The sequence below is a fragment of the Microbulbifer maximicatervae (SeqCode) genome, from assembly GCF_052467325.1.
In genome coordinates this window covers 1905240-2020582 of the sequence record NZ_CP174310.1, presented here as the reverse complement: position 1 = coordinate 2020582, position 115343 = coordinate 1905240, and the positions used below count along the sequence as shown (strand labels likewise).

Genomic DNA, 115343 nt, shown 5'->3' with positions numbered 1-115343 from the left:
GAGCTAAGTGAATTCAATAATGCAGCTAGCGGATCGGGAGCTGTATATATTTTTGACTATGGTGAGGATGGGTGGGTTTACCGAGATGTTTTAAAAGCTTCAGTAGTGGAAAGTGGAGCTGCATTTGGATCTGCAGTTAGTATCAGTGGTGACGGGAATACTTTGGCTGTAGGTGCTTATAAAGAAAATGGTGAGGATGACAATTTTTCAGCTGGAGCAGTTCATATATTTACTCGTGAGAATTTGGAGTGGACTCACAGCGCTAAACTAAGAGCAGATAATCATGGCTACTATGATTTTTTTGGGCGGGCGTTGAGTCTAAGTGGTAATGGAACAACCTTGGCAGTAGCAGCCCCATCTGAAGATAGCAGTGTTACTGGTATCAGTGCCGGCTTTGATAATGATTATGCTCTCGATTCCGGTGCGGTGTATATATTCCAGTACTCCGGGGTTGAGTGGAATCAGGAAGCCTTCTTGAAGGCAAGTGATAGCAATGCAGGTATGGACTTTGGCTCATCCGTGAGCTTGAGTGATGATGGTTCCATTTTGGCAGTTGGCGCTATTGGTGGAAACGGAGCCAAAGGAGCTGCTTATATATTTTCCAATAGTGACGGTTGGGTTCAGGAGCAGTTACTTACTGCAGGTAATGCAAATATAGGGGATCGCTTTGGTTGGGATGTAAGCTTTAGTGGCGATGGTACCCTACTTGCGGTGAGCGCAACGCTCCAGGCAGGAGCCTCACAAGATCCCGATGACCTTAGCGGCTATAACAATGGTGCTGTCTATTTGTTTTCCCACGATGGAGATGCTTGGTTTCAGGATGAATATCTGAAAGCGAGTAACACTGATGAAGGTGATGTCTTTGGTTCGGCTATTAGTCTTAATACTGATGGCTCACTACTTGCGGTAGGGTCTCAGGAGAGCAGCGCTGGCAAAGGCTTCGATGCTGATGCCAGTGATAATTCGGCAGCGAATGCAGGTGCTGCTTATCTCTACAAGAAAATGGATGGACAATGGGTTGAGAGCGCTTACCTGAAAGCGAAAAATACTGATGCGGGAGATTACTTTGGGACTTCAATTGCTATAAGTGGTGATGGAAACACATTGGTAGTTGGTGCTTCTGAGGAGCAGGGTTCAGGAGCTGATCAGGACATAAATGATGCAGATGCTGCGGGTGCTGTCTATATTTATTAATTAAATCTCTCTTTTATTTTTTTTTACCTGAAGGGGCTTCAATCCGAAAAGGCTATAATTTGGGTTGGAGTTCCTGTAAGCGGTTTGCGGAAGTGATTTTCTAGCTTTTTTACTCCCAGTGCTGCAAAGAAAGGCAGCAGTGTTCGACTTTCTATCTCTCTTTCGGAGTTTACGCAGGGTTATTTGAGCTTGTTAATCTTTACTGAGAGCCCAGCGTACGGTGGTTTTGGTAATATGGTGCCAACAGAGTACACTAAATACTAAACATCCAGAAATTACCTCGAACCCTTAACATCGCGGACATCCATAAAGGCCCCCATAATGTCTGCTTTTTCTTTAATTGATACAAGGGCGTAATGAGAAAATTAACAATTATCCTTTGCATTTATTAAGGTAAAAACCAAGAGGAGTTAAGGTAGCTAAGGAGGGAATAATCAGTAGGGTGCTATAGAAAGGTAGCGCCGGCAATCGCGGGTGCCGTACCCCCGGTGTTACTGAGCTGTTTGCAGGCTTTTAGTACGGTCTCTGCTGATCCAACTAAGCCTTTTAAAGTGGTTTTCAAAGTTGTGACTGAGATAAAGCCAATGTTTTGGTGGTATGTATACTCAGTCGTTTGCGTATGGGGGTGTTCCCAGAAATGGAGCTGGGCTTTCTGGGATCTAAATGTCGACCACTCTAGTTTACTGGCTCTAAATAGTGAGCCAGCCTAAAGGGTAGCCTTTTCGGCATATTTAGTCGCTCATTGCCTACAAGAAGCAGTAGGTCTTTGGGTTGCTCACCTAAGATTACTGTATGAATACGCCGCTGAATCGAGGTGTGATCAGAACTTTCTGATATTTTTGCTATCTTGGCTCGGGTGGGATTAAGGTCGACATAGGCCATGCAGGCAGCGAGAGCTCTCTCATCCAGCAAGGCCTGGGATTTAAGCGTCCTATCCAAAAGCGGCCTGTGCAGTTATCTTCCGCATTGGCCTGGCGGACGACAGATTCATTTAAGCAGCGCATAAACCAGCTGATATCGATCAATCGCTCTCTCCAGGGAGCGATAAGTTCCTTGAGCTTTTTCATCTCATCATGATTAAGGGTGTACTCCTGAGTATAGCATTGCGCCAGGTTGGGAGTATTAAAAAGCTCTCACAAGATGAATGACTTCAGTGTCGAACCAAGTTTTGCCTGTATTTGAGTCAATATAGAGCACAATGTGGTAGTTATTACTCATTACTGCAAAGGCTGTGATATCAAGGGAAAATATGCCAGCCCGTTTTACATTCTGCCTCAATCCAGTGGTGCTGCTGCTCATAGTCTCCCCTGATTGAGTATCTTTCCTACAAAGAAATACTCTGCGTACACAGCGAGAGACACAGTGATAGTAAGGCGTTGTATTAAGAGAGGCTTGTGAGCACCCGGGTATGGTTATTGAATCAAAATGAAACTGTTTTTATATACAGTATATTGTCGTGATTCCTTTGTTGTGTCAACGTATGTTACGTTTAATTCTTTTTCTTTGCTGGGTGTCTGGCAAGAAACCCAGAAAGAAGCAGCAAATTTGTTCTGTTAGAAGGTTGCTCTTTTACTTGGATTCGATGTTAACTCTCCTGCACTCAATGTGGCTAACAGATCTTTCATTTGAATATTGCTAACTGTGATCAAGTTACCAAATTTATAGATGTTGGTTGAAGTGATTAAGTTTGCGGGGGTGGCCTTGTTAGTATGATAGAGCTATAGTGCGGCGATTTGGTCTGAATGCTTGCCCATTTGAGACTTTGGCCTTGTATCGCCCTTTTAGGATTTCAGGTTGTTATTTGATGAGGGATTAAGTGGGGATTGGATCTTAAGGAATAGTTTCGTAGTTATCGTATTTTTCTATTTTAATTAACCAATAGGTAAACCACCGCCTCAGGCGGTGAGACTAGACAAGGCTCTGCCGTTCCGGCGTGCAGAGTAAAAATATGGCCTCCATGAACCGGCAAGTTCTTTAAGGAGGCCATATGCGAGACTAGCAGTGCCAGGCTCATGTGAAACATTATTGCAGCTACCATGTGGTATTTGTGCCCAAGTATCGAAAGAAAGCGTTATTTGGGGCATTGAGACGTGAGATTGGAGCAATATTCCGAGACTTATGTCGTCAGAAAGGCATTGAGTTGGTCGAGGGGTACGCAATGAGGGATCACATTCATATGTTGTTAATGAATCCTCCAAGGTTAAGTGTTTCCAATACGGTTGGGTTTCTGAAAGGGAAATCTGCGATCCAGATATTTCGGAAGTACAAGCATGTTCAGAGAAATTTCATAGGAAGACATTTTTGGGCTCGGGGTTACTGCGTGAGTACAGTAGGTCTTGATGAGCAGATAGTTCGAGAGTACATCAAGAATCAAGAGGTTGAAGAACGCCGGCAAGAGCAGATGCAACTGGCGGGGTTGTAAATAGCCCCCTCTGGGGGCTTTCACCATACCACCCGCTATGCGGGTGGTTGCTGATTGTGCCGCTGGCCCCTGCACAGTCGAAATTACGGTATGTGATTGTTTTGATTCTGATGGAGGCAGTGAAAATTACTGCAAGATGCAGTCACCTAGTTTACAGCCTATGGCAAGCCAAGATCCAAACTGTATTTGCCGGAAAGAAAAAAGGCTGATTCGTGGACTTTAAAAATGAAATTTTCCCTGTGAAATATTGGTAATGCTCAAATATATGAGGGAGGTCTCGTGGTAACAGTATTTGAATCTAGAGATTTTTTAGAGGCAAAAGTACTCTCTAACTATTTAGAAAACAAAGGCTTTGGAGCTCGAGTTGAAGGCGAATTTTTGCAAGGTGGAGTTGGCGAGTTTCCTGTGTCTGGTTTGGTGCGTGTTGTTGTTCCAGAATCAGAATGTGCTGAAGCGGTAAAGATTGTAAAAGAGTGGGAAGCTAAAGATATTGGTGAGCCAACAAGTGTAAAGGCTAAAAAAGGCGGCATGGGGCTTAAAGGCTCGTTGCTCTTCATGACTGGACTCTTAGTCGGTTTCGCTATACATGAAGTCGTTTACTTGGCTCAGCCAGAAGAAAAAGGTGGTGTCGATTACAATAAGGATGGCGTTTACGACGAAGCTTATTTTTTTAAGGGTGAGAATATTGTCCGTGCTGAACTTGACCGAAATTTTGATGGAGAGGTAGATGTCCTCCAATATTTTGATCGGCGAGGAAGGTTTGATCGATCGTGGGACGATCTTGATTTTGATGGACGGTTCGAAACTGAAGGCAGATATAAAAACAATCAATACTTGTCGCATAAAGTGGACGCTGATGGTGATGGGGTTTTTGAGGAGCGCGGCTATTACCAGTATGGTGTTCGTGAAAAGGTACGCTTTCTCAAAGATGGAAAAATTTATAAGGAAATAAGTTACGTCATAGACAAGGCAGCATCGTTTAAGCTGGATGAAAATTTGGATGGGAAGTTCGATAAAGAGTGCTACCTAGATATCTTCGAAGATGTTGAGAAGTGTGAAGCCCTTTAATGTTTACTGAAACCCCAGCTGCGGGCTGGGGTTTTGAATTGTCATTCCTGGAATACTTATACCTAGGTTGCTTGTGAGTTTGTAGGTATATGGGATAGGGTGAGGGATACTTTTCGGAATGTAATTGATAATTTCAATGGCCTATAGAGAGCTAATGCAGCTCTCTAAAGATGCAAAATACCAAACTGCCGTAAAAGCTCCAGGTAAACCAGGAATTCAACAAAGTTTTGATTGATTAATTCTGGATACTCATAGATTGAAGGGAGGTGTTAGTTATGTGACGAGCATTGATTCTGGGGGGCTTCATCTCTGATTTAGAGATAAGGGGCGTGAAATACTGGAGATTTTTGTTCAGGCTTTGGATATCTTTGTTTCTGGGCAAAAAAATCGGAAATAGTAGTATTATGTGTTTGAAGTAGGGCTAGATTAGCAGGGGGTAGCTGAGAGGAAGCGCCGGCAGTAGCCTATGCCTTGTACCCAGCGTTTTAGAGTTTTCCACAAGCTCGTCGTGTTGCTTCTACTGATCCCACCATTCTTTTAAACCGACTTTCAAAATTGCGGTTGAGATATAGCCAGTGCCGGAGTGAGATGCTTATCCGCTCTAGGTTAAGGGGCGTATTTTTGGCAGTACAACCTCGTTTCCTCCTTTCCAAGTGTCGATTACTCCAGTCCACTAGCTTCAAATAGTTATCCAGCAGAAGTGATAGCCCTTTCGGCATTTTCAAACGCTCGCCGCCGATGACAAATGGGAGTGGATCTTTAGCCTGCTCACCTGAGACTACCGCGTGAATGTGCTGTTTAATCGAATTGTAATCAGTCATCACAGGTATTGCCTTTGCGATTGGTGTCAACTTAAAAATAACTAGGTAGGAACACTAATATGGTGTGATGACTTGCTGCACGGTAACTTTACACCTCACTTCCTATTTGTCCTTACAATTGATTCGCGTTCTTCCTGTCTTTAAAAAAGGGACGCGGCTACCTGCATAAAATATGATGAGCTATTTAAACCATCGGTAATTTTCTTCTTTCCTCTGTTTCTCCTCCAGTCAGCAACATGATAAAGGACTTTATTCTTCAATCTTTTCGGAAAAACACAGAGGGAATTACAATCTAAACAGCAGCAGTTGGTTGTTGTCTGAGATTCTCTAAGCCAGAAATATAAAAAATATAGGCACGAAAATGATCTTATTGGAATTTATTAAGTTTGTTTTAATGTCAAAGCTGCGTAAAATCGATAGATATTTCTAGTATTTTGACCGTAATTGAGTGAACTGATTAAAGCGGCTTTACAGGCTTGAAAGCCTAGAGAGAGTTGAGAATTTTCTAAAAGCCCCATTCCCTTAAAGGAGAACGGTAGCGTGACATAAGAGTAAGTAAAAGGCGCTGACCCAAGGTGCTACCAACACCCGGGGCCAGCTAACCAAGTTGATAATCTGACTATCAAAAGTCGAGTAGACCAAAGGAACTTCCCCTTCGACCTCTCACAGAACCGTACGTGAACCTCTCAATTCATACGGCTCTTCGTATTCAGCACATTTTCAATCTTCCCATTCTCCAGTGTGCAAACAAGCCGCGCATTTGTTGACGAACTTTTCCAATAAAGGCCCAACTTTTGAAACAGCTTCGCTTCAGATGCTTAAACTTCTTCCTGGCCCAACGCATCAGCGTTTGGTCAAGATACTTCTGAAGTCGATAAACACCATATCTCCGCCCAAAGTGACCATAGTAGTTCAGCCAACCCTGTATTGCGGGATTAAGTACTTTTGCCATTTCAGATAGTGATCGATCCACCCAGTTTATTACTCGCCATTGCCTGACCTTATCCTTAATCCTCTTGAAGGCCTTAGGGCTCATTGAAGGACTAAATGCGGTGAAGATCTGTCCTTGGCGATTCCTTGCTTTTCTGGGACCAAATCGAAAGCCCAGAAAGTCAAAGTGGATCACTGGGTGGGAGTCTTTACGATTACTGTTCTTGCAATAGACCTTGCGCGTTTTCTCTGGATGAGCCTCAAGCCCGCAGGTAGTCAAGCGTGCTTTTAGAGCCGCCAGTAAGCGATCCGCCTCTCGAGGATTACGACAATGGTAAACAGCATCATCCGCGTAACGCTCAAAAGGAATATCTCTGTGCGTTCTCACCATCCAGGCGTCCAGCGCGTAGTGCAAAAACAAGTTTGCCAGTAGAGGGCTGATTACACCCCCTTGTGGAGTACCTTGTGTTCGCTCTTCAAGCTGTCCGTCCCGATGTTGTACTGGAGCCGTTAACCAGCGCTGTACATAGAGTCTGACCCACTGATGATTATTATGTTTATCTAATGCCTTCAGCAGGAGTTCGTGATTAATATTGTCAAAGAAACCCTTGATATCTAAATCAACTACCCAGATTCTATCCCAGCATCGTTGTCGAGCTCGGCGCACTGCGTCTATAGCAGATTTGCCTGGCCGATAGCCGTAGGAGTCAGGGTGAAATACCTTCTCCAATTCTGGCTCCAGCAGTTGCTTAGCCACCATTTGCGCAATGCGATCTTCGATTGTGGGGATACCCAGTGGTCGCAGGCTGCCATCGAGTTTCGGAATATCCACTCGTTTGACGGCTGATGGAAAATAGCTGCCAGATGACATCCGATTCCATAGCTTGTACAGGTTTTTGGCGAGATTCGATTCATATTGCTCTATCGTTATCTCATCAATCCCCGCTCCGCCGCCATTGGCCTTGATCTGCTTCCACGCTTCCCAAACCGCTCGCTTGGGAATATTGAATGGCTTTGCGCTAATCGTTAATTCCTCCCCATCTGGGTTGATTACACGGTTAGTCGCCGAATACGACAACCCCTTCGCTCCACGTCCATTACAGCCGCTTCTCCACTACTACGGGTTGTTCCGCCCCTGTGACCAGTCTTGGTACTCAACGTCTTGCAGGGCCTCTACTTGACGCTCTTCCTTAACACCTGGACGACAGGTTCTCCTGTTCCACCCAAAAGCCTGTTGTGTGTTCACGCCACCTCTATGCCGGATGCCACTCGGTCGGTAAACAGGTAACCTCCAAGCTTATCCCCGCACTTAGCCAGTGCACGGGTTTTGACATCATCTTGGTAATACGCTTTCGACACCTCATCAGTGGTTCATTTGCATTCGTCTCTACACAACATACCTGACGTATCTCGTACGCCTTTTCCTCAAGCGCTTCTAACCAAAGCTCTTTACTCCGATCACCTTGAGGGGGTTTGTTATCACTTCCTGCAAAGCGATAACGGAGGGCCGACCTCCATCTCCTGGATAGCACGTATTTTTTTTTTTATTTATAAAAAAAAAAATACTCAGGACGCACTGGCTATATGGATAATACGCTAGAAACCCACTCGTCTTCAATAAAGTGGAGTACATTCAGTAGTTTGGGACCGATTCCCAGGCTCTGGAAGTCTAGCGCCCGCCTTTTCCTCTTCTGTGCCTACCGCCCTCGCGCACCACCCCACATTTCCTCCAAACGTTGAATCACAAGTTCCCCCATCCCGGAAGTGCCCAAACTTTGATTATTGAAGGAAATGAGAATGTTGATTTTAAAGCGACGGACAGGTGAGTATCTAAGAATTGGATCAAATGTCTCAGTCACAGTGCTGGAGGTAAAAGGTAATCAAGTTAAGATAGGTATAAGCGCACCCAAGTCACTGCCTATCCACCGTGAAGAAGTCTATGTGAGGATCAAAAAGAAACAGAAATTGGAGGCTTGAATATGTCGTAAGGAGACAATTCCGGGGGGCAGGCGATTAAGAAGCTAGACTCCAAACATAAAGTTTTAGCCTTTGGCAGGCAGGCGATATACGCACTCTGGTTCGAGTGTCTCTTTGCTGCCAAAAGGCTCTTTTGAATATCAAAGCTAGTTAGGTGGCGAAAGGGCTAATTGTTTTCTGTCAGGTGAGCTTTAGAATTCTCCATCTCTTTTGTATTATAAGTTGAGCTTGCAATCCTTGCTAAAAAGCCGGTTTTTATTCATGCCCCTTTGAAGATATCTTCCACCTTATATCCGTACAGTGATATTTCCGAGCTTCTTTTGCAATTGCACTTAATAGGGCTTGGGTAATCTCTTCTTTTCGGTTTGTATCGCAATCCCCGATATATAGCTCACTGATAATAGCCCAGGCCGCCGAGCTTTCATTTTCTGGAATAATATTAAAGCTGATATACCCCTCAAGAATGTGGTCTTGTTCCACAACCAGCACTTGATGCTCTTTCCTCTGAAACAACTTATTTTGCAATTCAATTTGGGTAATATGGAAAGAGTCAGTTGAATTATTATGCCTGGCTAAGCAGCGCATCATATTGTAAAGATAGAAACAGTCAGTGGGGTGGGCATGGCGAACAAACATATTGGTACCATTTAATCAATATTTCTTTGAGTCGGTGTTTGATAGCTTGACACACCCTTATGCCAAGCTATGCCATCCTGGAAGAGGCTAACAATAGGAATTAAATTGATTTGGCTGTTTCTTGGATGAGGGTAAACCCTTCATCTAACCATCCGGTGATGCCGCCGATCATTTTCTTGACCGGCCTGTTAAGTGTGGCCAGCCTGATAGCTGCTTTTTCTGTCGCATTACAGTGAGGGCCTGCACAATAGACAACAAATAATGTATCTGAAGGGTATTCGCTCAGCCTGTCTTTATTGATACGGCTGTATGGTAAGGATTCGGCTGTTTGTATATGTCCATTTTTATAAGCCTCTTCACCTCGCACATCTAAAAATACGAAATCCTTACGATTTTGGCTGATTGCGTGGTGTACATCCCAGCAGTCTGTTTCAAAAGATAGGAGGTTTTGGAAGTGGTTTAGCGCATCTTGGCTGCTGGCAGCGGGCACTCTACTTACGGCTGAACTCATAAATTACTCCCGGTGATTTCTCGGTGGTTCGTCAGGTTTCCAAGTGGCGATAGTGTCCCTTTTTGGTTGCTCCCGGGCGATCTACCTCTGAGCCAGATAGCATTAATTTTGCGCCAATTCAGCGTGCAAACTTGTGGGTCGGTTTTGGCTAGTGGGATTCGGCTTTACTTATTTGAGGATGATGGTGATTTACCGATTAAATAATGCTTCAAAGGTTGAAGGTTTTTTTCCCAGCATTGCTTTCAATAACTGCTCAACTGGGTATGCTGGGTTGGATTTATTCGTTAACCTAATTTATGGGGGTTAGGAGTACCTATGTCGACGTTGGCACAAAAGCCTAATAAGAGCCAGAAAGTGGCTGTTCTCGCTCACCGGCAGGTCTCACTCTTCGAGCTCGGTTGCGCTACCGAACTCTTTTGCCTACCCCGCCCTGAACTTAGCGAGCTCTATACGGGTGAAATTGTGACTTTCGCTGAGGAAAATCCTCTTGCGACCGGCGGTCTGGCTCTGGCTTGTCGGCGGGTAGAGAGTTTGATGGATTATGATCTGCTGGTGATTCCCTGTTGGTCGACTAATGCACAACCACAAGATGTTTATTTGGAGCGTGTACATAGGGCGGTGGCTGAGTTTGCCGCTGCCGGCCGCCAGATTCTTACTTTTTGCTCCGGTGCTTTTCTGCCTGCGGAGTTGGGACTATTTGATGGTCGGCAGGCGACCACTCATTGGTTGTTTGCAGAGCGTTTTCGTGAGCGCTTCTCTGCGGTGGAGTATGTGGGAGATGTTCTCTACGTGTGGGAGGACGCACTGGCGTGTGCTGCGGGCAGTAGTGCGGCCATCGATCTGGGCATTGAGTTTTTACGGCGCAATCACGGTTATGAATTAGCCAATTCGGTGGCTCGTCGGTTGGTGATGGCACCCCATAGGCAGGGCGGCCAGGCCCAATATGTGGAGATGCCCGTTGCCAAACGGCCGGATCACTTCTCCGCTGCGCTGGATTGGGCGATTGGCAATTTGGATGGCGCTATCAAAATTGATGATATGGCGCAGCGCGCTCATTTATCCCGCCGCAGTTTTGACCGAAAGTTTCGCCAGTCGATGGGAATTGCTCCCAAGGAGTGGCTGATTCAGCAGCGCTTGCGGGCGGCGCAGAAGGCGCTGGAGTCCGGTAAGGAGTCTGTAGACAGAGCAGCCCAACTGGCTGGCTTTGAGAGTAGTGCGACCTTGCGCCACCATTTCCGTCGGGCGTTTGGGATTTCACCCAGTGAATATCAGCGCCAATTCCAGGTTTCCGCCAAAGTGGCGCTTGAGGCTTAACGTTGGCCGCGTGTTGGTACGGCTATGGGGAGTCGGTACCTTTGGTTGATACACCCCCGGGCACTAAAGGGGTATGATTCGGTCTCTATTGCCTGATGACAGTACAGACTACGAAGGAATTATGACGAAACAGCGCGTATTAACCGGTATTACAACAACCGGTACTCCACACCTGGGGAACTATGTGGGTGCAATCCGTCCGGCGATCGCCGCGAGTCAGGATGAAAACAACCAATCGTTCTACTTTCTGGCCGATTACCACGCACTGATTAAGTGCCAGGACCCGGCACAGGTCCATCAGTCCACCCTGGAGATCGCTGCAACCTGGCTGGCCTTGGGCCTGAATACCGACAATGTGGTGTTCTACCGTCAATCCGACGTCCATGAGATTCCTGAATTAACCTGGCTGCTCACCTGCATGACAGGCAAGGGCCTGATGAACCGTGCCCACGCTTATAAAGCAGCGGTAGATGCCAACCGCGCCGATGGCGAAGATTCCGATTTTGGCGTCACCATGGGGCTGTATAGCTACCCGATCCTGATGGCTGCCGACATCCTGATGTTCAACGCCAATAAGGTGCCGGTGGGTAAAGACCAGGTACAGCATATCGAAATGGCCCGGGATATTGCCCAGCGCTTCAACCACCACTACGGTGAGCACTTCGCTCTACCAGAAGCGGTAGTTGACGACCACGTAGCTGTGTTGCAAGGCCTGGATGGCCGCAAAATGAGTAAGAGTTACGGCAACACTATTCCGCTGTTCCTTCCTGAGAAGAAGCTGAAAAAGCACATTAATAAGATCAAAACTAACCTGCTGGAGCCGGGTGAGCCAAAAGATCCGGATACTTCCACTGTATTCCAGGTTTGGCAGGCATTTGCCAGCGAAGAACAGACAGCAGAAATGCGCAAAGCTTTTGAAGAGGGCATTGCCTGGGGTGAGGCCAAGAAGCAGTTGTTTGAGCTGGTGAACGGCCAGATCGGTGAAGCTCGCGAGCGCTACAATGAGCTGCTGGCTAACCCGGACCAAATTGAAACGGAGCTGGAGAAGGGGGCTATTAAAGCTCGCGCTTACTCTGCGCCCTTTATCGAGAAGTTGCGTCACGCGGTTGGTATTCGCAAGATAGGTTAGAGCTTTTCCTGAAAAAGCAGGAGGCCATGGAGTATCGGCCTCCTTTTTAATAAAAAATAATAAATGTACAGGGTGCAAACATGGAAAACGTTCAGGCAAATCCTGATGCCGGCAATAGTGCCGATAATAAAAATGGCTGGATTAATCGAGCGCTCAATTTTATTGAGGTTGTCGGTAATAAATTACCCGATCCCGCTGTTCTGTTTTTGATCTTGATGGTGGGAATCTGGGTGCTCTCCTGGCTTCTCTCCGGTGTTAACTTCGAAGCCTTACACCCCGCTACCGGCGAGGCGATACAGGTAACCAACCTGCTTTCCAGTAGTGAAATGGCTCGCTTCCTATCTGGTATGGTAACTACCTTTACCAGTTTTGCGCCCCTGGGGGTGGTGTTGGTAGCCATGCTGGGGGTCGGTGTGGCTGAGCAGAGTGGCTTTATCAATGCGGTATTGAAAAAGCTGCTGGCGGTAACGCCGCAGATGCTGCTGACACCTATGTTGATTTTGGTGGCCATCGTCAGCCATACAGCCGTAGATGCAGGTTATGTATTGGTAATTCCTCTCGGAGGGGTGATCTTCTATGCGGCAGGGCGCCATCCTTTAGCGGGTATCGCTGCGGCATTTGCCGGAGTTTCAGGCGGCTTCTCTGCCAACTTTGTTCCCTCAGCGATTGATCCCTTACTGCAAGGCTTTACCCAGACAGCGGCACAAATCGCCAACCCGGAAATGCAGGTAAACCCCCTTAACAACTGGTTCTTCACTTCGGCATCCTGCCTGCTGGTGACTCTGTTGGGATGGTGGTTGACGGATAAGGTCATCGAGCCCCGCCTCAAGAATGTAGAGGTGGATGGCGATGAAGCGGATATGCCAGTAATGCAGGAGCTGGGCGCCCGCGAGAAAAAAGCCATGTACCTGGCGGTAACTGTGATGGTGGCGGGTATCGTGGGGCTTGTGGCCTGGATGCTGCCGGAAACCTCAGTCTTGCGCGATGCAGAAGGGCAATTAGCCTCCTTCACAGCGCCGATTATGAAGTCGATTGTGCCGCTGATCTTCCTGCTGTTTGTGATTCCCGGTGTGGTGTTTGGCTATGCGGCCGGTACCTTCCGCCAGAGTAAGGATGTTATTGATGCGATGTCCAAAACCATGGGCTCCATGGCTTATTACATCGTGATGGCTTTTTTCTGTGCGTTGTTTATCTCTGAGTTTGCCCGCTCCGGTTTGGGTACGCTGCTTTCGGTAGAGGGAGGGAGCTTGCTCGCGGCGATGGAGCTGCCGGGCCCGATTACCCTGATGGGCATTATTGTACTGGTAGCCTTTATCAACTTATTTGTGGGATCTGCCTCTGCCAAGTGGGCGCTGCTGTCCCCCATCTTTGTGCCTATGTTGATGCAGATCGGTTTCTCCCCTGATCTCACCCAGGCCGCTTACCGGGTAGGTGATTCCTCCACTAATATTATTACCCCGCTGATGCCTTACTTCCCCTTGGTGGTTGTGTACTGCCAGCGCTACGTGAAGGGAACGGGTATTGGAACACTTGTATCCATTATGTTGCCGTATTCCATTGTGTTCCTGATTTGCTGGTCGCTGTTCCTGGTGGCTTACTGGACACTGGGGATGCCTTTGGGAGTGCAGGCTAGTTATACCTACCCTTGAGTGGCTGGAGCACCCCTAGGCGAATTGGTCGAATAAAATAAAATACTAAACTGGATGGCGGCTGCTGAGCGGTCATCCAGCTATCTTCTTGTGTTCAAGCCGAATCTAAACCTCCTGAGCCCCATTCTAGGCCTGAATTAACTGGTAAAAACGTGCAATTTAGCTGCTGTGAGATTGTCTTTCTCTGCTGGTATTTTTGTCATTAACTGCCGCGAGGACATTTTTAGTAAAAAAATGTTCCAATAATGTTGTAGATGATAACGATTCCTATTAGGATTCGCGACCAGTTATTAAGGTCACACCTAAAACGTGATCTATCTAAATTCAGTTGGCATTGAGAGATCTCTATGAGTACCGCTCGAACGAAAAGTATGCAAAAAGCTTCTCCTGTAATTTCTGGAATCAGCCGTTCCTTGTTGGCACTGGCTATTGCTGCGGGCGGTTCTTCTGTAGCGTTTGCTGCGGATAACACAGATGATCGTATTGAAGAGGTAAATGTAACCGGTGAGTTGAACCTGTCTCGCCAAACCTCTATCGGTAAGCTGGATATTCCGGTTGATGAGACTCCGTATTCGATCACTTTGCGTGATAAGGACTTCTTTGATACGACTGGTTCCAAGTCCATACAAGATGTTTTGCAATACTCTGCTGGCGTTAACGGTGGCTTGTTTGGCGTAGACGCTCGCGGAGATTGGTCCACTATTCGCGCTGTTGAACCAGTGCTGTTTGTTGATGGCCTCCAGTCTATTTTTGGCAGCTATACGAGCTCCAGGGCGAACCTGTACTCATTTGAACGTGTCGAAATCCTGAAGGGCCCTTCATCTGTACTTTACGGGCAGAGTTCTACAGGCGGTATTGTCAACTTAGTTTCCAAGCGCCCCAAAGAGGAATTTGGGGGTGAAGTAATGGTTCAGGCTGGTGATTACGACCGCATGGTAGTCGCGGGAGATGTTACTGGCTCTATCGACGGGTCTGGAGAGTGGCTCTACCGCGTGGTTGGTTACAATCGAGAGGCTGACGCTCAGGTTGACCACGTTGAAGATAACAGCACTTTATTGATGCCTTCCATTTCTTGGCGCCCTAGTGCTGATACTGAAATCACCTTTATGGCGAGCTATCAGGACGATGAATCTGGCACTACCGCAGCATTTTTGCCTTGGGGTGGCACCATTGTTGAAAACGTTAATGGTCAAATTCCTACTGACACTTTCCTGAGCGAGCCAGGTTGGGATAAGTACGATACAGAGCAGACTGGTTACAGTTTATGGTTAGATCACAGATTTAGCGATAACTGGGGAGTTAACGCAGGTCTTCGATACTCAGAAGGCACAGTGGACTACAACACCATGTACGCTGATTTCACAGCTGCGCTTCGTTTGCAAAGAGATATAAGCGAAGTATCGCGTACCGTTTATATGAAGGACGCCACCAGTGATTTCCTTATTTTTGACTTGAGACTTTCCGGGGAGATTTCTACTGGCCCGCTGGAACATCAGATTTCTTTCGGTTTGGACAGTCAGGATGCTCAAATTGATGAGAGTACTCTGAGAGAGAGAAGTTACGGCGGCACTATCAATATTTTTGATCCTGTCTATGGGTATGTACCTACGGGCCTAGAGGATCTGGCCAGAACTGAAACTATTACCGATTCTGAGCAGGTTGGATTTTATTTCCAAGATCAAATTTCATTCGGTAACTTTATTGTCAATACAGGAATTCGCAAAGATAACACCCGTAGTCAAGCGGACAGCAATGACCCTGATGCGGATGAAAGACCTCACAACGAGGATGCATTTACCAAGCGCTTTGGTCTGATGTACGCATTTGATAATGGCCTTTCACCTTATGTTAGTTACTCTGAGTCATTTGAGCCGGTAGTGTCTGACCCAGATGGCTTGGGACGTGAGTTTAAAGCTGTAGAGGGTGATCAGGTTGAAGCTGGTATTAAATTCCAGCCTGAAGGAACCAATATCCTGGTGACGGCGTCTCTTTATGAGATCAAGCAAAAGAATCGTCTGACTTATGGCGATTATGGGCTGTTCGAGCAAGTTGGTGAGGTTGAAATTGATGGTTTCGAGCTCGAGGCCAGTGGTAAGTTGGGCGATCTCACCCTCATTGCAAACTATAGCCAAATAGATACTGAGATTACTGAGAGCAGCAGTTCATTTGAGCTCGGTACTGAACTCGAAGGCGTGCCTGGAGAGCAGTTTTCTATTTGGGGAGACTATGACCTGGGCAACTGGATTCCGGGGCTTACTTTCGGTGTTGGGGCGCGTTACGTCGGAGATAGCTACACAGGTATAGATAAAGTACAGGCTCAATATACTGCGCTATATCCGGAATATGCTGCTTATTACGCGTCTGAGTTTGCATATTTCCCGACAGAGAACCCTTCGTATACTTTGTATGATGCAAGTATCGGGTACACCCTTGAAAGCTGGAAATTCCAACTCAATGCGAAAAACCTGACTGATGAAGAGCATACAACTGTGTGTCTGAGCCGAGGTGACTGCTTCTACGGTGAGCGTCGCTACGTAACTGCGGAAGCACGCTACACCTTCTAAGTTAGTGTAGGCAGGGAGTTTGTCCGCAGGGGGAGTCTGTGGGCAGGCTCCCTTTTTTACGTTTTAGCAATCAGACGGGAATTGAATCCCGCTGTGATGGTAATACCAATGTCTTTTTATATGATTGCCGGTGCCTCCAGTGCTTTTGCTTTAGCTGGTATTTTGCTCCTTTATTCCGCCTGGAGCCGTAGTGGGGCAGAGCCAGTACGCAGGTGGGGTGGTTGGGCTGCCATGGTGTTATCGGCCATTGGCTGGAGCTCAATTGTTGGAGTGGAATTCGGAATTAGTATTGCCACTCTGATTGTGATGCTGGGGGCCTTTGCTCTGCTGGCTCTAAAGGCAGACTGGCCCAAGGGTTCCAGGCCGATTGAAAAACAGCGCTCGGGGACACCCGAATCTCAAGCCCTGCTTCTATTGTGGTTGCGGGGCTTCATGCGTTTTATGGCAGCCTTTCTGTTGCCCACTGCTAGTGGCCTAATCGCCGGTCTGCTTTTCTTCGGTTTTACCGGGTTTTCTGAAGCTGCCCGATTAGTTGGTGGTGCCTTCATGTCAGTGACCATTTGGACCCTGGCGATGATTTGGTGCTGCGCTGATAAAAAACTATTACGCCCTTCGGCTGCCCTGTTGGCGTTCTCAGCGGTTAGCGGTTTGTTATTGGCATTTTCGCTTCCGGCTTCGGCAGCATAAATCAACGGACTTGAGCAGGAATTTAACGTGAAACTTTCCTTTAAACCGACCCCTGGCTTTGTCCGTAATATGACTGATGGGCATTCAGTTCTCGGTCTGGCGATATCCACCCTTTTATATATTGTTTGTGTCAGCGGAACACTGGCGGTTTTCTACAATGAGTTCGAACGCTGGGAGCAGGCCTCAGAGTTGGAAAACCTTAATGTTGAAGCCTCTGTGTACCGGACTGCGACAGAGAATGCTATCGCGCTGGCCAAGCAAGAAAAGGAAGATCTCGAGTCAATCAAATTCACCATCCCCAATCAGGATATGCCTAGATTGGTGGTTGAAGTTGGTGATATGGAGCGGTATGTCGCTGAAGATGGCTCCCTGCTTGGTAAAGTTGAACACGAATGGACCCACTTCCTAGCCTATTTGCATTTTGCGCTCAACCTCCCGGTTGGCTATGGAGTTATACTGGTTGGCCTAATCGGTGTGGTGATGTCAGCATTGATTGTCTCCGGTTTGTTGGCCCATCCAAAAATCATTAAAGATGCTTTTTCTTTTCGCCTTGCGGGCTCTAAGCGCTTGCAGCAAGTGGATTTACATAATCGGTTGGGTGTTTGGGCTTCACCTTTCCATCTTGCTATCGCTATTACGGGTGCTTTTATTGGGTTGTCCCAGGTAGCTGCTTTTGCAATTGCCGGCGTATTCTTTGATGGAGATACGGAAAAGGTCGAGCATATGCTCTATGCGGACCATCCAGTGATGGAGGAAAATGCTCCTGAAGTCGATTATCCAGACTACGCTGCGATCTTGGCAACGATGGATCGCATCGCACCGGAGGAGGAGCGCACCCGTATTGAGGTAGCATTCCCAGGGCGTGAGGGTCAGGTTGTTGAGGTGTGGACTCGGGTTCCTGAGCGGTTAGTCTGGGGTGAGCGATATCACTTTAATCCCGACGGCAGCCTGATTCAAAAAGAGGGCTGGTCTGAGGGCGATGGGGCCAAGCAGGTTTATCTTTCTACTTACCGCTTACACTTTGGCCACTTTTCAGGCTTTCCGGTGAAAATCGCCTACTTTCTGTTAGGGGTGGGAATGTGCCTGCTGGTGGTATCCGGTATTAATATCTGGTTCGTACGCAAGCGCCAACGTGGTAATCCTGCTGTGCGCCTTGAGCGAGTCTGGACTGCCCAGGTATGGGGTATACCATTTGCTATAGCGCTGAGTGCGGTTACCTACCTTGCCTTTAAGCTCAATGCGGCACAGGTATTCTGGTTGGTGACTTTGCTGCTAAGTGTTGTGGCGGCGTTTGTAGGGACTGTGGCTAAGTGGTCCATGTTTCTGCGGATTGCAACCATTCTCGCTTGTGTTGGAGCTGTAGCGGTGCATGTTGCGCAATTTGGTGGGGACTCCTTTGTGCGGGCGTCCCTGGTAGCTAATGCTGTTTGGCTGCTAATTGCTGCAGGCATTGCAGCTTCATGCTTTTACAGCAAGGCTCGCCAGAGAGGGAGTGAGCCTGTGCCTGCCAGTGCCAGTCCTCTGGGTAGCAATTAATTTCCTGGGCTGCAGTAACCCTGCAGCCCCCTGGCGCCCCCTCAGTTATGTGCGGGGCGAAGCATCTCGATATGCGGGATACCATCCTCCTGATATGGCTCAGACACCTGCTCAAAGCCAAACTCTCCATAAAATCTATCCAAATGTTGTTGAGCTGAAATGCGAATACCAGTGTTGGGGTATTCTTCGCATGTGTGCATTACGGCTCGGCGAATCAGCTCCTTGCCCAGGCCTGTTCCGCGACTGGCTTCTGCGGTTAACACTCTTCCTATCGAAGGTTCCCGGTATTTAAGGCCTGGGAAAACAACTCTCAGGTAGGCCATAACCTGCGGGTTATTTTCGTCTCCCTCCCAGCAGATCAGGTGCCAGGAGTGTTGGTCTTTGCCATCGGCATCCTGATAGGGGCAATCTTGTTCTACCGTAAAAACTTCCTGCCTTACTCGCAAAACTTCGTAAAGTTGACTGAGCGTAAGCTCTTTAAAGCTGCACCATTGCCACTGCATAAAGGTGAATTCCAAATTATTGTCACTAATTTTGTATTGTGATTGGAGTTAAAAGGTATAGATTATTTATAAGATCGATTAATTTTAATTGGATGCCTGATTGCCGGCTCTATGAAAGAATCCATGCTTAAGGTAATGGATAACTTGCGAGATGACTTTTTTATCTTTCATCATAAACACATGGGTCACTGGCATTTGCAGATGATCATTCATGCCATCCAGTTTTGTGCTGGATACGGAGACTTTACCATCATCGGTTTCTGGGATAAGGCGGGATAGAATCAGGTTGATGCTGCGAGTACCGGCAATAATACCTACATCAAAATCTGCACTACCGAGCTTGTTGGGGACGCTCATCTCGCCGGTACCCAACTGCAGCCCAGCATCGCCAAACATAAACTTGAAACCGGGGAATGTTCCCAGTTTATCAACTACTTCGCTGCCTTTATTGGGTGGGCCCAACATGACAACGCGATTCAGGTTTTTGATTTCAGCTGAATGTAGATATTGCCTTACCAGAATGCCGCCCATGGAGTGAGTGACAAAATTGATTTCTTCCGCGTTACCGCACTCCTCGACAGCAGGCGCTATGGTCATGCTGGCCAAGGTTTCAATGGAGTGCTTGGTCGAAGGGTAATCAATATTGACCGTTTGGAAACCTTCGGCATCTATGGCCTTTGCCAGTTTCTCCATTGAGCTATCTGATTTGGCTAGTCCATGCAATAAAATCACACAAGCGGAGTGAGCACTTGCTGATAGCAGCGTAAATGCGGCGGCAATTATAAAAGTGAACTTTTTCATCGGTTTGAACTTCCTGTCGACTTCTCGTGCCTATTCGTGTGGCGTTGTTGTCGGAGCAATTAATTTGGATTGGGTTGAAGTTGGCAGTGTTGGCGGAGAATGTCCGCTGCCCGCTCCGGTTTATCGGGGGTGATCACGATAGTTTGTGTAGCCAGACGCAGTACGACAGATTTTTGCTGATCGGTAGCAAATGCACGATAGCGCCCCAATTTTTGGTTTTGAAACAGGCCTATATAGCCAAATAAGCCGGAGTTGCCAAAGATGCGGACTGATCCTTGCATGGCGGTTGAGTCGGGGAATGCTTCAGATAGCCCCTCCAAGGAGATGGTGGTTTTCCAGCCCGGGCGCAATATCAAGAGGTTGCCATTTTTGATGGCGTAACCACGGATGGCAAAGAAGGCGCTGAGAGCCAGTATTGCAGGCGGAAGTGCTATGGCAATGCTATAGAGGGTAGATGGAGCAGCTGGTGCTCTCGATGCCAGAAAGAGCGGCAGTCCCAGTAGGAGTAATGTGCATATGGCACTGATAATTTGGAGCTGGCGGCTCCACGGCGCTTTAAACGCAATTGTTGGCATACTTGGTTTAACTCAACGGATTACCTGAATGCCTCAATCATAGTGCTATTGGAATCTGCTTGGCAAAGGTAGAGATGGTTTGGTTTTAACGGTTGCTCGCTATGGAAGACTGTATTTTGATTAACGAGAATTCCCAGTCAGCCCTTGTGGTCGAAGGGGGTGCTATGCGGGGGATTTTCGCTGCAGGCGTATTGGATGCATTTTTGGAGGCGGGCTATCGGCCATTTGATTTTGCGATCGGTGTATCCGCAGGCTCCACCAACTTGATTGGTTATCTGGCGGGAAACCATGGGCGAAGTCGGCAAATACTAATGGACCATGCCCGGCGGGCGGACTTCATTGACTGGCGCCGCTATCTCCGAGGCGGTCATTTTTGTGATATTGGCTGGTTGTGGCATGCGTCATATCAGGATATTCCGCTCAGTGTCGATAGTTATGTTGAGAATGGAATACCGCTTTATGCCGTGACTACCAGTATCAACACGGGGGAGGCTAGATACCTGAAAGTAACTCCGGAAAACATGCACCAGGTTTTCCCGGCTTCTTGTGCCATTCCGGTTGCTTACCGGGGGTTTCCTGAAGTGGATGGGGAGCCTATGACCGATGGTGGCCTGGCTGATTCGATACCGATTATTCAGGCCTATCAGCAGGGGGCCAGAAATATAACCGTTATTCTTTCGCGCCCTCTGGGGTATCGGAAAATTAAGGGGCCTGCTCCAAAGTTTATCAAACAGTTTTTCCGTGATCATGCCCGGCTATTTGAGGCCGTGCTGGAGAGGGGGGAGAAATATAATCGGGCTCTGGAGTTTATCGAGGTGCCTCCAGAGGGGTGCCAGGTTTCGGTTATTGCGCCTCCAGACAATTTCCCGGTTAAGCGTTTTACCCAGGAAGCAGAGTTGCTCGAGGAAGGTTATGAGAGCGGCAGGACCCGGGGTTGGGAATTTCTTCGTGAGCTTCCCGGTCAGCGGGACTCTTTACCGTCAATTGAATAGTAGTGCCGGTATGAATGGGTTGATTGAGCTTAATCAGAATGTGAATGGTGAGGTAATCGACTGGTGGAAATACGTTTGCTCGGAGTGACAGATGCGCCCGCCATATCTGCATTTTATCTATCTAATGAAGAGCACCTGAAGCGCTGGGAGCCCATACGTGAGCCTGGTTTTCACAGTTCCGGGTCCTGGATTCGACGCATCAGCTCTGGAGGAATTTTAAAGTTTGCTGCATTAGAGTCCGGGTGTGATCAGTTACTGGGCGTTTGCTCCTTGACGAATATCATCCGAGGCCCATTTCAGGCCTGTAATATGGGATATGCAGTTGACCAGTCCCACGAGGGGCGGGGCTTAATGGGGAGCTTGTGTCGTCATGTCGTTGATTATGCTTTTGACACCTTAAATTTGAATAGAGTGATGGCCAACTACATGCCTGGTAACGATAGGTCGGCAGCCCTACTGGAGGCGTTGGGCTTCGTTGTCGAGGGTAGGGCGGCAAAATACCTGAAGATCAATGGATGTTGGGAGGATCATATCCTCACGGCGAAGCTAAACCCCAGATCCTTGGATATTTAATGATATTCGTTGAATGAGGCGCCAAATGGCATTTACTTCACTGTGTGTCTATAGGAGTCTTGGGTAGGACTGAGATATTGTTGCTAACCTATTGCGATTTCATGGACGACTTCGAATAACAGTTTTGCGGAAGGAGAAAGGGATGAATGGTAAGTGCCTATGCGGTGGGGTTGAGTTCCAGCTGGAAGAGCCAATTCCAAACCTTTACCAATGCCATTGCTCGCTCTGCCGCAAATTGAGTGGTTCCGCCTCGGATACTGCCATGTTTATTAGCCGGGATCAGTTTCGCTGGGTGCGGGGCTTAGACAGAATCTCTTCATTCCGGACTCCTACGGGCTATCGATCTGACTTTTGCGGTGGATGCGGAAGTACAGTTCCTCACTTAATGAGTAATACAACGCACTTCTGGGTGCCTGCTGGATTGCTGGAGGGGGATATCGATGGGAAGGTCGTGGCCCATCTTTGCACTGAATCCAAAGCATCCTGGGATGAAATTTCTGGTGAAGCGGAGTGCTTTAACGAAATGCCGGAGCTGGAGCGATTGATGCATCTATTGCATGGCGGCGAAGAAGCAGTGGATGGGGAATGGGAGGAGAGCCAGGCGGCTTCAGCTGAAGTTTAAAAAACCAAACTCTTTTCTAATTAGCGCATACAAAAAAGCCCCGCTCTTGCGAGCAGGGCTTTTTTGTATATGGCGGACCGGACGGGACTCGAACCCGCGACCTCCGGCGTGACAGGCCGGCATTCTAACCAACTGAACTACCGGTCCGCATTCCTGCTTCTCTTTGGTTGCTCTTGCCGGGCAAGAGTAAGAGAAGTGGTGGGTGGTACAGGGGTCGAACCTGTGACCTACGGCTTGTAAGGCCGTCGCTCTCCCAACTGAGCTAACCACCCCGTGTCAGGAGCTGCGTATCATAATGATTTTTTTACTTAGGTCAACAACTTAGGGAAGTTTTTCTAAAAAAGTTTGCGTCTGGCTTTAAGTGTGAGAAGTGGGTGTGTATTTGAAGAAATTGCTGCTCGTCTATTGGCAATATTTGGTAATAAAACAGGGTGCTACTTTCATTGCCCCGGTTTTCTATTAGTTTTGTTAGTCGGTCTGCACAGTTTGTGGTGGGGAGTGGGGAGGTGGTTGTGTATTGAAAAGTGGTTTTGAATTTTTCATATACAAAAAAGCCCCGCTCTTGCGAGCAGGGCTTTTTTGTATATGGCGGACCGGACGGGACTCGAACCCGCGACCTCCGGCGTGACAGGCCGGCATTCTAACCAACTGAACTACCGGTCCGCATTCCTGCTTCTCTTTGGTTGCTCTTGCCGGGCAAGAGTAAGAGAAGTGGTGGGTGGTACAGGGGTCGAACCTGTGACCTACGGCTTGTAAGGCCGTCGCTCTCCCAACTGAGCTAACCACCCCGTGTCAGGAGCTGCGTATCTTAATGATATTTTTTTTGCGGTCAACAATTTTGTTGGGAGATTTTTAAAAATTTTTTTAAGAATAAAAAACATCCAAAAATTGTTTAAAAATTAATTAATTAGAGGATTTTTTGAGGGTTCTTTAAGCTGTTTTTATCGATCAAAATCAGCTGCGTAGAAATTCAGAAAATAAAAATTCAGGCTAGAGAAAATTGTTGCAGAAAAATTTTGCCAGCACGGGGCTCGCACTATTTTTTTACGCTGAGATTTGGTTATTTTTTTGTGGCTCTTTCAAATTTCCAGCGTAAGCAACTGAAAATAAAATATGAGAAAAATGAAAAGATATGAGGCACAAACAAAAAAGCCCCGCTCTTGCGAGCAGGGCTTTTTTGTATATGGCGGACCGGACGGGACTCGAACCCGCGACCTCCGGCGTGACAGGCCGGCATTCTAACCAACTGAACTACCGGTCCGCATTCCTGCTTCTCTTGGTTGCTCTTGCCGGGCAAGAGTAAGAGAGGTGGTGGGTGGTACAGGGGTCGAACCTGTGACCTACGGCTTGTAAGGCCGTCGCTCTCCCAACTGAGCTAACCACCCCGTGTCAGGAGCTGCGTATCTTAATGATATTCTTCGTGGCGTCAACGCCTTTTTTGAATTTTTTTTTGTCTTTCAATGAGTTAACGCGCTTTTGTGTGAATTCGTGGGCGTGTCCGCCGGGGGGTGACACTGTTATAATCGCCCCAATTCCCGTTAGTTAGAGCGTGAGAAAAGCTGTGACACAGAAGACCTGGCTGGCCCAACTTGTACTGGTATTCGGTATTTTTTGCCTGTCCATCGCTGCACATGCGGTAGTTGAGACACAAAAATTGTCCTCTCCCGAGCTGGATGCAAGGTATCGCGTGCTTATTGAAGAGATGCGCTGCCCCAAATGTCAAAACCAGAACCTGGCAGACTCCGATGCGTCTATTTCCTCGGACTTGCGCCGTGAAATTCGCCGTTTGCTGGAGGAGGGATTTACGGACCAGGAAATCGTTGACTACATGGTGGCCCGCTATGGGGATTTTGTGCTCTACCGCCCACCTGTTCAGAAAAATACTTTGATCCTGTGGTTGGCTCCGGGAGTCTTTGCCGTTTTCGGGCTTCTGGCCTTGATTGTGATCGTGATGCGCTCAAAAAGTGGTACCGGGGCTCGCCAAGATGACGGCAGTGGGGAACTCACTGATGATGAGCGGCGTCGATTAAAGCAGTTGTTGGGAGAAGGAGCTGTAGATGAAGGTGATAGCGGGAAGGAAGGTAAATGATTGATATCTGGTTTGGTGTAGCCCTACTGCTACTGTTGGTAGCTTTTGTATTTCTGATTCCTGCTTTGAGAGCTGCAGGCAGACGTCGCAGCGGTAGTAGCAAGCGAGAGGCTATGGCAGCGCTCTACCGGGAGCGCAGTAAAGAACTTCGCGCTGCGGTGCAGAGCGGTGCGATGGATGAAAAGCAGTTTGCCCAGCTGGAGGCAGATCTCGCGCGGGAACTGCTGGCGGCTCAGCAGGAAAGTCAATCTGGTGAAGCCAGGCAGGGTGGCGGCCGATTGCTAATCGGGCTGGCGGTTTTGGTGCCTGCAATTGCAGCAGCTGCCTACGGGTTTTCCGACCGACCGTCCGAAGTAGCTTTGTATCGCGATATGGTGGCGAGCCAAGGTGGGCACACCTCTTCGGAGGAAGAGGCAAAAATCACCCGTCAGTTGCAGGAGCGGGCTAAAACTCATCCAGATGATCTTAGCAGTCGCTATATATTGGCGCAGCGGCTACTGGTGAGTGGCGATTTGGCTGGGGCGGTAGATTCCTATCGCTATGTTGTGGCTCGCGAGCCCCAGGCGGCCAATGTTAAAGCTGAGCTGGCGCAAGCGCTGTTTTTTGAAGGCGGTTCCAAGATTACCGATGAAATCCGCTCCTTGATTGAGCAGGTGTTACAGGTGCAGCCATCCAATGGTACTGTGCTGGGCTTGGCGGGTATTGCCGCTTTTGAAGATGGGGACTACCGCAAGGCTCGCCAGCATTGGCAGCTAGCACTTAGCCAGCTTCCCCCAGGATCTGCAGCAGCAGAGGCGCTTCAGGCTGGCGTTGCCAGGGCCGAGAGCGCTTTGGCAGGCAGCGGTGAGGCTGTAGCGGTGCAGGCAAAGGTAGAAACGAAAGAGAAAGGCCCGCAGATTCGAGTTCAGGTCAGTTTGGGGGAGGGGGTTGAAGCTCCAGAATCTACCCCGGTATTTATCTATGCACGCAGTGCTGCGAGCCCGATGCCTCTGGCTATTGTGCGCCTCACGGCTGGGCAGTTACCGGCAGAGGTTGTGCTGGATGAGTCCCGAGCAATGATGCCTGGAAGCTCCATCGCCACTGTCGACTCTGTACAGTTGGTGGCGCGACTGGCCATTAAGGGGGATGCGCGTCCGGCTCCAGGGGATTGGCAAGGAATGATTAGTGAATTACCTAAATCCCGCTGGAGTGAAACTCAGTCAATAGCCATCGATAGTCAGCTGTAACTGGCTGTGACTGTCGAAAATGAGGTCACAGTGTAAGCTGTGGCCTCATTTTTATTTGCGGCCGGATGGCATTCTTGCGTCTAATTGGCCTCAAGCTCACATTGCCCCGATATTGATGAGTTCTATTGGGGCAAGTTGGCATTTGGTAGCGATCGTCATGTTTGACTTGACCGCTGCTTGGTCGGATTGATAATCCCGACTGAACATTACTGTGAAGAATAGCGCTGAATGCTCTGGCGACACCAAGTAAGATTGAAGGTTTGGTGTCCCGCCCGGCAGAGAAAAATATCGAGTTTATAAATACATGCGTCTGAAGTGCATCAAGCTAGCGGGCTTCAAATCTTTTGTTGACCCTACCACTGTCTATTTTCCGACAAACCTCAACTCGGTGGTGGGTCCCAATGGCTGTGGTAAATCCAACACAATCGATGCGGTGCGCTGGGTAATGGGGGAATCTTCCGCAAAGAACCTGCGCGGCGATTCGATGACGGACGTTATCTTCAACGGCTCCAGTGGCCGCAAGCCCGTGGGGCAGGCCTCGATTGAGTTGGTATTTGATAACTCTGAGGGCAAGCTTTCTGGAGCCTATGCCTCTTTCTCGGAGATTTCCGTCAAGCGCAAGGTAACCCGGGAAGCACAGAACACCTATTACCTGAATGGCGAGAAGTGTCGCCGCCGCGATGTTACCGATCTCTTCTTGGGCACCGGCCTGGGTCCGCGCAGCTACGCCATTATTGAGCAGGGCATGATCTCCAAGCTGATCGAAGCCAAGCCCGAAGAGCTGCGTGTCTATATCGAAGAGGCCGCCGGTATCTCCAAATACAAGGAGCGCCGCCGGGATACTGAAAACCGGATGCGGCGGACCTCTGAAAACCTTGAGCGCCTCACGGATATTCGCGATGAACTGGATCGCCAGTTGTCCCGACTGGAGCGACAGTCCGCAGCAGCGGAAAAATACAGCCGATTTAAAGAGGAAGAGCGCAGCCACAAGGCTAACTTGCAAGCGCTTAAATACCGCGAACTGGATGACCAATCCAAGGCCAAGCAGCAGCAGATAGGTGAGCTTGAACTTACCGTTGAAGAGCTGGTTACCCGCCAGGTCACCTGTGACACAGGCATTGAGCAAAAGCGCGTGGGGTACCACGAGCTATCTGACAGCTTTAACGAAGTCCAGGGGCGCTTCTACGCCGTCGGTGGAGATATCGCCCGCTTGGAGCAGAGCATTGCCCACGCTCGTGAGCGCTCTACTCGCCTGCATTCCGATTTGGCGCAAACCGAACAGGAATATCGCGAGGCGGAGACCAACCTCGAAGTGGATCGCGAAAAAGCGGCCCAGTTTGAGGAGGAACTTGAGATTATCCTGCCGGACCTGGAGATGGTCTTGGCAGCAGAAGAGGAATCTGCTGCGGCGCTGCTCGAATCTGAAGAGCAGATGCGCAATTGGCAGAACGAGTGGGACCAGTTTAACCAGGGTGCCTCTGGCTCCCGTCAGAAAGCTGAAGTGCAACAATCCCGCATCCAGCACCTGGAAACTTCTGGCCAGCGGCTGCTGGAGCGGATCAATAAGCTATTGGCGGAGCAGTCCGGCCTCCAGGTCTCTGACGACGATGAAGAGACACTGCAGCTGAACGAGCAGATGGCCGAGCTGGAAATGCAGGCTGAAGAGCGCCGCGAGGAAGCGGCAGAGCGTCGCGAGTCTCTGGACAGTCTCCGTGTGCAGGAGCGGGAGCTGGCTACCGAACTCGATCAGTTACGCTTGCAGCTGCAAACCGGGCGAGGCCGTCAGGCGTCTCTGGAAGCCTTGCAGCAAGCTGCTTTAGGGCAAGGCAAGGCAGTTGAGAATTGGCTGCAGCAGCAAGCCCTGGCTGACAAGCCCCGGCTCGCCGACCAGATTAAAGCCCAGCCCGGCTGGGAAACCGCAGTTGAAACTATCCTCGGCCCCCAATTGCAGGCGGTATGTGTCGAACAGCTCGAGTCCGTGGCTGAAGGGTTGGCGGCACTGGAAAGCGGTCAAGCGGTTCTGATCGATAACAGTGCTGTAAATAGCAGTGCGAAGGGAGCGCTTCCTTCGCTGCAGGATATGGTTCAGGGGCCGTCCTCTCTCTCCGGCATCTTGGCGGGAATTTATACCGCAGAGGATTTGACTGAGGCGCTGTCCAGACGCGCGAGTTTGCAAGCTCATGAGTCTATTGTGACTCGCGATGGGCTCTGGCTCGGTCCCAACTGGTTGCGAGTGAATCGCGCCAGTGATGCAGAGGCCGGGGTCCTGGCGCGCAAGCAGGATCTTGAAACCCTGGGGCAGGAGTTGGCCCTATGTGAGGAGCAGATAGAGAGCATTGCCGAGCGACGCGAGTCCCTGCGCACGCAAACGGTCGATCTCGAGCGCTCCATCGAACAAGCTCGCAATGAGTCCGACCAGCTCGGGCGTCGCGAGGCAGAGCTGCGCAGCCAGTTGTCCGCCCGACGGGCGCGTGCGGAGCAGATGAATGAGCGCCGTATCCGAATTGAGCAGGAAATCGATGAGGTGCGTGAGCAGCAGGAGTTGGAAGGGGAGTCCCTGTCGGAAGCTCGTCTAATGCTGCAGGAAGCTGTCGAGGCGATGAGTGATGATACCGATCGTCGCGAAACGCTAATGGCACGCCGGGAGGAATTGCGCGAAGCTTTGGATGCCGTGCGCCAGCGTGCGCGGGAGGACAAGGATCGCGCCCATGAACTGGCTATGCGCGAGCAGTCAGTGCGCACCCAGATGGTGTCTCTCGAGCGCACTTTGCAGGTGATGAGCGAGCAGCTGGAAAGGTTGCGCAGTCGTCGTCAGCAATTGCAGGAGCAAATGGAGGAGACCCAGGACCCCTCCCAGGATTTTCAGGCTGAGTTGGAAGAAAAACTCGGCGAGCGTATTGAGGTGGAAACGGAACTCGCCGATGCGCGCAAAAAGCTGGAAGAGGTTGAGACCGGCCTGCGTGAGCAGGAACAGGAGCGCCACAAAGTGGAGGCGGCTCTTCAGGGGGTGCGCGCCCAGCTTGAGCAGGAGCGTCTCGCTGCGCAGACACTGGAAGTGCAGCGAAACGGATTGGTAGAGCAGCTGCGCGAGAGCGAGCACGATATCGATCAGCTGCTCGAGCAGTTACCTGGCGATCTGACGATTAAACAGGTACAGGAAGATTTGGAATTGGTAGCTGCGCGTATCTCGCGTCTCGGGCCGATTAACCTCGCCGCTATCGATGAGTACAAGCAGGAGTCTGAACGCAAGAACTACCTGGATCGCCAGCATGGGGATCTGATGGAAGCGCTTGAGACCCTGGAAAATGCAATTAAGAAAATCGACAAGGAAACGAGAACCCGCTTCAAGGAAACTTTTGATCAGGTAAATGCGGGCCTGCAGGAACTCTTCCCGAAAGTTTTCGGTGGTGGTAATGCCTATCTGGAACTTACCGGTGAAGATCTGCTCGATACTGGTATCGCGATCATGGCCCGCCCGCCGGGCAAGCGCAACAGCACAATCCATCTGCTCTCGGGTGGAGAAAAAGCGCTGACGGCGATCGCATTGGTATTCTCGATTTTCCGTCTGAATCCAGCACCTTTCTGTATGTTGGATGAGGTGGATGCTCCCCTTGACGATGCTAACGTTGGTCGTTACGCACGAATGGTTAAAGAAATGTCAGAACACGTTCAGTTCATCTATATTACCCACAACAAGATCGCAATGGAGATGGCGGATCAGTTGCTGGGGGTTACCATGCACGAGCCGGGTGTATCCCGACTGGTGTCGGTGAATGTGGAAGAAGCAGCCGAGCTGGCTTCTGCATAAGGGCGTAAAGGGAGAGGCGCTAAAAAATGGATAACTGGCTGGTTACAATCCTGGTTGTCGTTCTGCTGGTCGTTGTGGTCGATGGCATACGCCGGGCGATCTTGCGACAGCGCGCGGCAGTTAAGGTCTCCCGCAATCTGTCGCGGGCCATGCAATCTGAAGTAAAAAATGAAGCTGACCCGGTCTCAGAGAAGGCTGAAGAAGAGCCCCCGGTCCGCAAACCCCTGGAGACGCGAGAGCCCAAGCCCGCAAACAGCGAATTGCCCGGGCAGGCTCGCGTTGTTCAGCGCCGTCCGCTAGAGGATGCGCTACATGTGAATCGCCAGGTACAGGAGAGCTTTATTTCCTCGCGCAAACCGCTCGCTGGCAGCAATCCCCAGAGGAGCCCGGAAGAGCAGGGTATCCTCGATTTGGAAGAGCAAGTCCCCACCCTGATGGAGTCGGTCGGTGAAGAGCAACGCTATGAGCCTGCATTAGATGAGACTGAAAGCCTAAATGCGATGGATAGCGCTCACAGTCCTGAGCATGAAGCGGTGCATGAGGATTCTCAAGCCGAGCGATCTTCTCAGTCTCCAAGCTCTGGCAGTGTTGGTGAAGGTGCTCCCACCCGTGAGGTGCTGGTGATTAATGTAATGGCGCCAGAAGGGGATTACTTCGAGGGTAATGACTTACTTCGGGTAATGGTTGCCTGTGGCATGCGCTTTGGTGAAATGAATATTTTTCACTACCATGAGCACGGCGGTGCTGATGGGGCCATTATCTTTAGTCTCGCCAATATTGTTGTGCCCGGCGTTTTCGACCTGGCCCAGATGGAAGAATTTGCCACGCCGGGTGTTAGCCTGTTCCTGACACTACCTGTGGAAGGCGAGGCGATTAAAGCTTTCGATCAACTGCTTTCCACCTCATACAAAATTGCTGAGCTGCTCGGTGGCGAATTGAAGGATGAGAATCGCAGTGTATTTACCGCGCAAACGGCGGAGCATTATCGTCAGCGGGTTGTGGAGTACCAGCGCCGAAGGACTTTAGCGATGGCGCAAAGCTAGCGCGCAATCTCTACATAATTGTTGCCATTTTTAATGCGGCCCGGGATGCCGGCTGATTTTCATTTTGGAAATTAGCCGTAAGCTCGGGCCGTATTTGCATGTAAAATCGAAATAATTTTCTAACTATTATTTTTATTCACTCGAATTGCCGATGACTCATCAAACTATTTCCCCTCAAGTGCGCGAACGTGTTCAGGAATTACATGAAATCCTCCAGCGTGCGAATCACCAATACTATGTGCTTGATGATCCCGAGTTGCCGGATATTGAGTACGACCGGCGCCTGCGCGAGTTGCAGGACTTGGAAAGTGAATATCCTCAGCTGCTAACTCCGGATTCTCCCACCCAGCGGGTCGGCGCAGAGCCGCTTTCCTCTTTTCAGGAAGTTCGCCATGAGGTGGCGATGTTGTCTTTGGATAACGCCTTTAATGATGAAGAGTTGCTGGAGTTTGACCGCCGGGTGTGTGAGCGCCTCAACAGTAAAGGGCCGGTGGAATACGCCTGTGAACCCAAGTTAGACGGTATCGCTATCAGCCTTTTATATCGCGACGGCGTACTTGAGCGAGCGGCAACGCGAGGGGATGGCACGACGGGTGAGGATATCACCCAGAATGTACGCACCGTGGGATCTGTACCTCTGCGTTTGCGTCAAGCAGATGGTATTGAAAAGTATCCGGGTGTATTGGAGGTGCGCGGTGAAATCTATATGCCGAAAGCGGGCTTTGCCGAATTGAATTGCAAAGCGGCTGCGGCGGGTGAGAAGCTTTTCGTAAATCCTCGAAATGCCGCTGCCGGTAGTTTGCGTCAATTGGACTCCCGCATAACAGCGCAGAGACCGCTGGAATTGTGTGTTTATGGCACTGGCCTTGTAGAGGACGGTGAGCTGCCGGAAAAGCACGTTGAGACTTTGCAGTTGCTGGGGCATTGGGGCTTCCGTACAAATCGGGAGATGCGCGTCGCTAAAGATATTCAGGGCTGCATCGATTACTACCGGGAAATCGGCGAGAAGCGCGAGGACCTCGCTTATGATATCGACGGTATTGTTTTTAAGGTCAACAGTATTCCCCTGCAGCGCCGTCTCGGTTTTGTTGCCCGCGCACCCCGTTGGGCCATGGCCTATAAGTTTCCCGCTCAGGAGGAAATGACTGAATTGTTGGATGTTGAGTTCCAGGTAGGGCGCACCGGTGCGGTCACCCCGGTTGCTCGCCTACAACCGGTGTTTGTCGGCGGGGTTACCGTTTCCAATGCAACTCTGCACAATCGAGATGAGATCGAGCGCCTCGGCGTACAGGTGGGTGATACCGTCATTATTCGCCGTGCCGGAGATGTTATCCCGCAGGTGGTTTCTGTAGTGGAGAGCAAGCGCAAGCCGGGTGGTCACGCTATTGAATTCCCCACGCATTGCCCGGTATGCGGTTCGCCGGTGGAATCCACGCCCGGTGAGGCGGTGGTCCGCTGTAGCGGTGGCTTGATTTGTAGTGCCCAGCGCAAGCAGGCCATCAAGCATTTCGCTTCGCGTAAAGCGATGGACATTGATGGTCTGGGAGACAAGTTGGTAGAGCAGCTGGTAGATGAGGACTTGTTACACTCGGTGTCCGGGCTCTACCACCTCACTTTGGAGCAGGTGGCGGGACTTGAGCGAATGGGGCAAAAGTCTGCCCAGAACCTCCTTGATGCACTGGAGCGCAGTAAAGAGACCACGCTGCCTAAATTCCTCTATGCCCTGGGTATCCGGGAAGTGGGTGAGGCTACAGCGCGTAATTTGGCGCGGCACTTTGGTGAATTGAATCCGCTAATGTCGGCAGATGTCGAGGCTTTGCAGGAAGTTGAAGATGTGGGCCCAGTGGTCGCTCATTTTGTTGCTGAGTTTTTTCAGCAGCCTCATGCCCAAGAAGAGGTGGAGGCACTGCAGCAGGCGGGTGTGCATTGGCAAGCGGAAGAGAGTGACGAGCAGGATCAGCCCCTGGCAGGGGAAACCTGGGTGCTTACCGGCAAACTGGAAACCCTGTCCCGCAGTGAAGCAAAAGACTACTTACAGAGGCTGGGTGCGAAAGTTGCAGGAAGTGTTTCCGCCAAGACCGGCACTCTGGTTGCCGGGCCAGGCGCCGGCTCAAAATTGACCAAAGCACAGGAACTGGGTATCACGGTTATGGATGAAGAGGCTCTTCTGGATATGCTGCGCGAAAGGGGCTATGAGATTTAGTCCTGGTATTTTAGGCGGGGCACCATTAGTAACTGAATAGCCGAACTTTTGAGCACTTTGCAGGTTCGTGTTTTGTTTTGTGGCTTTCTGGTCGCTTCGCCGTTAAAGTTGATGCCTTAGATCTGTTTTGCCCTGGGTACCTGATGTCCAGTGGCACTGTGGTAAGGAATGGAATTAATGCTTCAGGGCGATCAGGAATCCATCGTTTACGGTTGTATCAAAGACAGCAATAGCCTCGCTGGCGGCAGCGATCGGCGCAGGGTGAACCGCAATGCTGTGCTCGCTCTGCCCAGTGCTGATGAATGGCCATTCCTGTGCCGGGATATGTTTGCTATTCCCACCATTAAGGTGAAGCAATCCCAGTACCAAACCGATGTAATCCACTTTGGCGCTTCCTATCGGGCGGTAGAATACGAGTGGGATTTGTGGATACAGAAGTTTGAAGAGTTGTTGAAGAGTATGTATTGGGTTTCGGCAACTGTGCATTTGGAAACTGAGCTTTCCGGCGTTCACTCTTTCAGCTGGGAATCCGCTGGCCTTTATCACGAGCCGGGCAGCGGCGATATGCAGGTTCGCTGCGAGTGGACCCAAGAGGGGCGGGTGAGTATCTGATTTTTCTGGCCCGGTTGGTCCGGGCTCTCTCTTGCGTAATTGCCGCAAAGCAGATTTAAATAAGTAGCGCTGTCACAAATCCTATCTCTCTTTTTCTTTCCGCAACTATATTCCCTGATAGTCTCTGGAACTGAAACTTTGGTCTGTTAAAGTGTCAATGCCGAACGGTACCAAGGTGCCGCGGCCGAGAAGCTGTAAAGCCAGATTATAAGAATTGGCGCGATCTGGGCGCCCTATCAGGAAGGAATACACATGATTAAATCCAGTTCTCTGCTGTTTGCCAGCGCACTGATGTTGTCGCCGCTGTTACATGCGTCTGAGCACGAAAGCAAAATGGATATGAGCAGTAAGGCCCCAGCAGATGCCAAGGTCTATATTATCTCGCCGAAAGATGGAGAGAAGGTGCCCCAGACATTTACGGTGAAGTTTGGTTTGTCTGGTATGGGGGTGGCACCGGCGGGTACCAATCAAGAGAATACCGGCCACCATCATCTGCTGATTGATGTGGATGATATGCCGGATATGAGCAAGCCTTTGCCGGCGAGTAAGAACATCATTCACTTTGGTGGCGGGCAAACCGAGACTCAAGTTACCTTGCCACCCGGCAAACATACGCTACAACTGGTTCTGGGCAACTATATGCATGTGCCACATAAAGAGCCTGTGATGTCCAAGAAAATTACCGTCGTGGTCGAGTAGGGCTGCAGCGGCTAAATAACCTTCTGTCGATGCATTAAACGCATCTGGGGAGAGTGAAATGGGTGGCGAATTCCGCACTGAAAAGGACAGCCTGGGCGAAGTTCAGGTGCCGACTGAGGCGATGTATGGTGCGCAAACCCAGCGCGCAGTGGAGAATTTTCCTGTCAGTGGTCACGGCTTGCCGGCAGAGTTTATCCGCGCCATTGTGCTGATAAAGAAATCTGCTGCGGAGGCCAACCGGGACTTGGGGTTGCTGGATAAAGCCCAGGCTGAGGCCATTATCAATGCTTGCGACAGTCTCGGTGATGAGGAGTATGCCACTCATTTCCCCGTCGATATTTACCAGACAGGTTCTGGTACCAGCTCAAATATGAATGTTAATGAGGTGCTCGCCCACCTTGCAGAAAAGCACAGTGATCAAACCATCAGCCCCAATGATCACGTGAATATGAGTCAGAGCAGTAATGACGTGGTTCCTACCGCAATACATGTGTCCGCCCTGCTCGCAGTGCGCGATACCCTGCTGCCTGCGTTGCGCCATTTGCACACTGGCTTGTGCGACAAGTCCACGGAACTTGAAAGTATTGTAAAAACTGGCCGCACCCATCTGATGGATGCAGTGCCTATGACAATGGCGCAGGAAGTTGGAGGTTGGGCTGCACAAATAGAGGCGTGCCGGGAGAGAATTCGCGCGGTAATGCCTCGGCTTGCCCAGCTGGCTCAAGGCGGTACGGCGATTGGCACCGGGCTCAATGCTCACCCGGATTTTGCCGAGCTGTTCGCGCAAAAAATCAGCGCCCACACATCTCATCAGTTTCGCCCGGCAGAGAACTTTTTTACCGCAATTTCCAGTCAGGATACGTCGGTGGAGTTGTCCGGGCAGCTCAAGGTGTTGGCAGTTTCCCTGATGAAAATTGCCAACGACTTGCGCTGGATGAACAGTGGTCCCCTTGCTGGTCTCTCCGAAATCGCCCTGGAGGCCTTGCAGCCAGGGAGCAGCATTATGCCGGGCAAAGTGAACCCGGTTATTGCTGAATCAGTTACTATGGTTTGTGCCCGGGTGATGGGTAATGACACCACAGTGACCGTGGCGGGACAGAGCGGCAATTTTCAATTGAATGTTATGTTGCCTTTAGTAGGCAGTACGTTGCTGGAAAGTATTAACCTACTCGCCAATGCATCGACCCTACTGGCTGATCGAGCCGTTGCCAGTTTCGCGGTGAATAGGGCGCATATTGAGGGAACCCTGGGCCGCAACCCCATTTTAGTGACCTCCCTTAACCCAGTGATTGGTTACTTGAAAGCGGCGGAGATTGCCAAGGCCGCCTATGCCAGCTGTAGGCCAGTGCTGGATGTTGCTGTTGAAATGACGGACCTGGATAGAGAAACGCTTGAGGAATTGTTAGATCCCGCCCATTTGGCCAAGGGTGGGCTGATTAGCTAGGGGCAAAAAAGGCGATTCCCAACAGTATTAACGATATAATGGCGGTCAGGCACATAAGCCAGTGCAAAAGCCTTAACAGCGTGGCTCGATCCTCTGGTTCCAGCATTCTTCTGCTCATTGGTGCCTCCTGCGGCGTTGACAGGAACCGGCCAATCCCTCACGATTCGACGCCGCGTCGGTACTGGGTGCCGACAATACAATGGTAGCGTCACAAAATGTGGCAGTCTCACCTGTTTTGAAAATCAATGTATCCAGATCGTCATGGCTAAAAGAAGTCGCCGCTCCTTTATTACCAGTGTCCTCGCCTGTGTCGCCTTTGTAGTGGCGGCAGTCTACAGTTGGGACCTGCCCGTTAAGGATGTTGTCACCTATTTCATTCTTCTGTTGGTGATACTGCTTGTCATCATTGCTCTGGCGTTTGGGTGCGGGGCTTTATTGAATTGGTTGCGCAGGCGTAAATAATAGATGGCGTCAACGGAAGAGGATATTCGCATCCCTATCGCGTACCTCGAGCGACTGCTCGAAGAGGCGACCAAACACGGGTGTGATCGCAAGGAGCTTTTGGCTTCTGTCGATATCGATGAGTCTGAATTGCAGGGCGTATCCGCATTTTCAGCAGTGAAGTACGGCCGCTTATACCAGCGCGTGATGTGGCTGGCGCAAAATGAGTGGTTTGGCATGCTGAGTGGTGGAAGGGTCCGTTCCGGGTCTTTTCGCTTGTTGTGTCTGGCGGTTGTGAACTGTGCAACCCTCCGCCAGGCGATTACGCTCTGTGCCGAATTTATGGAAATCTGCCGAGGTTTTAAGGTGAAGCCGGTACTCGGAGAAGGTGGCCATGGGCGCGAGCGGGTTGAAATTTGCGGGATCAGTTCGCTGGGCAAAGGCGAATTTGAGCAGCTGCTGAATAACACAAGCCCCAGTGTGGTGCGTACAACTCTAGCGGTTTGGCACAGGTTTTATTGCTGGCTGGCAGGGCGGGAGATTCCGCTGGCCAGGCTGCACTTTTCATTTGCTTGCCCGGAAGAGTTTCGCAGTCTCGCACAGAGTGAGGCCAATGAGTTGTTATTTGAGCAGCCGTTTAATGCGCTCGAATACGATACCCGCTACCTGGAATACCCTGTGGTGCAAAGCCCGCAGATGGTCGAGGACTTTATTCGCACCGCTCCTTACCACCTGGTAATTAGCGACGGCAGTGCCAATAGTATCAAGACCAAAGTGAAAACCATTTTGAACCGGGACGTGAGTGAGTCCATGCCTGCCGCAGAGGCGGTGGCGGAGAGGCTCAATATGTCGGTCACCACGTTGCGTCGTCGCCTGCAACAGGAGGGCACCTCCTACCAGAAGCTGAAAGACGAATGTCGGATGGAAGCGGCTTTCCACTACCTGAGCTGCCCGGATCTTTCCAATGGGCAGATCGCAGAGATGCTTGGGTTCGATGAATCCAGTGCTTTCTTCCGCGCCTTCAAAAAGTGGACGGGAATTACGCCAGGCGAGTATCGCCGGGGTGGTCGCGCCGCAGCTGGCCTGGATATTTGACTGGGCCAGTCACCTTTTTTCATCCTCTCGCCTCGATTTGTCACCGCTTTGGACGGGTTTGGCCATAGAGGGGGCTGCTCGCTTACTACTATGATGAACCAATCTTAGAAATTAGTCATAAATATGACTGGATGGTTTTACCTCCGGTCCCAAACATAAGCGAATTGAGGTTATCAGGATGACCGATATCAAAATGCCACTGCGTGATTTGCGTTTCGTAATGCGCGAGATGCTGGACTCAGAAAAGCATTATGAGTCACTTGGATATGAGGAGGCTACTCCTGATGTCGTGGATGCCATCCTGGAAGAGGGTGCAAAGTTTTGTGAAAACGTTATTGCACCACTGAACCAAATTGGCGACCAGCAAGGTTGCACCTGGAAAGACGGTGAAGTTACTACCCCGGAAGGCTTTAAAGAAGCCTACCAGCAGTTTGTAGAGGGTGGCTGGGCTGCGCTGCCTCACGATCCTGAGTACGGTGGCCAGGGCCTGCCGCCCTCGCTCGGTACTATCATGAGCGAGATGGTTGGCACCGCCAACTGGTCCTGGGGCATGTACCCCGGCTTGTCCCACGGTGCCATGAACACCCTGGAAGAGCACGGTACTGAAGAGCAGAAGCAGGTTTACCTGACCAAGCTGGTTGAAGGTAGCTGGACCGGCACTATGTGTCTGACCGAGCCTCACTGCGGTACCGATCTGGGTATTCTGCGCACCAAGGCCGAGCCGAATGAAGATGGCTCCTACGCGATTACCGGCACTAAGATCTTTATCTCCGCCGGTGAGCACGATATGACTGACAACATTGTTCATATCGTACTCGCCCGCCTGCCAGACGCACCTGCTGGCACCAAGGGTATCTCCCTGTTTATCGTACCCAAGTTCCTGCCGAACGCTGATGGCTCTGCCGGTGAGCGCAACGGTGTGGTATGTGGTTCCCTCGAGCACAAAATGGGTATTCACGGCAACGCCACTGCAGTGCTGAACTTTGACGGTGCTAAAGGCTTCCTGATCGGCGAGCAGAATAAAGGCCTGAGCTACATGTTCACCTTTATGAACACTGCGCGCCTGGGCACCGCTCTGCAAGGCCTGGCTCACTCCGAGATCGGTTTCCAGAAGTCCCTGGCTTACGCAAAAGATCGCCTGCAAATGCGTTCTCTGTCGGGCGTGAAAAACCCGGAAGGCCCGGCTGACCCGATTATTGTTCACCCTGACGTGCGCCGCATGCTGATGACCCAGAAAGCCTTCTCCGAAGGTGGTCGTATGCTGGTTGTTAAGTGTGCACAGCTGGTTGATATCACTCACAAAGGCGATGCTGACGCGAAGAAAGCCGCTGACGATATGCTGGCGTTCCTGACGCCGATCGCGAAAGCGTTTTTGACTGAAGCCGGTTTTGAATCTGCCAACCTGGGTATGCAGTGCTTTGGTGGCCACGGTTATATTGCCGAGTGGGGCGTGGAGCAAAACGTACGTGATGCGCGTATCTCCACTATCTATGAAGGCACCACTGGTATTCAGGCTCTGGATCTGTTGGGCCGTAAGGTTCTGATGACCCAGGGCGAATTGCTGCGCGGTTTCACCAAGCAGGTTCACAAATTCTGCCAGGCGGAAATTGATAACGAAGCACTGGCGCCATTCGTTGCTAAGTTGCAAGAGCTGAACAAACAGTGGGGCGACCTGACCTTGCACGTTGGCGGCAAAGCTATGGAAAACCCAGACGAAGTAGGTGCTGCTTCCGTAGATTACCTGATGTTCTCCGGCTACACCGTACTGGCCTTCCTGTGGGCACAGGCGGCTAAAGTTGCCAATGAAAAACTGGCAGCGGGCACTGGAGAAGAAGATTTCTACAAGGCGAAAATTACTACCGCGCGTTTCTTCTTCGAGCGTATCCTTCCTCGCACTTCCAGCCACGCAACGTCCATGTTGAGTGGAGCAGGCAACTTGATGGAATTGGATGCCGAGCATTTTGCATTCTGATCCCGCTCTGAAATTAAAACCGCCGGCAAATGCCGGCGGTTTTTTTGTGAGTAATAAAGCGGCTTAAACGGAGAATTTCCGATGCAATTGCCGGATTCGGTTCAAGAGCGCCTGTGTCACTTAGCTTGTTCGTACCCGCTGGCTCGGGTACAGTTCCGGCTGCCAGATGCCTGTGACTTCTATGTTTATGTCACCGAAGTATCTAAAAATTACAAAGTGATTTCCGAATTTGGTCAGACTGATAATCCAGAACTAACATTGGAAATGGAAAACAGCACTCTCAGTGCTATATTGGACGGTCAATTAAATGGGCGTCACGCCTTCCTTTTGGGGGATGTTCAATATTCTGGAAATCGCGAGTTGGCCGCAGCATTGGCAGGTTTATTTCCTGCGAATAGTGAAGAGGGAGATCGGTAAAGAGAGGTTTTAAACCTTCTTTTTCACCATCTCAAAGATACTACAAACAATAAATAAATTCTCGCTCGCCCAGAGATATGGCAGCTTTCGCCTATGGAGACGGAAGGTGTGGGCAAGCGACGACAACAATCAGGAATGGGAGAAGAGAGTTGGACATTGATCGCAGCATACTTGATGTCTTTAAAGGCGCTTGCGCCAAATTCGGTGACCGGCCGGCTTTCACATGCCTGGGGCGTACACTTTCAATCAATGATATTGACACGCTAAGTGGAAAATTCGCCTCTTATTTACAAAATCATACCGACTTGAAGCCCGGTGATCGCATCGCTGTCCAGCTGCCCAACGTGCTGCAGTACCCAGTAGTTGTTTTTGGTGCACTGCGCGCAGGTCTGGTTGTAGTAAATACCAATCCGCTGTACACGCAGCGCGAGCTTAAGCATCAGCTGAATGATTCAGGGGCCAAGGCTCTGGTCGTACTGGCGAATATTGCCGATACCGCTGCTGCGGTGGTTGCTGAAACCGATGTAAAACAAGTTATTGTTACTGAGATTGCGGATCTGCACAGTCCGCTGAAGCGTACCTTGATCAACAGTGTGGCAAAGTACGTTAAGAAAATGGTGCCCGAATTTTCGTTTGCCAATGAAGTTAGCTTCCGCGATGCCATGGCAAAAGGCGCTGAGCGTCCTCATAAGGATGTTGAGCGCACCAAAGAAGATATTGCGGTTCTGCAGTATACCGGCGGTACTACCGGGGTTGCCAAAGGGGCAATGCTAACAAATGGCAATCTGGTTGCGAATATGGAGCAGGTTCGTATCGCATTTGCCAGTGGTATGAAAGAAGGTGAGGAGTTCTATATTGCACCTTTGCCTCTTTACCATATCTACGCATTTACCATCCACTGCATGTGCCTATTCTCCACGGGCAACCACTCGTTGTTAGTGCCCAACCCGAGGGATATTCCGGGTTTTGTGAAGATGCTGAAAGGCCTGCGTTTCACCGGATTTGTTGGGCTCAATACCCTGTTCAATGGCCTGATGCGCAACAAGGATTTTGCTGAACTGGACTTCAGCAAATTGCACTCAACAGCTTCTGGTGGCATGGCATTAACTCGCGATACGGCTAAGCGCTGGGAGGAAATGACCGGCTGTATGATCATGGAAGGTTACGGTATGACTGAAACCTCCCCGGTTGTTTCATTTAACCCTACTGATGGTGTTCAGCTGGGCACAGTGGGTGTTCCTGTTCCCGGTACTGAGGTCAAGGTTGTCGATGAGAATGGCAATGACCTGCCAAACAACTCTCCTGGCGAGCTGTGCGTGCGCGGACCTCAGGTGATGAAAGGCTACTGGCAGCGTCCGGAAGCGACAGCGGATACCATCGACAGTGAGGGTTGGTTGAATACCGGCGATATGGCTGTTATTCAGGATGATGGTTACATCAAAATCGTAGATCGCAAGAAGGACATGATTATTGTGTCCGGTTTCAATGTATATCCCAATGAAATTGAAGACGTGATCAGCGCGCATCCGAAGGTCACTGAAGCTGCCGCTATCGGTATCCCGGATGAGAAAAGTGGTGAGCAGGTGAAGCTCTTCCTGGTGAAGGCTGATCCATCTTTGACTGAAGATGAAGTTGTCGCCTACTGCCGTGAGCATATGACGGCTTACAAAGTGCCGAAGCATGTGGAGTTCCGTGAGGACTTACCCAAAACTAATGTGGGTAAAATCTTACGCCGCGAACTTCGCGATGAAGAGTTGAAAAAGCTTGAGGCTACTAGCGCTGCTTAAGTCGCTATTTAGCTAAAGAGCTCATTCGCATAAAAGGCCCTGCTGGAGACAGTGGGGCTTTTTTATTGGTTTTGATTCAGGGAGAGGCACCTGCAGCTAATGCAGGGTTGATGTTTGGGGTGGGAAGTTTGGTGGCACCGAGGAGATGCCACCAAGGAAAAGCGGGATATTTATCCTGCTTGGTTATTTGCGGCTTTCGGCACTGGCGTCGCGAATAGCGCGGAACTCATTGCCTTCATACCAGTTGGGCCAGTCGCGGCTGTTCGCCAGCTTCAGGCCCAATTGCAGGCCCAGTTGCAGATTCATAGCGGCGCCTTTCAGGTTCCAGTTGGGGTCGTACTCATCTCCCGGCTTGTGGTAGTGCTGGCTGAGATATTCCTTGTCCTTGGATTGTGCCCACTCCCGGCCGTGCTCATGGTTTTCGCTACCGGAATCAAAATACAGCATTGGCACGCCTTCTTTTGCCAGGCTGAAATGATCTGAGCGATAGAAGTAGCCGCGTTCCGGGTGCTCTTCAGCAGCCAGATAGCGGCCCTGCTTTTTGGCGGCTGCTTCTAAGAGATTTTCCAGCTCGCTGCTGCCGAAGCCTACGACGGTGATGTCTTTGGTGGGGCCCAAGACATTCATAGCGTCGAAGTTAAAGCCGGCAACCGTCTTTTCCAGAGGATCAACAGGGTTAGCGGCATAGTATTTGGAGCCGAGTAAACCGGACTCTTCAGCAGTTACTGCGACGAATACCAGGGAGCGATCAGCTTGAACCTCTTTTACTGCTTGGGCTGCAAGAGCAAGTAGTCCAGCGGTACCGGTGGCATTGTCCACTGCGCCATTGAAGATATGGTCTTCGCCAGAAGCGTTTTTGTTGACCCCTAAGTGGTCCCAATGGGCAGTGTAAACAATGGTTTCATCTGCATACTTTTTGCCGGGTAACTTAGCAATAACATTGCGAGAGTTGGACTTCTCAAGGCTGTTGCTGAGTTCGATGCTGGCTTTGAGTTCCAGTGACTTAGGCTTGAATCCCGGTGCTTTTGCAGCTGCCATTTCTTCGGTCAAGTCGAGACCTGCTGCCTGGAACAGATCCTTCGCTGCCTGGTTGGTGATCCAGGCCTCAATCGCCACGCGATCGATATTCTTGTTTTCTGCTTCAAGGCTTACCTGGGCGCCAGACCAGGAGCCGCTCACTACTTCCCAGGGGTAACCGGCAGCGCCATTCTCATGGACAATAATGGCCCCTGCGGCGCCCTGACGGGCAGCTTCTTCAAACTTGTAGCTCCAGCGACCGTAGTAGGTCATGGCATTGCCATTAAATAGAGCCTCATCTTGGGTGGCATAGCCGGGGTCATTCACCAGAATGACTGCGGTTTTGCCTTCCATATCCAGACCTGCGTAGTCATTCCAGTTGTTTTCTGGAGCTACGATGCCGTAACCGACAAAAACCAATTCGCTTTCATTGAGGCTGGATGCGCTGGTTTGGCGCTGGGTAAACGCGACCATGTCGTCAATAGGTTTTAGAACCTGGCCTACACCCTCGCCCTGAATAGTAAGGGGAGTGGATTGAATATCCATCTCTACAATGGGGACTTCCTGGAACCAGCTGGGGTTACCGTCGGAATCTACGGCACCAGGGGTAAGTCCGAGCGCCTTAAATTGCTCTGCCAGATAGTTTACCGTCAGCTCCTCACCTTTACTGGCGGGAGCGCGGCCTTCGAATTCATCGGAGGCCAATACGGCGACATGCTTGTGCAGGTCGGCAGCGACAGTATCAATTTGAGCCTTCTCAGCGGCTTCTAGATTGAGCTTTTCAGTGCTGTGCTCGATATGTTCTTTATGGGAGTGCGCTTGTGAGCTGACTTCTTCGTTGCCCTTGCTACAACCGCTGATAACACCGCTGATGGCTATAGCCAAGCCAAGGCGGCGCCAGGTGGTAGGAATTCGCATAATTTTGTCCTGACAGTCTTGTTAGGAGGCAGATTATGCCTGATCTTGTCTTAACTAACGACATATCAGCGATCAGTGGAGAGTAGAGTGTGGCTGGGCCCAGAGCTATATTCCCGTTTTGGTAATTTAGTTGAATATGGTGACAGGGTTTGTGCTTGAGAGGTTTCAATAAAACTCGCCTTGGATAGGAGGCTCGGGCTTAGCCTCCTATCCAGCCTAAACCCTCAAGTCGAGATTTTTGAGGTTAATTGTGCTGCCACTGGCCCTCAGTTATCTGGTCCTGATAGTTAATCCACACCTTGTCATAGCCAGTGGTTTCCTTGGCATTTTTAAGGGCTTGGTTGTCCTGGCTATTGGTGGGGGCGGAAAACACATAGTCATTGCCCAGTGCCTGGCACACCCCGGCACCATAAGAGAATGGGCCTGTGGAGGCGCTGACCAGCCAGCTACCGTCAGCCGTGTTCTTACATGCGAAGCTATATTGGTTGCTGCAGTTGGCATCATTCCAGCGCCCGTTGCCCCACTGCATGGCGCAGTCCTCATTGTTCAAGTTATTTGGCTCATTCTGATCCCATGACCAAATAGCTGCAGCGATGCGGCCATCAGTCGTATTCATATTATCGAGGTTGATTATGTTGTGACCTATAGCAAAGCCATTGCGAACATCATCGGCTGTGATTCGTTCAATACCACCGCTAAAAATTTCCCCTATGGTGCCAATAGTGGTGCTGTCTTCCCACACTCGACCGATTTCCCCTAATCCGGTGAAGGCCATGTTCTTCATGTCACCATTTCCAGAGCAGCCGCTATCTTTCCACACGGCGACTTGTTTCCCTGCAGCAAGCACATCATTTTTTGTAAGGCTGCTGGGAATGCTCTGGCAGCCGCCACTGTAGAAAATCTTATCCCCGAATCGATCGGTTATTTGGTTGTAGAGATCTTGATGGCGCCCATCAGAATGGTCCTCAATATATAAAATGATGACTTCGTCCTGGTTGGCACTGTCATTTAGCCAGTCCTTTATTTCGTTAAATCCTTCAGTCGCGTACTTGTCATTGATACTGCAGAGCCCATGGCACAGAAGTAATCTTTTGGGATAGGAAAAAAGGCTCTCCATTTTCGTTGTCCAATGGACATCCAGTTCTATAAAGCGAGCTCCCATGCGCAATTGATCTTTTATGGAATGCTCCTGTTGAGGGTCCAGGTAGCGACATCCCACTGAGAAGTTACAGGCGCGATACACTTCTGAGTTGTAAGAATTGTGTGTCCCCAAAATATTGTTTTCACTCATGGGAGTGTGGTTGTCTATTTGACGCTGTAGATCCAAGGCTGTGCCTGTCCAGCTGTTTTGGAAATCAGAAATGCTATCGGCCCAAAGGGGGGGAGAGGCGAAGGAAAGTACAAATAGAATCGATAGGATCATCTGTCTGATAGTGTGTTTCATTATTTTTCTCCGGACTGAGTAGATACGCTACCTTTGCAGTAGACGCTAGTGAATATTTTTTAATTTTTATTGGTGTGTGGTGCCTTAAGGTACCGTTTTTATTATTTTTGCTTTTTACTACGAATTGGACTTTTTTGTCTATGTGAAGAGGGTTGGTTTCTTGTTGTTTTCTGGTGGCATCATAATTCTATTGATAATGGATGGGTTGTGTAGCTCTCTCAGCAATAAATGCCGATAAATTATTCAGGGTCTTTCCTTGCTTTAATTAACAAGCTGCATAAGGGGAATTATGCGACTAATGAATAAGTGGGTTGTTTTGCTTGGCTCCTTTCCAGCCACCTTTATTTTGGGGTTGGACTACACCATTGTCAGTATTGCGCTGCCGACAATCCAGCAGAGTTTAGGTGCATCCTTTATTCAAACCCAGTGGGTTATGAATATATTTATGTTGATGCTATGTATCCTGATGGCCAGTATGGGGAGATTGGGGGATATTGTGGGCTCCCTGAAGATGCTCAATATTGGATGGGTATTACTTGCAGTTAGCTCCCTTTTCGCGGGGTTGGCTGAGGATCCACTTTGGTTAATTGTCTGGCGGGCCTTTCAAGGTGTCTCCATTGCCATAATCGTGCCGAATAATATTGCTTTGCTGTCCCACACTTTTGTAGAAAAAGAAGCCGGATTTGCAATGGGATGGTGGATGTCGGTATTGGCTGTCGGCTTTGCTCTTGGTCCGGTATTGGGTGGGGTCCTATGTGAGTATTTGTCTTGGAGGTCGATCTTTTTTATTAATATCCCCTTTGTGTTGGTTAGTATGGTGCTTGGTCTTTTTGTGATGCGGAGCCCGCAAAATTTAGATAAAGAAAAAAGTTATATTGACTGGCGTGGAATGATACTCCTTGCGCTTAGTGTGGGTTCGCTAGTGGTGTTAGTAGTTGAAGGGGCGCAAGTGGGTTGGTTGAGCCGGCCGATACTGTTGTTATTGGTTATTTCTATATTGAGTTTTATTGCCCTTTTTCGTGTTGAGCGAAAACTGGAGCAACCGTTGATCCATTTTGCCTATTTTAAGAATTCGCTATTCTCTGCTTGTGTTTTAACCAATTTCAGCTTGTTGATATTTCTCATTTCTGCTTTCTTTTTATTGCCATTTTATTTGCATATTGTGCGTCAGGATACAACGGTAATGTCCGGCCTGATTTTGCTCCCTATTACCTTGGTGATGGCTTTGGTATCTCCTGTGGCGGGCAGAATGGCAGCTAATTCCGCACCTGCGGCTCCAATCTTAATTGGTGTCATATGTATTTTGATTGCGGCAATCGTAATGACGCAATTCTCAGTGGATACCAATTTTTCAACGCTTTTGCTGGCTTTTATACCTTTTGGTGTGGCTTGGGGGTTTGTATTTAGTGCGACAGCGCCAATCGCTATTGGCGCTTTGCCGCCTAATAGTGCAGGTATAGCAACCGGAATGTTGTGGGGCATACAAAACATAGGCGCAGCACTTGGTTTGGCTGTAGTGGGTACTGTATTCCGGATAATGGAAAAACAGAGTTTGCTAAATCAATTGCAGGAAAGTGGGGTGCAGATTACCAGTGCACTGGAAAAATATATCGATGCATTGCTGATTAATCCTGAAAGGATAGAGCGTGGCGCAATGGGGGTGTCTGCTGCTCTGCACAGTCGCATCGCTAACATGTTTAATGAGGCTTTTGCCCAGGCTTTTCAGTCGGTGATGTGGGGGTTGGTGGTATTTACTTTCCTTTTGTTGGTTGCTGTAGCTGTATTATTAAAAAAATCACAGCGTAATAAGAAAAGTTAGAGATGTTGTTTTGATGATCGCTGCAATCTTTGAAATATAGAGGCTATCCTGTGACTTTTGGCTCAAAAATAAACGCCTACTCGGTTTTTATAAATCAATAATTGCAATAAGAAAAGTCTCTCTAAAACTGGGCTGCCGTTTGAGACAGCCCAGCTCAAATTAATTTCTCTTACCGGTAACGGTGATTTAGTTCACCGGATAGAGGTTATTTGAGTGTTTTTAACACTTCGCGAATTGGGAAAAGAATATCGCGAGCGAGTTGTTGGCTTCGCGCCGGGGACCAACCTTCGATCAAGTCGGGCAGGTCATCATTGTCTTTAAACGGCATCTCCAATGTTAGAGCCAGGGTGCGGAATTGATGTCCAGCCCAGGCGGTACCAATTGTCAGATTTGCTTCGCCGGGTTTATCCAGCTCATATCCATGCTCCGTTTGGAAGTCGGGGCTGATGGCCTCATAAGCTTGCTTAAATGTCTCTTCCAACTTGGCGTGGCGCTCGTCATAGCCGGGAATACCTTCACAAGCCGCAACAAAGTTATAGGGCAGGGCTTCATCACCATGAATATCCAGGAAGATATCTCCGCCCAGCTCCAGCATCTTCTCCCTGACCAAAAAGACCTCCGGGCTTCGCTCCATTGTGGGGTTGAGCCACTCACGGTTCAGGTTGGCGCCCGCAGCGTTAGTGCGCAGATGCCCGCGAACGCTGCCGTCGGGGTTCATATTGGGTACTACATAAAATACGGTATCTGCCAGCAAGCTTTGCGCAGTAGGATTGGCATGGTCGAGCAAGGTTTCCAGGAAGCCCTCGACAAACCATTCTGCCATGGTCTCTCCTGGGTGTTGGCGGGCAATCATCCAAACACGATGTTTTGCGGTGTCGGCGTTGCCAACCGTGAGCATGGTCATATCGCGCTCATCAAGGGTTTTACCGAGAGTTTGCAGTTTGACCAGGTCGTGGCTCTGCGCCCAAGCGAGCAGGTCCAGGTGGCGTTCCCAGGAGTAGGGGGCAAAATAGGCGAGATAGATACTGGGTTCATCCAGGGTTACAGTGAAGTCCAGAGTATTGCCGTCGTAGTTGGCGCCAATTCTGAACCAATTTTGACGATCGTAAGAGGCACAGATGCGGTAGTTTTCCCAGCCTTCCGGGTAGGCGGATTTGCCGGCATTAACGATGCGCAAGGGATAGCTGGTGCCAATATCGCCTTCCAGACGAAAGTGAAACCATTGGTAGAAGTCAGAATTGTTGTCCTGACGGATTGCTAGCTCTATTGGATTGCTGTCGGTATTGATAACTTCGATATTGCCGCTGTCAAAGGCGCTGCTGATATACATGTAGAGAGCTCCACTCTTGTTCTTGGGCGCAGGATACAGCGGTAGGGGGAATTTTCCAGGAAGAAAGGTAGGGGATCTCGCCAATTTTGGGTGCGATAGGACGAAATCTCCTTTATTTAGTGAAATAGAAAAGCACGGCATCGATAAGGATACCGTGCTTTAGCCAATCCCTGGCGGCACCTGCTACGACTACTGCTCCCTGAAATTTCCGGTGTCGGACCCCAGGCGACTGCTTACTGCCCGGTCAGATCACAAGTGCGTCACTCCACACTGTCAGAAATTAGTAAATCTCCTTAACATCCCGCAGCAAGTGCTGGTTAAAGTTTAGGCAATCGAGCCTGTTTGATGTTGTACGAACGTTTCGATCGGCGTAAATTTGATGATCTTTTTGTCTCAGGGCTATCTGACGTGAATTTGTACAGATAGAGAATAGATCCCATGGCATTAGTGGGAATAGAAAGAACAAGTAATAGCTCCGCATAGGGGGCTTTCGTGAGAGGTGACACCATGAATAGAGTGATTAAACGAAGTGTCGTGGCATCCGCTGCGCTTGTAACAGTGATGAATCTGAGCGCCTGCGGCTATTTCCTGTACCCGGAGCGCAAAGGGCAGGCGGGTGGGCGAGTTGATCCTGCGGTCGTAATCTTGGACGGCGCAGGCCTGCTATTTGGCCTGCTGCCGGGCATAGTGGCCTTCGCTGTCGATATTACCAATGGCACTATTTATTTGCCGCCAGGTCACAGCTCTGTGTTTGATCGCCATTTAAGCAGTACTGACCAGGGGGCACCTGCGGAGGTTACAGACGAAGAGGGGCAGGTCTGGATCCGACTTCCGGTGGAGGGCGTCGATGAGAATACCCGACTAGAAGTACTCAGTGATCAGTTATCAGGGATAACAGGGCAGCAAGTAGAGGCTGAAGATATTGTTTGGTTACAGGACTCAGCCGAGCTTCGTGCAGTAAGCCGTTTCCAGGCTGCGTCTCGCTAGTTTTTCCTAGCTCTGAGCGCCTCGGGAGCTAGGCTCCCGAGCTTAAGCTGTTGAAGAGACCTTTCAGGTGGCTGCGCCAAAGGGGGTAAGCCCCTCGAGGGCCAAGGGGATAACGCTTGCAGCAAGCAACAATCCCATAGCAATGTTAAAGCTTCGTAAGTAGCGTGGTTCAGTCAGGAACCGTTTTAGCCCAACGCCAAAGAATAGCCAAATGGCAACGCAAGGCCCGCCAATGGTGATAAATGCCAGTGCAACCTTAACAACTCCCGACCATATTTCTGTGCCGGGACTGGTGAAAGCAGCCAGTGTTCCAGTGGCCATAATCCAGCCTTTAGGATTGATCCACTGAAAAGCCATCGCCTGAGTAAAGCTCAGGGGTTGGCTTGAATTTCCAGAACCCATTTCCCGGGTCGAACCAATTATCCATGCCAGGTAGAGTAAATAGGCAATGCCTGCCCAGCGAATTACCTCATGCAAAAAAGGGAAGTGATTGAAGGCGGTTCCCAGTCCCAAGCCAATGGCAACCACCATGGCGGGAAATCCCAGCCAAATTCCCAGTAGGTGAGGTGTTGAACTGTAGATGCCGTGATTGAGTCCTGAGGACATAATCATCAGGTTATTAGGGCCCGGTGTAATACTGGCTGAGAAAGCAAAAAGGGCGATTGGCAAAAGAGATTCAATCACAGGTGTACCAGAGGAAAAGGCGACTTCATGCTAATATGCGCGCGAATAATGGGTATCACAAGTGAAATTTATAGACAGCCATTGCCACTTTGATTTTGAGGCTTTTTCACTGGACCGGGATCAGGTGTGGCAAAGATGTCTCAATGCCGGAATAGATAGGGTCATTATCCCCGGCGTTTGCGAGGCTCAGTGGCAGTCGTTGGGCGCTCTGGTATCGGAACAGCCCGGTTGGATGATGGCTGCTGGTGTTCACCCTTGGTGGGTGAAGAAAATCCCGCAAGATTCCAGCTGGCGGGAAAACCTGATGGAGTTGGGAGTACGGCTTAGTGAGAGCCTTGAGAAATACTCATGTGTCGCTGTTGGAGAGTGTGGCTTGGATGCCTCTATCGGCACTGACTTTAATAAGCAGGAAGATATTCTCAAGCTTCATTTGGAGATTGCTAGTAACCATGAACTGCCAATTATTCTGCATGTTCACCGGGCCCACAATGAACTCCTGAGGCTGTTAAAGCAATTCAAGCTCTCGCGGGGAGGTGTGATCCACGCTTTCAGTGGCAGTGAGCAAATGGCGCAAGAGTACTGGAAGCGCGGCTTCTATCTGGGTATCGGTGGAACAATTACTTACCCACGGGCAGCGAAAACCCGACGGGCTGTGTCACGTGCGCCGCTGGAGAGTTTACTGCTTGAGTCGGACGCCCCAGATATGCCCCTTTCAGGTCAGCAGGGTATGCGTAATAGCCCTGAAAACCTTTCTAAAATTGCACAAGCACTGGCTGATTTGCGGGGAGTTTCCGTGCGGGAAATCGCCAATGCTACCTGTCGAAATACTGAGAAGTTATTTTCCCTATGAGTTTTTCCGCTGAATCATTCAGGCAGTCATTTCCCCTCTTTGCTCAAGAGGAGAATAAGGAGTTGGTATACCTGGATAATGCTGCAACGACGCAGAAGCCAGAGGCAGTGATTAATGCTGTACGCGATTACTATGTGCACAGCAATGCCAATACGCATCGCTCCAGTCACCGTTTGGCGCGTAAGGCTACAGAAATGGTGGAGCGAGTGCGTCGCCAAGCGGCACAGTTTGTTAATGCTGCCAGCACAAGGGAAATTGTATTTTGTCGCGGTGCTACTGAGGCATTGAATTTGTTGGCGCACAGCCTGTGTAGTGAGTTGCAGGCTGGGGACGAAATTGTCATCTCAACAGCGGAGCACCATGCAAATATTATCCCTTGGCAGATGGCGGCCAAGCGATTCAATTTGAGTTTGCGCTATGTACCCCATGTAGCGGGTGTCCCGGAATTTGATCGCCTGGGAGAAGTGCTGAATGAGCGCACAAGAATTGTATCCCTGACCGGCGGTTCCAACGCACTCGGATTGCGTCCGGACCTGGCTGCAGTGAGGCAATTGCTGCGCAGAAAGCACTTGATGTGGATTGTTGATGGCGCCCAGTTGGCAGCTCATGAAGTGATTGATGTACAGAAAATTGGCTGTGATTTTTTTGTTTCCTCCGCACATAAGTTTTATGGCCCATCAGGAATTGGTTTCTTATACGGTAGGGAAACACTTTTGGAGTCTATGCCGCCATGGCTGGGTGGTGGAGAAATGATCTCCGATGTTGAGCTTGAAACGAGTCATTATGCAGGCTTGCCGCACAAATTTGAGGCAGGCACTTCTCCGCTGGCGGCAATAGCGGGTCTTGGAGCGGCACTGGAATTTCTTGAGCAGCAAGATCGGGTCGCAATAGCGGCGCATGAGCAGAAATTGGTGCGATGGATACATCGCGAACTGATAGCGTCCCCCAATTTTAGGGTTATCAGCCAAGTGCGCCACAATCTGGGTATTGTCTCTTTTGTGCCTATTCATGGTAGCGCTGCCGATTTAATGCACTGGCTGGACGAGCGCGATATTGCAGTGAGAGTAGGCCATCACTGTGCACAATTGTTAGGTAAAGAGAGCGGTGATTTAGTGACGGTCCGAGCCTCAGTCGCAGCCTACAATACCGATAGCGATATTCAGGCTTTTTTGCAGGCCCTGGAAGAGTATTGTGAGATCCAGAAGTCAATTGAGCTGGGGGCTAGTATTCAGCGTGATGAATGGGCCAGGGATGATTTCTCCTCGTTATTGCTGGAGAGTTTAGTTTCCCAGCGCAACTGGCAGGGACGTTATAGAGAATTAATGCTGTGGAGTAAAACTATTGCCCGAAAGCCCGAGATACGTACCGAGGAAAACCTGGTGCGGGGTTGTGAGTCCGCAGCTTGGTTAGCGCACCGGACAGAGGGTGGTAGGCACTATTTTGGATTGGAAAGCGACAGCCGGGTTGTAAAAGGCCTGGGTGCGTTATTACTTTCACAAATCGATGGCCGCACGGCTATTGAGATTCGAGAGAGAGATCTTTCCCTGTTATTTGCTGAGCTGGGGCTCGGTAAGCACTTAAGTGAATCGCGCAGCAATGGTTTTTACGCATTGCTGCAACGTGCTTTGAATCTGGTGGAGCAGACCTCTCATTAACTTAATTGGAGCGGGGTATGGTGGCCTCCACCGCAATAGGCCTTATATTGGAAATAGGCTTTAAACCAAACAGCGGCCGTAAAACTGGATTTCTTCGGATGATAAATTCATATGAAGCCCAGCAGCCGAAAATAGTGATTAATAATACTAGCAAGGGCTCCAGGATGGACCCCAGAGCGAGTTGCCCCAATTGATACACAGCGATTACGGTAATGGTTTGATGGAGGATATACCAGGGATAAACCGCTTCAGTGGCATAGGGTAACCAACGGAATTGCTTATTGAGAAATCGATAAGCGCAGGCTAAAACAGCCAGGAGCCATACCCATCGATTTGTATAGATAACAATAAAAAGCAGCATTTTTTGGGCGGGAATACTGCTATCAGGTAGTACTCGATCAAATAATAGATATAGGGCGAAAGTGAGGGGCGCTGCAATAACCAGGCGATTGCGCAGTCTTGCCAGTACTTCCCAGGGAGCGTTACTGCTGACCAGCAAGTAGCCGCAGAAGAAATAAGTAAAAAATCTGGCATGGGTGTACCAGTCGTCGACGACGGCATAGTTTATCCCACCAAAGCGCGGAAATAGGACCAGGCCGTACACCATCATGGGTACAAGCGGCAGAATTAGCAGTTGCCAAGATTTAATGTTCTCCATGAATCGGCCCAGCCACCGTTGGTGTTTAAACCACAGGGCTAGAGGAATAAGGGCCAGGGTGTAGCATGCCAGATAGGGGAGATACCACAGATGGTTCCAGGTCAGGCCAAACTCACTCCCAGCAAAGGCATTCTCTGGCCAGGGGCTGAACGAGAAGTACTTCAGCAGGAATGATAAGTATCCAGGTTCAATAATGCCGTTGCTTAGCGCTTCATAGTAGGCCTGGGGTGGAACCACCACCAGCATTCCAAATGCCAGCGGAATCAATAGCTGCTTCATTCTTCTCAGTAAGTAATCCCCAGTGCCCAGCTTGTGGAAGAGAAAATAGCTGGCTGCACCTGAAATCAGGAACAACAACGGCATTCGCCACTGGTTAACCGCTAGCATTACCAGTTGTAGTGGCTCGCTTTGGTAGCTGCTTTTTACATGCCACCCCCATTCCGCGACATAGGCCATTCCCAGGTGGTAGAGAATAAGTAGGCCAAAGGCTAGTACACGAAGGGCGTCAATATCGTGGCGTCTCTGTGTTATTGAATGCATAGGTTTAGTCGTTCAAGGCTGTTTTAGTCGCTCGCTATGCTCCCGTTAGTAATTGCCATTAGCTATCCTAAAGTGCCGGTTTGTGCGGTATTAGGGGCCAGTGGTGGTTTTTGGGGGTGAATCGGGGGTAGACTGCCGATGAATTTTTATACTGGTTCAGGAGCAATGACGGTTCAGCAGTATTTGACGCACCGGCGACAGTTTGAGGTGGGGTTCTGGGTGTTGTTTTTTGTCGGCCAGTGGCTTGTTCAGTTCGCTTTGGCATACTTTGATCACCGCCGCTGGGGTTCTATTTTTCAGCCATGGGAATTTCTGGTGTGGGAGGGAACCAGTATCCTAATGATCGCAATCTTATTTCCGTTGATATTGCTTCTTGATCATTATTTTCCCCTGCGCAAGGGGAGAGTTCGGCAGAACTTGGCCATACATTTATTTTTCACTTTGCCTTGGTCCTTGATCCACGTTTCCGGCATGGTGTTTATGAGGACGGTCATTTATCACCTCAATGATGGTTCCTATAACTTTGGTAACTGGCCTGTAGAATTTTTCTATGAATATCTCAAAGATATTCAAACCTATGCCGCTCTTTTAAGCTCTGTTTATTTGTACCGCTTTTTGTTGGTACGTTTACAGGGTGAGGCGCGCTTACTAGAAGAGCCAGATGAGGGAGATGCTGCTGAGCCAGTAGAAAGGCCGGAGCGTCTTCTGGTGAAAAAGCTGGGAAAAGAATTTCTGGTTAATGTGCAGGATATCGAATGGGTGGAAGCTGCTGGCAACTATGTCAATCTGCACCTGGGCGATAGAATTTACCCCCTGCGGGAGACTATGACCAAGTTACTGGAGCGTTTGGATCCAGGATCATTCGCTCGCATCCACCGCTCCTATATTGTGCGCTTGGACTCTATTGCGGAGATTGAACCCCTGGAAAGCGGTGATGCGCGTATCCACTTGGTTGGCGGCCAGCTGATCCCGGTGAGCAGGCGCTACCGCGATCAGCTGAGGGCTCAATTCACCCCGGTTTAGCTTTTTGCCTGGAGAAGTCTCTCAATGGCCCGGTTGGCGGCCAAAAACCCAAAGGTGCCGGTAATCATAGTTGCCGCACCAAAGCCGCCACTGCAGTCTAATTTAACACCGTCCTGCATAGCGCTCTTCTGCTGGCATACTTGCCCATCTGGCTGCGGGTATACCATTGCTTCAGTGGAAAAGATCGCATCGATGCCAAACTGGCGCTTGCGACTCTTCTGGAAGTTGTGAAAGCGGTATAGATGTTGGCGGACTTTTGCCAGCATCGGATCATTAATTGTACGGCCGAGATCGGCGCACTCAATGCGATCGGGGGAGCGCTTACCTCCTGCGGAACCAACCGTTATCAAGCGTATTTTTCGGGCTTTACAGTAAGCGATCAGGGCGGCTTTTACCCGTGCAGAATCTATTGCATCAATCACCACATCGATAGGGTGTATATCGGGATTGATCAGCTCTGAGAAATTGTCATTAGCGATAAAGTCCTCTTCCGTATGAACTGTAATCTCCGGGTTAATCTGCCGTAGGCGCTCTGCCATCACCTCGACCTTGATATGGCCTACAGTATCGGCGAGTGCGTGGCTCTGACGATTGGTATTGGTGATGCAGACGTCATCCAAGTCTATTAACGTCAACTGACCAATGCCGCTTCGCGCCAAGGCCTCTGCGGTCCAGCTCCCTACGCCACCAATACCGATCACCAATATGTGAGCAGAGGATAAAATTTCGAGGGCCTTATCGCCATACAGGCGAGCAATGCCGCCAAATCGCTGTAAATACTGGTCAGACAAGCTCATCTGGGGTCTCTTCAGGTACATCTTCCAAAAACCGCTGTTTGTCAGCGTCACACGGCAATAGGCAACTTTCCCGTTGACCAAACCAGCGATAGCGGTTTCGAGCAACCAAGTCGTAGAGCCAATCCCTTGCCGGGCGGGGAATGTAGCGCAAAATGGCCAATAAACGCCAGGGTTGTGGTAGGCGGCTGGCAATTCTCAGTGCCGCTTCACTTTTGTAAAAGGATTGGTAAGTGCCACCATGTCGTTCCAGCAAAATCATGGTCTGGTAAGTGTCCAGCGGCAGGTTCAGCTGTTTAAGGAAGTGTTGGCCTGCATTGGACTGCACTCGGCACAGGGTAAAGCGCTGCTCTCTGTCGCGCTTGAGTATTAGTTGACTCCAGCTATTGCACAGGTTGCAGATGCTATCAAACAGGATGATGTTGTTTGGCAATGACATTGAGGAAGGGGGAAACGCCGCGCGACTGGCGGCGTTTCATATCATGGGATCAGTGCACGTGACCGTGGTCAACCTCTTCAGCAGTCGCTTCGCGCACAGAAACAACTTCGATTTCGAAGTGCAGCTCAACGCCGGCGAGGGGGTGGTTGCCATTGATAGTGACTTCGTCGCCGTCGATGTCGATAATTTCCACTTCAATCGGGTGACCTTCGGTGCTCTCTGCACGGAATGCCATGCCTACAGATAACTCTTCAACACCGCCAAAGGCACTGCGGGGCATAGTCTGGATCAGCTCTGGGTTTTGCTCCCCGTAGCCGTCTTCTGGAGCAATTACTGCGGTAAATTTGTCACCAGGTGCCTTTTCCAGCATTTCGCGCTCAAGCCCTGCAATGATATTGCCGACCCCCTGCAGATATTTGAGTGGCTCTCCATTGGCTGAGGAGTCAATGACTGTTCCGTCAGCATCTTTCAGGGTGTAGTGGATCTCCACAACTGTGTGGTTGGCAATCTTCATGAATAATCTCTGATATAAAAGAGTATGTGAATGAGCGCTTACCGCTGCGCAATAAAACGGGGGGGTAAAGGCTGTGAAGCGCAATTGTATTGACAGGGGCGGCGCGCCGCAACTTGTGCGTTCGCGCTGCTGGTAAAGATTAGCAAGCGATTGATAGGTCTTGCTCACAACCGCCATAGAGGTTGGTTACGACTGTAACCAGCTCTGTGCTGAAGTCCGGCTGGTATCCCAACTCTAACAAGCGCCCCTCAAAATATTCCAACATTGAATCAAAGAGCTCAGGGTTTAGTCCCCTGGCTAAAAAGCGTGCGCGACTACTCCGGTCTGGTTCCGGTGTTGGCGATAATGCGTGACTTAGAAATTGGGCTTGGCGACTTAACTGTTTGCGGAAATCGCAAGTTTCGTAGGCTGAAAGGTGGTGGCTGAGAGCACCGTAAAATTCACTGACTGTACGGTTAACAAATTTAGCACCACCGACCTGATCCAACAGGCTTTCCATATCTCTCCCCCCGGTGAGCAGTTGGCACTGATTTAAAGTTTACCCGCAGAGCCGAAAAAGTATTTTGGTTACAAGAAGCACAATGTGCATTGGCTCAATGGCGGTACAGCATTAATTGGTGACGAGCCTAAGACATATTCTTTCTGTATGCCAACTTGGTTTAAGAAAATTGTCATTCTGTTCGACAGGTTGTCATATATTAGAGGCTTATTTCGCCAAAGAGGAAAAATAGTGTTTGTGCAAGTATTTTCCGTGTCTTTACACTTTATTTTTTCCGCTTGGTGTTAGACTGCACGTTTGAACCAAATAAAAAATTCAACCTTTTGGGAAAGTTTATGGCAAGTATTTTTACTCAGATAATTAATGGCGATTTACCTGGCAATTTTATTTGGAGAGATGAAAAGGTCGTAGCTATTTTGACCATTTCACCCATAAAGGCTGGTCATTGTTTGGTCATCCCTGTTGAGGAAATTAATCATTGGGATGATGTTCCGGAGGAGCTGGCGACTCATCTAATGCTGGTTGCGCAAAAGGTGGCGAAAGGGCTGAAAGCAACTTACTCACCGAAGCGAGTGGGTGTGATGATCGCTGGGATTGAAGTGCCACATACTCATATCCACCTGATACCCGTAGATGAATTGTCAGACTTTGACTTCTCTAAGCAAAAGCCTGCTTCTTCAGAGCAGTTGGCACATGAGGCGGAAAAGATTCGACAATCCTTAAAGGGGTTGGGCTTTAGCGAGGCGGAGTGCGGCTAGGACGTTAAGATTGATTTTTTAGACTGACTGGTCATATGGTGTCCCCAAAATATTTGTGGGACACTGCATCCAGGTGCCCCGCTTACTGAGTCACATAGGTATGAACTGGTAATAACGATGAGATTCCTCTAATGATGATTTTGAAGAAGACGCTCTTTGCCCCGCTGCTAGTAGTCCTCGCCACAGTCGCTGCGTTTTGCACTAATGCTCAGGCAGAAGAAATGGAAACTAAGCGTTTCGATATGGAAGGGTTCACTCAGGTGTCGCTCAAGGGAAGTTCTCACTTGAAGTTGATTCAGGGGGACAGTTTTGAAGTTGTCGCTGTCGGCCCTGTCAGCACAATGCCCTACGTCAAAGTTGAGGTAAAAGGGGAAAGGTTGGAGTTATCTGTGGAGGAAAACACCCAGAACCTTTTTGGATTTGTCACCATATCCCGAGGGCAAGGAGATGAAGTTAACTTCACCGTGACTATGCCTAAAGTTGAGGCGCTTAAGGTGACTGGCTCTGGTGAGGCTAGATCTTCAAGTGTTGAGAGTGAAGGCCTAACTTTGGGGGTGACGGGCTCAGGAATGATCAATATCGACAAGGTCGCTGCGGAATCCTTGAAAGCGTATGTTACTGGTTCCGGTGATTTGTTCCTCAATAAGGCATTGACTGTCAAAGGGGAAGTAGCGGTGACTGGCTCTGGCGACATGAAGATAAGTACTATTACCGGTGAGAGTTTACTTGCGGAGATACAAGGTTCCGGCGATATATTGGTTGGCGGGCGAGTTGCCGATGTGAACGTTCGCCTCATGGGTTCAGGTGATTTTATTGGCCGCAGTCTGCGCGCCGATAATGCCAGCGGTTCAATAATGGGATCGGGAGATATTGTCTTGAAACGGCCGGGAAGTGACTCCTTCTCAGTAATGGGGTCGGGAGACATAGCGCTGGTTGACTAAGCGCGGCTCCTGAGCCCCCTTGCATCTAAGGCGTTCGGCCAGTAGGGCTGTGCGCCTATTTCTTTTTGGGGGTATTCTTGAGCCTCCATCATCCTCTCTATCCCCATTTCTGGAAGTCAGCTTTATATGGAACCCAAAGTGACAGAGTGTGTGTCGCTGGACCGCGAAGATTCTATGTCTCGCGAGAGTCAATCTCGCCCACATTTAAAAGAAAAGCTACGGCGCTGGAGCCGAGAGGCCCAGGATAAATCCCACTGGGCCGCCGAGCGCTTGTTGGACCGACGCATCTGTATCGGTATCACTGGGCTCAGTGGTGCTGGGAAGTCCACGTTTCTCACCAGTCTGATATACCAACTCTGCAATCCGGAGAAGTCCCAATTACCTGGTTTTGCCCCTGCACTCAATGGCGATCTGTTGGGGGCAGAGTTGAAGCCAGCGCTGGACTGTGGTTTGGCGCCGTTTGACTACCAGACCTGCCTGTCGGCACTGATGGCTGAGCCACCTAGTTGGCCACAGAGCACTAGAGATGCTTCGGCTATGGAGTTACACATCCATTTACGCAGCCGGCGCCGTTTTCGGGGTAATGGTAGAAAGACGTTGGTAGTGGAGTTGCGTGACTACCCAGGGGAATGGTTGATGGACTTGCCGCTATTGCGTATGGACTATGCAGAGTGGTGTCGTCATCAAGCACACCTATTTTCTACAGATGCGCGATCAATGCTGGCCCCCCGGTTGATAGCTCAGCTGGCAGCACTGTCCCCCCAGGCGAATGCCAGTGAAGTAAATTTGGACGAATTATGGGGGGAATACAGAGCTTATCTCCTGAGTTGCCGAACCAAGTTGAATCTCAGTTATTTACAGCCTAGTAGAGCGCTGCTAGACGAGGAGGCGTACGGGGTAGTTCCACTCCTGGATTTGCGTGGTTTAGATGCTGGGCAGTTAGCTGTTTTGTCTGAGAGTAGTGTTTTTAAGGTTTTGCAGGCGCGTTACGAACGCTATGTGCAGGCGCAGGTAAAACCCTTTGTAGACAGCCATTTTCGACATATCGATCGACAACTAGTACTGGTAGATATGATTGGCACTCTATTTGCTGGTGAACAGTCCCTGGAAGATATGCGTCTGGCATTTGCTCATATCGCCGATACATTCCGCTATGGCGAATCGGGGTTTTTAAGCAAACTATGGCGCCCAAAGGTTAATCGACTCCTTTTTGCTGCGACTAAAGTCGATCAGGTACTTGCTGCCGACCACGATGCTTTGAGGCAGCTTCTAGGCCAGCAGTTACAACAGACTTTCTCCGATGCCCGCCACCGGGGTTTGCCGGTATTTAGTGAGGCGGTTGCCGCGGTTCGCTGCTCTAGAGAGGGGCAGAAGAATGGACGGAGAATGCTGATGGGTTATGACCTCGAGGGCCAGTATTTAGGTTTTGAGAATGCGGAAATTTTTGCCCAGGCGCCCTATGAAGAGCAGGGGTGGAGCCACTATGCGGGAGCTGCACCACCACAGCTGCGGCCTCCAGTGGGAATGCAGGCAGGACATATTCCACATATACGGGTGGATGCTCTTTTGAACCTTCTGTTGGGAGATAAGGTTTGATTAATAGTGATAAAAATACTGAGTACCGTCGCGAAACACGTATCGAGTCGCTAGATGAGCCTGGACAGGAGGTCCCGCACAGAGATGCGACGCGGGTGGAACCGCTTGCGGATGAGTCAGCGGAGATTCCTAGGTCAATAACCACTGGAGAGTCTCTTCCAGATCGGATTGCTTTCTCCGAGTTGCGCCTACCCACTTTCCGGTTTAAGTGGCTAAAGCCAGCAGTGCTCTCTGCGCTTGCAGTAGTGGTGGCCGTGGTCGGATGGGAGTTTTATGGACTTTATCAATGGGCTGTAGACAAGCATTGGAGTCTGGGACTTTTTGTGGCCGTTTTGATGGCGGGCTTCGGTGTAATCATTGGCAGTTCCGTGTGGGAGTTTTTCCGAGCGGGGCGCCCACTGAATAAGCTTGAGAAAACTCAAGCCATTGCTACTGAAGTCCGAGACTGTCGCAGTCACCAAGAGGCGCAAGTATTCAGACGCAATTTGCAGGAGCACTTTGCCGGTAAGCCCCAGGGGGTGCTGCTCAATCGAGTCCTAGATGAGGCAGCTGACTATTACGATAGCAGTGAGCTGTTAGAGCATTTAGAGGTTACCTTCTTAAATGCCCTTGACCAAGAGGCTCTAAGGAGAGTCGTACGCCACTCAACGAGCACTGGTGCACTGGTTGGGCTGAGCCCTTTTGCCAGTATCGATATTCTGGTTGCCCTGAGGCAGTCACTGCGAATGATTGATGATGTGGCGCAAATTTATGGCGTGCAGCCGTCTCTAGTGGTGCGATGGCGCTTGTTCAAGAGGGTTTTGTCTTTGGTCGCCTACACTGGCGCGAGTGAGTATGCGATCAGTGAAATGTGGCCGGAACTTGTTGGCGATAGCATGCTCAGTACAGTCTCTGTGCGTTTGGGGCAGGGGGTCGGAGCCAGTCTGTTTGTTGCGCGTATCGGCTTGGCGACAATGCAAAGCTGTCGGCCAATCCCTTTTACTGAAAAGCAGCGCCCTCGCCTGAGATCAGTTATGGCCCGTATTGGGGGTGGCCTTAAAGAGAGGATGCCCGAGTTGTTTTCTATGGTTGGGCTTAGCTCGCGAAAGGAAGCAAGGGTTCGGAAGGCGGGTACCGAGTAGCTACTGGGATCGTAAGCAAATCTCTTGGGCTGACTATTTGATGTAAGGGGGCGAAAATCTGCCCCCTTAGTTAGCAACTTATTGAAACTGTTTTTTCATCAACATGCGGGTGTGATGTCGATCAACCAGCTGGGCCAGGGCTTCATAGCGGCGCTGTATGAAGGGGGCGGGGTTGTTATTTCCCGATTCATCCCGATATTCAACACCAGACCGGACGTGTTGGAGTTCCTTGGCTAACTCTCTGATGGCGGTGAAGATCTTCTGTGTGTCGTCTTTGCTGTGAAATACTGAGCTTTTTGTGGTGTCCGTTAAGTAGTCATCGCATTCGCTCAGCCAGTCTAACCGCTGTTCCAGAAACTGTATTGTATTGCGAATTCCCCCCGTGTATTCGGGGTTGAAATTGTGATTGATATACTTGTCGAGGCTGCGCATGCCTGAGCCGACAAACTGCTCAACCACATCGCCGCAGTATTTTTCTGATAGATAGGAAGGGTGAGACTTTGCGCTGCTTAAATTGCTGATGAGCAGTAGAGAGGTAAGCAATAGGGCGCGCTGCATCAATGCATTTGAGTATCTCATTTTATTGCCCATAGGTTTTGCTCTTATTAATGGCTGTTATTTTATCCGCCTAAGGTCTTTTTTGTTGTGCAATGTCCTTGGCGGGCTGATATCTGTGACAGCAGTCACATGAATATCTAATGCAAAGTCAAGTGTCAATGGTTATTAAGTAAGAATTGTCAGCTTGAAATGGTTGTGCACGACAAGCTTAATATTTTGCTGTGTAAAAAGTATTCGAAAGTATCGCTAAGTGGGAGTGTATTTTGGCTGAGTATGACTTTGATCTGTTCGTTATTGGTGCAGGTTCTGGAGGCGTTCGTGCGAGCAGGATGGCTGCGGCTCAAGGTATGAAGGTCGCTGTGGCTGAAGACCGTTACATGGGAGGAACTTGTGTAAATGTAGGCTGTGTTCCCAAGAAATTATTTGTGTATGCGAGTGGTTACTCTGCAGATTTTTCTGATGCCCGGGCATATGGTTGGAACTGTGCGGATGTTGCGTTTGATTGGTCGACACTCCGGGATAACAACGCAAAAGAAGTAGCCCGGCTCAATGGGATTTATCGCAACCTGCTGGAAAATTCTGGGGTGGAAACTCTGAATGGTAGAGCCAGCATTAATGGGCCCCATAGCGTAGTTGTCAATGGTAAAGAAGTCACTGCAGAGCGTATTTTGGTGGCGACTGGCGGGTGGCCATTTATCCCGGACATTCCTGGCCGTGAGTTTGCGCTGACTTCTAATGAAGTGTTTTCAATGGAGGCTTTTCCCAAGCGTGTATTGGTTGTTGGAGGCGGTTATATAGCTGTTGAATTTGCAGGTATCTTTGCTGGCCTGGGAGCAAATGTGCACTTGTCGTATCGTCGGGACTTGTTCTTGCGGGGGTTTGATCGCGATATTCGCTCTTTTGTTCGCGATGAAATGCAGAAGAAAAAAATCGAGCTGAAATTCAATCATAACGTTGTGTCTATCGAAAAGCTCCAGGATGGTAGTTTACTTGCCCATGCTGATGATGGCTCCAGTATTAATGTGGATATGGTGCTGTATGCCACTGGGCGTGTCGCCAACACTGCAGGGTTGGGGCTTCAGGAGCAGGGGGTTGTCTTGCACAAAGATGGAACAATCTCTGTCGATGATAATTTTAGGACAAGTGTACAGTCGATCTATGCGCTGGGGGATGTAACTGGCGAGCCTCAGCTTACTCCTGTTGCTTTGGCAGAGGCTATGGCTTTGGTGAAGCATTGGCGCACAGGTGAAACTGCAGAGATTGACTATAACAATATTCCGACAGCGGTTTTCTGTCAGCCGAATATAGGTACTGTGGGGTTGTCGGAGGAGGAGGCGCGAGACTCTGGTCTTAGTGTCACCATTTATAAGTCTGAATTTAGACCAATGCGTCACACTGTTAGTGGCAATTCAGAGCGGACACTTATGAAGTTGGTTGTGGATGCTGCCAGCGATAAGGTGATTGGCGTGCATATGGTAGGGGATGACGCGGGAGAGATTATTCAGGGAATTGCTATTGCTTTGAAGGCTGGGGCGACTAAAAGTACCTTTGACTCAACAATTGGTATTCACCCTACAGCAGCTGAGGAGTTTGTGACAATGAGGACGCCTAGCGCTTAAATGTGAGCTGTTATCTTTGTATAAGAGTTGCGCTTGAGGAGGGTGATAAAAGGCGGCGGATGGGCCGCCTTTTAATTATATAGCGATTTTTAGCTAGGCTCTTCCACCACCACCACCTCCTGTATGGCTTGGTGTCGCCGAGTTTTCTTGCGTTCGCTGCGCTCTTTTAGGCAGCGTTCGGCAGAGGCAAATGTGTCGTTTACGGCTCGGTGGATCGATTCGTTCTCACTACTAATAGTCACGGGATTGCCGCTAATGGCAAGCTCTAATGATGCCTTGAAGTGTCTGCCTTTAGTTTTGTGTTGATGGGGGGCTTCGAGGACAACGCGACTATGTATGATGTCGCCACAATAACGTTCCAGCTTGTTTAATTTCTTGGACACGGTAGTCGCCAGGGCGGCTGACTTGTCGATGTCGCGGAACACAATGTTATCGTTAGGCGCTGATTTCATGGGCACATACCTCCGGTTAAAAGAAACCATGCAGGCCGCTGTTGCGGTTTGCTGTAAAGAAGGTAGGGCGCCCTAGTGGGAGGGTTCGAGGCTGCAGTTGAAGCGCCGAGCTGCCGGAATCGCAACGATTGTTTGCTGACAAAGCAGCTATGGGTGTTTTACGTCCGGGTCGGGTTTCCACTGAGTCCAGCGATCTTCTCCCTGGTATCCATAATGCTTCCGCTGAAAAAAAAATCAAGCGCTATTGCGGAAAAATTTCACATAAATTTGGGCGCTGTGTCACTTTAGTGACTCAACATTGTGTATTTGAAGGTTAATTGATCAGCCGGTAGGCTCAGATGGACGCAAGGTCATTGCCGATAGCTTGCTCCGTGCGTAAAATTGACCGCATTGTGCAGTATCTTCACCTTGCTAGAAGGCATAGAAAAACTGCGCTTCCAACATACGAAACACATCAATTCGAGAAATGGGTTCAGGACGATGGCGGTAAAGCGGTGTTGCTCGCTTCTTTTGGCGGGCTTAGTGGTTATAGGTGGGGCAGTGGCACAAGCGCAAACGCCCCTCACGGCGGAGAAAAACCGCCTTGCGCGGCTAGAGCAGTCTCTTGAAAACAGGAGTGTTGTGCTTGAAGATATTGAGAATGAGCTGCTCTCGTATGAATATAAGCTTGAGCAAGCCCAAAAGTCCCTTGATGAGTTGCGTCTGGAATATGAGGCGAGTCGCCAGGAACTCAACCAAGCGAATCGAGCTCACGAGTCAAGCTCCAACTCCGACACTGAGCGCCGTTTAAAGAAGGCCAAGCATGCATTTGCTATGGCGGAGAGGGGGGTGGATAGCCGTTCACGTCGCCTTGACTTCATCAAAGAAAATCATCAGCAATTGCAACAAAAACTTGTTGAGGAGAAGCGGGCAGTTGTTGATGCTAAAGCGAAGATTTCTGCTCAGCAGGATAAAATCAGTGCGATGGTCGAGGATATGCTTGCAAAGGCGGAGGCGTCTGAAAGAAGAGCTGCAATGGCGAAAGCCGCCGCAGTAACTGAAAAGCCCAAGCCCCCTAAAATTCGGGCTCAAGTTGAACCGCCAAAGCGTGAAGAACCGGCGAAGGAAGAGGTTACTATCAAGCGCGAGATTGACGGCGAGCTGCTGGAATATGTGAAGCGTGAGACGGCGCGCCTAAATGACCTCTTGGCTGATGAAGAGGGTAACGACAGGAAAACATTTAATAACCTTGAAATGCGCCCAATTGGTGGAGAGAGGGTTCCTTTTGAATTTCTGGGTGAAAATCAGTATCGCCTGGTGACTACTGTTGAATCAGGCCGACAAACTTACAAGATTAATACCTGGAAATTCCGCCGCACTATCCCGGCTGAGGACGATGGTGCTCGCTATGTCTTTATTTTTGATGCGCGCCGCCTATCTAGGCCGCGGTTGGTCATGTACCCAGAGTATGTATTGGCAGAGTTAAACTGACCACCCCAGTTATACCGTTAAGTAAAAAAGCGAGCCATTGGTTCGCTTTTTTACTTTTGGGTACCAGGTAAAGTTCTGTAATTCCGCAGGATTATAATTGTGCGTTTGAATTTTTTAGTGGGCGTAGGGTTGTTGTCTGCAGGGGAGAGTAGCGGCTGCCATATTGGCTGGGTTGGCTTTGGTAGAGCGTGATGTTGTTTAGTGTTAGTGGGTGCTCAAGCTTCAATGGAAAAAACCTTTGAAATTGCTTACCGCTCCTGCATAGGGTGATATGCGGACGATAGCGCCGGCTCTCTGTCGGTAAGGATAGCCTTTTGGCTAGCTGCTTGATGGATTCATGTAGAGCCTCCAATTGCTGGGTAGCCACAACTTCTGCTGCAATTAAGTGAGCGTCATTGCCCGGAAAGGTGCCGAGTTTAAAAAAATTGGTTTTCAATTCAGTTGTGGCCTCTGCAATGGATGTGAGCCCGGTTTTAAGTAGAGGGATTACTTCAATAGGTAACTGGCCTAGAAAACAAAGGGTGATATGACGGTTTTGGCGGGTTATCCAGCGAGTGCTGGTAATTGATGCAGCATCTTGTTTGCGCTTGATGGCGACCGTTAACTTATTTAAAAACTCCTGTGTCGTTTCATCTAGCTGGATGCCAATAAAAATTCTGCAGGTGGGCTCGAGAAGCTTTTTGTGAGTTTTTGACATAAAATTTATCTTTCACCCTTGAATAAGAAATCTCTGCCCATATTTCTTTTATGCAGGCGGTAGCTTCAATAGAAAGTGCCCCTGAAAAGAGTCTGGTCATTTGACGGACGTAGTTTCAAATATTGCTCTGAACTGAGGATATGATAATGCGTAATTTTGATTTCTCCCCACTTTATCGATCTGCTATTGGCTTTGACCGTATGGCCAGCCTGCTTGATGCAATGACCACTAGCGAGCAAAAGCAGCCTTCCTACCCCCCATACGATATAGAGTTAACCGGTGATGATAGTTACCGAATTACTATGGCTGTTGCCGGCTTTGAGCAGTCTGAACTTGATATTCAAGTAGAGCAAAATCGTTTAGTGGTTAGCGGTACTAAGCCGGAAAATAATGGTCAGGGGAAGTATTTACACCGGGGTATTGCCGCAAGAAATTTTGAGCGGCGCTTTCAGCTCGCTGATCATGTAAAAGTAACTGATGCAAAGTTGGCGAATGGGTTGTTGCATGTAGAGTTAGTGCGTGAAATACCTGAAGCAATGAAGCCGAGAAAAATCTCGATTACAGAAGGCAATATTCTCCAGCATGCAAAGAGTGACACCGAGTCCAGTGCGGCAGTAGCGTAAGTTGTCACTGCAGTGTCCGCTGTGCCGCCATCGTGCGGTGCAGCCTTACCATCGAGATAAATTCCGCAGCTATCATCAGTGTGATAACTGCGTGCTCGTATTTGTTCCCCCGAAATTCCACTTAAGTCCCGATGAAGAAAAAGCTTACTACGACCTTCATGAGAATTCGATAGAGGATGAAGGTTACCGTCAATTTCTCAGTCGTTGCGCGCAGCCCTTGCTAAAAGAGCTGAAGGGCTCATGTTGTTATGGCCTGGATTTTGGTTGTGGGCCGGCCCCCTTGTTGGCCAGAATTTTAGAAGGCAATGGGCATAGAGTCGATCTGTATGATCATTTTTATGCGCCAGCTCAAAAGGCGCTGCATGGGAATTATGACTTTATCGTCGCAACAGAGGTGATCGAGCATTTGGGGCAGCCTGGAGCGGAGATCGAGAACCTCTGGGGTAGGTTGCGCACCGGAGGTGTTATGGCCCTGATGACCAAATTGGTTATTTCTGCGGAGCGTTTCGCCAATTGGCACTACATTAGAGATCCTACACACATTTGTTTTTTTAGTGTGAAGACATTTGAGTGGTTGGCTCGGTCACTAGGTGCCGAGCTCCAGTTTGTCCATAGTGATGTTATTTTCCTGAGAAAATTAAGTATTGACCCTGAATAGTTTAGCGCGCACCGTAGTGCGGTATTCGCTGGGGGTGGTTGCCAAAAACTTTTTAAAAAGTGCAGTGAAATGCCCCATATCCTGATAGCCAACTTTTTCAGCAATTTCATTGACCGATAAATTACTTGATTGCAAAAGTTCGCGCGCCATATCAACCCTGACATTTTGTAAGTATTGCAAGGGTGTCTGTCCTGTTGCTAGTTTGAACCGGCGATTGAATGATCGCACGCTCATGTCAAAGAGTTGTGCCACTTCGCTAAGGCGTACTTCAGTATTGCAGTGTTCTTTGAGCCAGGCTTGGGCTTGAACGATATCTTCGTCTGGATGTAGCTGAACAGATCCCTCAGAATAGGCGATCTCTTCAAAGGGGCGGCGAATTTCGTGAGAGAAATTTCGCTCCACATGGCTGGCAATGGCTGGTCCATACAGTTGGCGAATCATGTGAACGGTAACGTCTGCCAAGGCATTGACGCTTGCTGCACAGAAAAGCTTGTCTGCTTGGGTGATAAAATATTGACGCTTTAACTTTACCTCTGGATAGTCTGAGCTGAATTGATCAAAATAATGCCAGTGGGTAGTTGCGGGCTTACCATTTAGAAGACCTGCTTCGGCCAGAAAGCACACCCCGGTACCCACAGCGCTGATAGCGGCCCCTTGTTTTTCCTGCTGGCGCAGCCACTCTAATATTTTTCCGCCTCGTTTTAGGGCGGGGCGGGGGTTGCGCCACATGGTCGGGATGTAGATTAGATCGCTGTCTGGTGCATCGCTGAGAGCGGCATCCGGCTGAAGGGTAAATCCGCAGCGGGTATTTACTGGTGTCCCATCCAGACTGGCGGTCACCAATTTTAGGTTGCCCTTGATACCCTCCACTCTTGCGCGACTCTCTGCGCCACGGAGCATCTCGAGGGGAAGAACGGTGCCGGTTGCCAGCATCTGGTCGATAAGTAGAAAAGTTACTGTTCGCATTACATATCTGTGCGCACTTGCGCTATTGGCCAAAACACTCAATTTTGCTGGCCAGTATGCCCATAACTGGACAGAATCGCCACCCCCTACACTCGCATCTCTTATTTTTATAGTGTTAAGTACTTGGCTGGAGGTCAGGATGCAGCGCCTTCCCGTAATCACCGCATTCGGTGGATTCAACCCTGCTGGACGTAGTTCTTTCCATAAGGGGTACTCTCGCCTCGTGCTAGACAAACTGAGTAAGAAAGAGCGGGATAGCACTCTTTCCGACCTGGCTGCCCTGATGGGCTTGCGAACCGGAGACAACGCCGAAGGCATTTTGGATCCTGCCCTTGAGCAGCAGGTGTTGGATGGTACATTGGTGCGCGAACTAGAGAGTCGCTATTACGACTACCGCAAGTGCCATTTCCATCAGTCTGCCCAGCTTGCAAACCCCCAGGGCCTGACATTCGAAATTTCCACCCGGCAACTTCCGCAGCCTGTGCCAGCTCATTGGCACTTGGAGCATATCCAGGGTGGTAGGGTTCGAGTCACCACAACTGAGCTGTCAGTTTTGTTGGATAGCCACCGCGAGATAAGTGTGGCCGCCGCCGGCCAGCTCCCAACTGGATTTGAACCGGGCACTAAATATAACTCTCGATTTCATCCCAGGGGGTTGCAGCTGGCCCTCTTGGGTGCGTCAGATACGGTGCAGTCTTTGGGGGTTGACTGGGATACTGTTGTGTCTGCGGCTGGGCCGGGGAATATTGCCCTCTATGCCGCCTCGGCAATGAGTCAGCTGGACCCATTTGGTAACGGCGGTCTATTGCAGTCTCGCCTGCGAGGTAGTCGCGTAAGTTCTAAACAACTAGCGCTTGGTTTAAATAGTATGCCAGCGGATTTTGTTAATGCTTATGTGCTCGGAAATGTCGGTTCTACCGGCGCTGTTGCCGGTGCTTGCGCGACCTTCCTGTACAACCTTCGCGCTGGCGTTGAAGATATTCGCTCGGGTAGGGCGCGGGTCGCTGTAATTGGTGCGGCTGAGGCGCCCCTTGTGCCTGAAGTTGTCGATGGCTATTCAACGATGGGTGCCCTGGCCACTACCGAGAATTTACGCAAGCTTTTCCCCGGAGAAATTGATTATCGACGCACCAGTCGCCCGTTCGGTGAGAACTGTGGCTTTACCTTGGGTGAGGGTACCCAGTGGGTCATCTTAATGGATGATGCTCTGGCGCTCGAGTTGGGTGCTTCTGTATATGGTTCGGTTGCCGGTGTGTTTACCAATGCCGACGGCACAAAGAAATCGATTTCTGCGCCGGGTCCCGGGAATTACCTGACGATGGCCAGAGCAATGGCGGAGGCGCGGGCAATTGTGGGTGAGGATAGTTTGCGGCGTCGCAGCTTTGTGCAGGCCCATGGCTCCAGTACGCCCCAAAATCGAGTTACTGAGTCCGCCATTTTTGATCGTTTGGCCGGCGCATTTGGCATTGCTGAATGGCCGATTTGTGCGGTTAAGGCCTTTTTGGGGCATACCGTCGCTTCAGCCAGTGGGGATCAGTTAGTTACAGCGTTAGGTGTATTTGATCGCGGCATACTCCCGGGAGTGACCACCGTTGATCGCATCGCTGACGATGTTCATTGTAAGCATCTTGATATCTCCCTGGAGCATACGGATAGAGGGCGGGGAACGCTGGATCTTGCGTTCCTAAACTCAAAAGGTTTTGGTGGTAATAATGCGACAGCGACAATTTTGTCGCCCCAGATTACAAAAGCAATGATGGAAAAGCGTCATGGCAAGTCTGCGATTACAGCTTCTCAAGTGCTAAATGAGAAAGTTGTAGAGCAGAGTGACAAATACAATGCCAAGGCTTCTCGCGGTGAGCTGGATGTTATTTATCGGTTTGGTGAGGGCATGATCGACGAAAATGAGATAGCTATCTCAGAAGAGGAAATATGTTTGCCCGGGATGCCGCCAGTGAAGCTGCCAAATGGAAATCCATTTGAAGATATGGTGTGATTGGTTTTCAAGTAATACCTCAAATGTGTTGATTTTTACCTGAGGGAAGATAACGCAAAAGGAGCTTTTGGGGAGCATGGATGATCCTGAAGAGGATGTTGGCGCCCGTTTAAAAATGGTGCGCCACATTTACGGTATTTCGCAGAGGGAATTGGCGAGGCGGGCTGGGATGACTAACGCAACAATTTCTTTTATAGAGCTTGGAAAGGTTAGCCCTTCTGTCGGTTCGCTACAGAAGATATTGGGTGCAATACCTATGTCGCTAACCGATTTCTTTTCCCTGGAGATGTCGGGCGCAAAACAGATTTTTTTTCGCGGAAGTGAAGTGCCAGAGATCGGTCACGGCTCTGTGTCCTGCCGTTTGTTTGGGGGGGCAAAGGCAAACTGCGGCATGTCACTATTGTGGAAAGTGTTTCCCGCAGGGGATGACTCCGGTTTTTCTCTTGAATCTGCTGAGGGGGAGATTGGCGGGGTGGTTGTCAGTGGTGACCTGGAGGTTACAGTTGGCTCCGATTTTGCTTTGCTGAGTCCCGGCGATGGGTATTATTTTGACGCTCAGCGTCCGCACCGTTTTCGAAATACAGGTAGTTGTGACTGTGTAGTTGTCAGCGCAATGATGCCGGCTTATGGGCATCCCGACCTTCAAGAGCCCAATCCCTGAAAGGTGGATTAGAAAAGAGGGAGTTCGTGCCAAGTGGCTGATAAGGCGGCACGATCCGAGATAGACTAGCCCAGCTTTAATTTCTTTCCGTTCGCAAACTGGCGAATTTCTGTACTTTGGCACTCCTGGTGCCACTCCATTTGTAAGAAATAGTATTCAAACAATCGTTTGAATCTGGCTATACTACGGCTGACCAAATTGGGCCTAAGTGTCACCGCGCTGTGCGGGGCGGCCCTTGGTTGCACAAAAATTCCGACCCCGGGCCCAGGATCGCGGCCCAGAATAAAAGAGGTCAATCAATGTTATTTAGTGGCAAAGCGCTCACGGTACAGATGCTGGACAACGGCATCGCCGAGCTCAAATTCGACCTGCAAGGCGAATCCGTCAATAAATTTAACCGTCAGACGGTTTCTGAATTCTCCCAAGCGCTGGATGCTATCGAAGCAGCGGATGGTGTAAAAGGTGTACTGCTGACCAGCGGTAAAGGCGTCTTCATTGTTGGTGCTGATATCACTGAGTTTGGTGGTGCCTTCTCTGCAGGTGCAGAGGGCGTTGCTGATCTGATGAATCAGAACAACGAAAATATCAACCGCCTGGAAGACCTTCCGGTACCGACTGCGGTAGCAATTAATGGCTACGCGCTTGGCGGTGGTTTTGAGGTGTGTCTTGGCTGTGACTTCCGCCTGATGGGCGAAGAGGCCAAAGTTGGCCTTCCGGAAGTTAAGCTGGGTCTGATTCCGGGCTGGGGTGGCACTGTTCGCCTGCCGCGTGTAGTGGGTGTTGATGTTGCTGCTGAGTGGATTGCAGCGGGTAAAGAGCAGAAGCCTGCCGCCGCTCTGGAAGCTCACGCTGTCGATGCGGTTATCCCCACTGCCAAGCTCAAAGATGCAGCGGTCAAGCTGCTTGAGCGCGCTATTAATGGCGAGCTGGACTACAAAGCCATTCGCGAGCTGAAGAAATCTCCAATCCCCTTGAATGATACTGAAGCGCTAATGGCCTTCTTTACCACCAAGGCATTTGTGGGTCAGCAGGCGGGTAAAAACTACCCCTCTCCCGTAGCTGCGGTTGAGTCAATCGAGCAGGGTTACAAGTTGACCCGTGATGAAGCGCTGAAAATCGAACAGGAGAAGTTCATTTTCTGCGCGCAGACCGGCACTGCGAAGTCTCTGGTAGGGCTGTTCCTGGCTGACCAGGCAATTGGTAAAGTTGCCAAAGGTTGGGAGAAGAAAGCCGATAAGCCGATTGAGCGTGCGGCAGTATTGGGTGCTGGCATTATGGGTGGCGGTATCGCTTACCAGTCTGCCTACAAAGGCACTCCGATCAAGATGAAGGATATCGACCAGAAGGGTATCGATCTTGGTCTGAATGAGGCGAACAAGCTGCTGTCCAAGTTGGTTGATCGCAAGCGCCTGACCCCCGTTAAAATGGGTGAAGTGCTCAACCGTATCGAGCCTACCTTGAGCTACGACGGCTTCAACGATATCGATGTTGTTGTGGAAGCCGTGGTTGAAAATCCCAAGGTGAAGCATGCAGTATTGAAGGAAGTGGAAACCAAAGTAAGCGAAGACACTGTAATCGCTTCTAATACCTCCACTATTTCTATTAACCAGCTGGCTGAGCCGCTTTCCCGCCCGGAAAACTTCCTCGGTATGCACTTCTTCAACCCAGTGCACAAAATGCCGCTGGTTGAGGTGATTCGTGGAGAGAAAACTTCCGACACAGCTGTAGCTCGCGTTGTTGCCTACGCAAACAAGATGGGCAAGAAAGCTATTGTTGTACGCGACTGTCCTGGATTCTTGGTTAACCGCGTTCTCTTCCCTTACTTTGCCGGTTTTTCCATGCTGGTGCGCGATGGCGCTGACTTCCAGGCCGTTGACAAGGTGATGGAGCGTTGGGGTTGGCCGATGGGCCCCGCTTACCTGATGGACGTTGTCGGTATCGATACCGGTGTTCACGCAGAGAGCGTAATGGCTGAAGGCTTCCCCGACCGTATGGGTAAAACCTTTACCGCTGCTTCCGACGTTATGTATGAAGCGGGTCGTTACGGCCAGAAGAACAACAAAGGCTTCTACAACTACGAGCAGGACAAAAAAGGTCGCCCGAAGAAAGTGGCTACCGAAGAGTCCTACGAGCTGCTTAAGCCGCACGTTGCTGAACGTCGCGAGTTTGAAAAAGACGAAATTATCGAGCGCATGATGGTGCCTATGGCAACCGAGCTGGCTCGCTGCCTGGAAGAGGGTATCGTCGATTCCCCAGCTGAAGCTGATATGGCGCTGATCTACGGCATTGGCTTCCCTCCGTTCCGCGGTGGAATCTTCGCGTGGCTGGACAGCATTGGTCTGGATGAATTCGTGAAGATTGCCGATAAGTACGCCGATCTGGGTGAGCTGTACAAGCCGACCGATCGCATGCGTGAAATGGCCGCAAGTGGCAAAACCTACTACGGCGACAAGTAAGGAGAATAGCGATGAGTTTAAATCCTAGAGATGCCGTAATCGTCGACTACGCGCGTACGGCCATGGGTCGCTCGAAGAATGGTGTATATCGCCATGTTCGCGCCGATGATATGTCCGCTGAGCTGCTGAAAAAGTTCATGCAGCGCAATGATAAGCTCGATCCCGCCGAGATCGATGACCTGATCTGGGGCTGTGTTATGCAGCGCGATGAGCAGGGCTTTAACGTAGCTCGCTTTATCCTGCTGCGCGCTGGTCTGCCACACACTATCCCGGCGCAAACCGTCAACCGCCTGTGCGGCTCCTCTATGTCCTCCCTGCATACTGCAGCTGCCAACATCCAGGCTGGCGTTGGCGATGTGTACGTTGTGGGTGGTGTTGAGCACATGGGTCACCTGAACATGATGGAGCATGTTAGCCCCAACCCAATGCTGGGTCGCTATATGGCTAAAGCTGCCGGCTCCATGGGTATGACTGCTGAATACCTGGCGATGATGCACGGTATCCAGCGTCAGCAGATGGATGAGTTCGGTGCACGCTCTCACCATCGCGCTGCTGAAGCTACCAAGGCTGGCAAGTTCAATCGCGAAATTATCGCTATTGAAGGTCATGACGATGACGGCGTACCTTTCCTGGTTGAGACGGATCAAACCATCCGTCCGGACACCACCGTGGAAGGTCTGGCTCAGCTGAAGCCAGCATTCGATCCGAAGCACGGTCAGGTAACAGCCGGCACCTCCTCTCAGATCACCGACGGTGCCTCTGTGATGCTGGTAATGTCCGCTGAGCGCGCTCAGGCTTTGGGTATGACTCCTATTGCCCGCGTGAAAGAAATGGCGCTGGCTGGTGTTGATCCGTCCATTATGGGTTATGGCCCGGTGCCCTCTACCAAGAAGGCGCTCAAGAGAGCGGGTCTAACTGTTGGTGATATCGACAAGTTTGAGCTGAATGAGGCATTTGCGGCGCAGGCGCTGCCGGTGCTGAAAGACCTGGATCTGCTCGAGCAGATGGATGAGAAGGTCAACCTGTACGGTGGCGCTATTGCCCTGGGCCATCCCTTCGGCTGCTCTGGCGTGCGCATTACTGGCACTCTGCTGAGCGTTATGCAGAATGAGGGCGGCAACCTGGGTGTGTCTACCATGTGTATCGGTCTGGGGCAGGGTATTACCACTGTTGTAGAGCGAGTCTAAGGAAATTAGACCCCGAAAAAAGGCGCCTTTGAGGCGCCTTTTTTTATTTTATGAGAAAAGTGTTCAGTAAAGTGTTGAAGACCCCAAAATGCTGTGGCACAATCTGCACCCCTTGTCGCGATGGGCTCTAAAAAAGTAGCGAAAGCGCTTAAATATCAAAGAGTTAGCGGCAGGTTCGATTTGGGGACGTGGTGAAATTGGTAGACACGCCAGATTTAGGTTCTGGTGCCGAAAGGTGTGGGAGTTCGAGTCTCCCCGTCCCCACCAAATTAAAAGCCTTGAAGTCCGTGTGACTTGCCCTGGAGGGGTGGGTGCGGGCTTCTTGTGTATTTGGCGGCAGCGCAAAAGTATTATTTCGTGCTGCGCCCACGAGGTTGCTGACTAAGTCTCGGTGACCCGGTATTCGTTGGCGCTGCGGCGCGATTACAGAGATAGTCTCACGAGGATAAACATGCAGGTTTCCATCGAAACTACTTCCGGTCTGGAGCGTCGTTTAACGGTCAACTTGCCGGCAGAAATTGTCGACAAAGAAGTGGACAAGCGTCTCCAGCAGGCTGCTAAGACTGTTCGCATCAATGGCTTCCGCAAAGGCAAGGTGCCGATGAAGGTTGTTCGCCAGCGCTTTGGTGCCGGCGTTCGTCAGGAAGTTCTGGGTGAAGTAATGAGCCGTTCTTTCTACGAAGCGGTTCAGAAGGAAGAGGTTAAACCTGCCGGCCAGCCTAGCATCGAAGCCAAGCAGACTGCTGCTGGTGAAAACCTGGAGTACGTTGCTACTTTCGAAGTTTACCCTGAAGTTGAACTCGCTGACCTGGCTGAGATCGCTGTAGAACGCCCTGTTGCAGAAGTTACTGATGCTGACGTGAAGAGCATGATCGATGTTCTGCGCAAGCAACAGTCTTCCTGGAAAGATACCAAGCGCAAAGCTCAGAAGGGCGATCGTGTTGTTATCAACTTTGTTGGTCGCAAAGACGGCGAAGAGTTTGAAGGCGGTAAGGCCGAAGGCCACCAGTTGGTACTGGGTTCCGGCCAGATGATTCCTGGCTTCGAGGAAGGCATTCTGGGCATGAAGCCCGGTGAAGAGAAAGACATTGATCTGACCTTCCCGGAAGATTACCAGGCAGAAGAGCTTCGCGGTGCTGCTGTTACCTTTAATATCAAGGTGACTTCTTCCGAGAAGCCTGAACTTCCCGAGCTGAACGAAGAGTTCTTCAAAGCTTACGGTGTTCAGGAAGGTGGCGAAGAGAAGTTCCGTGAGGAAGTTCGCAACAACATGCAGCGTGAGCTGAAAAATGCCGCTCTGAACAAAGTTAAGACCCAGATCATGGATCAGCTGTTCGAGAAGCATCCAGTTGAGCTGCCGTCCGCTCTGGTTGCCAGTGAAGTAACTACCCTGCGTGGTCAAATGGTTCAGCAGTTTGGTGGTCAGATCAAGGCTGAAGATGCCGAGCGCATGCTGCCTGACACTATGTTCGAAGAGCAGGCAAAACGCCGTGTAGTTCTCGGTCTGGTAGTCGGTGAGATTGTTAAGCAGAATGAACTTTCTGTTGATGCCGATCGCGTAAAGGCGAAAGTTGAAGAGCTGGCTTCTACCTACCAGCAGCCGCAAGAAGTGGTTGACTACTACTACAGCAACCGTGAGCTGCTGTCTGGTGTTGAGTCTGTTGTACTGGAAGACCAGGTTGTTGATCACGTACTGGCTTCAGCTAAAGTATCTGAAGTTGACAGCAGCTACGACGAAGTGATTAAGCCGCAAAAACAAGGCTAATCTCTCACTTCATTCAGGTGTAAGGTGGCGTCCGCTCAAGCGTGACGCCCCTACATCTCCTTCCTTTTTACCGGCTGGCTTTCTCTCGCCTGACCGGTTAAGCTCTGAAAACCAAATTTTTCAGCATGGGCATACGATGCCTATTCGCTGGCCTGCCGAATACGCCACAAAAGGAAGCAATGGTACCTATGGCACGAATTGATTTTCCAAAAGCTTCGATAGAGCCCTCAGCATCAGGTTTAGTTCCTATGGTGGTAGAACAAACCGCCAGAGGGGAGCGCTCATTTGATATTTATTCTCGCCTGTTAAAAGAGCGTGTGATATTCCTGGTCGGGCCTGTAGAAGACCACATGGCCAACCTGGTTGTTGCGCAGCTGCTTTTCCTCGAGGCAGAAAATCCGGATAAGGATATTCACCTCTACATTAATTCACCGGGCGGTTCGGTAACTGCCGGCATGTCTATCTATGACACCATGCAGTTCATTAAGCCTGATGTCAGCACTATGTGCATTGGGCAGGCCTGTAGTATGGGCGCCTTCTTGTTGACTGCAGGTGCTGAAGGCAAACGCTTCGTAACACCAAACTCCCGTGTGATGATTCACCAGCCCAGCGGTGGGGCCCAGGGGCAGGCGAGTGATATCCACATTCACGCCCAGGAAATTCTCAAGATTCGTCATCGTTTGAATGAGCTCATGGCACATCACTCTGGACGTCCAGTCAGTGATATTGAGAGGGATACAGAGCGCGACAACTTTATGAGCGCCGATGAGGCCAAGGAATATGGCTTGGTCGATGATGTATTGTCTCGCCGACAGGCATTCGATAAGTAGATTTTTCTACATTAAAAGTTTGCCGGAGGCGGATTTCAGCGAAAGTTAGTTTTTTTGACAGGCTGGCTTTCGTTGGGACTTGAAAATCACGCCAAAAGGCAGCATCTTGCTGGGTAAGCTGAATTTAGGGCCCTGGCCGGCCAGTGACGACGGAGTATTTTGATGACCGACAAAAGCAGCGGAGAAGACAGCGGAAAATTGCTGTACTGCTCTTTCTGTGGCAAAAGCCAACAGGAAGTGCGGAAGTTAATCGCTGGGCCGTCAGTCTTTATCTGCGATGAATGTGTCGAGCTGTGTACCGACATTATTCGTGAAGAAGTACAAGAGACTGCGGAGGGGCCTGAAGGGCGCCTGCCGACACCCCGTGAGATTACTGAAATCCTCGATCAGTATGTGATTGGGCAGGAGAGAGCCAAGCGTGTGCTGGCTGTCGCCGTATACAATCACTACAAGCGTCTGCGCACCAAGTCTGGTGTTAAAAGTAAGGATGAAGTAGAGCTCAGCAAGTCTAATATTTTGCTGGTAGGCCCAACCGGTAGTGGTAAAACCCTTCTTGCCGAGACCCTGGCTCGCCTGCTCAATGTTCCTTTCACTATTGCCGATGCAACCACCCTGACCGAAGCTGGTTACGTGGGTGAGGATGTTGAGAATATCATCCAGAAGCTTTTGCAGAAGTGTGATTACGATGTAGAAAAAGCCCAGCAGGGTATCGTCTATATCGATGAGATCGACAAAATTTCGCGCAAGTCAGACAACCCTTCAATTACCCGTGATGTGTCCGGTGAAGGTGTGCAGCAAGCGCTACTGAAGTTGATTGAAGGCACTGTGGCGTCTGTGCCGCCGCAGGGTGGACGCAAGCATCCGCAGCAGGAATTCTTGCAGGTCGACACCTCCAATATCCTGTTTATTTGTGGCGGCGCTTTTGCGGGGCTGGATAAGGTTATCCGCGATCGCTCGGAGAAGGGTGGAATTGGTTTCAGTGCCGAGGTTAAATCAAAGGATGGCACCAGTAATTTTGGTGAGATCCTGCGTGATCTGGAGCCTGAAGACCTGGTTCGTTACGGGCTGATCCCGGAGTTTGTAGGACGCCTACCGGTGACCGCAACTTTAGAAGAGTTGGACCGTGAGGCTCTGGTACAGATTCTCACCGAGCCACGCAATGCCTTGACCAAACAGTACGCAAAACTGTTTGAGATGGAAGATGTTGAGCTGGATTTCCGCCCCGATGCGTTGGATGCAGTTGCCACCAAGGCAATGGAGCGGAAAACAGGCGCCCGTGGCCTGCGCTCTATCATGGAGTCCGTATTGTTGGAGACCATGTATGACATCCCATCCACAGATAATGTGGTGAAAGTTGTTATTGACGAGGCGGTCATTAAAGGCGAATCAGCCCCGCTGCTGGTTTATGAGAGTGAGTCCCAGCCGCAGAAGGCGGCGCCGGAAGAGTAGCTCAAATCCCACCTCAAAAAGCCCCAATATTGGGGCTTTTTTTATAGTTTTTTCTGATTACCCGGGTATCTAACCACCTGTCTGGGTATTCCTGGCTCGAATAGCACTCTTAGCTCGGCACAAATTGGTCGCGAGATTAGACTTGTATTTCGGGCCCTTCCCCCCCATTACTAGCATCTGAAGGGCGGTGGCCCAGGTTAAGCTGTCAATTCCAACAGCAGCATGATGCCGCGCCAAATACCCAGTGATAGGGCCGAGAGGAGTTCTATGGATCAGTCATCCGACACCACACTTGAATATCCGTTGTTGCCATTGCGCGATGTTGTTGTTTACCCCCATATGGTGATCCCGCTTTTTGTCGGCAGGGAAAAGTCCATAGAGGCCCTGGAAGAGGCCATGCGCAGGGATAAGCAGGTATTGCTTGTGGCGCAGCGAAAGGCATCTGAGGATGACCCAGGTGCAGACGATATCTATCGCGTGGGCACTATTGCCAGTGTCTTGCAGTTACTCAAACTCCCCGATGGCACTGTGAAGGTGCTAGTAGAAGGGGGGGAGCGCGTAAATATCCACGAAGTGATGGAGAGGGAGAACCATTTCGAGGCAACCGTTTCGCCGATGGAAACGCAGGAGTTGCCGGAAGGCGAAGCAGATGCCCTTGTGCGCTCTGTGATGTCTCAGTTTGAACAGTACGTTTCTGTAAGTAAGAAAGTCCCCAATGAGGTTATTACCTCTCTGTCGGGAATTGATGAGCCTGGCCGTTTGGCAGATACCATTTCTGCACATATGTCCCTTGAGCTGGCTCAGAAGCAAGAGCTTCTGGAGACTCTCAGTGTTAAAGAGCGTTTGGAGCATTTGCTGGGCCTTATGGATGCTGAAATCGACCTGATTCAGGTGGAAAAACGCATTCGTGGGCGTGTGAAAAAGCAGATGGAGAAAAGCCAACGCGAGTATTATCTCAATGAGCAGATGAAGGCGATTCAAAAAGAATTGGGCGAGATCACCGAAGAGCCCAATGAAATTGAAGAGCTGGAAAACAAAATTGCCGAATCCGGCATGAGTGCGGAGGCAGAGAAGAAAACCCGCGCTGAGCTGGCTAAATTGAAAATGATGTCGCCTATGTCTGCGGAAGCTTCGGTTTTACGCAGTTATATCGACTGGATGTTGAGCCTGCCCTGGAAAAAAGCCAGCCGGGTGAGACACGATTTGGTTAAGGCCGAGGAAATTCTCGAGAAAGAACACTACGGCTTGGAAGAGGTTAAAGAGCGGATTCTTGAATACCTCGCAGTGCAGAAGCGAGTGAAGAAAGTGAAAGGGCCGATCTTATGTTTGGTTGGTCCTCCCGGGGTGGGTAAAACCTCCCTCGGTCAATCTATTGCTAGAGCAACAAATCGTCAGTATGTGCGTATGGCCCTGGGGGGCGTTCGCGATGAAGCTGAGATTCGCGGGCATCGACGCACTTATATTGGCTCACTGCCGGGCAAGCTGATTCAGAAAATTTCGAAAGTTGGAGTGAAGAATCCCCTGTTCCTGCTCGACGAAGTCGACAAAATGGGGATGGATCAGCGCGGCGATCCCGCCTCAGCGCTTCTTGAGGTTTTGGATCCAGAGCAGAATAAAACCTTTAATGACCACTATTTGGAAGTGGACTATGACCTTTCCGATGTGATGTTTGTCTGCACCTCTAACTCGATGAATATTCCAGGTCCATTGCTGGACCGTATGGAAGTTATTCGAATCCCCGGTTATACCGAGGACGAAAAACTGAATATTGCACAGCGCTATCTTGTGCCGAAGCAGCGTAAAGCCAACGGTCTTAAAGATGATGAGCTGGATCTCTCCGATGACAGTATTCGAGATATTGTCCGCTACTACACCCGTGAAGCGGGTGTGCGTGGCCTGGATCGGGAGATTGCCAAGATCTGTCGCAAGGTAGTAACCGAGCACGTTCGCAATCCTTCAGAGAGGAAGGCTGTAATACAGCCAGAGCAACTTGAAGAGCTTCTCGGTGTTCGCAAGTTTGATTTTGGCCGTGCAGAGGAAGAGGACAAAATCGGAATTGTTACCGGTCTCGCCTGGACCGAGGTGGGTGGTGAGCTTCTTAACATTGAGGCTTCAGCTGTGCCGGGTAAAGGACGCATGATCAAAACCGGCTCCCTCGGCGATGTTATGCAGGAGTCTATTCAGGCGGCCTTGACGGTTGTGCGTTCTCGCTCCCAGGCACTGGGAATAGGTCCGGACTTCCACGAGACCCGGGATATTCATATCCACGTGCCTGAAGGTGCCACCCCCAAAGATGGCCCTTCGGCGGGTATTGCCATGTGCACCGCTTTGGTGTCTGTGTTAACGGATATTCCCGTTCGCTCAGATGTGGCGATGACAGGAGAAATTACTCTGCGTGGAGAAGTTTTAAGAATTGGTGGTCTTAAAGAAAAGTTATTGGCAGCGCATCGGGGCGGTATAAAAACTGTACTGATTCCTGCTGATAATGAGCGAGATCTGAAGGATATTCCCGATAATATTCTTCAGGATTTGGTAGTTAGGCCCGTCAAGTGGATCGATCAGGTACTTGAGCTGGCGCTCGAGCACAAGCCTGAATCCCTGTCTGATGAAGAGTATTCCGCCTTACAAAAAAAGGCAGAGGAGCGCTCGCAGCGCGGAATCCAAACTCACTGACTCTTGTAATGGGGTGACTTTTGTCGCCCCTTTACAACTTACAAGGCCAAAACTTCGCCAATCAGGCTGTCTGCGCTGCTTGAAAAGTGTGCATCTGCCCGGAAACCCGCATGGTTCCTTGACCCGCTTCTGGGCAGTTGGTATAAAACGGGGCTTATTGCCCGGCGCGTAAATTGCCGAAGGCTAAAAAATTTAAAGTATGGGTGTCTCTTGTAGATCACCCGAAGCATATTTAAAAAGAACAGAGGGATTAAGCGTGAATAAGTCCGAACTGATTGAAGCAATTGCCGCATCTGCAGATATTCCAAAAGCAGCAGCTGGCCGTGCTTTGGACGCAATGGTTGATAGCATCACTGATGCCCTGAAAAAAGGTGATCAAGTTGCCCTCGTTGGCTTCGGTACCTTTGCTGTGAAAGAGCGTGCAGCTCGTACTGGTCGCAATCCTCGCACTGGCGATCCCATTGAAATCGCTGCGGCAAAAATTCCTAACTTCAAGGCCGGTAAAGCCCTGAAAGACGCTGTAAACTAAGTTTTCAGCAGGCTTTGAGACTTTGTAAAAGAGTCTGATTGTCAAAGAGGCGTGTCAGTTGGGATACGCCTTTTTTGTATCTGATAGCAGTTAAAACAATTAATTTTCGGAGCTGAGCATGCTTCAGTCCATGCGTGACAACCTGAAAGGGACAGCCGCGATTATTGTCGCAGCCTTTTTCGGTTTTATTATGGTCATTGGGGGAATTGATTTCTTCACCGGTGCCAGTGGAGGTGCTGCCGATGCGGTAGCCGAGGTTAATGGCGAAAAAATTACAAACTTGGATTTGCAACGCGCAATTCAAAATCGCCGCAATATGATCATTAGTCAGTACGGCGAAGATGTGCCCGCTGATTTAATCAGCGATGAGCAGTTGCGTGAGCCAGTTTTACGCCAGTTGGTTTCCAGTGCTGTGATGCGCCAAGCCGCCCAGGACAGCGGTATGGTGATGAGCTCTGCGGCGGTCGACAGAGCGATCGTGGGAATCCCGGCTTTTCAGGTGAACGGCAGTTTTGATCCGCAGATGTATCGCGATGCTTTGCGTCGTATGGGGTATAGCCCCGCAGGCTTCCGCCAGATTATGGAAAATGATATGGCGTTGGAGCAGTATGCAAACAGTGTGGTTGAAAGTGCTTTTACTACCCAGGCGGATGCAGAACAAATTGTTGCGGCCTCTATGGAAGAGCGTGATTTTGATTACGTGGTGATGCCTGTTGAAGGCCTGCTAGCAGAGACTCAGGTTTCAGATGCTGAGGTAGAACAGTACTACCAAGAGAATCAAGGGCAATACCAGCGTCCAGAGCAGGTGGCGGTTGAGTATATCGAGCTAACTCCTGGAGTATTTGCCGGTAACATTGATATTTCTGAAAGTGATGTTCGCGCTCAGTACGAGCAAGAGCTGACAGGATTCGAATCGAAACTTCGCCGTCGCGCTGCACATATTTTGCTTGAAGAAGCTGACGCAGAAAAGATTGCTGAGATTCAGAGCAAACTGGATGCCGGCGAAGATTTTGCCGAGTTGGCAAAGACTTACTCCCAAGACGTAGGCTCTGCGGAGGAAGGTGGTGAGTTGGGTTACACCACGGGTGATGTATTCCCAGAGGCATTCGAGCAGGCCTTGGCCGCGCTTGAAGTGGGTCAGGTTTCTGCTCCAGTGACCACCGATAGTGGAACTCACTTTATCAAGCTGTTGGAAGTAGAGCAGAGTGAACCGCCGAGCTTTGAAGAGCAAAAAGTGGCGATCGAAAAGCGACTGCGGTCATCTGTTGCCGAGCGAGAGTTTGTTGATGCCTTGTCCCGTCTTGCCGATCTGGCATACAACGCGGATAGCCTGGCTGAGCCCGCTGAAGAGTTGGGTGTTCCCCTGAAGACTGCCGATCTGTTTTCGCGCGAGAGCGCATCTGGCGTGCTTTCTAACGGGCAGGTTATCGAGGCTGCCTTCTCTGTGGAAGTGAAGGAGGATGGCAATACTTCAGATGTGATCAACCTGAACAATGAGCACTCTGTCGTTTTGCGGGTCACCGACTCTAAGCCCGCAGGTACCTACCCTCTGGAAGAGGTTCGCCAGCAAATTGTTGACCGTTTGAAGCGTGATAAGGCCAGTGAGCAGTTGGCTAAGCAAGCGGAAGAGCTGAAAGAGAAACTCGCTACTGGTACTAGTTTTGCGGAACTGGTGGAAGCGCAAGGTTTAACCCTGGAGACCAGTGATAAAACTCGTCGCGGTGGTTTTGCTCAGCGCGGCGAGATTAATGCCAAGGCATTTGCATTGCCTGCACCATCTGCTGGCAAAGATGAAGTGACCAGCTTCGCTACAAATAATGGTGATCTGGTAGTTCTCGATCTGCGCAGCGTGCGCCCGGGCGAACTGTCCAAGCAGAGCAAAGAGCAGCGTCAGGCACTGATGCAGCAATTGGCCTCTGTAAATGGTGGGGCTGAGTTAGCAGCAATCCAGCGCTACTTGTCCGATCAGGCAAAAATCGACCTGACCTCTTCTGCCGAGTAACGGTTGTTATCGAGCCATAAAAAAACCCGGCAATTGCCGGGTTTTTTTATGGCTAACTCCTGTAGGGAAGTGCGCGCTTTAAGTGTTGCTGGCACTATCCACAAATAAGGTTAAGCGCTGTCCGGGTTGTAAATACTTGGACTTGTTTATTTTATTCCAGCGGAGAATATCATCGATTTCGATACTGAATTTATTGGCTATCCGATATAGAGAGTCACCGCTGCGTACCCGATAAGAAACTTTGCGGGTAGTGCGGTTGTTCTCTGATGCTGCGGGGGAGCCGTTGTAAGCTACCAGGGTGCGTCCAGGGCGCAGGGTGTCTCCCGGTGCCATGCTGTTCCAGCTGGCCAGTTGCTTTACGGTCACATCCAGCTTGCGTGAAATCCCCCAAAGGCTGTCGCCAGGGCGTACAGTGTAATTAACTTTCTGGCCCTTGCCGGAAGACTGCTTGCGTTTAACTCGCTGATCGAGTGCGTAGGCATACTGTCCTGCAGGGCCCGATGCGCTGGGGATTAACAGTGTTTTACCGGCGCGAATATTATTGTTCCGCAGTTTGTTTATCTCGCGTATAGCTCCCACGGTGGTCTGGTAGCGGCGAGCGATAGTGGAAAGGGTGTCGCCTCGGGCAATGGTGTAGCGCTGCCAGCTCACCCTCTCTTCCTTGGGAAGTTGTGCCAGGGCGTTCTCAAACTTTTCCTGGGTCTCTATTGGAATCAGTAGTTGGTGGTTTCCGTTGGGGTCGGTTGCCCAGCGGTTATAGCCTGGGTTCAGTAGGTACAGCTCTTCAATCTCAATTTCTGCAAGTTCTGCAGCTTGGGCCAGATCGATCTGACTGCCTACATCGACACGGGCGTAGTAGGGTTTGTTGGCGACGTCATGTAGCGGAATCTTGTAGTGGTCGGGGCGGGATATTACCTCTGCCAGTGCTAATAGCTGGGGCACGTAGCTTCTGGTTTCCCGAGGCAGTTTAAGGTCCCAATAACTGGTGCCGAGCCCACTGCGGCGATTTCTTTCTACGGCTCTGCGAACTGTGCCTTCGCCGGCGTTGTACGCGGCCAGTGCCAGCTCCCAGTCCCCGTCAAAGCGATCGTGGAGGTAATTGAAATACTTTGCTGCGGCCTGGGTGGATTCGTGGACATCGCGGCGGCCGTCGTACCACCAGTTTTGTTCAAGTCCAAATGAGCGCCCGGTGGCCGGGATAAACTGCCACATTCCGGAGGCTCGGGCATGGGAGTAAGCAAAGGGGTCGTAGGCGCTCTCGACAATGGGGAGCAGTGCCAGCTCCAAGGGAAGGTTTGCCTGTTCCAGCTGTTCGGCAACATGGAAAATATAACGGCGGGAGCGCTCGCTTACACGAGCCATATAGCCCTCATTACGGGCAAAGTAAGCAATATATTCCTTTACCTTAGGGTCACCGGTGCGATGGTCCATGGCGAACCCCTGGCGCAGTCGGGCCCAAATATCCACCGGAGGTTGGGCGGCCTTTGTAGGCTCGTGTTTTTTTACAACGGGATCACTCGCGACAGAGGTTTCCTCTGCAGGGATATTTTCAGTTTCAGGCGTAGGCCCCTGTTCCGGCAATTGCGAGCAGGCTCCTACCGTAGCAGCTAATAATGCTACGGCAAAATTCTTGTGAACCATGTGTGATATCCGCGAGTCTTCTTTTAATTCATCCCGACGCATTTCAGAACAATTATTGGTAAAGCATCAGGCATTTGGTCAATTACTTTTGATTCTAATTAAGCAAATTAGTTTCGGTCAATATCGTTGGTTAAAAAGCATACAAATTGTTAGTTTGTTATCCAGTTTGAGAGGAGTTTAGGCGAAGTTGGGGCTTAGAAGTTATCCTTCCAGTCGCGTAAGCTTGTAAAAACGGCTACATCATCATTTTCGGGAAATGGATCGGTTTGAAGGTGGGCCACAGCCTGTCTGACATCCGGATATGCGCAGCGAAGAAATGGGTTGGTGTCCAATTCCAGAGCGATAGTTGAAGGTAGGGTTGGCTTGTTATCCGACCGCAATACCGCACACTGGGAAATCCTTTTTTCAATAGCTTGGTTTTTGGGTTCTACCGCTTGAGCAAACTTTAGGTTAGCGAGCGTGTACTCATGTGCCGGATATACTAAGGTTGCAGGGCGTAACTGGCTGAGCTTGTGCAGCGAATGATACATCTGCTCAGGGCTACCTTCGAATAACCTGCCACAACCTGCAGAAAAGAGAGTGTCACCGCAAAAAAGGTGTAATTGTTCCTTGGCTGCCCCTGTGGTTTCATACAAAACCAAAGCCAAGTGGTCTAGAGTGTGCCCCGGTACGGCGTATATTTGGAGGGGCATGCCGAGGATTTGCAGGGAATCGCCACCGGCAATTGGGTGCGTGACGCCAGGTATGTCTTCTGGGCCGTAAATGGGGCAATGATATTGATTGGAAAGCTGCTTGATGCCACCAGTGTGATCATAGTGGTGGTGAGTGATAAGAATGCCATTAAGTTTATTCCCCTGAAGAGCCTTTTCAACAGGCGCTGAATCACCAGGATCGACCACCCAGTGCTGACCATCCTGTTGCAGGTGCCAGATATAGTTGTCATTAAAGGCGGGGATTGGCGTAATGGATAGCATAATCGGATCGTCTTTTCACTGAATGGAAGAACAATATCACGGAAGGTGAATACTCGTGTGATCTGTTACATATGGGCCGATTTGCTTAGAGTAAGGTTTTGGCGGGATCACCCGAGTGTAAAATTAAAAAAAGCGCACTCGACTCAATCTATGGAGATATGATGACCGGAAAGTTCAGACCTGGTAATGATGAGGACTTATCCCCTCTTGGCAAGGTTTGTCCGGCGCTGTCCCATTGGTTTTCAAGTTCATTGGGTGAGGAAATTCTCTCGCAACAACTGGCATTGGCCCAGCCCCTGGTAGAGGGCTTTTTCGGTTACCACCTTCTCCAGGCCAGTGTGACCCATTCTGTCGATTTTGCAGCCTCTAGTCGTATCAATCATCGTTTTCGATTGGGGGCGACAGCGGAGCAGGATGGGGCTGCAATAGTCGAGTTTGAGCAATTACCACTTCCTTCCGATTCTATTGATGTAGTACTGCTGCATCACCTGCTGGATTTCTCCAGTCACCCTCACCAGATTCTGCGGGAAGCGGCCAGGGTTTTGATACCCGGCGGTCACATGCTGTTAATCGGTTTTAACCCGTTTTCCTTGCTGGGCTTGTCTCGTCTGCTGTTTTCCAGGGGGGCCTACCAGCGCGGAAATCAACTGCGGGCCGCCCGAATTGCCGACTGGATGAATCTGTTGGACCTGCAAGCCGACAGGATAGATCGCGGGTTTTTCCGCTTGCCATTACAGCAGAAGGAGTTGTTATCCAAAACTGCCTGGATGGAGCGCTTCGGCTCCCGCTTGCACTTGCCTTGGGGGGGCTTTTACATCATAGTCGCCCGCAAAGAAGTGGCACGTGTTCGCACCATTAAAATTAATTGGCGGGCCGAGAGAAAACCCGCTCTGGTTGCCACCCCGTCGAGCCCTCGCGTTGCAGCACGCGGGAAGCATCATAAGCGCTGATTTCATTTAAAATCGGCCTCATATCTACTTTTGGCGTAAGTTTTGAAACAAATTACTATCTATACAGATGGCGCTTGTCGCGGCAATCCTGGTCCTGGCGGCTGGGGTGCCTTGTTGGTTTATGGTGAGCGGGAGAAAGAGCTGTTTGGTGGTGAGGCACATACTACCAACAATCGCATGGAGCTGCTGGCTGCGATAAAAGCCCTGGAGGCTCTTAAACAGCCGTGCAAAATTGATTTGCATACTGACTCCCAGTATCTACGCCAGGGGATTACTGGGTGGATTAATAATTGGAAAAAGAATGGCTGGAAGACAGCGAGTAAAAAACCTGTAAAGAATGCAGACTTGTGGCGTCAGCTGGATGAGAGCGTCGCTCAGCATGAAGTGCAGTGGCACTGGGTAAAAGGCCATGCGGGTCACCCGGGTAATGAGCGGGCTGACCAGTTGGCAAATCGCGGTGTCGATGAGCTGGAGTCCTGAAGGGGAAATTACACATGCGTCAAGTAGTTCTCGATACAGAGACAACAGGTCTCGACCCCAAAAGCGGTCATCGGATCATTGAAATTGGTTGTGTGGAGTTGGTTAACCGAAAGTTGACTGGCCGCCATTACCACCAGTACATCAATCCTCAGCGACAAGTGGAAGATGGGGCTATTGAGGTCCATGGAATTACTAATGAATTCCTGGCGGACAAACCCGTATTCGCTCAGATCGCCGATGAATTTATGACCTTCTGTGAAGGTGCAGAGCTGGTTATTCACAACGCGCCCTTCGATGTCGGTTTTATTGATGCTGAGCTGAGGCTGCTGGGTAATCCGCGCTGGCGCAATGTCAATGCGCATTGTGGGGTTTTGGATACCCTGACAATGGCCCGGGAAAAGCACCCCGGGCAGAAAAACAATCTGGACGCCCTTTGTAAGCGCTACTTTGTCGATAACTCCCAGCGGGATTTGCACGGCGCATTGCTGGATGCGGAGATTCTTGCCGACGTCTACCTGATGATGACCGGTGGCCAAACCGATTTGGTGTTGGCACAGGGTGATTCCTCGGAAGGGGAGGAAGGTAAGAAGGCGGAAAATGATGCGGCGGGTGAAGCCATTCGTCGCCTATCGGCAGATCGCGCGCCCCTGCTAGTAGCGCGTGCTACGCCACAGGAAGCTGAAGCGCATCAATCGATGCTAGGATTGCTGGAGAAATCAGCGGGCAAACACTTCTGGTAGCACATCAATGAAGAGGTGTTTTCTTTAATCTTGATGTTTATTGCGCTTTTCTTTTTCTGGATGGGTGGGAATTATCAATCCCCACCCATCCAGATAGTCTCTTATACAAGCTCTCTTTAGATCGCGTAGACCACGCAAATCAAAGCAACAATACTCAGTACGATGGTGTAGGGCAGAGCCATGATCACCATGCGGCCATAAGATAGGCGTATGAGAGGTGCCAGGGCCGATGTTAGCAGGAACAAAAATGCAGCTTGTCCATTGGGAGTGGCAACGCTGGGTAGGTTGGTTCCGGTATTGATGGCAATGGCCAGCTTGTCAAAATGTTCTCGGGTAATGTCACCTGCGGTGAGGGCAGCTTTAACTTCGTTAATGTAAACCGTTGCCACAAAAACATTGTCGCTAATCATCGACAAAATACCGTTTGCTAGGAATAGCAATCCTGGCTGCTGTTCGGGCTTTTGTGCGAGGACGAAGTTGGTTACTGGCTCGAATAGGTGCTGCTGGTGGATCACTGCAACAATTGCGAAGAAAACCACGAGCAGTGCAGTAAATGGCAGCGCCTCTTCAAATGCGTGACCGATTCTAGCTTCTTGAACAACGCCGTTAAACGAGGTCAGAAGTACAATAATCATCAGGCCAATGATACCGACTTCGGCAACATGAAATGCCAGGGCAAATACCAGAACCACAGCGACAATACCCTGAATCCACAGCTCGGCAACCTGTGCAGAGGTACGCTTTTTCTCTTCCTCTTTGGAAAAATTAACCAGCACTTCACGTACGGCACTAGGGAGCTGGGCTCCGTAGCCAAACCTTTTGATTTTCTCCAAAAAGAAACAAGTAGCTAGGCCGGCAAAGAATGTTGGAATAGTTACTGGAGCCATCTGCAGGAAAAACTGTACAAATTCCCATCCGGCTTTCTCAGCGATCAGTAGGTTTTGCGGTTCTCCAACCAAGGTGCAAACACCACCGAGAGCAGTACCTACAGCGCCATGCATAATCAGGCTGCGAAGGTAGGCTCGAAACTGGTCCAGGTCCTCGCGGTGATACTCTACGACATGCTCATCGTTGGAGTGGTCGTGGTCATGGTGGTGGTGTGGCTGCTGGGAGGCGACCCGGTGATAGACCGAGTAAAAGCCTACGGCAACCGCAATCAGGACAGCGGTTACGGTCAAGGCATCTAAGAATGCTGACAGCACTGCGGAGACAGCACAGAAAAGTAATGACAGCAGTGATTTTGATTTCACATTAATCAAAATTTTAGTGAATACATACAGAAGCAGGCTCTTCATAAAGTAAATGCCGGCCACCATAAACATAAGCAGCAGAATAACTTCGATATTCTCAACTACCTCGTGGTAGACGGCATCGGTACTTGTCATACCCATCAATACGGCTTCAATTGCGATCAGTCCGCCGGGTTGAAGTGGGTAACACTTCAGGGCCATCGCCAGGGTAAAAATGAATTCTGCAATAAGGACCCAGCCTGTTACAAAAGGCCCCGATACATACAGTATTAATGGGTTGAGAAGCAAAAAGGCGGCTATGGTCAATTTGTACCAATCAGGCGCTTCGCCGAGAAAATTTTCGGCAAAGGCGCGACCAAATCCGCCGCCGGATGCCGCAATGGTGTTGTTGTAAGTGTTCATCATTTACTTCCTTGGTTAACCCATTGGTGTGGGTCAAAATGGAATCTTTGGGAATCGGCGGTGTATGCGAAATAGATACCTGAGCTCAATTATCGCTGCGTGCTTCCCCGGGTTTATTGTGCACAGATTGATTGGTTTTTGTTCTTTAACACAAAAAAACGTACAGCTTTAAACTTGAAAGTAGCAAACGCTACTGGGTTTTCTGGAAAATTCAAGTAATTTAGGGGCTTCAGCCCCGTCGCTAGGTTATTTGTCGATTATTCGGTGGAAATTGTTTGGCGAAAGGTGGACTCTTTTATTTATTGGGGTAAATTGCCCTTAATGAGGCCAGAATCATCCTGATCTGGTTGTTTTTTGTTCGATTATAGGAAGAATGCAGCGGTGCAGCCAAAGACTGAATTGCGCAAGATCAATATCACTTCTGTCAATGTAGTGAAGGATGAGCTGGTAGCTACCATCGATAATGCCGCCTCACACTTGGATAAATTTGCCGCGGATACTTCCCAAAAGCAGGCTCTCGAACAGAGCTTGGCTGCACTCAGGCAGGTTAGTGGAGTATTGCAGATGGTGCAGCTCCAGGCAGCTGAGCTCCTCGCCCAAGAGAAAATCAAAGCGCTTACAGAGGTGTTAGAGGAGAGACAGAGCGCCTCAGAAGAACTGATGGAGGCGCTGGGCACAGGTTTTTACGTAATGGGACGCTACTTGGATTTTGTCCAAAGTCGTGCCATTGCCCGTCCAGAATTGCTGATTCCCTATATCAATAATTTGCGCGCGGCCCGGTCCCAGCCCCCTGTGCCGGAAAGTCATTTTTTCCGTTGTAACTTGGAGGGGGCTGTGCCTGGTGCAGGGGCTTCTGCGGTAATGTCGGAAGACTTGAATAGCTTTGTTCGCCGATTCCGTCATATGTACCAGGTTGGTTTGTTGGCTCTGTTGCGTGGTAAACCTCGGGGCCCAGCGTACACGATGATGTCTCGCGCCCTTGAGAGAATCGCAAGCATCACCATGGGGCGCCCAAACGGGCGTTTATGGGTGGTAGCAGGGGCGGCACTTGCAGGAATGGCCTCCCAGGAAATGCGCATCAGTCGATCCCGGGTGATGGTTTTCAGTATGTTTGATCGCTGGCTGCGAGCATTACAAAAAGAGTGTGATACAGCTTTAGATCAGCCTGCGCCACCGATTTTGCTGAAAGAGTGCCTCTATTGGCTGACTCTTTCCAAGCCCGAGGGCTTTGGTGGCAAGTTGCTGGAAGCCTTCTCCGCAGAGGCTCTTGATTACAGTGAAGAGGAGTTAGAGAGGGAGCGAGCCACCCTTGGGGGCCCTGGCGCCACGGCAATTACCGCAGTTGCTAACGCCTTGGAGGAAGAGTTGTCCGGTGTGCGCCGAATGTTGGATGACGCTGAGTTAATTGGTACTACTACCTTGGATGCAGAAGATGGCCTCGCTTCTTCTCTACAGAGAGTGGCCGGTACCTTGCAGATGCTCAATTTTAAGCGGGTTGGAGAGAGTTTGCGCAGCGCGGTTGCGGAATACCAGAGTGCCTCTGGCGCGGGCGGTTCCATAGCTGACAGCGCACTGCAGAAACTGACAGGCCAGGTGTTGATGGTCGATAGCACGGTAAGGGCTCTCAAGCAGAGCACTTCTATTGATCTGGATGAATACGGTCATGCGGATATTGCCTTTGAGCACAGCCAGTTGGCAGAAGCGGAAGTGGCTGTACTTAAAGAGGCCGAAGCCGGTTTGGCGTTGATTAAGAGAGCGCTAGCGGCCTATGCAGAGTCCGACTTTGATCATGGCCATATTCGCAATGTTTCCACTACTTTGAACTCAGTGCGCGGAGGCTTGATTGTTCTCAACTTAAGTAGAGCGGCGGCCGTAGTTGAAGGTTTGCTGAACTTTGTTGAGACTGTTATCGACCGCCATGATGCCGGTCCTGAAGTAGAGCAATCTTTGCATATTTTTGCCGATGCGATTATCAGCCTTGAGTACTATCTGGGAGAGGTAAAGCTGCATAGGCAAGCAGATATTCAATCCCTCAGTCTCGCTATCGAAAGCTTGACTGCTCTGGGTTATCCCGTTGAGGCCGCATAATTAAGGAGGTCTCCTTGGTAGATAAGTTTGTCCCAGCGGGTAATGTGTGGGCAGTTCCGGAATTTTCCCAGCATATCCTGATTGCTGATGGACTGATTCTCTGCCGAGGAGATTTTTTCCTCCACGACGCCCAGGTGTTGGTAGCGGAGGCTGTTCAATCCAGCCACTACTTGGGAGAGTTAAGTGGGCGGGCGTGTGGTGTCCACGTTTTGTCTCGGCAGGTTGAAATTGCCGGCTATGAATGGCGAAACCTGCGCAGCCTGCTGACTTTGGTTGAGGAGCCGATGTTTGCATTGGCTGGGCGGGCGCTACAGATTTCCCATTGGGATAGCCAACATCGATTTTGCGGTCGTTGTGGCACTCCCACCATCTATCACTCTAATGATCGCGCTCGCACCTGCCCGGCTTGTGATCTCACTGTCTACCCCAGAATCTCCCCCTGTGTAATTATGCTTGTTACCCGGGGAGATGAGTGTCTCTTGGCTCGTCATGCCTCGCGTCGAAATGCAACTTATACAGCCCTCGCTGGGTTTATAGAGCCCGGTGAGAGTGCTGAGCAAGCGCTGGTGCGTGAAGTCTATGAGGAAGTGGGGCTCAAAGTGGGTGCCCTGGAGTATGTGGGGAGCCAGTCCTGGCCTTTTCCCGGGCAGTTGATGATCGGGTATTTGGCGGAGTGGCAAGGTGGGGGATTGTGCTTGGACCCCAATGAGATAGAAGAGGCAGACTGGTTCCACTACAGTTCATTGCCAGCTATACCGCCCATACAAACCCTGTCCGGCCGCTTGATCCACACTTTTGTTGAAAAGGCTGCAACGAAGAACCGCCCGTAAGGTTGGTTTAAAGATGTTGCGCAGTATCAGGGAGTAGAAATCATAATGTATATAGCGATTACCTTTATTATTGCCATCCTGGCGTTGTTGTTAGTGTTTTGGGGCGCGCGAGTCCTGCTATCGGGAAATTGGTTCCTGGGGTTTATACGTGGTTTCGCCGGTCTTTTTCTTTTTGCAACTGCCCTTTGGATTGTTCTGATTGCAGCAGATGTTTACAGCTATAGAAACCTGGCTGAAGAGCACAGTGTTGGCATTGTTTCGTTTCGAAAAATTGCCGAGCAGCAATTTGAAGTCAAGTTTTCCGATGCGGATGGTATAGCGCAAAAGTTTGAATTGCTTGGGGATCAGTGGCAGTTGGATGCCCGAATGCTCAAGTGGCAGGGTCCATTAGCCCGCTGGGGAATTAAGCCCGCTTATCGTCTAGATAGGTTGAGTGGTCGCTATCTCACGCTGCAGGATGAGCGAGCTCGCGAGCGTTCTGTCCATGAAATAGAGGGGGCGAACTATGGCGTGGATGTTTGGCAGTTTGTACGCGGTGTTGATCGCAAGTTGCCCTTTGTTGATGCGGTATATGGCAGTGCCACATTTCTACCTATGGAGGACGGTGCGGTTTACGAGGTACGTATTAGCCACAGCGGTTTGTTGGCTCGCCCCCTTAATCAGCGAGCAACTTCCGCCCTGGAAGGTTGGCAGTAAAATACTGAAGCTAAATAAAAATTAGTTATGACGGAAAATGGAGTCTAAGTGGAATTTTTAATTGAATACGGCCTTTTTCTAGCCAAAATTGTTACGGTTGTCGTGGCCTTAATGGTGTTGATAGGTTTTATTTTTGCAAATCGAGAGCAGCTGAAAGAGCGTGTTCAGGGACATATCACAGTTACACATTTGAATGATCGCTATGAGCAGTTTAAAGAAACACTGCTTGAAGCTGTGATGGATAAGCACGAATTCGCCCGTCGTAAAAAGCAAATGGCGAAAGAGAAGAAAACTCAAGAAAAAGCCCTGGCTAAAAAACATAAAGCTGAGAGCAAAAAGCAGCCGGAGAAAAGTGCTGCTACTTCTTCCGACGTTGCTAAAGAGGAAGGAGAGCATGAGTCCAAGAGTATAAAAGGGGAGTTGGTCTCCGAGCGCAAGCGTGTCTTTGTTATGCAATTTAATGGGGATATCAAAGCGAGTGCGCTTTCCCACTTGCGTGAAGAGGTGACGGCCATTCTTCAAGTGGCAGAGCCCGGAGATGAAGTTCTCCTTTGTCTTGAAAGCCCTGGGGGCATGGTGGCGAACTATGGCTTAGCCGCCAGCCAGTTAACCAGGATTCGCAGTGCAGGTATCCATTTGACTATTGCTGTCGATAAAGTGGCTGCCAGCGGGGGCTACATGATGGCCTGTGTTGCAGACCGTATCCTGGCAGCACCCTTTGCGATGTTGGGCTCTATTGGTGTTTTAGCTCAGATGCCGAATTTTAACCGCCTGCTGAAGCGCAATGATATCGATTACGAACTGTTTACTGCGGGCCAGTACAAGCGCACTGTAACCATGTTTGGTGAAAATACTGAGGAAGGTAAACAGAAGTTCCAAGAAGATTTAGATGAGATCCATATTCTGTTTCAGCACTTTGTCGGGGAGTACCGTCAAAAACTCGACGTTGACAAAGTTGCCACGGGCGAGGTTTGGTTCGGGCAAAAAGCCCTATCCTTGGGACTGGTCGATGAGCTGAAAACATCAGATGAATACTTGACCAGTTGTGCTAAGGACTGCGACTTGTATCAGGTGGAATTCAAAGAACGGAAAAATATTGCTAAGAAAATAGGGCTGGCGGCAGAAGCAGGTGTGGAATCGGCGGTCACTCGTCTCTTTTCACGGCTGGCAGCTCTGCGTCATCAGGCTCAATAGTTGTAACGTTACAGGTTGATAGTGCTGCGGGATATACCCCATGGAAATAGATAGGGATGAGAAATTTCGGGCAATTCAGGTTGCCGAAGTAGCTTCGGGAAAGTTTGACCAGTCTGTTGTTGAGCGTCAACTTTCTGAGCTTCCCGATAACCCCTTGCTGTTGGCCGTAAGTTATTCATCCTTGAATTTCAAAGATTCTTTATCTGCGTTTGGCAATCGTGGGATTACTAATACCTACCCCCATACCCCGGGTATTGATGCGGTGGGCAAAGTGCTATTCGATCGGAGCAAGACGTTTCAACCGGGTGCCGAATTATTGGTCAATGGCTACGATTTGGGCATGAATACTTCTGGTGGACTTGCAGAGCGTATTGCCGTTCCTCCGCAATGGGCCTTGCCAGTCCCCGAGGGCCTAACAGCTTGGGAGTCTATGGCACTGGGTACGGCGGGTTTTACCGCCGCGCTGTGTGTTGAAAAGCTCCTGGAGTCCGGCGCATCTCCTGAGGATGGAGAGATTCTGGTAACAGGTTCAACGGGGGGCGTCGGCTCTGTTGCCGTCGCCTTGCTCGCAAAGCTAGGCTTTCGTGTCGCAGCAGTGACGGGAAAGTTGGAGTCCGCTGATTATTTGGCGAGATTGGGCGCATGGAAGGTTCTCGACCGGGATACACTGGCCCCTTTTGCCAATAAAGCGATGGCCAAGCCATTGTGGGCTTGGGCTGTAGATACTGTGGGCGGGGAAACGCTTTTTAATGTCATTAAATCCCTGCGCTACGGAGGCGGAGTGGCTGCTTGTGGTATGGCTTCAGGTGCTCAATTTCACGCCAATGTATTTCCATTTATCTTGCGCGGTATTAGTTTGTTGGGTGTGGATAGCGCTGTTTTGCCGATAGAAAAGAAGGCAGAAGTATGGAAGCGGTTGGCCAGTGAGTGGTATATCGGCGATAAGCTCGACAGTATTGCGGAGAATATTAGCCTTGATCAGGCTCCAGAGTTTCTTGCGCGCTTAAATAGAGGGCATGGAATAGGTCGTTACGTTGTAGATATGGCTCTCTAATAGATCTATTGATTTAGAATAATAAGTACACTTAAAAGATTCTATTTATCTTACCAAATATCCCCGACAACTCTGAATCTGAGTTGTATATGGGCTTTTTTCTCAATAGCCTTTAAGCGGACTCTGTTGTTTGCGGGCTTGTTGTATTGGAAGAAAACTTTGTCGACAAGTAACAGTGAAAGTAACAAACCTGGCCAGCGTAACGCTCTGGTTCTCTCTGGGGGAGGTGCGCGTGCTGCCTATCAAGCGGGCGTTTTAAGGGCGCTTGCAGAACTGGTTCCAGAAGATAATCCTCGGCCCTTTCAAATAATCTGCGGCACCTCTGCAGGAGCTATGAACGCGATGCTTCTCGCCTCTCATACAGGCACCTTTAAAGAAGCCGTCGACAGAATGTGCTCAGTTTGGTTGCAGCTTAGTGTTGAGCAGGTTTATCGCACCAGTTGGCGTAGTTTACTTGGAAACCTGTTTTCTATCAGTCGTTCGCTCTTGAACCAAGGTGTGGGTAGACAAAAACCTTTGGCACTCCTGGATAACAGCCCGCTGCGCAGCTTGGTTGAGCGCGAGATTAACTTTGACAATATTCAAAAAAATATTTCGGCTGGGCATTTGCATGCCACAAGTGTTAATGCGCTTTCTTATAGTGAAGGGCAGTCCGTCAGCTTTTTTCAGGGAGCGGAGAATGTTAAAGGGTGGCAGCGGTTTCGTCGCTTTGGAGTGCCTACTCAATTAACTTCGGACCACCTATTGGCGTCAGCAGCAATTCCTGCCATTTTCCCGGCGGTCAAATTGGATGGAGTCTATTTTTGCGATGGCGCCATTCGTCTGATGGCCCCGATTAGCCCGGCTCTGCATCTCGGTGCCAAGCGTGTCTTTGTGGTGGGTGTGTCGGACAACCGTTCTCCAGCCCATTGGGGGAGTCGCAACAGTCCTGCGCAGATGGAGTCCCCTTCGATGGCACAAATAGCTGCTCAGTTATTCAATGCCGCATTTATCGATAGCTTGGAGGCAGACTTGGAGCATCTGGATCGAGTAAATATGTTACTTGACTATGTGGATCCAACAGATCACACGGATTTGAAATTGTTGCGTTCGGTAGAGTCGGTTGTTATTGAACCCTCGCAGAGTTTAGGGCGTCTTAGTGGCAGAAAACTTGGTCACCTTCCCTCGGCGCTACGCTGGTTATTCCGCTCAACGGGTGCGACCAATCCCGGTGGCGGTGTTTCTGCAGCCAGTTATTTATTATTTGAAAGGCCATATATCGAAGAACTTATCGATCTCGGCTATCAGGATGCCATGTGGGAAAAAGATAAATTGCGCAGTTTTCTACAGCCGGAGCCGGAAGGTAAAACTGAGCGCAAGGGGCTCTTTGGGATTCGCAGTAAATCTCAAGAAGAGGCTTCTCACGGTAATTCTGAACACTGATCTTAGTTTCTCTCCCCTCATTGGCGTGACTAGCGTCTTTCATCTTAGTGAATATTTTTTCTTCAAGTTTCTAAAGGGCGTTAAACGCCCTTGAATCCATTATTATTCCGCCAAGGCGGCGGGAGTCTTTGCAAGCTTTCACATTTATTTTCGCGCTTTCTTATAGTTGTCTTGGACTGTGTGTGCTCTCGCTCATCCGAACAAGTAGCTTCTATATTTAATAGTGATGTCAATGCTGTCGGGTATTATTCAAGATGTTTTCTGTGTTTTTACTCGTGACTCTTTTTTCATTTAGTACAGGTAATCAGGATTTCGCCCAGATGATCGGTAGGGTTGATCGGGTTGAATATTTGGGGGGAGGTTTGGTTGTTTCTGGGTGGGCTTGTCAGAAAGGAGTATTCAAGTCAGTTTCTGTTGGTCTTTATCTAGGTGGGGATAGTAGAAGCGGGTTTCCGATAAAAATTTCCAGAGCTGATCAGGTGTCGTCAAAAGGAATTGCCAATATATGTGATACTCAGGGCGTTCCCCATGGATTCAAGTTCTATTTGAATTATGAGGAAATGAAAAAATTTGTAAGAAAGAAGATCTATGTATACGGGTTTTCATCAAATCAAGGCAGATTCAGTGCAATTTCAAATTCTGGTAGATATCGGGTTGGGATCCCCTACATGAAATATACCGATATTACCTTGTTGCGAAGAACTTTTGATTTGCAACCACTGGTAACATTTGATGATCAGCATTTAAATTTAATTCCAATGCCCGGTTATGGGTATGCACTAGAAGCTCAGTATATTCCTTATGAAAAGGGTTCGGAGAGAATTAGCACATCAACCCAATTAGCCAAATCTGTTTCATCGGCAACTCTCGCTTACGATGTGAAGTTTCATCGGAACTTCGAATTTGTTAAGGGCGGTAAGCTACACGGCCTTGCTGGTGGGGGACAGGCTTCAGGATGCGTACCTATTGATCCGAAGAGTTGGAGTGTGCGGGTTAAGTTTGGTGCGGAGGGTAGGGTTGGGCTCTATACCTATCATCAGGATAGAGTCGCTCGGTGTGGAGATGGGTATCAAGGGAATGACAGTTTTAGATTTGAACGGGATACCTGGTATCGGATTGAGTTGTTTGTGCAATTAAATAGCAGTGCAAGTAATGCTGACGGATATATCGAGCTATTTATAAATGGCAAAAAAATTGTAGAGGAACAAGGGTTACGGCTGACTGGTAGTGATAGGGTAGCTATTGATAAATTTCAGTTCAGTACTTTTCACGGCGGTAGTTCAGCTTTGTGGTCACCCTCCAAAAAAGTCTATGCCTACTTTGATAATATTTCAGTGAAGCAAGGGAGAAAGATATATGGCCTTAAGGGGGCTGTATGCGAAAATGAGAAAGCTGGAATATACAATGGGTCGGGAGCTTGCTGTTCCAGCTTGTGTGGGGCCTGTGGCGGCCCTGGGTGCGGCCAATTAAATGGCGGAAGCTCAGCCTGCTGTACATCGGAAATTATTGATTCAGCGCCATTGTGCTCCTATCCTGGGCAGGTCGCCCCATGCACTATGTAAGGCTTGAGGGTTTCTGAGTAACTTGGAGGCTTTATAAATTAGAGCTTCCATTTGAATCGCTGAATTAATTGCAAGAAACTTCCCTGTATTTCGCATTGTATTTTCAGCTGAGAACCGCTCACCGGATGTTCAAGCTTGAGCTCAGATGCATGCAAAAGCAGTCGAGAGCACTCGAGCCTGTTGGCAAAGAAACGATTATGGGTTGACTTTCCATATTTCGGGCAGCCAATTAGAGGGTGGTGGATATGCTTGAAATGCCTTCTTATTTGATGGCGCCGCCCTGTTTTCAATTGGATTTCTACTAGGGAATACCGGCTGGTCGGGTAGCGGTCAACCTCATAAGGTAACTCAATAGTCTCCAAGCGTCGGTACAGCGTAACAGCCTGCTGACGTGGCAGATCCGTTTTAGGTTGCTTCCTCTGGTGTTTGAAGTCGGCAACGGGGGGGAGGGCATAGTCAATGACACCTTCTTCCGGGCTATATCCTCTACATACAGCAATATATTTTTTTGATGATAAATCACTTTCCAACTGCTGCTGTACCTGCGCAGCAATCTCGCTGCTTTTGGCAAAAATAATAACACCGGAGGTAGGCTTATCCAGTCGATGTACTGGATAAAGAAAGTTACCACATAGGTCCCTCAAATATTGCAAAAGTACACGCTTTTCATGGCGGTCTATTTCTGATCTGTGAACAAGCCATCCCTCTGGTTTGTAAGCGGCAAGTAAGTAGTCGTCTTCAAAGAGAATGGTAGGTTCTTGAGTGGTCATTTTGGGGGCGTGGCGACTGGACTGTAATTTCGGTAACACGATTTTATGGCATAGCGAGCCCTCATGCTATGTTGAAAAGTAAAAGTTGGTTAGTGAATTCAGGGTAGAATTTTTATCGATAGACAAAAAACAGGCTTGACATGGTACCAAATGAGAATAAACTGCACCTAAATTCCATTGCTGATCTAGTTTCAAGGTTGGCATTCTAATTGGCAGTATTTTTGAAGTGGATCGCACCACTAAGGAGCCGTGAAATGCGAAATGTAGATATCAAGAGTTTATTTGTTTAATCGCTTTTCACGCACTTGAGCTTGGAAAGTGATATTGCTTTCCAAGCCAAGCCTTCCAAAAGCCCTGGCAAATGCCGGGGCTTTTTTGTTTTAGCTTGGATTGCCGTTTCAGTTAAGTGGATTAATCCAGGGATAAAATATGCCTGTAAAAACAGTGTTAAATCGAAATGCACCGCCTGGCACGGTACCGGTAAAAATCTATACCGATGATATTGAGCCCAAGGCAATGCAACAGTTAAAGAATATTGCCCAGCTTCCTATTGTGCACTCCCATGTTGCTGCTATGCCGGATGTGCATTTGGGAAAGGGGGCAACGGTAGGATCGGTGATCCCAACGGTAAGTGCGATAATTCCTGCTGCCGTTGGGGTGGATATTGGTTGTGGAATGAATGCGGTGCGAACTTCGCTACAAGCCCATCAGCTGCCAGACAATCTGAAAGCACTGCGGGACGCCATTGAGGTGAAAGTGCCGGTTGGTCAGGGACGACATAAACTGATCAGCGCCAGGGAATCTGCCTGCAAACTTTTAGCTCCCGGTGTGGATAGATTGTTTTCAAAGCATCCAGGGCTACTGAAGAAGCTGCATCAGCCACAAAAAACCTGGGTGACCCAAATGGGTACATTGGGGGGTGGCAATCACTTTATCGAAATTTGTATTGATGAGAGTGGTGCTGTCTGGGTGATGTTGCATTCAGGGAGTCGAGGGATTGGCAATGCTATTGGTCAGCATTTTATCCAGCTGGCCCGTCGGGATATGGCTGGGCATATGCACAATCTTCCTGATAAGGATCTGGCCTATTTCTCAGAAGGCTGTCAGAATTTTGACGATTATATTGAAGCGGTTAATTGGGCGCAGGAATATGCTCGCTGGAACAGGCAGGAAATGATGAAGCTTGTGCTTGGATGCCTGAAGGTCAGCTTACCAAAGTTTACTTTGACCACAGAGGCAATTAACTGTCACCATAATTATGTTGTTCGCGAGCGCCATTTTGATAGAGATGTATTCGTGACTCGCAAAGGGGCTATTAGTGCTCAGAGAGATCAACTGGGAATTATTCCCGGCTCTATGGGGGCTAAGTCATTTATCGTGCGTGGGCTTGGCAATAAGGAATCTTTTTGTTCTTGCGCACACGGAGCTGGCCGAAAAATGAGTCGTACAGCGGCTCGCCAGCGTTTTACCAGAAAGGACTTGGAAGATCAGACCCGAGGTGTGCAATGCCGTAAAGATAAGGGCGTTCTGGATGAGATTCCTGCCGCTTATAAGGATATTGATCAGGTGATGGAGAACCAGTCGGATCTTGTGGAAGTGGTGCACACGCTACGCCAGGTAATTTGTATCAAGGGGTAAATATGGAGGTATCAATACAAGTTTTGAGTGAGAAGATATTTGGAAGAGTGGATCTACTAAAAGTAAAAGGTGAAGTTTTATGAAAAAGAAAGAAAAAATTCGTAGTTACGTTGCGCGTAATCCGCTAATGAGAAAGGGCGGTGCCCACGTAAAGGCAAAATCTTCGGGTCGTTTCGCTAGCAAGCAGAAGCTGCGTAAAGAGGTGCGGGAGTGCGACTCCCGCCCCCAGGCTTTTGCTGCTATTTTTTCGTTGATATCGCCTCTTTAGTTAGCCGCGTTCTCTGCTAGCCTATTTCCCATTAGGCCAGTTGGGTAGAGCTTCCAAATATACCCAGCGCTTCTTAAATAACTTAAATAGTGAAATTTCGTGAATCAGGTGTTCTTGGTCATTTTCTGTATACCAAGCCTTAAATTCCACAATCGACTTTTTTAGTCCCGCCTTACTCTTAATAACTTCCAATTGTGTCCACTGGGTTTCAATATCCTCAGCTTGCAGTTCTGGGCAGGTGTCGGGATGCCAGGTTTTTTTCAGGTACCGAAAATTTCCGGTTGCAAAGGCCGTATAGCGACTGCGCATAACCGCTTCTGCATTATTAGGGTAAGCCTTTCCCGACAAATAGAGTCCGCAGCAGGTATCAAGGGGCTTGCCCGATCCACAGGGGCAGTACCGATCCGTCATAAATCATCTCTCCAGCGTGAACTTAACGCTCTCGTAACACTTTTTAACCATGTTTTCTGGGGAGGGAGCGTAGCATAGCTTGACCTTTGAAATGTTGCCGCTAAGATACCGACCAACCGGTTGGTTTTGATTGGTGATGCCCAGGAGGTCATGTGTCGAGAGTCGACAAAGCTGCCATTGTTCGAGCAGCAGAAGAAGTAGTCCGGGATCGCGGGGCGCGCAAGTTGACCCTGGATGCGGTGGCTGCACAGTGCGGGCTCAGCAAGGGCGGTTTGATTCATCATTTTCGAACTAAGCAGTCACTCCTGAAAGCGATGCTGGAGGCGGCAATAGCTCGTGAAGATGACAGTGTTGCCACTTTTGTGTCCTCCGGGGACAGCTTGTTGGTGTCGCGCTTGAAGAGCATTTTTGAATTGATGGAGGACGACAAGGGGCTGCCTCGCTCACTGATCGCCGCCGTGGCCGAAGACCCCATGTTGCTGGGACCGGTAAAAGACAAAGAGGAGCAGCAGCGTCGCGATATCTGCGATGCGTATCGTGACCCGGAAATGGCGGAACTGCTAATCCTGGCGGCCCAGGGCATGTTCCTGGGGCGCGTACTCGGTGTGGTTGAGTCTGAAGACCCGATTATTGAACGTTTACAGGGACGTCTGCTGGCGCTCTCTGCCGACCTGAACTAAAGGTCAGCCCCAGTTAATACAGTTTGTGGATGATGAATATGAATATATCGCCAAGATCGCGTTTCTCATTGGCCGTTTTGATCGCAGCAGTTGCAGTTCTGGCAGGATGCTCCGAATCGAAGACGGAGCAGGCGCAAGCAGAGCACGTCTGGCCCGTGAAAGTAGCTACCGTTGCCAGTAATAACCAGGTCAAAGATCGACAGTTTGCCGGTCGTGTTAAGGCAGTGCAGAGTGTCGACCTATCTTTCCAGGTCGGTGGGAAGCTGGACAAGCTCACAATTCGCGAAGGTGAAATTATTCCAAAGGGAACCCTGATAGCAGAGCTTGATCAGCGGGATTACCTGCGCAGGGTAAAAGAAGCACGATTAAATGTAGAGTTACTGGAAAAAACCCTCAATCGTCAGCGCTCTCTGGCAGGGTCAAAAGTTATTTCACAGCAGCAGCTGGATGAAACGAAAAGTAACTTTGACTTGGCTAAAGTTACCCTGGAACGTGCTGAGCAGGACCTGGCATATACCCAGCTAAGGGTTCCATTCGATGCTTTGGCGACTCGCCAGCTGGTAGAGAATTACACCAACGTCCAGGCCGGCCAGGCAATTGTCCGTTTGCAGAATATTTCTGAAGTTCGAATTCAAATCTCCGTGCCTGAAAAGCTGTTGGCCACGGTTAATGAAGAGCAAGTCAACTCCATGACCGCCGAATTTGAATTTTTGCCGGGCAAGGAGTTCCCACTTACTTACCGTGAGCACCAGGCTGAGGCAGACAGCGTTACCCAGACTTACGTTGTCGAGTTTGGAATGCCCCGCCCCGAAAATGTACAGATCCTTCCAGGCATGACCGCTCGCGTTAGTGTGAAGTTGAATAAAGCGAGTGGTGATCTGTGGGTTCCCCTTTCAGCAGTGCAGACTGGCCCGGAAGGTAAGCCCTATGTTTGGCAAATTAATGCAGACCAATCTGTTTCCAAAGCTTCCGTGACCCTCGGGCGTACTGATGGTGAGTCGGTTCAGATTAAAGATGGCATTAGCCCTTCTATGAAACTGGTTGCTACCGGCGGCCAGCACCTTTATGACGGTGCAAAAGTACGCAATTACGCACAGCACTAATTAGTGTGTTAGCTCTGGCCCTGTTAACAGTAGGGAAAATGTTGTGAAGATTTCTGACATATTTATAGAAAAGCCAGTTTATAGCTGGCTGTTGATGCTGATTTGCTTAATCGGTGGTCTTTGGGGGCTTTCAGATATTGGTCGCCTCGAAGATCCTGCGTTTACGATCAAGGAAGCCCGTGTTTACACTTTCTACCCAGGCGCCAGCGCCCAGCGTGTAGAAGAGGAGGTCACCGAAAAGCTTGAGGTGGCCATCCAACAAATGGGGCAGCTGGACAAGGTCTCTTCCACCTCAAGTCCGGGAATGTCTGAAATTCGGGTGGAAATCAAAGATCAGTATGCCTCGCAGGAACTTGCCCAGGTTTGGGATGAATTGCGGCGCAAGGTTAATGATGCTCAAAGTGACCTGCCCAGCGGTGCTTTACCTTCTATTGTGAATGATGATTTTGGTGAGGTTTACGGTATTTATTATGCGATTACCGGAGAAGGGTTTTCGCTGACTGAAATGCGTGAAATTACCAAAGCGATTCGCAGGGAGTTACTGGGAGTTGAGGGGGTTGCCAAGGTTTCCCGCTCAGGCATTATCGACGAAGTGGCTTACTTGGATATTGATGAATCCCGCCTGGCCCAGTTTGGTTTTTCCCTGGATGACTTAGCGCAGGTACTGCAATCTGAAAGTTCGACCCAGAAAGTCGGCGAGATTGGAGGTCAGGATTTACGTACCCGCATACTGGTTGATAATCCTGCGAGTGACCTGGAATCCATTCGTAATATTCTCGTCGGCGTACCCGGTTCAACCGCGATGCTGGCCGTCCGTGATATCGCCGATATTTCTCTCGGTTACGATGAGAGCCCAAGCTTTATTGCCCGATTTGATGGTAAGCAGGCCATTCTGCTGGGTGTGGCCGGTGCGGAAAATACCAATATCGTGAACGTTGGCAAGGCGGTAGAGGCCAGGCTGGAGCAGATTAAACAGGCATTGCCCCTGGGTGTAGAAATCCATCCTATCTACGAGCAGCATCAGGTAGTAGAGGAGAGTGTTGACGGTTTCCTCTTTAACCTGGTTTCTTCTGTCGTGATCGTTACTCTAGTACTTTGTGTATTTATGGGCTGGCGTTCCGGTGTTGTGGTTGGCACTGTCCTCGGTTTGACCGTTTTGGGCACCGTGTTAATCATGAACCTGTTTGGCTTGAATTTGCAGCGGATCTCTCTCGGTGCCCTGATTATCGCCATGGGTATGTTGGTTGATAATGCCATTGTGGTTGCCGAAGGGATGCTGATGGGGGTTCAGAGAAAAGAAGAGCCTAAGAGTGCTGCCAGGCGTGTAGTCCGCCAGACTTTCTGGCCACTGCTGGGCGCGACCATTATCGGTATTATGGCGTTCTCCGGTATCGGTCTGTCCGATGATGCTACTGGCGAATTCCTTTTCTCCCTGTTTGCGGTAATTGGTATCTCCCTGTTACTCAGCTGGATACTGGCGATTACTATTACCCCTTACTTGGGCTATCACCTGTTTAAGCCGGGTAAGCAAGCCGACTCGGAAGATCCTTACGATGGCCGCTTCTACAATATGTACTCCGGTGCTCTATCAGGAGCTTTGAAGCGCAGGGGCCTGACCATTGCAGTACTTATTGTGGTGACCCTGGCCAGCTACTTTGCTTTCGGGTTTGTGAAGCAGGGGTTCTTCCCCAATTCAAATGCTCCTCTGTTTTATGTTAACTACTTCATGCCTCAGGGCAGTGATATTAACCGTACAGACAAGGCGCTTCAGGAAGCGACTGCATTCTTCCAGGAGCAGGATGAAGTTGTCTCCGTAACGGCGGTAGCTGGTCGCGGGGCTGATCGCTTTATGCTGACCTATGCTCCCGAGCCACCCAATGCGTCTTATGGCCAGTTGATTGTCCGCACTGAAAACCGGGAGCAAATCCCCCAGTTGATTGAGAGTGCCAAGGCGAAGTTGCGTGTAGCGCAGCCGGAGGCATTGATTACTTTCAAGCGCCTGGTGTTTGGTCCCGGTGGCGGATCGGATGTTGAAGTGCGTATTTCAGGTCCGGATTACCAGACACTGCGTACCTTGGCGGTCAGTGTAGAACAGCAGTTCCGTGAAAAAGGACTGGAAGATATTCGTCACAACTGGCGCAGCAGAGAGCCTACTCTGCACGCACATCTGGATGATGAGCGAGCGCGAGTTGCCGGGGTTACCAATGCTGATGTCAGCCGTATGATTCAGTTTGCCACTGCGGGTTACACCGTTGGCGACTTTGAAAGCGGTGACCGTATTATCCCTATTGTTGCCCGTATGCCAGAGGGAGATCGCAATCAGGTGGGTTCACTGGAAGACCGCTTGGTGTGGAGCCCTAATGAGCAGGGATATATTCCGGCAGGACAGTTGATTACTGATTTCGAGTTAACCGCTGATGAAGGATTGATCCAAAGACGCAACAGGGTGCCGACTATTACCATCAGTGCGGATGCGCCTGAAGGTGTTACGGCAATGGCAGCCTTTGGTCGCATACGTCCCTGGGTTGAAGAGATGAAGTTGCCACCAGGCTTCAAGGTTGAATTCGGTGGTGAGTACGAGAGTTCTACCGATGCGCAGAAGTCGTTAGGTAAAGGTTTACCTTTGGGCTTCTTGATTATGATCCTGGTGTCGATATTGCTGTTCGGTACTGTTCGGGAGCCAGTGATTATCTGGCTGGTTGTTCCTATGTGTCTCGTCGGTGTTGTTGTCGGGTTGTTGGCGACGGGATTACCATTTGGATTTATGTCTCTTCTCGGTGTTCTCAGCTTGTCTGGTATGTTGATTAAAAATGCCGTGGTTTTGGTGGATGAGATTGAGGTTCAGACTCATGCGGGCCTACCGAGATTGACAGCTATCCAGCGGGCCAGCGTTAGCCGTTTGCGTCCGGTATTCCTTGCCGCTGTCACTACTATTTTAGGAATGTCCCCGCTACTGTTCGACGCTTTCTTTGCGGATATGGCGGTGACAATTATGGGTGGGCTTGGATTTGCTACGGTGTTGACACTGATTGCAATCCCTGTGTTCTACGCGGTATTCCACAAAGTGAGACCCAACGAAGTAATCGGCGGGGAAACTGAAACCAAAGAGAAGCGCAAAGAGGCGGCTATTAGCGAACCTGTATCCGTTTAAAACATGCTTGCCCTAATTGGGGGCTGATTTAAGAGTCCCGTGCCAAGTTACTATTCACTTGGTACGGGATTTTTTTTGTCTTCGTTTTTTATCCATTAATTGCCAGGTTGTTTTCTGAGAGGGAGATTTTCATTGAAATATATGAAGAGCTTTGTGCAGAAAATTAAATTTATTGAACTAAATTATTCTTCGCCTGTAATCAAACCTTATTAAGTCTGTCATTTAGCACAACTACTCTATGCCGCCTTTATAACTGGAACTGCCTTCGGGTGGGGAAACAACGCATTGGAGTGGCAATGAAAAATCATAAATTTTTCAAAAGAGCAGCGTTAGCTATCGCTATGCCGGCAATTTTGGCTGGTTGTAGTGACGATAATGATGATCCGGTAGTGGTAACTCCAGATCCGGAAGTGCCAGAGGAAGTCAGTCTATTTGAATCAGTTGCTGGTTCTGAGGCTGCTGCGCATATTGGTCCTTCAACAATACAGGTACCACATGTTGTCGCCACGGCTGAAAACGTCAAGGTAATTAATCTGCTCAGCAATGGTTATCTCCCCACCGATTACTCCAGTGAAAACGTTCCCCAACAGGATATGCTTCCTATATTCGAGGAACACCCAAGTCTCGATGCTGCGGATACGGATGGCCTTTATGTCTTGTCTGGAGAACCCGATGGTTTGGGGTATCTGGATAATGACGACGGTACATTTACCCTGTTTATGAATCAGGAACACTACAACTTTGTTGGCGGTGATGGGGTGGTGCTGGAGAACTCAAATCGCAGTCTCCGATCGACAGGCACCTTCATTTCAAAGTGGGTAATCAATAAAACCACCGGGGAAATTGAGGGTGGTGAGGATCTGATTAAAGGTGTTTATGCCTGGCGGCGTACCCTGTATGACACGGATGGTGAGGTTGCTGAATCTCCAGGATATACCTACGTAACACAAATGAAACCCTATTTTGATGCGGATGGGGACCTTGTGAATACGGGAGCATTCGAACGTTTCTGCTCCGCAACTCTGCCAGCTGAAACTGCTTTCTATAATGCGGAAAGCGGCAAAGGTACCCAGGTGCGGATGTTCTTGACCGGCGAAGAGAGTGACGGTGGCGAGAGCCTCAAAACTTATTACGATGGTTTGGTTGAGAAGCGTGGTTATGAAGGCCTTCGATTTGATGCTTTTGGTAGCATCAGTGGTGAGGCGAAAGCCAAGAGTGAGATCGAGTCTGTCTACGAGTACGACAAATCGGAAATTTATATCGGTCGCGGTATCGCTGTTTTGACAACCGGAGACAATGCTGGTGATGCTTATGAATTGCCACTACTCGGTAAATCTCGCTTTGAGAATATCGTACCCAACTATAAAGCACAGGATAAAACCATACTGCTGTCTGTCGATGATGAACGGCCTCGGGGTGATGAAGATGATGCTTATCGCAATGGAGGTTTTCTCACAGTCTATGTTGGTGAAAAAACCAATGAAGGCAGTGAAGTTGATAAGGCTGGCTTGACCAATGGTGAGCTGTATGCGGTTCGGGTTCTGGATAGCGATGGCGCGCCGATGGTTGATTTTAGTGATAGTAACAATCGAGCGCTGTTCGACGATAACGAATTGATGTTTGAGTTGGTACAACTCTCCAGCCAGGATACCGACGGAGATGGGAAGCCAGAAGATATTCGCGATATGAGCCAGGAGGCCTTCCGTATTCATACCACTGGAATGGAGGTCTCCCAGTGGCGTTCTCCGGAAGATGGTGATTGGGACCCATTGGATCCCAATAGCTTTTATTTTGGAGCCAAGTACGGTGTATACCAGCTTGAGTTTGCGGATATCACCAATCCAACAGATGGTGGAATCATCAAGAGAGTAGTGAGTAGCAAATCCGATGGCGATATAACTGACAACTATGAGAATTTCGACAATATGGCAGCGGTTGCTGGTGTCGATAATAAGACTCGCCTGGTGTTGCAATTTGATAAATCTAATTATTACTCACCAATCTACGTTCTCGACCCTGAAACCGGAGAGATGATTCGTGTTGCCGAATTTAACCCGGAAATTATTGGCGATAGTGAAGACGAGCTCGATCTGAAGATCGAGAAACAGCTGGCAAGTGGAGAATTGGAAGCTGAGCCTACCGATGAGGAATACCAAGCACTGCTGGAAGAGCATGTGGAGAGTAAGCCCTACCGTCAATACTACTCACAATCTTCCAAGGTTCGCAGTGGGCTGGATGATACCGGGATAGAGGCTGCGCTCTCTACCGATGCTGAAGCATCCGGGGTTATTTATGTGGGCGATATTCTGGGTGATGGTTGGTTCTTGAGTTCAACCCAGTTTCACTATGATTTTGAAGGTCGAGTGGATAGTTACCTGAATTCCTTTAATGTGCGTGACCAAAAAAATGGTCCCTCTACACAATTGATTCAGGAAATGATGGCCGGAGGACAGTTGCACGCAATCTATATCCCTCAAGCGGTAGGGCTGGACAAGTAGCAAAATCTATCATTGATAAATTATGCCCTGTCAAGCGTTAATCAGGCAGGGCATTTTTATTAGGTGTAAAAAAATTGATCGAAATATCCTGCTCTTGATTACTCTTGCTATAGCCCTATTTTTTCATTTGGGGTGTTTTGTATAACGTTTGAACCATTTCTTATTGATTTGAACCGCCGCATACAATTGGTACACACTTTCTTGTAACCTAGCGCTCTGGTTTGATTGGTAGTTGATGTATGAGCGTTCGGTCAGTTTCTAAGCTTTTTTCCATTGCTGTAGTTTTCTCCTTCAGTTTTTCCGCTTTTGCAGCGTCCTATGATCGGGCGGAGTGGCTGCCCAAGTGGTCTGATTCCGATCGGGATTGTCAGGATACCCGCCATGAGTTGTTAATTCGCTATTCACTATCCCCGGTAACCTATACCCGCTCCAATCACTGCAAAGTAGACACCGGTTTGTGGCTGGATCCCTACACAGGCGGCTTCTTTGTAAAAGCCTCAGATCTTGATGTAGAACATATTGTGCCGCTAAAGTGGGCGCACGATCACGGGGGAGCCGATTGGACGCGCAAGCGAAAGCAGCGGTTTGCTGAGGACATCGAGAATTTATGGCTGGTTGATGACGGTCGTAACCAAAGTAAAGGCCACAAAGGGCCGGACAAGTGGATGCCGCCCTATGGACCAGTCAAGCAAGTTTACCTCAAGCGGTTTATGGCAATCGTAGATAAGTATGATCTTCAGCTGAGTGCGGGCGAGCGCCGCAAATATCAATCGCTAATGGCGGATGGCTGAGGACAAGTAATCTCTGGGGGGTATAACAAGATTCCGGCATCCGTTAGAATTTTGTTGTCCCCCAGGAGTTATTTGAAATGCAGCATCCCCCCAAGAAGTTAATCGAATACTTTCGGCGCTGCTATCAAGCTGACAGTTACGACCTCTCCCTCAACAATATTCTAAATCTCAAATCGAATCGTCGTCTGTTCTTGGATGAGCGGGACTACTTGGGGGCTGATGAGTTACCACGTGTTCCTATCTCCACTACTGCGGGAGCAAAACTGCTGGAACAAGTGGATGCTTACCGAAAGGAGCGGCGGCTGATTTATGGTTGCCTGTTTATTTGTGGTAACTACGCTCTCCAATCTGGACTAAGTGCAAAACGCAAGTTCTGTGCACCACTACTTTATTTTCCCGCCAAGCTACATTTTGATGAGGATTGTTTTGTAGAGATCAACTCTGCAAACATTCACGTTAATCTCCCTGTTTTGCGTCAACTGCTTAAACCTGATGTTGATTCCTCAATAACAGATAGTTTCCCAGTGCTTGCTTCGCCGCTTTCTTCGACACAGCTGGCTGACGTCGGTCGCTGGCTAACCCATTACACTATTTTGGAAAATGTAGAGGAATTGGGGCGCTGGCCTAACTTGAGTGGTAAGGCAGCTATTGAAAGTGCACTGAAGGGTGCTCAGTTGTCCTTGGTCTCGGCGGGTGCGGTAATTCTTGCGGATAGATCGAGGGGCTCTCGTGGAGTACTGCACGAATTACAACTTTTAGGCAGGGAAAAAAAATTATCTCCTCCGTTACAGGCATTACTGGGAGAGTGCCACTGGGAAACTGCACAGAAAGCGTGTGAGCCGGATATGCTGCCGGGTCTGTTGAGTGGGGCTCAGGAGAGGGCACTGGAAAATGCGGCTCGCTTTCCTCTTAGCCTTGTTTCAGGTCCGCCCGGTACGGGAAAGAGTTTTACGATCGCCGCTATGCTTCTTGATCGAGTGCTGCATGGTGAAAGTGTTTTGGTGGTATCGAAAAACCAGCAAGCACTGGATGTGGTGCGGGATAAGTTGCGAGATGAGTACGGGCTGACTCAGGGGTATGTACATCGAGAGGAGCGGGGTTTTATCCCCAGCTTGAAAGCTCATCTGGATAGGCTGCTGAAAGAGGGGGTGGAACTTCCAGAGAGAAAGCCTGCCCAGGTGAAGAGGGAACTGAAGAGGGCTTATCGAGCCTTGAGGGGCTTGGAGAAGCGCTTCTCCAAAGAGCTGGGATTGGCGCGCGCTGTTAGTGTAGGTCGGTTTGCTCAGTGGGTAGCACGACATGCCTGGAGCTTCTTTGCAAATCGATTGAGTGTTAAAAGTCTGTGGCAATCACAAGGTGCGATTGATGATTGTCGGCGCAACTTTGAAAGCCTGGCAAGTCAGTATTTGAATACTTATCGCCGCGATACATTGCACAGACTGCTGGAAAAGAATCGAAGTACCCTGAGCCAATTCAATCAAGCCTTGCGATCTCGAACTTCAAAAGTACAGGCGGAGCGCTTTGCCCAAACTGATATGCGGGTGGTAATGCAGGCGTTCCCCATATGGCTGGTGGAGGCAGATGAACTCAATGAAGTGCTGCCGTTATCGCCCGCCATGTTCGATTTGGTAGTCTTTGATGAGGCAACCCAGTGTGATATTGCGAGTTCACTGCCGGCTCTGTTTCGAGCTGAGCGGGCAGTGATTGTCGGTGACAGTAAACAACTGCGGCATGTTTCATTTCTTTCCCGCAACCGGCAGCAAAGTATCTGGCAGGGAGTGGTAAAAGATGCCGGGGTGCCGCCAAAACTGAGCTATAGGGATCAATCACTTTTGGATTTGGCTTCAGACGTGATTCCCACTCAACAAGCTGTTGTGATGCTGGATGAGCACTTTCGCAGCCATCCAGAGCTGATCGCATTCAGTAACCATGCTTTTTACTCCGGCCGCTTGAAAGTTATGCGGGCCAGGCCCAAACCATTACTGGGCTCGGCGTTAGAATTTTATCAACTGCCAGGGCGCCGGAGGAAAAATGGGAGAAACACCGTAGAGCGCGACTGGGTTATTGCGCAATTGAAAGCACATTTCGAGCGCTATGCCGATGCTGCAATTCGGCCGTCGGTCGGTGTTTTGTCTCCCTATCGGGATCAGGCTGATTATTTGGAAGGGGAGTTGATTAAGGTCTTCTCCTCGCAGAAGTTACAGAGTTTTTCTGTGCGCGTTGCCACGCCCTATGGTTTTCAAGGAGAGGAGCGAGATTTAATGCTTATCTCCATGGCTATTGATAGTCAATCGTTGCGGGCAGCCAGCTACTTAAACCGAGCGGATGTGTTTAATGTCGCAATTACCAGGGCAAAAGAAAAGCAGTTGGTTGCGTTGTCGATTGAGCCCCAAACTCTCCCTTCGGATCATCTCTTGCGTCAATATGTTGAGTTTCCATACTCCGTTGGCTGTCATTTGCAGGGTGATGAAATCGTATGTCGTTTTGCGAGTGAAGTTAGCCATTTATTAACCCAGCACGAAATTCCCCATTGGGTAGGCTTTCCTGTGGCTGGGCAGATTGTAGATGTGGTTTGTGCTGTGAGCGGGCGTTTTATCGGTATTGACCTGATTGGGTATCCTGGCGACTACGAGTCTTACTTTAGTGTAAAGGTCTACAAGGCATTGTATCGGGCGGGCATTCCGGTTTTTCCCCTGCCGTATATTAACTGGCTAAAAGACCGGCAGGGCTGCATCGAGCAATTATTGACGATTCTTAAGCAGGAAAAAGTGCCTGTATCTGAAGCTGCTATTCCTGAAGGTTAGTGCTGCTGTTTAGGGTTCAGGGATGAAAGTTACGCCGCAGCTGCTAGTCTTCAAGGAGGTTTGAGCAAAATTCCAGAGTAGATCTATGAAATCCTGGTTGCTGATTCTCTCCCTCTCGGTGGTTGCAATTGCCGGAGTGCAAGTTTCTTTGGCTGATCCCCAGCAGGTTCAAGGGGTGCGAAGTCCCACTTTAAGTTTCTGCCAGGCGCGGTTCTATGAGGAAGAGGACGGACGCCTCTACTGTAACTGGGCAGTCAATTTCAGGTATGCCTGCTTTGTTTGGTGGCCAACGAATAAGATTATTCCTGCGGGGGCCAAGCTTTCAGAGCCTGAGGTTGTCGGAAAGTGTGGTAATGGTGAGCCAGTCGTCAAATTGCATCACTACTAACTCACCTGTAAAGGAGCTGTGCAGGTGAGTCGTGGATACCCCGGTTCTTCAGCGGGTAAGCTTGATTACTGACGACGGAGTCAAAGTGTGATCGCGTGTACTGGTGTCCAAGGAGGTGGCGTGTTAGCTTTTCTCCTGCTCGGCATAGAGTCCTCGATCTTGCAGCTCACGGGCCTGTTTGAGGATTTCAAGCATGGCGCTGTCCTCCACCGACATGGCATCGATGATGGCTGCCAGCAGATCTGCTGAAAACATGCACTTGCTGACTTTGCTGCGCAGGTTTTCCGGTGTCATTGAAATTCCTCTCTCGGCCAGTGCTTGGGCGAGATCCCCGTAACGCATGCCCTTTAGTGCCATTGATGCGCGCACATAGCGAGCAATTGCCTGCTTGTAAGGGGTCAGCGCTTGCTGGTTGCTCAGGCTTTGCTTGTGGTCCATGGGCTCTACTCCGTCCTATTCACTATCACCAATGTGGTAAATATTATCTTTGTGTGTATTATTTGCAACATTAGTTTGTAATAAGTTATTGACCGCAGATTTTTTGGTGCTATATTTGTGACCAATATTCCACAGCGAGGGAGTTGAGATGACCTGGAACAATGAGAACCTGCGCCAATTGGCGGAAAACCACTCCGGATGGGTGGTCGAATCTGAGGGGGATTGCCTCAGTATTTCCAACGATGAAGGCGTCGATGCGTTTGTCTATGTTGGCGAGAAGCAGATAGTTGTAGAGAGCATTCTGTTTCCCGTGAGCCAGGTAGATGATGTGGCAGCGCTCAATGAAATGGTTCTGCAAACACATCAGCTGGTGCCCCTGACAGCCATTGCGATTAAGAATATTGGTGGTGAGAACTACTACGTCGCTTTCGGTGCTCTGTCGGTGTCCAGCAAGGACGAAGTTGTTATCGAGGAGGTTGAGACCCTGTTTTCCAATGTGGGTGACTTCCTGGATTTATTTGCCGATCATTTTGAAACGGAGGGTGTAGCATGAGCCTTAAGAGAATTTGGACTGCTTTGAAAGGCGCAGTTAACGAAGGAACAGAAGCAGTAGCGGATAGCCAATCGATTCGTATTCTTGACCAAGAATTACGCGAGGCGAAGGAAGAATTGAAAGCTTGCGATGAAAACCTGACCAAAATCATGGCGAAGCGCAAACTTACTGAGAGTAAGGTCCAAGCGCTGCAAGCCGACGTTGAAACCTATAGCACTCACGCAATCAACGCGAGTGAAAAGGGCGATAACGAACTCGCTCTTGAGTGTGCAGAGCGTGTTACCGAGCTGGAAAGCCAGCTGGAAACTGAGCGCAGCATCCTGGATGGATTCCTGAGTTCAGAGAGCACCCTGAAAGGTAATATTACCCAGGCAAAAACCAATGTGCGCCGTATGGAGCAGCAGATTGACCAGATCAAAGCGACTGAGTCTGTTCAAAAAGCACAGGTAGCGGTTTCTTCCCGCCACATGGGTGCGAACAGCAAGATCAAAACAGCGCTGGACAGCCTGGATCGCATCAAAAACAAGCAGGAGCAGCGTGCTGCTGAGCTTGAAGCTGCGGAAGAGCTGGCTTCAGAGGAAACCGGCTCCAGCCTGGATGCCAAGCTGAAAGCGGCGGGCATCAAGCCCGGCGGCCAGAAAAGTGGCAGCGATAAGTTGGCTCAACTGTTAGCGGGCCGCGAAAAGGCTTAACACAGTGCTGCTTTATCGAGTGCGACGCCTTCTGGCGTCGCTTTTCATTCGGGCCAATGTAACCACCATTCTCATAGCTGTAGGCAGCTATGTTTTCATCTCCTATTGGCTGCTCAAAATTGCCGGTGAAGCTGATATTGTCGCGGGCGAGAATTTCTTTTACTGGTTGGTCGTTACCGCATCGACAGTAGGTTACGGCGATTTCTCCCCGGTAACCCCTGAGGGTAAAGTCGTAGTTGCCGCTTGGGTGATCCCAGTGGGCCTCAGCCTGTTTGCCATGGTGGTCACAAGAATTGGCTTTGCGGTTTCAGAATTTGTGCATCGCGGCAAGAAGGGCTTGCGTATGACAAACCATAT

98 protein-coding genes and 7 tRNA genes (2 of these 105 cut by a window edge) are annotated in these 115343 nt (G+C 49.8%); 72 read left to right on the top strand and 33 right to left on the bottom strand.

All coding sequences use genetic code 11. The annotated features are described in order from the left end of the window. Positions 1-1194, top strand: the 3' portion of a protein-coding gene (locus ACJJIE_RS09130; protein ID WP_444894371.1) for an FG-GAP repeat protein. Its footprint begins 507 nt before the window's first position; only the last 1194 of its 1701 coding nucleotides appear in the window; its start codon lies off the left edge, out of view; it ends in the stop codon at positions 1192-1194. 1122 nt (positions 1195-2316) lie between these two features. Here ACJJIE_RS09130 and ACJJIE_RS09125 read toward each other — a convergent pair. Next, positions 2317-2493 (bottom strand): hypothetical protein, encoded by a 177-nt coding sequence (locus tag ACJJIE_RS09125; protein WP_444894370.1) that lies wholly within the window; start codon positions 2491-2493, stop codon positions 2317-2319. A 715-nt stretch (positions 2494-3208) separates the two neighbouring features. Here ACJJIE_RS09125 and tnpA point away from each other — a divergent pair. Together tnpA and ACJJIE_RS09115 are read left to right on the top strand one after the other, a co-directional pair. Then, positions 3209-3616 carry an IS200/IS605 family transposase gene (gene tnpA, locus ACJJIE_RS09120; protein WP_444894369.1) on the top strand — a complete coding sequence of 136 codons (408 nt, stop codon included), beginning with the start codon at positions 3209-3211 and terminating at the stop codon, positions 3614-3616. A 279-nt stretch (positions 3617-3895) separates the two neighbouring features. Next, a complete protein-coding gene (locus ACJJIE_RS09115) occupies positions 3896-4684 on the top strand; it encodes a putative signal transducing protein (RefSeq protein WP_444894368.1) in 789 nt (262 codons plus the stop codon). A 485-nt stretch (positions 4685-5169) separates the two neighbouring features. Here the strand turns inward: ACJJIE_RS09115 and ACJJIE_RS09110 are convergent, their stop codons facing one another. Both ACJJIE_RS09110 and ltrA read right to left on the bottom strand, forming a co-directional pair. After that, complete coding sequence (locus tag ACJJIE_RS09110) at positions 5170-5505, bottom strand: hypothetical protein (protein ID WP_444894367.1); 336 nt, start codon at positions 5503-5505, stop codon at positions 5170-5172. A 709-nt stretch (positions 5506-6214) separates the two neighbouring features. Beyond that, the gene (ltrA, locus tag ACJJIE_RS09105; protein ID WP_282931929.1) at positions 6215-7513 is read right to left on the bottom strand and encodes a group II intron reverse transcriptase/maturase; all 1299 of its coding nucleotides are present in this window, start codon (positions 7511-7513) and stop codon (positions 6215-6217) included. Positions 7514-8232: 719 nt separating this feature from the next. Between ltrA and csrA the strand changes: the two genes are divergently transcribed. Further along, a complete protein-coding gene (gene csrA, locus ACJJIE_RS09100; protein WP_444894366.1) occupies positions 8233-8412 on the top strand; it encodes a carbon storage regulator CsrA in 180 nt (59 codons plus the stop codon). 255 nt (positions 8413-8667) lie between these two features. Here csrA and ACJJIE_RS09095 read toward each other — a convergent pair whose 3' ends face one another. Then, positions 8668-8892 (bottom strand): hypothetical protein, encoded by a 225-nt coding sequence (locus tag ACJJIE_RS09095; RefSeq protein WP_444894365.1) that lies wholly within the window; start codon positions 8890-8892, stop codon positions 8668-8670. A gap of 256 nt (positions 8893-9148) precedes the next feature. Next, complete coding sequence (locus tag ACJJIE_RS09090; protein WP_444894364.1) at positions 9149-9559, bottom strand: rhodanese-like domain-containing protein; 411 nt, start codon at positions 9557-9559, stop codon at positions 9149-9151. A 315-nt stretch (positions 9560-9874) separates the two neighbouring features. Between ACJJIE_RS09090 and ACJJIE_RS09085 the strand changes: the two genes are divergently transcribed. The 6 genes from ACJJIE_RS09085 (at position 9875) to ACJJIE_RS09060 (ending at position 18438) form a co-directional block, all read left to right on the top strand. Next, on the top strand, positions 9875-10873 hold the full coding sequence (locus ACJJIE_RS09085) for a helix-turn-helix domain-containing protein (protein ID WP_444894363.1): 999 nt from the start codon (positions 9875-9877) through the stop codon (positions 10871-10873). Between the two features lie 121 nt (positions 10874-10994). Then, entirely contained in the window at positions 10995-12002 is a 1008-nt protein-coding gene (locus ACJJIE_RS09080; RefSeq protein WP_282933487.1) for a tryptophan--tRNA ligase, read from the top strand. Positions 12003-12082: 80 nt separating this feature from the next. Continuing rightward, positions 12083-13651, top strand: a complete 1569-nt coding sequence (locus tag ACJJIE_RS09075; protein ID WP_444894362.1) for an AbgT family transporter — start codon at positions 12083-12085, stop codon at positions 13649-13651. A 347-nt stretch (positions 13652-13998) separates the two neighbouring features. After that, positions 13999-16215, top strand: a complete 2217-nt coding sequence (locus ACJJIE_RS09070) for a TonB-dependent siderophore receptor (RefSeq protein WP_444894361.1) — start codon at positions 13999-14001, stop codon at positions 16213-16215. A 108-nt stretch (positions 16216-16323) separates the two neighbouring features. Next, positions 16324-16902 (top strand): hypothetical protein, encoded by a 579-nt coding sequence (locus ACJJIE_RS09065; protein WP_444894360.1) that lies wholly within the window; start codon positions 16324-16326, stop codon positions 16900-16902. Between the two features lie 27 nt (positions 16903-16929). Then, positions 16930-18438, top strand: coding sequence for a PepSY-associated TM helix domain-containing protein (locus ACJJIE_RS09060; RefSeq protein ID WP_444894359.1), 1509 nt, complete (start codon positions 16930-16932; stop codon positions 18436-18438). Between the two features lie 41 nt (positions 18439-18479). Here ACJJIE_RS09060 and ACJJIE_RS09055 read toward each other — a convergent pair whose 3' ends face one another. From ACJJIE_RS09055 to ACJJIE_RS09045, 3 genes are all read right to left on the bottom strand, one after another. Further along, the gene (locus ACJJIE_RS09055) at positions 18480-18941 is read right to left on the bottom strand and encodes a GNAT family N-acetyltransferase (protein ID WP_282933482.1); all 462 of its coding nucleotides are present in this window, start codon (positions 18939-18941) and stop codon (positions 18480-18482) included. A gap of 84 nt (positions 18942-19025) precedes the next feature. Continuing rightward, positions 19026-19742, bottom strand: coding sequence for an esterase/lipase family protein (locus tag ACJJIE_RS09050; RefSeq protein WP_444894358.1), 717 nt, complete (start codon positions 19740-19742; stop codon positions 19026-19028). Between the two features lie 59 nt (positions 19743-19801). After that, positions 19802-20317 (bottom strand): PH domain-containing protein, encoded by a 516-nt coding sequence (locus ACJJIE_RS09045; protein ID WP_282933480.1) that lies wholly within the window; start codon positions 20315-20317, stop codon positions 19802-19804. Positions 20318-20418: 101 nt separating this feature from the next. On the opposite strand from ACJJIE_RS09045, the gene ACJJIE_RS09040 reads away from it, so the two are divergent. The 3 genes from ACJJIE_RS09040 to ACJJIE_RS09030 all read left to right on the top strand — a co-directional run bounded on the left by ACJJIE_RS09040 (position 20419) and on the right by ACJJIE_RS09030 (position 22504). Next, positions 20419-21309, top strand: coding sequence for a patatin-like phospholipase family protein (locus ACJJIE_RS09040; protein ID WP_444894357.1), 891 nt, complete (start codon positions 20419-20421; stop codon positions 21307-21309). Positions 21310-21372: 63 nt separating this feature from the next. After that, the gene (locus tag ACJJIE_RS09035) at positions 21373-21882 is read left to right on the top strand and encodes a GNAT family N-acetyltransferase (protein ID WP_444894356.1); all 510 of its coding nucleotides are present in this window, start codon (positions 21373-21375) and stop codon (positions 21880-21882) included. 142 nt (positions 21883-22024) lie between these two features. Next, positions 22025-22504 (top strand): GFA family protein, encoded by a 480-nt coding sequence (locus ACJJIE_RS09030; protein ID WP_282933477.1) that lies wholly within the window; start codon positions 22025-22027, stop codon positions 22502-22504. A gap of 70 nt (positions 22505-22574) precedes the next feature. Here the strand turns inward: ACJJIE_RS09030 and ACJJIE_RS09025 are convergent. The 6 genes from ACJJIE_RS09025 to ACJJIE_RS09000 form a co-directional block, all read right to left on the bottom strand. Next, positions 22575-22651: transfer RNA gene (locus ACJJIE_RS09025), tRNA-Asp, on the bottom strand. A 49-nt stretch (positions 22652-22700) separates the two neighbouring features. Next, a tRNA-Val gene (locus tag ACJJIE_RS09020) sits at positions 22701-22776 on the bottom strand. 314 nt (positions 22777-23090) lie between these two features. Beyond that, positions 23091-23167 (bottom strand) — tRNA-Asp (locus ACJJIE_RS09015). 49 nt (positions 23168-23216) lie between these two features. After that, positions 23217-23292: transfer RNA gene (locus ACJJIE_RS09010), tRNA-Val, on the bottom strand. Between the two features lie 396 nt (positions 23293-23688). Further along, positions 23689-23765, bottom strand: a tRNA-Asp gene (locus ACJJIE_RS09005). A 48-nt stretch (positions 23766-23813) separates the two neighbouring features. Further along, positions 23814-23889 (bottom strand) — tRNA-Val (locus ACJJIE_RS09000). Between the two features lie 176 nt (positions 23890-24065). Between ACJJIE_RS09000 and ACJJIE_RS08995 the strand changes: the two genes are divergently transcribed. The 13 genes from ACJJIE_RS08995 (at position 24066) to ACJJIE_RS08935 (ending at position 41340) form a co-directional block, all read left to right on the top strand. Continuing rightward, positions 24066-24593, top strand: coding sequence for a cytochrome c-type biogenesis protein (locus ACJJIE_RS08995; protein WP_282933476.1), 528 nt, complete (start codon positions 24066-24068; stop codon positions 24591-24593). After that, positions 24590-25819, top strand: coding sequence for a c-type cytochrome biogenesis protein CcmI (gene ccmI / locus ACJJIE_RS08990; RefSeq protein WP_444894355.1), 1230 nt, complete (start codon positions 24590-24592; stop codon positions 25817-25819). Before ACJJIE_RS08995 ends, ccmI begins: the two co-directional genes overlap by 4 nt. A 304-nt stretch (positions 25820-26123) precedes the next feature. Beyond that, on the top strand, positions 26124-29627 hold the full coding sequence (gene smc / locus ACJJIE_RS08985; RefSeq protein ID WP_444894354.1) for a chromosome segregation protein SMC: 3504 nt from the start codon (positions 26124-26126) through the stop codon (positions 29625-29627). A gap of 26 nt (positions 29628-29653) precedes the next feature. Further along, the gene (gene zipA, locus ACJJIE_RS08980) at positions 29654-30670 is read left to right on the top strand and encodes a cell division protein ZipA (RefSeq protein WP_444894353.1); all 1017 of its coding nucleotides are present in this window, start codon (positions 29654-29656) and stop codon (positions 30668-30670) included. 151 nt (positions 30671-30821) lie between these two features. Further along, positions 30822-32873: an NAD-dependent DNA ligase LigA gene (gene ligA, locus ACJJIE_RS08975; RefSeq protein WP_444894352.1), complete on the top strand. Its 2052-nt coding sequence runs from the start codon at positions 30822-30824 to the stop codon at positions 32871-32873. 177 nt (positions 32874-33050) lie between these two features. After that, positions 33051-33485: a hypothetical protein gene (locus ACJJIE_RS08970; RefSeq protein ID WP_282933471.1), complete on the top strand. Its 435-nt coding sequence runs from the start codon at positions 33051-33053 to the stop codon at positions 33483-33485. A gap of 252 nt (positions 33486-33737) precedes the next feature. After that, complete coding sequence (locus ACJJIE_RS08965; protein ID WP_282933470.1) at positions 33738-34184, top strand: DUF4399 domain-containing protein; 447 nt, start codon at positions 33738-33740, stop codon at positions 34182-34184. Positions 34185-34242: 58 nt separating this feature from the next. Next, positions 34243-35628 carry a class II fumarate hydratase gene (locus ACJJIE_RS08960; protein WP_413665142.1) on the top strand — a complete coding sequence of 462 codons (1386 nt, stop codon included), beginning with the start codon at positions 34243-34245 and terminating at the stop codon, positions 35626-35628. A 261-nt stretch (positions 35629-35889) separates the two neighbouring features. Continuing rightward, positions 35890-36090 carry a hypothetical protein gene (locus ACJJIE_RS08955; protein WP_282933468.1) on the top strand — a complete coding sequence of 67 codons (201 nt, stop codon included), beginning with the start codon at positions 35890-35892 and terminating at the stop codon, positions 36088-36090. A gap of 3 nt (positions 36091-36093) precedes the next feature. Beyond that, entirely contained in the window at positions 36094-37164 is a 1071-nt protein-coding gene (locus ACJJIE_RS08950; RefSeq protein ID WP_282933467.1) for an AraC family transcriptional regulator, read from the top strand. A 178-nt stretch (positions 37165-37342) separates the two neighbouring features. Further along, on the top strand, positions 37343-39136 hold the full coding sequence (locus ACJJIE_RS08945) for an acyl-CoA dehydrogenase C-terminal domain-containing protein (protein ID WP_282933466.1): 1794 nt from the start codon (positions 37343-37345) through the stop codon (positions 39134-39136). Between the two features lie 81 nt (positions 39137-39217). After that, positions 39218-39553 (top strand): SCP2 sterol-binding domain-containing protein, encoded by a 336-nt coding sequence (locus ACJJIE_RS08940; protein WP_444894351.1) that lies wholly within the window; start codon positions 39218-39220, stop codon positions 39551-39553. Positions 39554-39702: 149 nt separating this feature from the next. Beyond that, positions 39703-41340 carry an AMP-binding protein gene (locus tag ACJJIE_RS08935; protein ID WP_413665144.1) on the top strand — a complete coding sequence of 546 codons (1638 nt, stop codon included), beginning with the start codon at positions 39703-39705 and terminating at the stop codon, positions 41338-41340. 183 nt (positions 41341-41523) lie between these two features. On the opposite strand, the gene ACJJIE_RS08930 is transcribed toward ACJJIE_RS08935, so the two are convergent. Together ACJJIE_RS08930 and ACJJIE_RS08925 are read right to left on the bottom strand one after the other, a co-directional pair. Next, a complete protein-coding gene (locus tag ACJJIE_RS08930) occupies positions 41524-43275 on the bottom strand; it encodes a M28 family metallopeptidase (RefSeq protein WP_444894350.1) in 1752 nt (583 codons plus the stop codon). 244 nt (positions 43276-43519) lie between these two features. Further along, positions 43520-44719: a phosphatidylinositol-specific phospholipase C domain-containing protein gene (locus ACJJIE_RS08925; RefSeq protein WP_444894349.1), complete on the bottom strand. Its 1200-nt coding sequence runs from the start codon at positions 44717-44719 to the stop codon at positions 43520-43522. Positions 44720-45008: 289 nt separating this feature from the next. On the opposite strand from ACJJIE_RS08925, the gene ACJJIE_RS08920 reads away from it, so the two are divergent. After that, positions 45009-46538 carry an MFS transporter gene (locus ACJJIE_RS08920; RefSeq protein WP_444894348.1) on the top strand — a complete coding sequence of 510 codons (1530 nt, stop codon included), beginning with the start codon at positions 45009-45011 and terminating at the stop codon, positions 46536-46538. 205 nt (positions 46539-46743) lie between these two features. Here ACJJIE_RS08920 and ACJJIE_RS08915 read toward each other — a convergent pair whose 3' ends face one another. After that, on the bottom strand, positions 46744-47868 hold the full coding sequence (locus ACJJIE_RS08915; RefSeq protein ID WP_444894347.1) for a M14 family metallopeptidase: 1125 nt from the start codon (positions 47866-47868) through the stop codon (positions 46744-46746). 507 nt (positions 47869-48375) lie between these two features. On the opposite strand from ACJJIE_RS08915, the gene ACJJIE_RS08910 reads away from it, so the two are divergent. Beyond that, positions 48376-48855 carry a hypothetical protein gene (locus ACJJIE_RS08910; RefSeq protein WP_444894346.1) on the top strand — a complete coding sequence of 160 codons (480 nt, stop codon included), beginning with the start codon at positions 48376-48378 and terminating at the stop codon, positions 48853-48855. A 63-nt stretch (positions 48856-48918) separates the two neighbouring features. On the opposite strand, the gene ACJJIE_RS08905 is transcribed toward ACJJIE_RS08910, so the two are convergent. Then, entirely contained in the window at positions 48919-49539 is a 621-nt protein-coding gene (locus tag ACJJIE_RS08905) for a LysE family translocator (protein ID WP_444894345.1), read from the bottom strand. 61 nt (positions 49540-49600) lie between these two features. Between ACJJIE_RS08905 and ACJJIE_RS08900 the strand changes: the two genes are divergently transcribed. Continuing rightward, a complete protein-coding gene (locus ACJJIE_RS08900; RefSeq protein ID WP_444894344.1) occupies positions 49601-50389 on the top strand; it encodes a TatD family hydrolase in 789 nt (262 codons plus the stop codon). Continuing rightward, positions 50386-52044 carry an aminotransferase class V-fold PLP-dependent enzyme gene (locus ACJJIE_RS08895; RefSeq protein WP_444894343.1) on the top strand — a complete coding sequence of 553 codons (1659 nt, stop codon included), beginning with the start codon at positions 50386-50388 and terminating at the stop codon, positions 52042-52044. The genes ACJJIE_RS08900 and ACJJIE_RS08895 overlap by 4 nt, the downstream gene beginning before the upstream one ends. A 1-nt stretch (position 52045) precedes the next feature. Here the strand turns inward: ACJJIE_RS08895 and ACJJIE_RS08890 are convergent, their stop codons facing one another. Further along, entirely contained in the window at positions 52046-53242 is a 1197-nt protein-coding gene (locus ACJJIE_RS08890) for an acyltransferase family protein (protein ID WP_444894342.1), read from the bottom strand. 138 nt (positions 53243-53380) lie between these two features. On the opposite strand from ACJJIE_RS08890, the gene ACJJIE_RS08885 reads away from it, so the two are divergent. Beyond that, the gene (locus ACJJIE_RS08885; protein WP_444894341.1) at positions 53381-54265 is read left to right on the top strand and encodes a LytR/AlgR family response regulator transcription factor; all 885 of its coding nucleotides are present in this window, start codon (positions 53381-53383) and stop codon (positions 54263-54265) included. Here ACJJIE_RS08885 and tcdA read toward each other — a convergent pair. The 4 genes from tcdA to ACJJIE_RS08865 all read right to left on the bottom strand — a co-directional run bounded on the left by tcdA (position 54262) and on the right by ACJJIE_RS08865 (position 56511). Beyond that, entirely contained in the window at positions 54262-55062 is an 801-nt protein-coding gene (tcdA, locus tag ACJJIE_RS08880) for a tRNA cyclic N6-threonylcarbamoyladenosine(37) synthase TcdA (protein ID WP_444894340.1), read from the bottom strand. The genes ACJJIE_RS08885 and tcdA overlap by 4 nt on opposite strands. Next, the gene (locus ACJJIE_RS08875) at positions 55049-55498 is read right to left on the bottom strand and encodes a thiol-disulfide oxidoreductase DCC family protein (protein WP_444894339.1); all 450 of its coding nucleotides are present in this window, start codon (positions 55496-55498) and stop codon (positions 55049-55051) included. Before ACJJIE_RS08875 ends, tcdA begins: the two co-directional genes overlap by 14 nt. A 49-nt stretch (positions 55499-55547) precedes the next feature. Further along, a complete protein-coding gene (locus ACJJIE_RS08870) occupies positions 55548-56012 on the bottom strand; it encodes an FKBP-type peptidyl-prolyl cis-trans isomerase (RefSeq protein WP_282933450.1) in 465 nt (154 codons plus the stop codon). 139 nt (positions 56013-56151) lie between these two features. After that, a complete protein-coding gene (locus ACJJIE_RS08865; RefSeq protein ID WP_282933449.1) occupies positions 56152-56511 on the bottom strand; it encodes a hypothetical protein in 360 nt (119 codons plus the stop codon). Positions 56512-56846: 335 nt separating this feature from the next. Between ACJJIE_RS08865 and ACJJIE_RS08860 the strand changes: the two genes are divergently transcribed. From ACJJIE_RS08860 to ACJJIE_RS08845, 4 genes are all read left to right on the top strand, one after another. After that, a complete protein-coding gene (locus tag ACJJIE_RS08860) occupies positions 56847-57269 on the top strand; it encodes an HIT family protein (protein WP_444894338.1) in 423 nt (140 codons plus the stop codon). A 131-nt stretch (positions 57270-57400) separates the two neighbouring features. Further along, positions 57401-58210, top strand: a complete 810-nt coding sequence (locus ACJJIE_RS08855) for a GIN domain-containing protein (protein ID WP_444894337.1) — start codon at positions 57401-57403, stop codon at positions 58208-58210. Between the two features lie 126 nt (positions 58211-58336). Next, a complete protein-coding gene (locus ACJJIE_RS08850; protein ID WP_444894336.1) occupies positions 58337-59806 on the top strand; it encodes a YcjX family protein in 1470 nt (489 codons plus the stop codon). Then, positions 59803-60927 carry a TIGR01620 family protein gene (locus tag ACJJIE_RS08845; RefSeq protein WP_444894335.1) on the top strand — a complete coding sequence of 375 codons (1125 nt, stop codon included), beginning with the start codon at positions 59803-59805 and terminating at the stop codon, positions 60925-60927. Before ACJJIE_RS08850 ends, ACJJIE_RS08845 begins: the two co-directional genes overlap by 4 nt. A gap of 78 nt (positions 60928-61005) precedes the next feature. Here the strand turns inward: ACJJIE_RS08845 and ACJJIE_RS08840 are convergent, their stop codons facing one another. Beyond that, on the bottom strand, positions 61006-61506 hold the full coding sequence (locus tag ACJJIE_RS08840) for a hypothetical protein (RefSeq protein WP_444894334.1): 501 nt from the start codon (positions 61504-61506) through the stop codon (positions 61006-61008). Positions 61507-61748: 242 nt separating this feature from the next. On the opposite strand from ACJJIE_RS08840, the gene gorA reads away from it, so the two are divergent. Continuing rightward, positions 61749-63104, top strand: a complete 1356-nt coding sequence (gene gorA, locus ACJJIE_RS08835; RefSeq protein ID WP_282933443.1) for a glutathione-disulfide reductase — start codon at positions 61749-61751, stop codon at positions 63102-63104. An 89-nt stretch (positions 63105-63193) separates the two neighbouring features. Here gorA and ACJJIE_RS08830 read toward each other — a convergent pair whose 3' ends face one another. Further along, positions 63194-63556 (bottom strand): HPF/RaiA family ribosome-associated protein, encoded by a 363-nt coding sequence (locus ACJJIE_RS08830; protein WP_444894333.1) that lies wholly within the window; start codon positions 63554-63556, stop codon positions 63194-63196. 540 nt (positions 63557-64096) lie between these two features. Here ACJJIE_RS08830 and ACJJIE_RS08825 point away from each other — a divergent pair. Next, the gene (locus ACJJIE_RS08825; protein ID WP_444894332.1) at positions 64097-65026 is read left to right on the top strand and encodes a hypothetical protein; all 930 of its coding nucleotides are present in this window, start codon (positions 64097-64099) and stop codon (positions 65024-65026) included. Between the two features lie 91 nt (positions 65027-65117). Here the strand turns inward: ACJJIE_RS08825 and thpR are convergent, their stop codons facing one another. Then, positions 65118-65723 carry an RNA 2',3'-cyclic phosphodiesterase gene (thpR, locus tag ACJJIE_RS08820; RefSeq protein WP_444894331.1) on the bottom strand — a complete coding sequence of 202 codons (606 nt, stop codon included), beginning with the start codon at positions 65721-65723 and terminating at the stop codon, positions 65118-65120. Between the two features lie 146 nt (positions 65724-65869). Between thpR and ACJJIE_RS08815 the strand changes: the two genes are divergently transcribed. Together ACJJIE_RS08815 and ACJJIE_RS08810 are read left to right on the top strand one after the other, a co-directional pair. Then, entirely contained in the window at positions 65870-66346 is a 477-nt protein-coding gene (locus ACJJIE_RS08815; protein ID WP_282933438.1) for an Hsp20 family protein, read from the top strand. A gap of 1 nt (position 66347) precedes the next feature. Continuing rightward, the gene (locus ACJJIE_RS08810) at positions 66348-67004 is read left to right on the top strand and encodes a class I SAM-dependent methyltransferase (protein ID WP_444894330.1); all 657 of its coding nucleotides are present in this window, start codon (positions 66348-66350) and stop codon (positions 67002-67004) included. Here ACJJIE_RS08810 and ACJJIE_RS08805 read toward each other — a convergent pair. After that, positions 66984-67970, bottom strand: a complete 987-nt coding sequence (locus ACJJIE_RS08805) for a GlxA family transcriptional regulator (RefSeq protein ID WP_444894329.1) — start codon at positions 67968-67970, stop codon at positions 66984-66986. The two genes, ACJJIE_RS08810 and ACJJIE_RS08805, sit on opposite strands and share 21 nt — an antisense overlap. 139 nt (positions 67971-68109) lie before the next feature. Between ACJJIE_RS08805 and ACJJIE_RS08800 the strand changes: the two genes are divergently transcribed. From ACJJIE_RS08800 to ACJJIE_RS08750, 11 genes are all read left to right on the top strand, one after another. Continuing rightward, entirely contained in the window at positions 68110-69966 is a 1857-nt protein-coding gene (locus ACJJIE_RS08800; RefSeq protein ID WP_444894328.1) for a beta-ketoacyl synthase, read from the top strand. A gap of 76 nt (positions 69967-70042) precedes the next feature. Further along, positions 70043-70627, top strand: a complete 585-nt coding sequence (locus tag ACJJIE_RS08795; protein WP_444894327.1) for a cupin domain-containing protein — start codon at positions 70043-70045, stop codon at positions 70625-70627. A 299-nt stretch (positions 70628-70926) separates the two neighbouring features. Beyond that, positions 70927-73083 (top strand): fatty acid oxidation complex subunit alpha FadB, encoded by a 2157-nt coding sequence (gene fadB, locus ACJJIE_RS08790; protein ID WP_444894326.1) that lies wholly within the window; start codon positions 70927-70929, stop codon positions 73081-73083. 11 nt (positions 73084-73094) lie between these two features. Further along, positions 73095-74270, top strand: a complete 1176-nt coding sequence (fadA, locus tag ACJJIE_RS08785; RefSeq protein WP_413665174.1) for an acetyl-CoA C-acyltransferase FadA — start codon at positions 73095-73097, stop codon at positions 74268-74270. Positions 74271-74452: 182 nt separating this feature from the next. Then, positions 74453-74537, top strand: a tRNA-Leu gene (locus ACJJIE_RS08780). Between the two features lie 184 nt (positions 74538-74721). Further along, positions 74722-76035, top strand: a complete 1314-nt coding sequence (gene tig, locus ACJJIE_RS08775) for a trigger factor (RefSeq protein WP_444894325.1) — start codon at positions 74722-74724, stop codon at positions 76033-76035. Between the two features lie 188 nt (positions 76036-76223). Next, on the top strand, positions 76224-76865 hold the full coding sequence (gene clpP / locus ACJJIE_RS08770; protein WP_282933430.1) for an ATP-dependent Clp endopeptidase proteolytic subunit ClpP: 642 nt from the start codon (positions 76224-76226) through the stop codon (positions 76863-76865). A gap of 162 nt (positions 76866-77027) precedes the next feature. After that, complete coding sequence (gene clpX / locus ACJJIE_RS08765; protein WP_282933429.1) at positions 77028-78314, top strand: ATP-dependent Clp protease ATP-binding subunit ClpX; 1287 nt, start codon at positions 77028-77030, stop codon at positions 78312-78314. Positions 78315-78581: 267 nt separating this feature from the next. Continuing rightward, positions 78582-80987, top strand: coding sequence for an endopeptidase La (lon, locus tag ACJJIE_RS08760; RefSeq protein ID WP_444894324.1), 2406 nt, complete (start codon positions 78582-78584; stop codon positions 80985-80987). 199 nt (positions 80988-81186) lie between these two features. Next, complete coding sequence (gene hbs, locus ACJJIE_RS08755; protein ID WP_282933428.1) at positions 81187-81516, top strand: non-specific DNA-binding protein Hbs; 330 nt, start codon at positions 81187-81189, stop codon at positions 81514-81516. Between the two features lie 118 nt (positions 81517-81634). Next, positions 81635-83518, top strand: coding sequence for a SurA N-terminal domain-containing protein (locus ACJJIE_RS08750; protein ID WP_444894323.1), 1884 nt, complete (start codon positions 81635-81637; stop codon positions 83516-83518). Between the two features lie 78 nt (positions 83519-83596). Here ACJJIE_RS08750 and ACJJIE_RS08745 read toward each other — a convergent pair whose 3' ends face one another. Together ACJJIE_RS08745 and gloB are read right to left on the bottom strand one after the other, a co-directional pair. Continuing rightward, positions 83597-85159, bottom strand: a complete 1563-nt coding sequence (locus ACJJIE_RS08745; protein WP_444894322.1) for a LysM peptidoglycan-binding domain-containing protein — start codon at positions 85157-85159, stop codon at positions 83597-83599. A gap of 194 nt (positions 85160-85353) precedes the next feature. Continuing rightward, entirely contained in the window at positions 85354-86133 is a 780-nt protein-coding gene (gene gloB / locus ACJJIE_RS08740) for a hydroxyacylglutathione hydrolase (protein WP_444894321.1), read from the bottom strand. A 161-nt stretch (positions 86134-86294) separates the two neighbouring features. Between gloB and ACJJIE_RS08735 the strand changes: the two genes are divergently transcribed. The 3 genes from ACJJIE_RS08735 to dnaQ are packed head-to-tail and all read left to right on the top strand — an operon-like array spanning position 86295 to position 88303. Continuing rightward, positions 86295-87083 (top strand): class I SAM-dependent methyltransferase, encoded by a 789-nt coding sequence (locus ACJJIE_RS08735; protein WP_444894320.1) that lies wholly within the window; start codon positions 86295-86297, stop codon positions 87081-87083. A 42-nt stretch (positions 87084-87125) separates the two neighbouring features. Beyond that, on the top strand, positions 87126-87563 hold the full coding sequence (gene rnhA / locus ACJJIE_RS08730; RefSeq protein WP_282933423.1) for a ribonuclease HI: 438 nt from the start codon (positions 87126-87128) through the stop codon (positions 87561-87563). 14 nt (positions 87564-87577) lie between these two features. Further along, on the top strand, positions 87578-88303 hold the full coding sequence (dnaQ, locus tag ACJJIE_RS08725; RefSeq protein ID WP_444894319.1) for a DNA polymerase III subunit epsilon: 726 nt from the start codon (positions 87578-87580) through the stop codon (positions 88301-88303). A 116-nt stretch (positions 88304-88419) separates the two neighbouring features. Here the strand turns inward: dnaQ and nhaB are convergent, their stop codons facing one another. Next, on the bottom strand, positions 88420-89955 hold the full coding sequence (nhaB, locus tag ACJJIE_RS08720) for a sodium/proton antiporter NhaB (RefSeq protein WP_444894757.1): 1536 nt from the start codon (positions 89953-89955) through the stop codon (positions 88420-88422). Positions 89956-90336: 381 nt separating this feature from the next. On the opposite strand from nhaB, the gene ACJJIE_RS08715 reads away from it, so the two are divergent. From ACJJIE_RS08715 to ACJJIE_RS08685, 7 genes are all read left to right on the top strand, one after another. Continuing rightward, positions 90337-92043: a FimL-related protein gene (locus ACJJIE_RS08715; protein ID WP_413665183.1), complete on the top strand. Its 1707-nt coding sequence runs from the start codon at positions 90337-90339 to the stop codon at positions 92041-92043. A gap of 14 nt (positions 92044-92057) precedes the next feature. Continuing rightward, positions 92058-92873, top strand: a complete 816-nt coding sequence (nudC, locus tag ACJJIE_RS08710) for an NAD(+) diphosphatase (RefSeq protein ID WP_444894318.1) — start codon at positions 92058-92060, stop codon at positions 92871-92873. Between the two features lie 45 nt (positions 92874-92918). Beyond that, positions 92919-93569 carry a cation/multidrug efflux pump gene (locus ACJJIE_RS08705; RefSeq protein WP_444894317.1) on the top strand — a complete coding sequence of 217 codons (651 nt, stop codon included), beginning with the start codon at positions 92919-92921 and terminating at the stop codon, positions 93567-93569. A 48-nt stretch (positions 93570-93617) separates the two neighbouring features. After that, on the top strand, positions 93618-94763 hold the full coding sequence (gene sohB / locus ACJJIE_RS08700; RefSeq protein WP_444894316.1) for a protease SohB: 1146 nt from the start codon (positions 93618-93620) through the stop codon (positions 94761-94763). 40 nt (positions 94764-94803) lie between these two features. Next, positions 94804-95817 (top strand): YhdH/YhfP family quinone oxidoreductase, encoded by a 1014-nt coding sequence (locus ACJJIE_RS08695; protein ID WP_444894315.1) that lies wholly within the window; start codon positions 94804-94806, stop codon positions 95815-95817. 159 nt (positions 95818-95976) lie between these two features. Continuing rightward, positions 95977-97239 carry a patatin-like phospholipase family protein gene (locus ACJJIE_RS08690; RefSeq protein ID WP_444894314.1) on the top strand — a complete coding sequence of 421 codons (1263 nt, stop codon included), beginning with the start codon at positions 95977-95979 and terminating at the stop codon, positions 97237-97239. A 668-nt stretch (positions 97240-97907) separates the two neighbouring features. Next, entirely contained in the window at positions 97908-98801 is an 894-nt protein-coding gene (locus tag ACJJIE_RS08685) for a polysaccharide lyase (RefSeq protein ID WP_444894313.1), read from the top strand. A gap of 38 nt (positions 98802-98839) precedes the next feature. Here ACJJIE_RS08685 and ACJJIE_RS08680 read toward each other — a convergent pair whose 3' ends face one another. Next, positions 98840-99571, bottom strand: coding sequence for a pseudouridine synthase (locus ACJJIE_RS08680; protein ID WP_444894312.1), 732 nt, complete (start codon positions 99569-99571; stop codon positions 98840-98842). Between the two features lie 429 nt (positions 99572-100000). Here ACJJIE_RS08680 and ACJJIE_RS08675 point away from each other — a divergent pair, with 429 nt between their 5' ends. Continuing rightward, positions 100001-101209: an RtcB family protein gene (locus ACJJIE_RS08675; protein WP_444894311.1), complete on the top strand. Its 1209-nt coding sequence runs from the start codon at positions 100001-100003 to the stop codon at positions 101207-101209. Positions 101210-101288: 79 nt separating this feature from the next. Continuing rightward, entirely contained in the window at positions 101289-101477 is a 189-nt protein-coding gene (locus ACJJIE_RS08670) for a hypothetical protein (RefSeq protein ID WP_413665191.1), read from the top strand. Positions 101478-101498: 21 nt separating this feature from the next. Here the strand turns inward: ACJJIE_RS08670 and ACJJIE_RS08665 are convergent, their stop codons facing one another. Then, positions 101499-101888, bottom strand: a complete 390-nt coding sequence (locus ACJJIE_RS08665) for a YchJ family protein (RefSeq protein ID WP_444894310.1) — start codon at positions 101886-101888, stop codon at positions 101499-101501. A gap of 152 nt (positions 101889-102040) precedes the next feature. On the opposite strand from ACJJIE_RS08665, the gene ACJJIE_RS08660 reads away from it, so the two are divergent. The 7 genes from ACJJIE_RS08660 (at position 102041) to ACJJIE_RS08630 (ending at position 113303) form a co-directional block, all read left to right on the top strand. Then, entirely contained in the window at positions 102041-102568 is a 528-nt protein-coding gene (locus tag ACJJIE_RS08660; RefSeq protein WP_282933409.1) for a TetR/AcrR family transcriptional regulator, read from the top strand. A 38-nt stretch (positions 102569-102606) separates the two neighbouring features. Then, positions 102607-103671 carry an efflux RND transporter periplasmic adaptor subunit gene (locus ACJJIE_RS08655; RefSeq protein ID WP_444894309.1) on the top strand — a complete coding sequence of 355 codons (1065 nt, stop codon included), beginning with the start codon at positions 102607-102609 and terminating at the stop codon, positions 103669-103671. A 43-nt stretch (positions 103672-103714) separates the two neighbouring features. Next, positions 103715-106822, top strand: coding sequence for an efflux RND transporter permease subunit (locus ACJJIE_RS08650; RefSeq protein WP_444894308.1), 3108 nt, complete (start codon positions 103715-103717; stop codon positions 106820-106822). 296 nt (positions 106823-107118) lie between these two features. Continuing rightward, entirely contained in the window at positions 107119-109320 is a 2202-nt protein-coding gene (locus tag ACJJIE_RS08645; protein WP_444894307.1) for a hypothetical protein, read from the top strand. Positions 109321-109559: 239 nt separating this feature from the next. After that, entirely contained in the window at positions 109560-110111 is a 552-nt protein-coding gene (locus tag ACJJIE_RS08640) for a GmrSD restriction endonuclease domain-containing protein (protein WP_444894306.1), read from the top strand. Positions 110112-110188: 77 nt separating this feature from the next. Beyond that, a complete protein-coding gene (locus ACJJIE_RS08635) occupies positions 110189-112915 on the top strand; it encodes a DEAD/DEAH box helicase (RefSeq protein ID WP_444894305.1) in 2727 nt (908 codons plus the stop codon). 85 nt (positions 112916-113000) lie between these two features. Then, on the top strand, positions 113001-113303 hold the full coding sequence (locus tag ACJJIE_RS08630) for a hypothetical protein (RefSeq protein WP_282933402.1): 303 nt from the start codon (positions 113001-113003) through the stop codon (positions 113301-113303). 123 nt (positions 113304-113426) lie between these two features. Here ACJJIE_RS08630 and ACJJIE_RS08625 read toward each other — a convergent pair whose 3' ends face one another. Then, entirely contained in the window at positions 113427-113741 is a 315-nt protein-coding gene (locus tag ACJJIE_RS08625) for a DUF6471 domain-containing protein (RefSeq protein ID WP_108732688.1), read from the bottom strand. Between the two features lie 148 nt (positions 113742-113889). Here ACJJIE_RS08625 and ACJJIE_RS08620 point away from each other — a divergent pair, with 148 nt between their 5' ends. The 3 genes in view from ACJJIE_RS08620 to ACJJIE_RS08610 are tightly spaced (at most 4 nt apart) and all read left to right on the top strand, a layout consistent with a single transcriptional unit that may run on beyond the window. Further along, the gene (locus tag ACJJIE_RS08620; RefSeq protein WP_108732689.1) at positions 113890-114294 is read left to right on the top strand and encodes a DUF2170 family protein; all 405 of its coding nucleotides are present in this window, start codon (positions 113890-113892) and stop codon (positions 114292-114294) included. Beyond that, positions 114291-114986, top strand: a complete 696-nt coding sequence (locus tag ACJJIE_RS08615; RefSeq protein WP_282933401.1) for a PspA/IM30 family protein — start codon at positions 114291-114293, stop codon at positions 114984-114986. The genes ACJJIE_RS08620 and ACJJIE_RS08615 overlap by 4 nt, the downstream gene beginning before the upstream one ends. 4 nt (positions 114987-114990) lie before the next feature. Then, positions 114991-115343: the 5' end (the start) of a potassium channel family protein gene (locus tag ACJJIE_RS08610; protein WP_413665197.1), read on the top strand. The gene runs 718 nt beyond the window's last position; only the first 353 of its 1071 coding nucleotides appear in the window; the start codon lies at positions 114991-114993; its stop codon lies off the right edge, out of view.

What these genes read in the sequence shown, in the direction of transcription:
- hbs (WP_282933428.1), top strand. Translation starts at nt 81,187, where the DNA reads ATGGGTGTCTCTTGTAGATCACCCGAAGCATATTTAAAAAGAACAGAG.
- ACJJIE_RS08920 (WP_444894348.1), top strand. Translation starts at nt 45,009, where the DNA reads ATGCGACTAATGAATAAGTGGGTTGTTTTGCTTGGCTCCTTTCCAGCC.
- ACJJIE_RS09050 (WP_444894358.1), bottom strand. Translation starts at nt 19,742, where the DNA reads ATGAAAAAGTTCACTTTTATAATTGCCGCCGCATTTACGCTGCTATCA.
- ACJJIE_RS08680 (WP_444894312.1), bottom strand. Translation starts at nt 99,571, where the DNA reads ATGACCACTCAAGAACCTACCATTCTCTTTGAAGACGACTACTTACTT.
- ACJJIE_RS08665 (WP_444894310.1), bottom strand. Translation starts at nt 101,888, where the DNA reads ATGACGGATCGGTACTGCCCCTGTGGATCGGGCAAGCCCCTTGATACC.
- ACJJIE_RS08695 (WP_444894315.1), top strand. Translation starts at nt 94,804, where the DNA reads ATGGAAATAGATAGGGATGAGAAATTTCGGGCAATTCAGGTTGCCGAA.
- ACJJIE_RS09045 (WP_282933480.1), bottom strand. Translation starts at nt 20,317, where the DNA reads ATGCCAACAATTGCGTTTAAAGCGCCGTGGAGCCGCCAGCTCCAAATT.
- lon (WP_444894324.1), top strand. Translation starts at nt 78,582, where the DNA reads ATGGATCAGTCATCCGACACCACACTTGAATATCCGTTGTTGCCATTG.
- tig (WP_444894325.1), top strand. Translation starts at nt 74,722, where the DNA reads ATGCAGGTTTCCATCGAAACTACTTCCGGTCTGGAGCGTCGTTTAACG.
- ACJJIE_RS08645 (WP_444894307.1), top strand. Translation starts at nt 107,119, where the DNA reads ATGAAAAATCATAAATTTTTCAAAAGAGCAGCGTTAGCTATCGCTATG.
- ACJJIE_RS08675 (WP_444894311.1), top strand. Translation starts at nt 100,001, where the DNA reads ATGCCTGTAAAAACAGTGTTAAATCGAAATGCACCGCCTGGCACGGTA.
- ACJJIE_RS08930 (WP_444894350.1), bottom strand. Translation starts at nt 43,275, where the DNA reads ATGCGAATTCCTACCACCTGGCGCCGCCTTGGCTTGGCTATAGCCATC.
- ACJJIE_RS09110 (WP_444894367.1), bottom strand. Translation starts at nt 5,505, where the DNA reads ATGACTGATTACAATTCGATTAAACAGCACATTCACGCGGTAGTCTCA.
- clpP (WP_282933430.1), top strand. Translation starts at nt 76,224, where the DNA reads ATGGCACGAATTGATTTTCCAAAAGCTTCGATAGAGCCCTCAGCATCA.
- ACJJIE_RS08735 (WP_444894320.1), top strand. Translation starts at nt 86,295, where the DNA reads ATGACCGGAAAGTTCAGACCTGGTAATGATGAGGACTTATCCCCTCTT.
- ACJJIE_RS08630 (WP_282933402.1), top strand. Translation starts at nt 113,001, where the DNA reads ATGAAATCCTGGTTGCTGATTCTCTCCCTCTCGGTGGTTGCAATTGCC.
- ACJJIE_RS08615 (WP_282933401.1), top strand. Translation starts at nt 114,291, where the DNA reads ATGAGCCTTAAGAGAATTTGGACTGCTTTGAAAGGCGCAGTTAACGAA.
- ACJJIE_RS09090 (WP_444894364.1), bottom strand. Translation starts at nt 9,559, where the DNA reads ATGAGTTCAGCCGTAAGTAGAGTGCCCGCTGCCAGCAGCCAAGATGCG.
- ACJJIE_RS08860 (WP_444894338.1), top strand. Translation starts at nt 56,847, where the DNA reads ATGGCAAGTATTTTTACTCAGATAATTAATGGCGATTTACCTGGCAAT.
- dnaQ (WP_444894319.1), top strand. Translation starts at nt 87,578, where the DNA reads ATGCGTCAAGTAGTTCTCGATACAGAGACAACAGGTCTCGACCCCAAA.
- ACJJIE_RS08855 (WP_444894337.1), top strand. Translation starts at nt 57,401, where the DNA reads ATGATGATTTTGAAGAAGACGCTCTTTGCCCCGCTGCTAGTAGTCCTC.
- ACJJIE_RS09070 (WP_444894361.1), top strand. Translation starts at nt 13,999, where the DNA reads ATGAGTACCGCTCGAACGAAAAGTATGCAAAAAGCTTCTCCTGTAATT.
- ACJJIE_RS09125 (WP_444894370.1), bottom strand. Translation starts at nt 2,493, where the DNA reads ATGAGCAGCAGCACCACTGGATTGAGGCAGAATGTAAAACGGGCTGGC.
- ACJJIE_RS08960 (WP_413665142.1), top strand. Translation starts at nt 34,243, where the DNA reads ATGGGTGGCGAATTCCGCACTGAAAAGGACAGCCTGGGCGAAGTTCAG.
- ACJJIE_RS08840 (WP_444894334.1), bottom strand. Translation starts at nt 61,506, where the DNA reads ATGAGATACTCAAATGCATTGATGCAGCGCGCCCTATTGCTTACCTCT.
- ACJJIE_RS08875 (WP_444894339.1), bottom strand. Translation starts at nt 55,498, where the DNA reads ATGTCATTGCCAAACAACATCATCCTGTTTGATAGCATCTGCAACCTG.
- nhaB (WP_444894757.1), bottom strand. Translation starts at nt 89,955, where the DNA reads ATGAACACTTACAACAACACCATTGCGGCATCCGGCGGCGGATTTGGT.
- ACJJIE_RS08890 (WP_444894342.1), bottom strand. Translation starts at nt 53,242, where the DNA reads ATGCATTCAATAACACAGAGACGCCACGATATTGACGCCCTTCGTGTA.
- ACJJIE_RS08685 (WP_444894313.1), top strand. Translation starts at nt 97,908, where the DNA reads ATGAAATATACCGATATTACCTTGTTGCGAAGAACTTTTGATTTGCAA.
- ACJJIE_RS08910 (WP_444894346.1), top strand. Translation starts at nt 48,376, where the DNA reads ATGAATAGAGTGATTAAACGAAGTGTCGTGGCATCCGCTGCGCTTGTA.
- ACJJIE_RS08895 (WP_444894343.1), top strand. Translation starts at nt 50,386, where the DNA reads ATGAGTTTTTCCGCTGAATCATTCAGGCAGTCATTTCCCCTCTTTGCT.
- ACJJIE_RS08670 (WP_413665191.1), top strand. Translation starts at nt 101,289, where the DNA reads ATGAAAAAGAAAGAAAAAATTCGTAGTTACGTTGCGCGTAATCCGCTA.
- ACJJIE_RS08635 (WP_444894305.1), top strand. Translation starts at nt 110,189, where the DNA reads ATGCAGCATCCCCCCAAGAAGTTAATCGAATACTTTCGGCGCTGCTAT.
- ACJJIE_RS08870 (WP_282933450.1), bottom strand. Translation starts at nt 56,012, where the DNA reads ATGAAGATTGCCAACCACACAGTTGTGGAGATCCACTACACCCTGAAA.
- ACJJIE_RS09040 (WP_444894357.1), top strand. Translation starts at nt 20,419, where the DNA reads ATGGAAGACTGTATTTTGATTAACGAGAATTCCCAGTCAGCCCTTGTG.
- ACJJIE_RS08865 (WP_282933449.1), bottom strand. Translation starts at nt 56,511, where the DNA reads ATGGAAAGCCTGTTGGATCAGGTCGGTGGTGCTAAATTTGTTAACCGT.
- ACJJIE_RS08800 (WP_444894328.1), top strand. Translation starts at nt 68,110, where the DNA reads ATGCAGCGCCTTCCCGTAATCACCGCATTCGGTGGATTCAACCCTGCT.
- tcdA (WP_444894340.1), bottom strand. Translation starts at nt 55,062, where the DNA reads ATGAGCTTGTCTGACCAGTATTTACAGCGATTTGGCGGCATTGCTCGC.
- ACJJIE_RS08915 (WP_444894347.1), bottom strand. Translation starts at nt 47,868, where the DNA reads ATGTATATCAGCAGCGCCTTTGACAGCGGCAATATCGAAGTTATCAAT.
- ACJJIE_RS08705 (WP_444894317.1), top strand. Translation starts at nt 92,919, where the DNA reads ATGTATATAGCGATTACCTTTATTATTGCCATCCTGGCGTTGTTGTTA.
- zipA (WP_444894353.1), top strand. Translation starts at nt 29,654, where the DNA reads ATGGATAACTGGCTGGTTACAATCCTGGTTGTCGTTCTGCTGGTCGTT.
- ACJJIE_RS09085 (WP_444894363.1), top strand. Translation starts at nt 9,875, where the DNA reads ATGTCGACGTTGGCACAAAAGCCTAATAAGAGCCAGAAAGTGGCTGTT.
- ACJJIE_RS08745 (WP_444894322.1), bottom strand. Translation starts at nt 85,159, where the DNA reads ATGGTTCACAAGAATTTTGCCGTAGCATTATTAGCTGCTACGGTAGGA.
- ACJJIE_RS08830 (WP_444894333.1), bottom strand. Translation starts at nt 63,556, where the DNA reads ATGAAATCAGCGCCTAACGATAACATTGTGTTCCGCGACATCGACAAG.
- ACJJIE_RS08970 (WP_282933471.1), top strand. Translation starts at nt 33,051, where the DNA reads ATGCTTCAGGGCGATCAGGAATCCATCGTTTACGGTTGTATCAAAGAC.
- ACJJIE_RS09075 (WP_444894362.1), top strand. Translation starts at nt 12,083, where the DNA reads ATGGAAAACGTTCAGGCAAATCCTGATGCCGGCAATAGTGCCGATAAT.
- ACJJIE_RS08805 (WP_444894329.1), bottom strand. Translation starts at nt 67,970, where the DNA reads ATGCGAACAGTAACTTTTCTACTTATCGACCAGATGCTGGCAACCGGC.
- ACJJIE_RS08885 (WP_444894341.1), top strand. Translation starts at nt 53,381, where the DNA reads ATGAATTTTTATACTGGTTCAGGAGCAATGACGGTTCAGCAGTATTTG.
- csrA (WP_444894366.1), top strand. Translation starts at nt 8,233, where the DNA reads ATGTTGATTTTAAAGCGACGGACAGGTGAGTATCTAAGAATTGGATCA.
- ccmI (WP_444894355.1), top strand. Translation starts at nt 24,590, where the DNA reads ATGATTGATATCTGGTTTGGTGTAGCCCTACTGCTACTGTTGGTAGCT.
- ACJJIE_RS08655 (WP_444894309.1), top strand. Translation starts at nt 102,607, where the DNA reads ATGAATATATCGCCAAGATCGCGTTTCTCATTGGCCGTTTTGATCGCA.
- fadA (WP_413665174.1), top strand. Translation starts at nt 73,095, where the DNA reads ATGAGTTTAAATCCTAGAGATGCCGTAATCGTCGACTACGCGCGTACG.
- ACJJIE_RS08625 (WP_108732688.1), bottom strand. Translation starts at nt 113,741, where the DNA reads ATGGACCACAAGCAAAGCCTGAGCAACCAGCAAGCGCTGACCCCTTAC.
- ACJJIE_RS08955 (WP_282933468.1), top strand. Translation starts at nt 35,890, where the DNA reads ATGGCTAAAAGAAGTCGCCGCTCCTTTATTACCAGTGTCCTCGCCTGT.
- ligA (WP_444894352.1), top strand. Translation starts at nt 30,822, where the DNA reads ATGACTCATCAAACTATTTCCCCTCAAGTGCGCGAACGTGTTCAGGAA.
- ACJJIE_RS08965 (WP_282933470.1), top strand. Translation starts at nt 33,738, where the DNA reads ATGATTAAATCCAGTTCTCTGCTGTTTGCCAGCGCACTGATGTTGTCG.
- fadB (WP_444894326.1), top strand. Translation starts at nt 70,927, where the DNA reads ATGTTATTTAGTGGCAAAGCGCTCACGGTACAGATGCTGGACAACGGC.
- ACJJIE_RS09065 (WP_444894360.1), top strand. Translation starts at nt 16,324, where the DNA reads ATGTCTTTTTATATGATTGCCGGTGCCTCCAGTGCTTTTGCTTTAGCT.
- ACJJIE_RS08640 (WP_444894306.1), top strand. Translation starts at nt 109,560, where the DNA reads ATGAGCGTTCGGTCAGTTTCTAAGCTTTTTTCCATTGCTGTAGTTTTC.
- smc (WP_444894354.1), top strand. Translation starts at nt 26,124, where the DNA reads ATGCGTCTGAAGTGCATCAAGCTAGCGGGCTTCAAATCTTTTGTTGAC.
- ACJJIE_RS09030 (WP_282933477.1), top strand. Translation starts at nt 22,025, where the DNA reads ATGAATGGTAAGTGCCTATGCGGTGGGGTTGAGTTCCAGCTGGAAGAG.
- clpX (WP_282933429.1), top strand. Translation starts at nt 77,028, where the DNA reads ATGACCGACAAAAGCAGCGGAGAAGACAGCGGAAAATTGCTGTACTGC.
- ACJJIE_RS08850 (WP_444894336.1), top strand. Translation starts at nt 58,337, where the DNA reads ATGGAACCCAAAGTGACAGAGTGTGTGTCGCTGGACCGCGAAGATTCT.
- ACJJIE_RS09055 (WP_282933482.1), bottom strand. Translation starts at nt 18,941, where the DNA reads ATGCAGTGGCAATGGTGCAGCTTTAAAGAGCTTACGCTCAGTCAACTT.
- ACJJIE_RS08750 (WP_444894323.1), top strand. Translation starts at nt 81,635, where the DNA reads ATGCTTCAGTCCATGCGTGACAACCTGAAAGGGACAGCCGCGATTATT.
- ACJJIE_RS08945 (WP_282933466.1), top strand. Translation starts at nt 37,343, where the DNA reads ATGACCGATATCAAAATGCCACTGCGTGATTTGCGTTTCGTAATGCGC.
- ACJJIE_RS08815 (WP_282933438.1), top strand. Translation starts at nt 65,870, where the DNA reads ATGCGTAATTTTGATTTCTCCCCACTTTATCGATCTGCTATTGGCTTT.
- ACJJIE_RS08795 (WP_444894327.1), top strand. Translation starts at nt 70,043, where the DNA reads ATGGATGATCCTGAAGAGGATGTTGGCGCCCGTTTAAAAATGGTGCGC.
- ACJJIE_RS08940 (WP_444894351.1), top strand. Translation starts at nt 39,218, where the DNA reads ATGCAATTGCCGGATTCGGTTCAAGAGCGCCTGTGTCACTTAGCTTGT.
- gloB (WP_444894321.1), bottom strand. Translation starts at nt 86,133, where the DNA reads ATGCTATCCATTACGCCAATCCCCGCCTTTAATGACAACTATATCTGG.
- ACJJIE_RS09080 (WP_282933487.1), top strand. Translation starts at nt 10,995, where the DNA reads ATGACGAAACAGCGCGTATTAACCGGTATTACAACAACCGGTACTCCA.
- thpR (WP_444894331.1), bottom strand. Translation starts at nt 65,723, where the DNA reads ATGTCAAAAACTCACAAAAAGCTTCTCGAGCCCACCTGCAGAATTTTT.
- ACJJIE_RS08950 (WP_282933467.1), top strand. Translation starts at nt 36,094, where the DNA reads ATGGCGTCAACGGAAGAGGATATTCGCATCCCTATCGCGTACCTCGAG.
- ACJJIE_RS08925 (WP_444894349.1), bottom strand. Translation starts at nt 44,719, where the DNA reads ATGAAACACACTATCAGACAGATGATCCTATCGATTCTATTTGTACTT.
- ACJJIE_RS08620 (WP_108732689.1), top strand. Translation starts at nt 113,890, where the DNA reads ATGACCTGGAACAATGAGAACCTGCGCCAATTGGCGGAAAACCACTCC.